General features: G+C 62.9%; 86 protein-coding genes, 3 tRNA genes and 1 other RNA gene (1 of these 90 running past the window's edge). 48 read left to right on the top strand and 42 right to left on the bottom strand.

Annotated elements, in window-relative coordinates:
• Positions 1-108: 108 nt before the first annotated feature.
• The 4 genes from ACY9XZ_RS05105 to ACY9XZ_RS05090 all read left to right on the top strand — a co-directional run bounded on the left by ACY9XZ_RS05105 (position 109) and on the right by ACY9XZ_RS05090 (position 2,609).
• Entirely contained in the window at positions 109-366 is a 258-nt protein-coding gene (locus ACY9XZ_RS05105) for a DUF5789 family protein (RefSeq protein WP_463455966.1), read from the top strand.
• 46 nt (positions 367-412) lie between these two features.
• Positions 413-488: transfer RNA gene (locus ACY9XZ_RS05100), tRNA-Cys, on the top strand.
• A gap of 141 nt (positions 489-629) precedes the next feature.
• Entirely contained in the window at positions 630-1,760 is a 1,131-nt protein-coding gene (locus ACY9XZ_RS05095; RefSeq protein WP_463455965.1) for a tyrosine-type recombinase/integrase, read from the top strand.
• Positions 1,761-1,856: 96 nt separating this feature from the next.
• Complete coding sequence (locus tag ACY9XZ_RS05090; protein WP_463455964.1) at positions 1,857-2,609, top strand: DNA methyltransferase; 753 nt, start codon at positions 1,857-1,859, stop codon at positions 2,607-2,609.
• Between the two features lie 4 nt (positions 2,610-2,613).
• Here ACY9XZ_RS05090 and ACY9XZ_RS05085 read toward each other — a convergent pair whose 3' ends face one another.
• From ACY9XZ_RS05085 to ACY9XZ_RS05070, 4 genes are all read right to left on the bottom strand, one after another.
• Positions 2,614-3,237 (bottom strand): hypothetical protein, encoded by a 624-nt coding sequence (locus ACY9XZ_RS05085; RefSeq protein WP_463455963.1) that lies wholly within the window; start codon positions 3,235-3,237, stop codon positions 2,614-2,616.
• Positions 3,238-3,482: 245 nt separating this feature from the next.
• Positions 3,483-3,755, bottom strand: a complete 273-nt coding sequence (locus ACY9XZ_RS05080; RefSeq protein ID WP_463455962.1) for a hypothetical protein — start codon at positions 3,753-3,755, stop codon at positions 3,483-3,485.
• 119 nt (positions 3,756-3,874) lie between these two features.
• Entirely contained in the window at positions 3,875-4,954 is a 1,080-nt protein-coding gene (locus ACY9XZ_RS05075) for a hypothetical protein (RefSeq protein WP_463455961.1), read from the bottom strand.
• A gap of 957 nt (positions 4,955-5,911) precedes the next feature.
• A complete protein-coding gene (locus ACY9XZ_RS05070) occupies positions 5,912-6,076 on the bottom strand; it encodes a hypothetical protein (protein WP_463455960.1) in 165 nt (54 codons plus the stop codon).
• A 251-nt stretch (positions 6,077-6,327) separates the two neighbouring features.
• Between ACY9XZ_RS05070 and ACY9XZ_RS05065 the strand changes: the two genes are divergently transcribed.
• Positions 6,328-6,564 carry a hypothetical protein gene (locus tag ACY9XZ_RS05065; protein ID WP_463455959.1) on the top strand — a complete coding sequence of 79 codons (237 nt, stop codon included), beginning with the start codon at positions 6,328-6,330 and terminating at the stop codon, positions 6,562-6,564.
• On the opposite strand, the gene ACY9XZ_RS05060 is transcribed toward ACY9XZ_RS05065, so the two are convergent.
• A tRNA-Gly gene (locus ACY9XZ_RS05060) sits at positions 6,562-6,661 on the bottom strand. The genes ACY9XZ_RS05065 and ACY9XZ_RS05060 overlap by 3 nt on opposite strands.
• Before the next feature lie 358 nt (positions 6,662-7,019).
• Positions 7,020-7,703 (bottom strand): recombinase family protein, encoded by a 684-nt coding sequence (locus tag ACY9XZ_RS05055; protein WP_463455958.1) that lies wholly within the window; start codon positions 7,701-7,703, stop codon positions 7,020-7,022.
• Between the two features lie 317 nt (positions 7,704-8,020).
• On the opposite strand from ACY9XZ_RS05055, the gene ACY9XZ_RS05050 reads away from it, so the two are divergent.
• Together ACY9XZ_RS05050 and ACY9XZ_RS05045 are read left to right on the top strand one after the other, a co-directional pair.
• Entirely contained in the window at positions 8,021-8,320 is a 300-nt protein-coding gene (locus tag ACY9XZ_RS05050) for a hypothetical protein (protein ID WP_463455957.1), read from the top strand.
• A 5-nt stretch (positions 8,321-8,325) separates the two neighbouring features.
• The gene (locus ACY9XZ_RS05045) at positions 8,326-8,451 is read left to right on the top strand and encodes a hypothetical protein (RefSeq protein WP_463455956.1); all 126 of its coding nucleotides are present in this window, start codon (positions 8,326-8,328) and stop codon (positions 8,449-8,451) included.
• A gap of 5 nt (positions 8,452-8,456) precedes the next feature.
• Here the strand turns inward: ACY9XZ_RS05045 and ACY9XZ_RS05040 are convergent, their stop codons facing one another.
• Positions 8,457-9,197, bottom strand: a complete 741-nt coding sequence (locus tag ACY9XZ_RS05040) for a hypothetical protein (RefSeq protein WP_463455955.1) — start codon at positions 9,195-9,197, stop codon at positions 8,457-8,459.
• A gap of 147 nt (positions 9,198-9,344) precedes the next feature.
• Here ACY9XZ_RS05040 and ACY9XZ_RS05035 point away from each other — a divergent pair, with 147 nt between their 5' ends.
• On the top strand, positions 9,345-9,641 hold the full coding sequence (locus ACY9XZ_RS05035; protein ID WP_463455954.1) for a hypothetical protein: 297 nt from the start codon (positions 9,345-9,347) through the stop codon (positions 9,639-9,641).
• A gap of 334 nt (positions 9,642-9,975) precedes the next feature.
• Here the strand turns inward: ACY9XZ_RS05035 and ACY9XZ_RS05030 are convergent, their stop codons facing one another.
• The 4 genes from ACY9XZ_RS05030 to ACY9XZ_RS05015 are packed head-to-tail and all read right to left on the bottom strand — an operon-like array spanning position 9,976 to position 11,822.
• Positions 9,976-10,491 (bottom strand): S26 family signal peptidase, encoded by a 516-nt coding sequence (locus tag ACY9XZ_RS05030; RefSeq protein WP_463455953.1) that lies wholly within the window; start codon positions 10,489-10,491, stop codon positions 9,976-9,978.
• Positions 10,488-11,114: a hypothetical protein gene (locus ACY9XZ_RS05025; protein WP_463455952.1), complete on the bottom strand. Its 627-nt coding sequence runs from the start codon at positions 11,112-11,114 to the stop codon at positions 10,488-10,490. The genes ACY9XZ_RS05030 and ACY9XZ_RS05025 overlap by 4 nt, the downstream gene beginning before the upstream one ends.
• Positions 11,107-11,487 (bottom strand): hypothetical protein, encoded by a 381-nt coding sequence (locus tag ACY9XZ_RS05020; RefSeq protein ID WP_463455951.1) that lies wholly within the window; start codon positions 11,485-11,487, stop codon positions 11,107-11,109. Before ACY9XZ_RS05020 ends, ACY9XZ_RS05025 begins: the two co-directional genes overlap by 8 nt.
• A complete protein-coding gene (locus tag ACY9XZ_RS05015; protein ID WP_463455950.1) occupies positions 11,484-11,822 on the bottom strand; it encodes a hypothetical protein in 339 nt (112 codons plus the stop codon). The genes ACY9XZ_RS05020 and ACY9XZ_RS05015 overlap by 4 nt, the downstream gene beginning before the upstream one ends.
• 150 nt (positions 11,823-11,972) lie before the next feature.
• On the opposite strand from ACY9XZ_RS05015, the gene ACY9XZ_RS05010 reads away from it, so the two are divergent.
• From ACY9XZ_RS05010 to ACY9XZ_RS05000, 3 genes are all read left to right on the top strand, one after another.
• Positions 11,973-12,356 (top strand): hypothetical protein, encoded by a 384-nt coding sequence (locus ACY9XZ_RS05010; RefSeq protein WP_463455949.1) that lies wholly within the window; start codon positions 11,973-11,975, stop codon positions 12,354-12,356.
• On the top strand, positions 12,353-12,535 hold the full coding sequence (locus ACY9XZ_RS05005) for a hypothetical protein (RefSeq protein WP_463455948.1): 183 nt from the start codon (positions 12,353-12,355) through the stop codon (positions 12,533-12,535). The genes ACY9XZ_RS05010 and ACY9XZ_RS05005 overlap by 4 nt, the downstream gene beginning before the upstream one ends.
• Positions 12,536-12,641: 106 nt before the next feature.
• Positions 12,642-12,953, top strand: a complete 312-nt coding sequence (locus ACY9XZ_RS05000) for a hypothetical protein (RefSeq protein WP_463455947.1) — start codon at positions 12,642-12,644, stop codon at positions 12,951-12,953.
• A 20-nt stretch (positions 12,954-12,973) separates the two neighbouring features.
• On the opposite strand, the gene ACY9XZ_RS04995 is transcribed toward ACY9XZ_RS05000, so the two are convergent.
• The 11 genes from ACY9XZ_RS04995 to tafE all read right to left on the bottom strand — a co-directional run bounded on the left by ACY9XZ_RS04995 (position 12,974) and on the right by tafE (position 22,445).
• Complete coding sequence (locus ACY9XZ_RS04995; RefSeq protein ID WP_463455946.1) at positions 12,974-13,150, bottom strand: hypothetical protein; 177 nt, start codon at positions 13,148-13,150, stop codon at positions 12,974-12,976.
• Positions 13,151-13,198: 48 nt separating this feature from the next.
• Positions 13,199-13,405 carry a twin-arginine translocase TatA/TatE family subunit gene (gene tatA, locus ACY9XZ_RS04990; RefSeq protein ID WP_463455945.1) on the bottom strand — a complete coding sequence of 69 codons (207 nt, stop codon included), beginning with the start codon at positions 13,403-13,405 and terminating at the stop codon, positions 13,199-13,201.
• Positions 13,406-13,516: 111 nt separating this feature from the next.
• Positions 13,517-14,524, bottom strand: coding sequence for a hypothetical protein (locus tag ACY9XZ_RS04985; protein ID WP_463455944.1), 1,008 nt, complete (start codon positions 14,522-14,524; stop codon positions 13,517-13,519).
• Entirely contained in the window at positions 14,517-15,290 is a 774-nt protein-coding gene (locus ACY9XZ_RS04980; RefSeq protein WP_463455943.1) for a hypothetical protein, read from the bottom strand. The genes ACY9XZ_RS04985 and ACY9XZ_RS04980 overlap by 8 nt, the downstream gene beginning before the upstream one ends.
• Entirely contained in the window at positions 15,287-15,877 is a 591-nt protein-coding gene (locus ACY9XZ_RS04975; protein WP_463455942.1) for a hypothetical protein, read from the bottom strand. The genes ACY9XZ_RS04980 and ACY9XZ_RS04975 overlap by 4 nt, the downstream gene beginning before the upstream one ends.
• Positions 15,874-16,089: a hypothetical protein gene (locus ACY9XZ_RS04970; protein WP_463455941.1), complete on the bottom strand. Its 216-nt coding sequence runs from the start codon at positions 16,087-16,089 to the stop codon at positions 15,874-15,876. The genes ACY9XZ_RS04975 and ACY9XZ_RS04970 overlap by 4 nt, the downstream gene beginning before the upstream one ends.
• Before the next feature lie 51 nt (positions 16,090-16,140).
• Positions 16,141-18,204, bottom strand: coding sequence for a twin-arginine translocation signal domain-containing protein (locus ACY9XZ_RS04965; RefSeq protein WP_463455940.1), 2,064 nt, complete (start codon positions 18,202-18,204; stop codon positions 16,141-16,143).
• 24 nt (positions 18,205-18,228) lie between these two features.
• Positions 18,229-18,534 (bottom strand): hypothetical protein, encoded by a 306-nt coding sequence (locus ACY9XZ_RS04960; protein WP_463455939.1) that lies wholly within the window; start codon positions 18,532-18,534, stop codon positions 18,229-18,231.
• Positions 18,535-19,368: 834 nt separating this feature from the next.
• Complete coding sequence (locus tag ACY9XZ_RS04955; RefSeq protein WP_463455938.1) at positions 19,369-20,166, bottom strand: rhomboid family intramembrane serine protease; 798 nt, start codon at positions 20,164-20,166, stop codon at positions 19,369-19,371.
• 302 nt (positions 20,167-20,468) lie between these two features.
• On the bottom strand, positions 20,469-21,779 hold the full coding sequence (locus ACY9XZ_RS04950; protein WP_463455937.1) for a hypothetical protein: 1,311 nt from the start codon (positions 21,777-21,779) through the stop codon (positions 20,469-20,471).
• Between the two features lie 69 nt (positions 21,780-21,848).
• Complete coding sequence (gene tafE, locus ACY9XZ_RS04945; protein ID WP_463455936.1) at positions 21,849-22,445, bottom strand: TafE family fimbrial adapter protein; 597 nt, start codon at positions 22,443-22,445, stop codon at positions 21,849-21,851.
• A gap of 285 nt (positions 22,446-22,730) precedes the next feature.
• Between tafE and ACY9XZ_RS04940 the strand changes: the two genes are divergently transcribed.
• From ACY9XZ_RS04940 to ACY9XZ_RS04920, 5 genes are all read left to right on the top strand, one after another.
• Positions 22,731-23,258: a hypothetical protein gene (locus ACY9XZ_RS04940; protein WP_463455935.1), complete on the top strand. Its 528-nt coding sequence runs from the start codon at positions 22,731-22,733 to the stop codon at positions 23,256-23,258.
• Between the two features lie 349 nt (positions 23,259-23,607).
• Positions 23,608-24,177, top strand: a complete 570-nt coding sequence (locus tag ACY9XZ_RS04935) for a DUF7344 domain-containing protein (RefSeq protein WP_463455934.1) — start codon at positions 23,608-23,610, stop codon at positions 24,175-24,177.
• The gene (locus ACY9XZ_RS04930; RefSeq protein WP_463455933.1) at positions 24,174-25,982 is read left to right on the top strand and encodes a flagellar hook assembly protein FlgD; all 1,809 of its coding nucleotides are present in this window, start codon (positions 24,174-24,176) and stop codon (positions 25,980-25,982) included. The genes ACY9XZ_RS04935 and ACY9XZ_RS04930 overlap by 4 nt, the downstream gene beginning before the upstream one ends.
• A 378-nt stretch (positions 25,983-26,360) precedes the next feature.
• The gene (locus ACY9XZ_RS04925; RefSeq protein ID WP_463455932.1) at positions 26,361-27,587 is read left to right on the top strand and encodes a DUF5305 domain-containing protein; all 1,227 of its coding nucleotides are present in this window, start codon (positions 26,361-26,363) and stop codon (positions 27,585-27,587) included.
• A 213-nt stretch (positions 27,588-27,800) separates the two neighbouring features.
• Positions 27,801-28,943 (top strand): signal peptidase I, encoded by a 1,143-nt coding sequence (locus tag ACY9XZ_RS04920; protein WP_463455931.1) that lies wholly within the window; start codon positions 27,801-27,803, stop codon positions 28,941-28,943.
• 8 nt (positions 28,944-28,951) lie between these two features.
• Here the strand turns inward: ACY9XZ_RS04920 and ACY9XZ_RS04915 are convergent, their stop codons facing one another.
• A complete protein-coding gene (locus ACY9XZ_RS04915; protein WP_463455930.1) occupies positions 28,952-29,365 on the bottom strand; it encodes a hypothetical protein in 414 nt (137 codons plus the stop codon).
• An 80-nt stretch (positions 29,366-29,445) separates the two neighbouring features.
• Here ACY9XZ_RS04915 and ACY9XZ_RS04910 point away from each other — a divergent pair, with 80 nt between their 5' ends.
• The 4 genes from ACY9XZ_RS04910 (at position 29,446) to ACY9XZ_RS04895 (ending at position 31,407) form a co-directional block, all read left to right on the top strand.
• Positions 29,446-29,631: a hypothetical protein gene (locus tag ACY9XZ_RS04910; RefSeq protein ID WP_463455929.1), complete on the top strand. Its 186-nt coding sequence runs from the start codon at positions 29,446-29,448 to the stop codon at positions 29,629-29,631.
• A 233-nt stretch (positions 29,632-29,864) separates the two neighbouring features.
• Positions 29,865-30,044 (top strand): hypothetical protein, encoded by a 180-nt coding sequence (locus ACY9XZ_RS04905; protein WP_463455994.1) that lies wholly within the window; start codon positions 29,865-29,867, stop codon positions 30,042-30,044.
• A 49-nt stretch (positions 30,045-30,093) separates the two neighbouring features.
• Positions 30,094-30,426, top strand: a complete 333-nt coding sequence (locus tag ACY9XZ_RS04900) for a hypothetical protein (protein WP_463455928.1) — start codon at positions 30,094-30,096, stop codon at positions 30,424-30,426.
• Between the two features lie 111 nt (positions 30,427-30,537).
• Positions 30,538-31,407 (top strand): hypothetical protein, encoded by an 870-nt coding sequence (locus tag ACY9XZ_RS04895; protein ID WP_463455927.1) that lies wholly within the window; start codon positions 30,538-30,540, stop codon positions 31,405-31,407.
• Positions 31,408-31,459: 52 nt separating this feature from the next.
• Here ACY9XZ_RS04895 and ACY9XZ_RS04890 read toward each other — a convergent pair whose 3' ends face one another.
• From ACY9XZ_RS04890 to ACY9XZ_RS04875, 4 genes are all read right to left on the bottom strand, one after another.
• On the bottom strand, positions 31,460-31,687 hold the full coding sequence (locus ACY9XZ_RS04890) for a hypothetical protein (RefSeq protein ID WP_463455926.1): 228 nt from the start codon (positions 31,685-31,687) through the stop codon (positions 31,460-31,462).
• Between the two features lie 444 nt (positions 31,688-32,131).
• A tRNA-Lys gene (locus ACY9XZ_RS04885) sits at positions 32,132-32,205 on the bottom strand.
• Between the two features lie 34 nt (positions 32,206-32,239).
• Positions 32,240-32,917, bottom strand: a complete 678-nt coding sequence (locus ACY9XZ_RS04880; protein WP_463455925.1) for a DUF7119 family protein — start codon at positions 32,915-32,917, stop codon at positions 32,240-32,242.
• 48 nt (positions 32,918-32,965) lie between these two features.
• On the bottom strand, positions 32,966-33,148 hold the full coding sequence (locus tag ACY9XZ_RS04875) for a hypothetical protein (RefSeq protein WP_463455995.1): 183 nt from the start codon (positions 33,146-33,148) through the stop codon (positions 32,966-32,968).
• A 236-nt stretch (positions 33,149-33,384) separates the two neighbouring features.
• On the opposite strand from ACY9XZ_RS04875, the gene ACY9XZ_RS04870 reads away from it, so the two are divergent.
• The 19 genes from ACY9XZ_RS04870 (at position 33,385) to ACY9XZ_RS04780 (ending at position 51,409) form a co-directional block, all read left to right on the top strand.
• Positions 33,385-33,726 carry a hypothetical protein gene (locus ACY9XZ_RS04870; protein WP_463455924.1) on the top strand — a complete coding sequence of 114 codons (342 nt, stop codon included), beginning with the start codon at positions 33,385-33,387 and terminating at the stop codon, positions 33,724-33,726.
• Between the two features lie 92 nt (positions 33,727-33,818).
• Positions 33,819-35,582 (top strand): nitrite/sulfite reductase, encoded by a 1,764-nt coding sequence (locus ACY9XZ_RS04865; RefSeq protein ID WP_463455923.1) that lies wholly within the window; start codon positions 33,819-33,821, stop codon positions 35,580-35,582.
• A 380-nt stretch (positions 35,583-35,962) separates the two neighbouring features.
• Positions 35,963-36,428: RNase P RNA component (rnpB, locus tag ACY9XZ_RS04860), an RNA gene on the top strand.
• A gap of 60 nt (positions 36,429-36,488) precedes the next feature.
• Positions 36,489-37,100, top strand: a complete 612-nt coding sequence (locus ACY9XZ_RS04855) for a rubrerythrin family protein (protein WP_463455922.1) — start codon at positions 36,489-36,491, stop codon at positions 37,098-37,100.
• A gap of 49 nt (positions 37,101-37,149) precedes the next feature.
• A complete protein-coding gene (uvrB, locus tag ACY9XZ_RS04850) occupies positions 37,150-39,210 on the top strand; it encodes an excinuclease ABC subunit UvrB (protein WP_463455921.1) in 2,061 nt (686 codons plus the stop codon).
• 90 nt (positions 39,211-39,300) lie between these two features.
• Positions 39,301-40,851 carry an ATP-binding protein gene (locus ACY9XZ_RS04845; RefSeq protein WP_463455920.1) on the top strand — a complete coding sequence of 517 codons (1,551 nt, stop codon included), beginning with the start codon at positions 39,301-39,303 and terminating at the stop codon, positions 40,849-40,851.
• A 95-nt stretch (positions 40,852-40,946) separates the two neighbouring features.
• On the top strand, positions 40,947-41,555 hold the full coding sequence (cbiT, locus tag ACY9XZ_RS04840; RefSeq protein WP_463455919.1) for a precorrin-6Y C5,15-methyltransferase (decarboxylating) subunit CbiT: 609 nt from the start codon (positions 40,947-40,949) through the stop codon (positions 41,553-41,555).
• Entirely contained in the window at positions 41,552-42,349 is a 798-nt protein-coding gene (locus tag ACY9XZ_RS04835) for a cobalt-factor II C(20)-methyltransferase (RefSeq protein ID WP_463455918.1), read from the top strand. The genes cbiT and ACY9XZ_RS04835 overlap by 4 nt, the downstream gene beginning before the upstream one ends.
• Positions 42,342-43,253 carry a cobalt-precorrin-4/precorrin-4 C(11)-methyltransferase gene (locus ACY9XZ_RS04830; protein WP_463455917.1) on the top strand — a complete coding sequence of 304 codons (912 nt, stop codon included), beginning with the start codon at positions 42,342-42,344 and terminating at the stop codon, positions 43,251-43,253. The genes ACY9XZ_RS04835 and ACY9XZ_RS04830 overlap by 8 nt, the downstream gene beginning before the upstream one ends.
• Positions 43,253-44,224, top strand: coding sequence for a cobalt-precorrin 5A hydrolase (cbiG, locus tag ACY9XZ_RS04825; RefSeq protein WP_463455916.1), 972 nt, complete (start codon positions 43,253-43,255; stop codon positions 44,222-44,224). Before ACY9XZ_RS04830 ends, cbiG begins: the two co-directional genes overlap by 1 nt.
• On the top strand, positions 44,221-45,144 hold the full coding sequence (locus ACY9XZ_RS04820; RefSeq protein WP_463455915.1) for a precorrin-3B C(17)-methyltransferase: 924 nt from the start codon (positions 44,221-44,223) through the stop codon (positions 45,142-45,144). Before cbiG ends, ACY9XZ_RS04820 begins: the two co-directional genes overlap by 4 nt.
• 2 nt (positions 45,145-45,146) lie before the next feature.
• On the top strand, positions 45,147-46,274 hold the full coding sequence (cobJ, locus tag ACY9XZ_RS04815; RefSeq protein ID WP_463455914.1) for a precorrin-3B C(17)-methyltransferase: 1,128 nt from the start codon (positions 45,147-45,149) through the stop codon (positions 46,272-46,274).
• The gene (locus ACY9XZ_RS04810; protein ID WP_463455913.1) at positions 46,274-46,570 is read left to right on the top strand and encodes a ferredoxin; all 297 of its coding nucleotides are present in this window, start codon (positions 46,274-46,276) and stop codon (positions 46,568-46,570) included. The genes cobJ and ACY9XZ_RS04810 overlap by 1 nt, the downstream gene beginning before the upstream one ends.
• Positions 46,567-47,232 (top strand): cobalamin biosynthesis protein, encoded by a 666-nt coding sequence (locus tag ACY9XZ_RS04805; protein ID WP_463455912.1) that lies wholly within the window; start codon positions 46,567-46,569, stop codon positions 47,230-47,232. Before ACY9XZ_RS04810 ends, ACY9XZ_RS04805 begins: the two co-directional genes overlap by 4 nt.
• A complete protein-coding gene (locus ACY9XZ_RS04800) occupies positions 47,229-48,452 on the top strand; it encodes a CbiX/SirB N-terminal domain-containing protein (RefSeq protein ID WP_463455911.1) in 1,224 nt (407 codons plus the stop codon). The genes ACY9XZ_RS04805 and ACY9XZ_RS04800 overlap by 4 nt, the downstream gene beginning before the upstream one ends.
• 25 nt (positions 48,453-48,477) lie before the next feature.
• Positions 48,478-48,849, top strand: a complete 372-nt coding sequence (locus ACY9XZ_RS04795; RefSeq protein WP_463455910.1) for a DUF3209 family protein — start codon at positions 48,478-48,480, stop codon at positions 48,847-48,849.
• Entirely contained in the window at positions 48,842-50,092 is a 1,251-nt protein-coding gene (locus ACY9XZ_RS04790) for an outer membrane protein assembly factor BamB family protein (protein WP_463455909.1), read from the top strand. Before ACY9XZ_RS04795 ends, ACY9XZ_RS04790 begins: the two co-directional genes overlap by 8 nt.
• 97 nt (positions 50,093-50,189) lie before the next feature.
• The gene (locus ACY9XZ_RS04785) at positions 50,190-50,381 is read left to right on the top strand and encodes a hypothetical protein (RefSeq protein ID WP_463455908.1); all 192 of its coding nucleotides are present in this window, start codon (positions 50,190-50,192) and stop codon (positions 50,379-50,381) included.
• Positions 50,382-50,683: 302 nt separating this feature from the next.
• Positions 50,684-51,409, top strand: coding sequence for a hypothetical protein (locus ACY9XZ_RS04780; protein ID WP_463455907.1), 726 nt, complete (start codon positions 50,684-50,686; stop codon positions 51,407-51,409).
• Between the two features lie 12 nt (positions 51,410-51,421).
• Here ACY9XZ_RS04780 and ACY9XZ_RS04775 read toward each other — a convergent pair whose 3' ends face one another.
• The 3 genes from ACY9XZ_RS04775 to ACY9XZ_RS04765 form a co-directional block, all read right to left on the bottom strand.
• Positions 51,422-52,132, bottom strand: a complete 711-nt coding sequence (locus tag ACY9XZ_RS04775) for a CbtA family protein (RefSeq protein ID WP_463455906.1) — start codon at positions 52,130-52,132, stop codon at positions 51,422-51,424.
• Positions 52,132-52,338: a CbtB domain-containing protein gene (locus tag ACY9XZ_RS04770; RefSeq protein ID WP_004594116.1), complete on the bottom strand. Its 207-nt coding sequence runs from the start codon at positions 52,336-52,338 to the stop codon at positions 52,132-52,134. Before ACY9XZ_RS04770 ends, ACY9XZ_RS04775 begins: the two co-directional genes overlap by 1 nt.
• A 68-nt stretch (positions 52,339-52,406) precedes the next feature.
• Positions 52,407-54,566 carry a VWA domain-containing protein gene (locus tag ACY9XZ_RS04765; protein ID WP_463455905.1) on the bottom strand — a complete coding sequence of 720 codons (2,160 nt, stop codon included), beginning with the start codon at positions 54,564-54,566 and terminating at the stop codon, positions 52,407-52,409.
• A 35-nt stretch (positions 54,567-54,601) separates the two neighbouring features.
• Between ACY9XZ_RS04765 and cobN the strand changes: the two genes are divergently transcribed.
• Genes cobN through ACY9XZ_RS04750 form a run of 3 tightly spaced genes read left to right on the top strand, consistent with a single transcriptional unit; the run spans position 54,602 to position 59,967 of the window.
• Positions 54,602-58,489 carry a cobaltochelatase subunit CobN gene (gene cobN, locus ACY9XZ_RS04760; RefSeq protein ID WP_463455904.1) on the top strand — a complete coding sequence of 1,296 codons (3,888 nt, stop codon included), beginning with the start codon at positions 54,602-54,604 and terminating at the stop codon, positions 58,487-58,489.
• The gene (locus ACY9XZ_RS04755) at positions 58,479-59,210 is read left to right on the top strand and encodes a precorrin-8X methylmutase (RefSeq protein ID WP_463455903.1); all 732 of its coding nucleotides are present in this window, start codon (positions 58,479-58,481) and stop codon (positions 59,208-59,210) included. The genes cobN and ACY9XZ_RS04755 overlap by 11 nt, the downstream gene beginning before the upstream one ends.
• Positions 59,203-59,967, top strand: a complete 765-nt coding sequence (locus ACY9XZ_RS04750) for a cobalt-precorrin-7 (C(5))-methyltransferase (RefSeq protein WP_463455902.1) — start codon at positions 59,203-59,205, stop codon at positions 59,965-59,967. The genes ACY9XZ_RS04755 and ACY9XZ_RS04750 overlap by 8 nt, the downstream gene beginning before the upstream one ends.
• 22 nt (positions 59,968-59,989) lie before the next feature.
• Here ACY9XZ_RS04750 and ACY9XZ_RS04745 read toward each other — a convergent pair whose 3' ends face one another.
• Entirely contained in the window at positions 59,990-60,457 is a 468-nt protein-coding gene (locus ACY9XZ_RS04745; RefSeq protein WP_463455901.1) for a DUF2062 domain-containing protein, read from the bottom strand.
• A 75-nt stretch (positions 60,458-60,532) separates the two neighbouring features.
• Positions 60,533-61,306: a CbiX/SirB N-terminal domain-containing protein gene (locus ACY9XZ_RS04740; protein WP_463455900.1), complete on the bottom strand. Its 774-nt coding sequence runs from the start codon at positions 61,304-61,306 to the stop codon at positions 60,533-60,535.
• Between the two features lie 264 nt (positions 61,307-61,570).
• Between ACY9XZ_RS04740 and ACY9XZ_RS04735 the strand changes: the two genes are divergently transcribed.
• A complete protein-coding gene (locus ACY9XZ_RS04735) occupies positions 61,571-62,059 on the top strand; it encodes a cation:proton antiporter regulatory subunit (protein WP_463455899.1) in 489 nt (162 codons plus the stop codon).
• Positions 62,060-62,091: 32 nt separating this feature from the next.
• Entirely contained in the window at positions 62,092-63,306 is a 1,215-nt protein-coding gene (locus ACY9XZ_RS04730; RefSeq protein ID WP_463455898.1) for a cation:proton antiporter, read from the top strand.
• A 15-nt stretch (positions 63,307-63,321) separates the two neighbouring features.
• On the opposite strand, the gene ACY9XZ_RS04725 is transcribed toward ACY9XZ_RS04730, so the two are convergent.
• Complete coding sequence (locus tag ACY9XZ_RS04725; protein WP_463455897.1) at positions 63,322-64,362, bottom strand: zinc-binding dehydrogenase; 1,041 nt, start codon at positions 64,360-64,362, stop codon at positions 63,322-63,324.
• A 479-nt stretch (positions 64,363-64,841) separates the two neighbouring features.
• Between ACY9XZ_RS04725 and ACY9XZ_RS04720 the strand changes: the two genes are divergently transcribed.
• Complete coding sequence (locus ACY9XZ_RS04720) at positions 64,842-65,036, top strand: XapX domain-containing protein (protein WP_004518274.1); 195 nt, start codon at positions 64,842-64,844, stop codon at positions 65,034-65,036.
• Positions 65,037-65,123: 87 nt separating this feature from the next.
• Here the strand turns inward: ACY9XZ_RS04720 and ACY9XZ_RS04715 are convergent, their stop codons facing one another.
• Together ACY9XZ_RS04715 and ACY9XZ_RS04710 are read right to left on the bottom strand one after the other, a co-directional pair.
• Positions 65,124-65,870 (bottom strand): twin-arginine translocation signal domain-containing protein, encoded by a 747-nt coding sequence (locus ACY9XZ_RS04715; protein WP_463455896.1) that lies wholly within the window; start codon positions 65,868-65,870, stop codon positions 65,124-65,126.
• Positions 65,871-65,873: 3 nt separating this feature from the next.
• The gene (locus ACY9XZ_RS04710; RefSeq protein ID WP_463455895.1) at positions 65,874-69,335 is read right to left on the bottom strand and encodes a CehA/McbA family metallohydrolase; all 3,462 of its coding nucleotides are present in this window, start codon (positions 69,333-69,335) and stop codon (positions 65,874-65,876) included.
• Between the two features lie 366 nt (positions 69,336-69,701).
• On the opposite strand from ACY9XZ_RS04710, the gene ACY9XZ_RS04705 reads away from it, so the two are divergent.
• On the top strand, positions 69,702-70,628 hold the full coding sequence (locus ACY9XZ_RS04705) for a nucleoside hydrolase (protein ID WP_463455894.1): 927 nt from the start codon (positions 69,702-69,704) through the stop codon (positions 70,626-70,628).
• 39 nt (positions 70,629-70,667) lie between these two features.
• Here the strand turns inward: ACY9XZ_RS04705 and ACY9XZ_RS04700 are convergent, their stop codons facing one another.
• From ACY9XZ_RS04700 to xacF, 4 genes are all read right to left on the bottom strand, one after another.
• The gene (locus ACY9XZ_RS04700) at positions 70,668-71,843 is read right to left on the bottom strand and encodes a mandelate racemase family protein (RefSeq protein ID WP_463455893.1); all 1,176 of its coding nucleotides are present in this window, start codon (positions 71,841-71,843) and stop codon (positions 70,668-70,670) included.
• Positions 71,844-71,959: 116 nt separating this feature from the next.
• Complete coding sequence (locus ACY9XZ_RS04695; protein WP_463455892.1) at positions 71,960-72,826, bottom strand: MBL fold metallo-hydrolase; 867 nt, start codon at positions 72,824-72,826, stop codon at positions 71,960-71,962.
• Between the two features lie 45 nt (positions 72,827-72,871).
• Positions 72,872-73,954, bottom strand: coding sequence for a D-xylose 1-dehydrogenase Gfo6 (gfo6, locus tag ACY9XZ_RS04690; protein ID WP_463455891.1), 1,083 nt, complete (start codon positions 73,952-73,954; stop codon positions 72,872-72,874).
• A 708-nt stretch (positions 73,955-74,662) separates the two neighbouring features.
• Positions 74,663-76,108: a 2,5-dioxovalerate dehydrogenase gene (gene xacF / locus ACY9XZ_RS04685; RefSeq protein ID WP_463455890.1), complete on the bottom strand. Its 1,446-nt coding sequence runs from the start codon at positions 76,106-76,108 to the stop codon at positions 74,663-74,665.
• A gap of 295 nt (positions 76,109-76,403) precedes the next feature.
• Here xacF and ACY9XZ_RS04680 point away from each other — a divergent pair, with 295 nt between their 5' ends.
• Complete coding sequence (locus ACY9XZ_RS04680) at positions 76,404-76,634, top strand: hypothetical protein (protein WP_463455889.1); 231 nt, start codon at positions 76,404-76,406, stop codon at positions 76,632-76,634.
• Between the two features lie 936 nt (positions 76,635-77,570).
• On the opposite strand, the gene ACY9XZ_RS04675 is transcribed toward ACY9XZ_RS04680, so the two are convergent.
• Both ACY9XZ_RS04675 and ACY9XZ_RS04670 read right to left on the bottom strand, forming a co-directional pair.
• Positions 77,571-77,960 (bottom strand): ArsR/SmtB family transcription factor, encoded by a 390-nt coding sequence (locus ACY9XZ_RS04675; protein ID WP_463455888.1) that lies wholly within the window; start codon positions 77,958-77,960, stop codon positions 77,571-77,573.
• 222 nt (positions 77,961-78,182) lie between these two features.
• Entirely contained in the window at positions 78,183-79,139 is a 957-nt protein-coding gene (locus ACY9XZ_RS04670) for a M48 family metallopeptidase (RefSeq protein ID WP_463455887.1), read from the bottom strand.
• A gap of 254 nt (positions 79,140-79,393) precedes the next feature.
• Here ACY9XZ_RS04670 and ACY9XZ_RS04665 point away from each other — a divergent pair, with 254 nt between their 5' ends.
• Positions 79,394-80,110, top strand: coding sequence for a fumarylacetoacetate hydrolase family protein (locus ACY9XZ_RS04665; RefSeq protein ID WP_463455886.1), 717 nt, complete (start codon positions 79,394-79,396; stop codon positions 80,108-80,110).
• 108 nt (positions 80,111-80,218) lie between these two features.
• Here ACY9XZ_RS04665 and ACY9XZ_RS04660 read toward each other — a convergent pair whose 3' ends face one another.
• Positions 80,219-81,399, bottom strand: partial view of an excinuclease ABC subunit C gene (locus ACY9XZ_RS04660; RefSeq protein ID WP_463455885.1) — the 3' portion only. Its footprint extends 565 nt past the window's final position; the window shows 1,181 of its 1,746 coding nt (coding positions 566-1,746); the start codon falls outside the window, past its right edge; it ends in the stop codon at positions 80,219-80,221.

The following is an 81,399-nucleotide window of genomic DNA, read 5'->3' as shown; positions in this document are numbered from 1 at the left end:
GCCACCATTCATACCTTACCTAGCTCACTCAGGAGAGGCATCTCTCCCGAGTGGGCTTTGTGTATTTATGCAGCGTGTAACTACGTGACTGGACTGAGAGAGTGGTGTGTGACTCGCGAAGTCAAACTGAACGAACTCACGGCACTCCTCGAAACGGCGACGTACCCGCTGTCGGTCGAAACCGCCCGAGCGGAGTTCGACGATGTTCAGCTCGTCTACGCGGACGGGTCCGAATCGTTGGCTGCGCTACTGACTCGGGTGAACGACGAGCAGTTCGGCTCGCCAGACGAGGCACAATCCTCGATTTACAGCGCCATCCCAGTTGAAGGGGTCGGTGAACCGGGCCAATCAGAGGGCGAGGGCTAATCGAATTCGCTACGCTTAAACGACCGAGTTGACTACCTCTATTCGCGCCAAGGTGGCAGAGTCCGGCCTAACGCAGCGGCCTGCAGAGCCGCCCATCGCCGGTTCAAATCCGGCCCTTGGCTTAAACTTTTTCCGAGACTGCGCGGCTCTGCCGCGCTTCCTCGCAAAAACTTTGGAAAAAGAATGTTTGGAAAGCGACATCTCCGCGCAAAACGGTGGTGGTTACAACAACCCGTCAAGGCCGCTCGGGTAACCACGACCATATGACCACGATCGAATCACCAGACGGAACGGAGGAAGTACAGGGAATCCAGACGGCCCCAAAGCCGTCCCGGATGATACTGACCGAAAAGCAGATTGCCGATTACCGCCACCACCGTGAGAAGCTCCTTCGCTGGTGTCTCAACCTCGGCAAAGACCCCGACGAAGCGGAGGGGTATGCACTCGACACCATCCGCGTTCGGGCGGGCCACATCGACCGCTTCTATCGGTGGGTGTGGGACGAGCAAGAGGGGTACACCACGCACACCACCGAAGAGCAGGCAGATGACTACCTCAAGACGTTGGCCTACCGAGATGACCTCTCAACCTCGGCTGCGAACAAGTACAAAAAGGCCCTCAAGATGCTGTTCCGGTGGCGGTCGTGGGAACTCGGTGAGGAACACGACTGGGATCCCGCCCTCTCTTTCAACACGAACGATAGCTCCAGCCAACCCCGCGACTACCTGACTCGTGATGAACGGCGCGAGCTGCGCGAAGGTGTGCTTGCCCTCGGTGACGAGATTCCACACTACAAATCCGTCACACCAGAAGAACGGAGCAGAATCAAGAAGTTGCTTGCCGTGCGACTGAGCAAACCGCTCGACGAGATCGGCAAGGACGATTGGCGCGAAGAACGGAGTTGGAAGTATCCGAGTATGGTCTACGCCAGCCTTGATGCTGGTCTCCGCCCGGTCGAGGTCGGACGGGCGACCGTGGATTGGGTGGACACTTCCAATTGTGTCTTGCGGATCCCGAAGGACGAGTCCAGCAAGAACCGCGAGAACTGGACGGTCGCACTCAACGACAATACCGCGGACTACCTCGACCGCTGGCTCACCGAACGCGCCTCATACCCCAAGTACGACGACCGTGACGAGCTGTGGATCACGCGCCGCGGGAATCCCTACTCTTCGTCCAGTTGTAACGCCGTTCTTCGTCGCGTACTGGAACACACGGACATCGACCGCGACGTGACGTGGTACTCCATCCGCCACTCCACAGGGACGTATATGTCGGCAGAAGCAGGTCTTGGGGCGACACAACAGCAGTTGCGTCACAAGTCGTCACAGACCACGCTGAAGTACGACCACGCCCCGCCAGAGGAGCGACGGGACGCGCTCGACCGGATGTAGCCCCCGGGACGTGGAGCCGTCCGAAATCGGCGGTTCGTAAAAGGTCGCTGGCGACATACACACGTTTAAAGGTTATCACCCCCCTCATTCTGGGTAATGGCAGACAACGGGAAACAGTCGACTCTCAACGGCGAAGAGCCGGAAGAATTGACCACCGACGATCTGATTCTCTCGGCACACGAGGGACGGAACGCCGATCTGTTCCCGAAAGTTCTCGACTTGCACACCGAGACCGGCGCAAAGGTCGCTGACATCACGTACGGCAAGGGTGTATTCTGGAAGAACGTCCCCGATACCGCCTACGATCTCCACGGAACCGATCTTGACCCGGAGAAGTCCCCATCCGGCGAGTCAGTCGACTGTCGCGATCTGCCCTACGACGATGACACGTTCGACGTGGTCGTCTTCGACCCGCCGTACGCAGAGGGGTTCTTCCGCCGCAACAAGGAGATGCTCGCCGGCGGCGGTTCACACGACAGTTTCCGCGAGGCGTACTCGAATGGTGAAGTGGTGGACACGAACGGGTCGAAGTACCACGGCGCCGTCCAAGACGTCTACTTCGGTGGCGGCGCGGAAGCCGCACGGATCCTCAAAGACGACGGGACGTTCATCGTCAAGACGCAAGACGAGGTCTCAGCGAACACGCAGGAACTCACCCACGTCCAGATCATCAACTTCTACGAACAGGAACTGGGCTTCTACACCAAGGATCTCTTCGTTCTCGTCCGGTCAAACACACCCCATCAGACCGGGATGCACAACCAAGTTCACGCCCGCAAGAACCACTCTTACTTCCTCGTCTTCAACTTCGAGCAGGATCCCGTCAACTATCCGATGAGGGACGACTGACGGGCTACCGTAGGCTGATTTCCTCTTCGAGAACGTCCCACGGGTTGTCGTAGTACGGGGAGTCGTCCTCAAGCGGCCAGTTGATGTCCATTGTCCCTTTGATGAGGTACTGCCTCACCTCTTCATCATAGCCGGTGTACGGCGTCCGTGGCAGATCCTCGTTGCGGGCGAAGGCCCACTTCCATTCGCCACCGAACTCGAACAGGTTGATGGCCAGCACGTCGAACTCGCCCTGCACGAGGCACGTGGTCTCCATTTCGGTTCCGTCGGGGAGGGTTACCTCACGCTTGTCGGACGCATCGCACTGGTACTTCCCCGTCCACGTCGACTCGCCTTCGAGCGTGTCCGTCCGCTTGACGTGGTTTGACTGGAGCGACTTCACCTCGCAGAAGATCTCCTCACCCTCGTAGTCGAAGATCCAGTCCGCCTTCTTTTCGCGGTCGTGATCGTCAGGAGAACGGAGGTTCGAGATCCGGTCGTCTTCGAGGTACATCGTCTTCAACTTCTCCTCGGCGAGGTACCCGCTCACCATTCCGCGGATAGAGGGGTTGCGCTCGAAGACCTCGTTGAATTCGCGCTGTGTCGCGTCCCAGTAGTCGAACCAGTCCCGTGTCCCACCGTCGCTCATTTGGACTTCACCTCAACGGCAACCGCCCGCTCATTGTACTCGATTACGCAATCCGTCTGATTCATCGGCGCCAGATCTCGATCGTCTATCATTTTCTGCACTCCCGACTAATGCCGGCAATATGATAGTTCTTGTGCTCCCGAAGTGAAAGTGAAAACGCAGCACGTAGGCGGTGTTTGAGATTTTTCTCAAACTTCTCCATCTCCATCTCCAAACCGCCTTCCAAACCTGATATAAGAATATTGTCAGTTAGTGACGGCCTCGAACTCGGCGACAGTCCAGCCGGCATCCGATCCGGATGAACTCCATACCATCGCGCCGGCGGGGACACCATCGTCGCCAAAACCAATCTCGACACGTTCAGCCCGCACACCCTCACATTCCTCGGGGTCGACGTAGATACGGTGGTCTGCTCGCGAGACCGACGAGACTTCACCCATCACGGTCGCCTCCACTTCGTCACCCTCGAGATCCACGCGGACTCGGTCGCCAGATGAGACATCGTCGGCAGTAAGCATACTCTCCACATCGCGCAGGCATCGCTGTAAAACCCGATTACTCGGAGACGCGTTCCCGAGCCGTGCGACTGGCCGGAATGGAACTAGTCGCAAGAAACAGGCTGGTCAGCCCCGGGAGCCTACTCGCCGTCGTCGGCCTTCCTGCGTTCGATTTCGTCGTTCAGCTCATCCAGTGCCTCTCGAACCTCGTCTGCCCGCGGGTGGTCGGGTTTGGCCTCCAGAGCCTCACGTGCCTCCTTGGCACGGCCCTCAAGCGCCGGCACTTCGATCTCTCGTTTAATCCACTTCTGTGTCCCCTCGACCCACTTGCCTGCGGTCGCCTCTCCGATAAGCAGATCGACATCCTCACCAACCACGTCTCCGATCTCCCGGGCAACGCTACCAGTAGTGCCAGAGATCTCATCCACAAATCGCTCCACGAGACTCACAGGAGTCTGCGGCCAGTCGTCCACCTGCCCGTACGGCTGGTGGGTGGGGACGCTTGTGGACGCCACGAGTTCCTCAAGAGCGGCGGTGATAACAGCGCACGCGTCGTCGGACAGATCTGTATCGTCGCGGGTGGACTCCCACGAGGACAGCGTGCCCTCGTACTCGCGTAGCTCCAGCGTCTCGTTGCGCGCCAACGCCGCCGCGACGGCTCCCGCAACCACTCGATCATCGTCCACAGACGCACCCCCTTCGGATTTCTCGCCGCCGAACCGTTCGATCACCGTGCCCGGGATGTCCTTGTCGTTGGCGCGCTGACCCACGTAGTAGCGGCTGTCGAGGCCGTGTTCCTTGCAGATCTCAACGACGGTGGAGCGCGACACGGTGTCGTGCTCGTGGCGAACCATCGCTTCCACCACGTCCTCGCGATGCCCCTGAGGCGTGTCGGACTTTCGCGGGCCTACGTCGTCGGGGTTGATCTCTACCTTGCCGGAGGTCTCCTTGACGACCTCGCGGAGCTGCTCCGTGCCAAGCACGTCGCCCTCGAACGACGTGTCGTCGTCGGGGTCGTAACGCTCGCTGATGGGCCGCTGCTCGTCCTCGTCGTCGTTGAGGATGGATGGCACGTCATCCATCTCTATGTCGCGTTCCTCGGCCTCTCGGCGTACCTGCGCCATAATCCACTCCTTCTGACTGCTCGCGTCGCTCTCTTTGACTACTGCATCGAAGAGTCGTTTGTCGTCGTCGGTCACCTCTGCGTTGATTCGTACCATCGCACTCGTGTCTTGTCGGGTTTCGTACATAAGTGTTACTCAACTCAAGGATATTTTTTGTGTACGGTATTTGGAGAGAGGACGGGGTGGGGGAAATAGAGATTAGTCGTTAGAGGCCGTCAGACGCCGTTCTCCCCCAACGCGAAAATAATCTTACTCAACTCATCTATCTTTTTTGTGTGGAACATCTGGTGAAGGGGGAGCGGAAGAGTCGAGAGGTAGTCGTGAGATGTCGTCGTTGAACACGCCATCCCCTTCATAAACCCCGTCTTGCATCTCGCCAAACCACCCCTAAACTCCCTCTACCTACCTCTAACAAAACCAAACCATAAGTATTATATTATATTATTATATTTATTATAAGTGTTATGGGGGAGGGGGTAGGGGGACGGTTGTCGACATCGTGTAGATGGGCGGTTTCTGCCGACATCGTGTAGAGTGACGGCTGACGACGTGGATTTAGGAGTTGGTCTTGTCTCGTCTCTCCCCCTTCTCTATCAGATACACCACACAAAAAAGATAGATGAGTTGAGTAAAACAACCAAACCACGGCAAACGGGCGAGAACGGAGAACCTTCCCTGAGCGACCCATACGACAACCGGCGGGACAGACGACGACTCTGGCGCCGTGAACGGCCCGTGCGTGGACGTGGACAGTATCGCGGCCCACACGTGCGTGTGTAGCGTCAGTACCGAGCCTTTCCAACTGTTCCCTACGAAATTTCCCTTGGTAATGGCCCTTCAACAAACCATTAGAAGGCCTTTACAACGCGTCTCCCGTCAATATAACCCCGTGGGGTGTGGGCGGTAATGGTGTGCTCCCGGGCCGCGTGGCCCGCCGTCGCAAAGTCAGGGAGAGTGGATCTCTCCCGAGTTGGCTCCCCTCTCTCCCGTGAGTAGCGTGGCTCCCGAGTTTCATCGGAACTGAGGGGTGGGGTGTTCCCAGTCACGTCGTGCTCAGTCAGAAACGAGATCGAGTTCGATGACTGTGTACCCGTCGTCAGAGTGGTTCTCTAGTGGATCCATTATTCGCCATCTGATATTCTCTGGTTCTACCTCTCTTCCACTGATCAGTAGTCTGATCTCGTCTTCATCGCTGTTGATTGTGACCTCCTTCGCCATTACTCGAGGATCGGTGGGGCTGGTAAAAAAAGCGACACCCGACTCCGGGGTAGTGTTGCCGGCTCTACCGTCGTCCATACGCGTGTGTCTCATCTGGGTTAGTATGTTTTGCTATTGTGTCGTTAAGGGCGTTTTCGCGGCCTCTGCCGTGGGTTTTAGGTTCTGGAGTGACAACGACTATATGGGGGCGTCATCCGCGCCAGTCGAAATGGGTTAGGTGGATCATCGACGCCCCTTCGTTTCACATACATATGACGAACAAACGGAAGGAAGCCGCTGAGGCCGCCGAAAAACTACGTGAACAGATGGAAGAGATCTTTGAGACCCACGGGAGCGAGGAAGACGAAATAGCCGCCAAACGGCACGCTGCAGCGGCGTTAGACGGACTCGACGACGCCGAAGAGGCGCTAAGGATGTGGCGAGACGTGGAAGAGGAGCCTGTCGAACTGCTCGACGAGGATCCGCACGACGACGAGAATGAGGAGTGAGACGGGACGGATTCGAACCGACGCAACCCGTGTTTCAGAGTCTTTTTACCCCCTCGGTGGGGGGACTCAAGCCTTTACCAGACTCGGCCACCGTCTCGTGGCGGGTTGGCCGGGCAGGGCAGTACCATACCGGCGTGACACCGCTGAGTCGCGCCGGCCACAGAAGACGACTGTGAATCATCACCCGTGACCCGGCTTTGATCGGTTCCCGGGGGATCGTCCGGGTGTCCGTACTAGACAGGTGGGTTCAGAGCGTTAAAAGTGGCAGCCGAGAGCGGCTACCGGCTGATTACATCTCGATGGTGGGGTGTGTCAGTCACCGCGCGGCACGCGTTCGGTGGTGTCGAGCGTGGTTGCGGCGTGCTTCTCGCAGTACAGGTTCGGAGGCACGCGTCGCCTATCGGTGGGCCATTCGCGATACTCGTGGTCACGCTCGCAGTCAGTCCAGTCGCAAGTCATTCTCTTTCGGGGTCGTTGAGGTACATCTCCTTCCGGTCGAGGATGTTGCGGATCGTGGCCCGTGCAACGCCAGTGTAGCGCGACGTTTGCCGGATGCTATCCCCATCCTCTTCGACCATCTCAATCACCGTAAGTGCGGTGTCGTAGTCCTCGTTGGGGGCGAGATACCCCTCACTGTTGGTGTCGAAACCGAACGGTGGGCGGCCCATATGCTTCCCAGCCTCTTTCGCCGCCTGAACGCCGGCTTTCGTTCTTTCAACCGTCAGTTTGTACTCGAGTTCGGCAGCCATTCCGAGGAACTGGAGAATCATTCGATCGTCGAACACGCCAGTGTCACGGTCACGTTCGTTGATTTCCAGTCCAGAGTCGATGACGTGGACGGACGCGTCGTAGTCGTCGCAGAGCTTGCCGACGGTTTCGTTCAGATCCCGCATATTGCGGGCGATTCGGCTCACTTCTTTGACGACGACGCGTTCCACGTCGCCGGCCTCCGCGGCGGCCATCAGCTCGTCGTAGCCGTCTCGGGAGATGTTGGCGCCGGTCGCCTTGTCTGTGTACACGTCGATATTTGCGGGCTCAATTCCGAGTTCGTCTGTGCAGTAGTCCCAGCAGTTCTGCTTCTGAACGTCAAGCGATTGTTCGTCGGTGGAGACTCGTGCGTAGATTGCAGTTCGTGTCATAGTGACCAGTTTGTGGTTGTCTTAAAGCGGCGTACTTCTCGTCAGCCCGGAAGGAAGGATTCCCTTCTGAACCATCACATACTCAGGTTGACACCCGTCTCGGATAAACGCCGGCCGACGTTGGTTTCTACCCGGGAAGAAACCCGGGTCACACACCGTTGGTAAGTCACCAATCATCCAAATGTGGGTGAGAATGGGTAGTAGTGGGAAATACCTATAAGCCCCCTACCCCAATGTATGAGTGAGAAGTGTCAGACGCCCACCAAGAAGAACGCGCGAATCCGGCGCGCGGAACAAATCCCGCCCAAACCAATCCAATGAACGAAATCAACATCGACCTTGACGGGACAGAAATCGTACAATTCGGAACCAAGTACATCGGCGCCGCCTACGTTGCCGCTAACGAGATTGACGCTGAGAACGCAGAACCCGGCTACGAGACGCCCAAAGACGGCGCAACTGCCACGTTCATCGCTGAAGAGGAGGATGGATACACGATCTGTACGGATACATTCCACGGTGGTCACGAAGAGAATGACTTCGAGCCAACCGAACCGGTCGGACACGCAGAGACGCTGGAAGAGGCAGTCGAGAAGATGGACGAAATCCTGAACTGAAAACAATGCAGCTGGAACTAGACGACTTCATCGAGATCACGACAAAGAAGGCCGATGACCGAGGCAGAATCACGCTCGGAGCGGAGTACGCCGACGAGACCGTGAAGGTCGTCGTCGTAGAAACGGAATAGGCAAATCAGCTGTTCCTCGCATCACGCCACGCCTTGGCAGCGTCGCTCAACCTTACGTCGAGACCCTCGTCGACCATTCTCTCTTCGACCTCGTCAATCGCGTCGGGGTCTATAGACCATTGCCCCCCGTCCCATGTCGCGTTTGCCTCATCGATAGATTTCAGGACGTCTTTGTATTCATAGTCTATATCAACGTAAACTTGACCCTGTGAGTATGAGTCGAACCCCTCAACTCCGACCACATCACTGCCAGCAGACGGGTCAGACTCGTACTCATCCGTTGGTAATACTGATTCGTAGAGAGCGCCCGGCGGCATAACGACAGTCGTGTCGGGATCATCCCCGTCCCCTCTCCACTTTATACCGAGTTTGTCCTGCTGGCTGGGGTAGACAATCTCGCCGGCGTCGACCGCCTCGAAATACTCCTCAAATTGCTCATCATCGGCAAAGTCGATGATGTACGCCTCATCGTCGTTGTAACCTTCGGCCTCACGCTTGATTACTCGGGCGTCGATTCCGCGCTCATCCAATATTTGCTCCATCCGTTCTGCTGGTTCCGCGGTTGGATTTGCTGCTACCTCGTCCATTCCACCGTCTTCTTGCTCGTCATCGTTGGTAACGTCTTGTCCATCACCGCTGCCACCGTCCACGGGGCCGATGTACTCCCAGTGGTGTTTGCCGTCGCTGTATGTGACACGATACTTGTACGGGCCGTACCCGTTGATCATTTTCGTGATGATTGCCACACACGTTGGTAACTATCAGATAAATTAGTATTTGTTGGGTGAGGGGGATTCCGAGTTTGTCGGTTGGGCGTTGGTAAGTGACGCAGTCTGGCGATCCCCCGACCCCCGCAGACAGTGCCCTTATCCGATCGACCGAGTAATGGACGTGTGGGCATCATACCACACCAGCGAGAAGAGAATCGACAGAAAGCAGTCGCGGAAATCACACGTGCACACGAACTCGTGCTACAGGAGTGGCCAGACGATCGCATCGAACGGTTATCCGACATCGTGGAGCAGGATCCGCTCTACAGGCCGCTCAACCCGTCTCCCACCGAACGCGAGTTCCGAACGGCAGTCACGGCGAAACGCTCTGAGGTTGAACTCGAACCCGTGACGTTCCGGCCGGCGAAATTCGCAGAACGCCTCGTCGTTGGCTGGCAGGCCGCCGGCGACGACGACTGACGGCGCGGGCTACCGCGCTTCTACGTGCAGCACTTCTCCGACGCGCGGATCGATCGCGACCTCGCACATACACCGGGGACACTCGCGCAGTTCCCCGTCCTCGTCGACGCCAGTATAGACGATTTCGCCTCTATCTGGCCCTCTATCACAATCTGCGTGGACGACGGCCATCAGCAGCCCTCCTCGTCGCGGAACGACTCTGCAAACTCACGAATCTCCTCGAGCTGTTCTTTGCGGTCGTCGGAGAGCGAACACTCCCGGGGGTCTGGGATGGGATGCATAGCAGGATCTCGAGGACGTGGTTATCAGATAAACGCCGGCGCAGAAGGCTGCCTCACGCGCCTATCCGCGTTATCGACCAGTCGTCATCATCGACAGCGAGGAGGACGCGTCCCTGTATCTCGTCGTTGGACACGACTCCGTGTCTGCCGGCACTCTGGTCGTATTCGGGATTCGCGTCGCCCTTGGTGATGAACCCGCTCTGCGGCGCCGGACAGTTGCGCAGTTCTGCGCAGTTGTCGGCGTCGATGTACTCGGGATCCGCGCGGTCGTACCAGTTCTCACCCGTCTTGACGTGGAACATCGCTCGGTGAACGTAGTCCGTCTCTCCAGCCGAGTACACGATCACGTCTCCCTCTTCGACTTCTCCGACGCCGGCATCGTGAACTAGCCGGTCGCCTCCCTCCAGTGTTGGCTGCATCGAACCCGTGCCCAAAGCGACGGCCATCGGCATCGTTGCCCCGAGGATCTGCATCGCGGCCATCGCGATGGGAGCGGCGTCCTTGAGAAATCCGAGAACCGTCGGTACAGCCACGAACGCGGCGATAGAAGCGAGTATGCTGTCATTCATCGTTCGATCACCCGCGTTTCGCGGTCGTCGTCGGTGTCGTTGAGGAGGTCGTCTACCAGCGCATCGAGTTCGTCGTCGGTCGCGCCGTCGAATTCGGCGTCGAAGAACTCATCTAGTTCCGCCTCACCAATATCATCGTCGAGGTATGCCTCTCGGATGCGCTGCTCGGGGGTGGACGGGTCGCTGAGTCGTGGCTCCGTGGCGTGTACCATCGATTTGTCGCGTGCTTGGATCCGTTGGACTTGCAGGAGTTCACCGAGGGCGACGGCGGCGAGAGCGACGGCAGCAACCGCCGTAAAACCGATCTCCGAACTGGTCATCGCCGCCGTCGGGAACGCCGCCATCCCCGCAAACACGATTGTCGCCAGCGCACTCTGTAGGAGGTGGGTTCGGTGTGTCTTCTCTCCCGGCGCGGGCGGCGTCGCCGGCGGCTCACACTCGCCGCACGTCGGGTAGTGCATACCGCCCGCAGAGCGTCCGAGAGCGTCCATCACGCGGCGAACGACGGGGTTGTGATAGCCGCTTTCGGCGGGGTTCAGAACGTGATAGACCTTGACTTCGTAGCCACCGTCAAGATCCCGTCCACACTCGCTGCACGAGGTGGCGATCATTCGGTCAGTCATCGAAATCACCGGCATCGTCGCCAACGTCAGGAGCGAACACCCGCCAGAGCACGACAGCCCCGACGAGCATCGCGAGCACGAGGTAGATGTACGCGGGGTCGAGGGGGTAGTACACCGCGTTGTACAGGGTGGTCTTGCCACCGTGTACGGTTGTTTCCTCGACTGGGACGTCGAGGGCGCGGTCGGGGATCGACAGCATTCCGGCGACCAGTCCGAACGCCCCACTTGCCAGCCACGTGGCGGCCCGCCGGCCGTTCGTCGTTTCGACCGGTGTGCGGAGCCACTTCTCTGTCTTCGGTTTTGGCGGTTCTTCTTCACCGGTCTCGTCGGAGAGGTCACGGTCGTCCTCCATCAGGGGGTGATCGTCCGTCATCGGTCATCACCGGCGTCGTCGCCAAAGTCGATTTCAGTAGGGTCGATGTCGTGGCTCTGCGCGACTGTCTCCCACGCTTCGAGGATCTGTCTTTCTCGTTCGACAATGTCGTCGCTCGCGAAGAGGTTGCCGAGTCGTGGATCCTCGGTCAGTTCGTACAGACCCGTGTTCACCTTCTGCACTACTCCGTCGATCCGCAGTTCTTGGAGGTGGTGTTGGGCGGCGTGCTTGCTTGGGAGGCTGGTGTTGTCGACGATGTGCTTGGGCGTCGACCGCCCTTCTGCGAGTACGTCGACGACTTCACGTTGCTTCTCGGATAGGGTAGATTCGTCCATCCTATACAGATAATGATACGTTGTTGCGCCACTTAGTTGTCTCGCACGCACGCCCGTAAGAGCGCATAATACGCCCGTAAAAGGTTGTTCCTCAACGTCGTAGCCCTCCGAAGTTAAGGCTTATATGTCAGACTCACTGAGTAGTAGGTAGTGGCAGAAGATAGTCACAATTCGAACACCGCAACGAGCGGTCTGGCACAGGTCGCAACCAACCACCCCGAGCAGCACGCAGAACACGTCGCCGCAGTCGCGGAGCGCACGCTCGACGACGAGCGGGAAGTCGATCACGACCGCGAGGTACCCGCGATCGTCTCGCGACCAGATCCGCAGCACGTGGCCAAGATGGTTGCGCTGACCGTCCCCGCCGCGGAGTACCACGCAGAGAGCCGCCTATTCCACGTCGGAAAAAACCGCGGTGGAACGATCACGCAGCGTGCCGAGATTGGCGTCATCGAACTCCCGGAGTACGAGGTGTCGGTGTATCGCGATTGCGTGGAAGTCAGCGAGGTCGAAGAGACCGGTGATGACCGATGACTGACGATGATGACAGCGCACGTGAGTATCCGGAGCTAACGATCACCGAGAGCAAGCTCGCCTACCCGTCGCACGTCGTTCCGGGTCGGGAGCAGACCCACCACAGTGATCCTCCCGAGGATGCCGATGGAGGTGGCCTCGGATTCGATCTCGCAGAACCCGTCGACGACTACGAATAGAGAACGGTCGAAACGCCCTTCCCGGGCGTCGCGGGCGACTGGCCCCGTCCGCCTGATGACGACTGGCCCTCCCCTCTATGGGGGTGATCCAAACCAAACACGAACGATGAACGCGAACAAAATCGAAGTCGAACAGGTACTGCACACAGACCGACTTAGCAAATCCCACCACGTCTCAACCTTCGCTGCTGAACTGCCGCGCGAACTGACTACAGTGGAGATAGGTGGTATCCACGTCGGTCTGCACTCAATCGACAGATCGGCAATCATCGTCGTCGACTATCCCGCAGGGATGGGTCGCGACACAGCATTTGTTGGAGCGGTAGAAGACGCGCACAGCGCGGTCGTACGGCTCGCAAACCACACAGACGCAACCGTCATCCTCGACGAATTTGACGTTCTCGACGACGGGAATTGACGACGGTTTGTAGCGGTAGCCTATTCTTCTTCGTCGTCGTGAATGATGTCGAGCGCTTCTGCGACGTGTTCGTATGCCTGTTCGACGTGCCAGACTGCCTCTTCGTCGATGTCGTTTTCTTTCGCTTCCTCGACCCAGCCTTTTGAACCAGATCCAAATATCGCCAGCTGACCTGTCAGTCGTGACTTAGTGTCCATATACATAGATGTCGACACCCCCACTATCGGATAAAAGTGTGCCCGTAGTCAGTCCGCCGCCTCACCGTCGTCTTCCGTGGATCCTCCGTTCTTCAACTCGTCTTCTAGTTCGTCACGACCTTTCTGGAACTCGCCTATCGCTTCACCGCTTGCGCGGGCTAGCTTGGGGATCTTGTTCGCGCCGAACAGCAGTACTGCGATCAGAAGCACAACGAGCAGCTCGACGCCACCCGGAATGCCTAACTGTAGTATCATACACGTTCATATCACACACGCGACAGTTTAAGATACGCGGGCGCACGGGCCACACCCCCCTCCCCCTCCCCCACCGGGTCAAGGCGCCCGCGGCCACACGCGTGTGTGGCGTCAGTCGTCGGCAAGGTGGCGGTGGTTGATGCAGTATCGGGGATTGTCGGACGGGTACTCCGCCGTTGCCGGGCACGGGTTCCCGTCGTTGGTCGTCGCTTCACACATCGGCGCCTCGTCGTCACTCGGGCCGCTGTCGCCGCCCACATCCACGTCGAACTCGAAGTCCGCCGTGTCCAACGTGTCGTAGTCGAGTCGTGTCTGCGGCACGTCACCGAGTTGGAGGTGGGTCTTCGCCACACGAATCTCCTCATTCTCCTCTTCGAGTCCCGTTCCGATCGTCGCCTTCGTCTTCGACTCCTTGCGGGCCACGAGGAGCTGCCGGCGCACGTCTCGGGGCACGTCGCGGCCCGTGTGGCCGATGAGGATGATGTTCCCGTTGTACTTCCGAATCAGCTTCAGAAGCCGTGAGACAACCAAACCGGCGTCCATATCCGCGAACTGGAGGACTTGGGCGGCCTCGTCGAGGACAAACGCTTTCTCGCCATCTGTCGTTTTGAGCCACTCTTCGACGGCACTCCAGCTCTGCAACGTCTCGAACTGGTCGCTCGGAGTGTTCGTCGCGACGGAGAGATCCGGGTGGACACGCTCGCCGATCTCGAGCATCAAGTAGGCGAAGTCTGTCTTGCCGACGCCGACGGGGCCTTCCGGAGGGAGCGGCCCGTAGATATACAGTTGGAACGTGGGGTAGTCGCTCCAAAGGCGTTCGAGCCGCTCCAGCGGGCGCATATCCGACATACTCTGCCGGCTGGACGATAGGCCCGCGGCGTGCGACATCGCGCCCACGTGGTCTTTCTCGACGCTCTCGCGCACTCGGTGGGACACAGCGCGTTCGAGTACATCGTCGTAAACATCCGCGTGCCGTCCCTCGGGGTGGTTCTGCTTAATGGACAGCAGTAGGTCTAGCTCGTCTTCGCCAATCAGTCCCGCGTGCTCCAGCGCCGGAAGGTCAATATCGTCGCGCCGCAGCATCTCACGGAGCTGCGCCGCTGTGTACGTGTCACTCACCGTCACCACCGCCCAGATCGGGCGCCTCGTCGGCGTCCACGTCGGCCAGTTCGTCGGCCTCGGGAAGGTCGCCGTCCTGCAGATCTTCGGCAGTCACCGGCTCCGGTGTCTCTATGGAGTCCACCAACTCTTCCACGTCGGCGGTGACTTCGCTTCTCACCACGTCTGGCTCTGTCGTCGTCCCATCCATCGTTTCATCGCTCAAGTACTGCCAATACGCGCTCTCGACCGCTTGCACGATGGACGGGAGTTTAGCGTACAATCCTTGGCCGACGCGCGCCCAGTGGCGGAGCTGGCCCCGGTTCGACCGGATCGCTTCCTTGTGCGTCATCACCTCCACGTCCGTCATCTCGCCCATCCAAACACCGCGAACTCGGAGTTGATCCTCTTCGTCGTCGTAATCCAGTTCGCGCACGAAGTAGTCCGCAGCGCCGCTCTCGGCGGGATACGGCTGGCCGTCAACGTGTTCTGCCGCGTCCCAGATCTCGGGCGGAACGCGCACGGGGTCGCCGTGCGTCATCCCGTCGCGATAGGCGTCCACCTCCATCACGTCGACGGCGGTCGGGCCGTCCGACAGCCACTCAGCGATCTTACCCCCCACGAGGTACCCCGCGGGGCCGACGACCGCGCCGGCGATGAGAACGTCCATCACCCACCGCGGTACCTCGACTTCTCCCGAAAGAATGGCGGCGGCAGCCCCGCCCGCGAATAGTGCCACGAGCGTGCTACTGGACGTGAGCGTGTCCCACGCGTCCTTTGGATTCATCTTCGATCACCGCCGCGGAAGGCGTTCTCGGGTTCGTCGAGGTCGTCTTCGAGTTTGCGCTTGTACCCGGCGACAACCGCGCCAGCGAGGGCGATAGCCGCGCCTACGAGCAGAGCTTGGTTAGCACTCAGGTAGGCGACTAAAGAGCGATCAAATCCACCCTCACCCTCAATAACGACTGTCTGACCGTCGACGGCCAGTGATGTCATCTGTCCCGCCGGCCCGTCACCGGCAGGGAGTTCCAACTTGTGTTCGCCGGGTTCGTTCAGGACTTGGCGTTGATTTGTCGGGATACGAACACCCGGTTCACCTTCAATCTCAGAACCCACATCCGCATAATTGACTGTGACAGGTGTCGCCTCGCTGGTGAGGACGAACGTCACCACAACGTTGTCGGATCTGAAGTTGTAATCGACGATGTACACCCCATCATCTATTTCTTTGATGTAGTCGTCCGGGACTTCGTCCGGTACGTCTTCGCCGGGGGTGGCGGTCTCGTTGCCCGTATCCTCTTGCGCGGAGACGAGACCCGCGCCGCCGGCCGTCACGGCAAGAAGGGCCACGAGAACGGCGGTTATCCGGGTCATACTACCACCGCGATCAGGTCGATGATCGCGTTCGGATCTAGGTACTGGTTGATCGTCTGCGAAAACCACGCAGACACGTCTATGATGCCGTATTGATCGGCCACGTACAGGCCGCCAGCCACGATGACCAGCGGAACCGCGGAGTCCAGCACGAAGCCGATAATGCGTCGAATCAGGCCGAGCAGCGGCCCAATCAGTAGCCATACTACCACGTGCTATTATAAAATATCCGATAAGAAAGGCGGTTCGCCCGCGGGGGGGAATCAGTCGTCGTCGGTGGCGTAGTACGCCAGTGCGGCGATGATGAGTCCGCCGATTCCCCACCCCGGGATCGGTAGGTCGCCCGCAGACGGGAGACCGGTGGTCGTCCCACCGTCATCAGACAGATCCTTAACCGACTTACCTCGCGCGTCGAGGAGGTCGTCCATCTCTTCCGCAGAGAGCGTCGGGTCGCTGGTCACGTTGACCCAGCTCTTAAACACGAGTTCACTCCGCTTCTCGTCGTGGACTTCGAGCAGCTCAATATCGCCGGAGAGATCGATCCGTTCGACGGATCCGCTGTCGCTGACCCGCACGAGCCGCGCGTTTCGGTAGTCGGCAGGACTCGATGCGCTGGCCACGTCGTACTTCCCGATGGCGGTCACGACTTCACCGTCCCACGAGTCGCCGCTGAGGACGCGTTCGACTTTGCTGACAGCCGACGGACTACCCGGGGCGGAGAGATCGATGGTGTGCTTCGAAGAGAGTTCCGCGGCGGTGATTTGAGTTGTCTGAGTGGTACCCGAACCGTCGGTGTACGTCACCCTGTACGTCCTCGCATCACCCTCCTGACGGTACTCGGAACGAAGCGAGGCGTCGTTCACGGTGAGTTTGACACCACTAGACGTGTCGGTAAGGCTGTACTCGAAGGACGCGAGCGGCGTCTCGTCTACGTCCATCAGCAGCACACCGCGAACCTTGTCGCGAGTACCGTCGGCGGTCGTGGACGGGTCTGCCTCGACAGTCACCTCCGTACCGAGGTCGCGGGTGTCCCCCGCGTACCCCATCGCGATGTACTCCGCGCCGGCCGACCCCTTCGTGTTCTCATCGCTGAACTCGCGGCGGATGTCTAGACCGGCGAGGATCTCGTTCACGTCCTCGGCGGTGTAGTTGTTGTACACTGTTGAGACATAGTTGGAGATTTCGGAGAGGGTGTTGTTGTAGAACGACATCACAGCGTGGTAAATGTCCGTCCACGCGGACGTGTAGATCGCCACATCAGACGTGCCACTAGTCGGAGCGGCAGCGTAAACGGCTTGTCCGGCCTCGTCAGGGTCGAGGTAATTCCACGAGGTTGAACTGAAGTTCGAGTTCACGTTAGCGGGGCCAACCTGAGTGAACACCGAGAGATCTCCGTCGTTCGTCGTGCTGTTGGTGTCAACCTCCTCCGTGACAGACGGCCAGTACAGCATAGGGCCATCCACATCAGATGTGTCGTCGAAAAGGACGTGCGCTACACGAACGTCCATTGTATCGCCGTTCGGAAGCGTCTCAGTGTAGATCGTCGCCGTCTCGCTGAACGCTGGAGGCGTCGACGGTACCGAACCGAAGGAATTCCCGCTCTGACCTGAATCCCATTTAGCTGTCCACCCCTGAGTCGTGAAGACATCAGTATAGGCCAAATTGCTGTTAGACGACGTAGCACGCCAAATATTGTATCTGTGCCTTTCTGTATTCGTCGCGAACTGGTTCCAGTCGCGGAAGATGTCCTTCAGAACGTCGGTGATGTACGCACGGAACTCGTCCTTGACACGCGTCTCAGCGTCGGTAACGGGCGCGCCGTCTTGCATCGACCGGTACGTCTCTGCACGGATGGTAGACCATCCGATGGCGCCGAGGCCGCCAGCCGCCGGTCGGTCACCTGATACACCGGTCTCGTCCCGTAGGTCACTCAGGTATCGTGACTGCGTATCCACAGCATCGACGATCGAACTGTAAGTTGTCTCGTGGACGTAGGTAGCTGTCTCTTGCTCGGCTGTGGATGCATCTTCCGAGGACAGATTGGGATCAAAGCCGCCATAGTTCGCAGCAGCGCCCATAATCGCGCCGGCGGCGGCGTATGCGGCCACCCCGACGACAGGCGCGACTGCATCCGCCTCCTGCACGGGGCCGTATCCGAACTGCTGGGCGCCCGCGCCGGTGGCGGCCATACCAGCAGCCGCCCCGAGTCCCTTCATAAATCCACGTCGGGAAGTCGTCGTTCGGGTTGTGTCGTAGAGCTGTGCCTCGTCTTCGTCTGCGTTGTCTGCGTCGATTTCGTCGTCGTCGTTGTAGGTTTCGTCAGTCATTGTTCTAAGAGGTTGTGAGGGGGTTCAGTAGTGCGCAACGAGACCGTAGGCGCCGACGAAAACCAGCGCCGCAAGAGTCGCTACGTACGTGTTACTCGCAACGAGATCGGATACCGCGGGGACGAATTCGTGAACGGCCATCAGGGTCGGAGCCCCGAGCACGAGCAGTCGCTCCATATCGGCGTCACTCCCGCGCGAAGAGAAGTCGTCGACAGAGCGGTCGTTCGTGATCCACGCAACTGCGAATGCGAGGATGTACAGAACGGCGGCGATGGAAACGCCAACGTCCGTCGAAACTGCGCCGGCGAGATCGTGTCCATAGAGAGACACGGTTCCGATTCCCGTCGCAACAATAGCTCCAACTGCTGCGACCGGGAACCCGGCCGCATCATTGATCGATACACTGTCTGGCAGATCTAGTACTGACATCTGCACACGTCACTAATCTATCACCTCGGAAAAGTGACACTCCCGCGGGGGTCGGCAGCCCGCTCTCGCCGGCGTTTATCCGATAACCCCACCACAAAATAGAACGGGTCGCGCACGACGGCAACCTCGTACCATCGCCTGATTCATCCATCCGCGCGGCCCGAACCACCACCTCTTGCGCCCCAAGTCCCACGGGCGCGGATCTACCTGTCAACCCTCGGTGGGTGGGTGACCATCCGACTGCTTCTCGCCGGTCAAGTCTACCACGCACGGCCTTGGGCCGCCCACCGCAGATCTTTATATCGACGGAGTACGGCCTACCCATACACCACTGCCGTGATGCGCGATCCAACCAACTCTGAGCGAGTCCGAATCACCGACCAAGTCGTGGGGCGCAGCCCCCACCGTCGCCGGAGGCGACGCCCCGGAAAGGTCGGAATCCACGCACTCTGCGGACTAGTTATTACTCCCACGACTCAACACGGAAATCAGAGTCCAAAGCGGCCTGCAGAGCCGCCCATCGCCGGTTCAAATCCGGCCCTTGGCTTTTTGATCTCTTATACTCGATAGATCCCAGTGAGCGACCGGCTGAGTATATGTCCGGCCACTCCAAGTGAGCATACGACGCGAGTAAATCGCTTATGCAATCCGTTTCGACAGGGCAGACAACCGAGATAGCAGTGTCGCACGAACTAACGCGGTCACAGACTAGCTCCCTTTCCTCATAGATTCCAGTCAGTCCAATCTCCGGAACTGTGTTTTCGTAACATAGGATGCGATAAATCCCAGTGCATAGCCGAGGAAGTGCTCATAGAGATTTAGCACACCGTTGTCGACCAGTGGATTCGCGGGAAACGCGATGACTGGAACGATGAAAAGCAGTAAGATCGTGAGTAATATCAGGTCGGTGTCGCCGGTCGCCCCCATTGCAGACTTGATCTTCGTTCGGGCATTGTTGGTCTGTTCGTACACCGAGAGGCTATACAACACTGTACTGAGCATTGTAGCCAGGACCAGGCCAGCAGTGCCAAGCAGCACTGTCGGGTTCGTTAGCAGCACGGACTGGAGACTCAACACGGAAATAAGCCCCAGGCTTGCAAAGAACAGGGCTGGCGCGACTACGTTGCCCGGACCGATGTCGAAGTTCGTATCCAGGAATTCGCTCAGTGCCAGCGGAAGGTAGCCGACGAAAACCATAATAACTCCCGACGCACCGAACGTCACGGAGGATCTGGTGATTGCGAGATTCAGATACGAAAGAACGGGGGGAAACGCGAGAAGGGCGGTAAAGACAAAAACCCGGAACTGCTGTTGACGGTCGCTCAGCGCACTCAGGAGATACAGTATCGGAACTACGAGGACATACAATCCGACGTTCGTGATCAGGTGCCCGACCTCGAAATGAATGAACGCTGAGGTAAATGCCGCGAGCAGCGTGGGGCTTGTATAATTGAAAACGAGCGATTCACGGACACCCAGCGGAAGGCTGTAGCCGAGCCACAGAAGCAGTGGAAAGGAGAGAACAAGTGCCACATCGAATAGACGCAACTGCTCATAGAACGTCTGTCGTGCCGATTTCTTTCGCCGTCGCTCGGTGTCTGTGTCAATATGAGCTTGTATCCGTTTACCTTAAATAAGCCCTCGGCCACGGATATCAGACTTGATTTTGTAGCAGGAAACTGGGACATCCGAATGCTGGAGACAGCGGATAGAGGGGTAGAGCTTATGATGTACACAGGGGACCGACTGTTCCGGTATGGCCCTCCGCCGGGACCCGAAACCGGTACTACTGCGGTCCACAATGACGCTGCGAGGAGGAACTGGTCGGGTCGTTCCTATTGCTCTTCGGTGTCGCTGTCAGCGGCTTGGCGGCCGGGAACTGCGCTGAGTTCCGGGACTAGTCGGTATCCGGTTACCGTACCGACCGCAGCGGAGAACGCGAGCGCCGTGACCAACTGCGAGGGTGGACCGAAGCCGGCGCTCGAAACCGCTGACACGACGAGCACTGTGAGCACGATTCCGGCGAGGCCGATCGCCGCTTCGCGGACGGCGACGCGGCGGAACCGGTGGCGACGGTCGCTCGGTTGCGTCTGGAGAACCGGCAGGACATCGTGATACCGCGTCTGTACGAGGTAGTTCGTCGCTACAGCGAGGAGGCCGGCGATAAGCGCCCACGGTCCCCAGCCGATGCCAAACGCCGGATCGAGGTCGAGCGCGAATCCGCTCGGCTCGGTTGACTGCTGGCCTTCGGGTGTCGATGGTGCAGGTTCGGCCCCGCCGCCGGCCACGGTCTCCGCTTCGCTGTCGGTGGCTGTCTCTGTCGGTTCGTCGGTCGATGTCTCGTCGCCAGTATTGCCGCCACTGCCACCGCCGCTAGCAGGTATGTCAGTCGGTTCGTCGGTCGACGTCACCCCCTCGGGACCGTCGCTGGTACCCTCGTCAGTATCACTGCCATCGCTTGCATTGGTGTCGCCGCCACCACCGCTGCCTGCATCGGTGTCGTCGCCGTCGCTCGAATTGGTGTCATCGCTGCCGCCACTATCCACGTCCGTATCTCCACCATCGCTGCCACCTGGATCAGTGTTGCCACCACCACTGCCATCACCCCCACCGCTGCTGCTCCCGCCGCCGCCACTGCCACCACCGGTGCTTGACTCAGCATCCGGGATCTCCATCCTGTAAGTCACTGTCTCGGAGATGGACCCCGGGCTGTCGGCGTCGGTCGTCACTGCGAACCCGAGCGTCGCCTGCTCGCCCGGCTCAAGCGTCATCGTGTTACCGGCCTCATCGACCGACTCGCGTGTGCCCGCGTCCGTGTTCCTGTAAATGTCCAGCCACTCGCTGTCGTGTTCGAGACGGAGCGTTGCGGCCTCGTCGCTCCCGGTGACTCCGGAAAAACCGACGACGAATACGTCGTCGAATATCGTCTTGGTGCTGGAAACAACGTCGACGGAGATGACAAGCTCGCCGTTACTGTCGAACGACGCGTAGCGGTCGCCGTTGGGCGTGTCAGCCGGGGCCAGCGCGACTCCGGTGTCCGCCTCCGGGGCGAGTTCATCGACCGGCTCGGAAAGCGGGGCTGCGCCCGTGGACATGACTGTCCCGCAGACGATGAACACGAGCCCAAGGGCGACGTACCATTTCATATTCTGGCTGGAGGTGGCGACTGACGCGGACAGTGCCGATCTCCCCCTTCTAATCACAAGGTTGACTAATTACTGCGAGCCACTGTAGTCATCTTGGCGTGCTGCGAAGACAATCGATTCTATATCATCAATGGCTGCGCCAGTATTGTTCTGAAGATCAACGACAACTGTGAGTGTGGTCTCATCAGCATCACTGTTCTCGTCACTGGCATCTAAATTGACGGCGCTGTCGCCTGTGCTATCAACAATTGAATTTCCGTCTGCGTCTTCAATGTCTAGTGCACTCCCGACAAGCCCGTCTGTGCTTGTGCTGTCTGCGTACTCAGTCTTATTAGGATCCACTGAAACGCCGACGTTCTTGCCGCCGTTATTAGTTACCTTGAGAGCATCACTGAACGTGGTCGTCGCCCTCTCATTTAGCGAATCCTGATTGAGTTCGATAACGGATGTATCGGACTCATCCACAGTTTTGATGATATTGTTGTCGCTTTCAGCGGTTGGATTATTCGGCTCGAAGCTCAACAGCGCGCTTGCATCGTCGGCGGTACTTATTTCGACTGTCCGCGTCGCTTCGACCGAGGAGAACGCACCGGAGCCGAACGCGCCGCCAACGGTCGCACTGATTGTCCCGAGGCCGAGCAGGACACTTCGTCGATTTAGTCTCATCTGTTGTGTTACACAACGATACTCCACCAGTTACTATTGACGTGCTTGAGCGGGGTTAATGCCGCCCATTATCGGTTCAAGCAAAGCTATAACCCCGCTCAAGCAGCCCAATAGTAAGTCCCCAGAAACTGTTGTACTCGGTACGGCACGGCCATAACGTGCTGACTAACTACAACTATGAATCGCAGAAACGTACTTACGGGACTCGGTGGACTGGCAATCAGTGGTGGGGCGCTCTTTGGGTCGGGCGCGTTTACGAGCGTTAGTGCAGAGCGGACGGTCGAAGTGAACGTTGCGACTGGTTCAGACGTTGCTGACGAATACGTTGACGTTCTTGTATATGCGGGCCACGCTACCGTTGACGTAGCGAGTAATGACCCACCATCCAACGCAAATGCTGCTGCCGATGAGGCATCGCTATTCCCCACGTCGAGTGACAGTTACAGCTCATGGGACCCAAGTAGTTCGCCTCAAAGTACTACATTGGAAGAGTGGGTCAGCCTCATTGAAAATGACATGAATATCGAATTTGGCCGTAACAGCGGCCTGCCAAATAACTCGCAGGTGAGCTATGAGCCCCTGTTCGCGGTAGTCAATGACGACCCCGGCAGTGCAAGCGACTACAACGTTTATATAGAGTATGAAAGCACTGATGCCGACAGTGATTATCTTGAAATTGGTGGTGACGCGAAAGGAACCAGTGAAGAGCCTCTCAACGCTGGCAGTTCAGAGGAATACAACTCTGTCATCAACACTGAGACGGGAAGTCATGGAGATACAATTTCACTGACAATCCGTATTGAGGCAGCATAAACCTGGAATAAACATTCAATTATCTGGCTGGTTGTAGTGTAACCTTACACGAATATTTCGAAGGAGAGCACGCACAATCGTTCAGTATCATCGGTTTTTGATCTCAGTGACCGTACTGTGTCTCCACAATGGGAATACATCCACAGCCCCAACACCTGATATTGCTGTAACGGTGTGATGTCTTGGCTGTGTCACAGAATCATACAGTTGAACCCACAGATAGTATTCCAATAATACTGTATTCAAGATTAGAAAGCAAAGTAGTATATATTAGAAAATAACTTAAATGCAATTTTGTTACCATTGACATTCCAGAACACTTTTTATACTATAAACAGGAGTGTAAGTGATGGCAGTGGGTGGGAAGCGAAGCGACCAGACAGGGGCTGGTAACGCGATCGCGCGGGACAAGGTGTTTGAGTTACTCAGTAACCACCGCCGGCGATACGCGCTACACGTAGCGAAGCAGACGGACGGCGCGTCTGAGTTGTCGGATATCGCAGAGCAGGTGGCGGCGTGGGAAAACGGGAAGGACCAGAGCGAGATCACATCCGACGAGCGCCATCGCGTGTACACGTCGATGCAACAGACGCACTTGCCCGCGATGGACCGCGCGGGCGTGATCGACTACGACAACGGCACGGTCACGCTGACCGAGCAGGCGGCGGACCTCGACGTGTACATGGATGTCGTGCCGGAGGACTCCATCCCGTGGGGACAGTACTACCTCGGGCTGGCGGTCCTCTCAGGTGCTGTCGTCGGCGCGGCCGGGCTGGGTGTGTTCCCGGCGAGCGTGCCCGACCTCGCGTGGGCGGTCCTCATCGTCGCGCTGTTCCTCTGCTCCGGGCTGTATCACGTCTGGCAGAGCCGGCAGCTCCGTCTAGGTGCCGGTGAGAAGCCACCGGACGTCGAAACATGAGCAAGAAGTGGACTCGCCGGAGCGCACTCGCGCTCATGGGTAGCGGTGCCGGCCTTCTGACTTGGGGCACCGGTGGGTTCACAAATGTGACTGCTGACCGTCAGGTAAATATCGACACGACAGCTGACGACAGCCCTACCGATGATCCGTTGCTTGGTATCACTACGCACGAAGATCAGTTGGTGTTTGAAACTGAGACCCGTCCACTGGTCACGTTGACGAACAACACCGGGTCAAAACTCGATACGGTTGGAGCGTCCGTTCAAAATCCGGTAGAACTAGACTTTGACGTTGAGCTCGAAAGCTTCCCGAACTCGCTCGACGTTGGCGACTCCGGAGAGGTGACTGCGACGATCACTGGGTCGGGAAACAACCGAATCAAAGAGACGGGACAGATCGAACTGGAAATTATTGCGTCGTCAACGGCCTCCGATTCGGCTCCTGAAATCACAGCATCACGTAGCGTATCGCTCTCCTGCGTGAACTGCATTAATTTCGAAAATCCTGAAACTGGCACACCGTCGGGTTTCATCCCTGATACCGGGGACACATTCGGCCTCCGGGACGAGTTCGATTCAAAATCAACGCTCTACTATGGGTGGGAAAGTAAGCAGACTGATACAACCAGAAACCGGGGCGGAAATCTGGATACTGAAGAGAAAACCCTTGCACACTTTACCACTAATAGCCGGATTCCTACTGCATACGACGCCGCTCTCGATCCCTACTGGGAGATCGACCTCCCGGATGGCTGGTATGACGTAACAATCCACTGTCGGGACCCGTCCTATTCGGATCAGGAGTACTCGTTTGATGTCGTTGGCGGAGCTGAGACGGTCGAATTGCGGGATGCTAATTTTAATAACGAGAATAATCAGCGCTCAATAGAGGGCGAAACCTACAGTTTTCCTATTGAGATTGCTGACAAGAAATTGAGCATCACCCCACCGGATGGGACATACAACCCGAAAATCAATTGGCTTCGGTTCGAATCACGGGATGAGGCTGCCGATCCGGCCAAGTTCAATGTGGAAATCACTGGGGGTAGCTCGATTACAGTCAATCAAGGAGATACCGCCAGTATCGCCGTTGAAATTGAAAACGCCGGAGACCAACCTGGCGTGCAGGAGATAACGGCCACTGTCGAAGATGTAAAAAAAGATAGCCAGGCCATTTCACTAACTGCTGGAGAAAAAAACACAATCCAGCTTGATTGGGATACCAGCGACGAGACGCCGGGGACGTACACCTTGAAAGTCAGCAGTGAGGACACGAGCGACACAACTGAGGTGAAGATTACTGGGGTAGACATCACTGCTACTGGGGCTTCGGATAAACGACAAGGGGGTGACTACTCGGACTACTACTTCAAGATCACACACAACTTCGATGGCGGCATCGAACTGACTGGTGTTCGAGTTGACTCAACAAGTGCAGATGCGGATAACCTTCGTAGAGAGAGATATCCATATCGAGAGGTAGAGGTGGATGTCACTGACGATTGGGAACATGGGACGGATGGCACCTACTCGGAATCAGGAGCCGATTACGAAGGCGGGGGGTGGTGGAGTTGGTATGAGATTGGCGATTACATAGATCTAGACCCGACGGATTATCCGGCGGAGATGATACAGACTGACGATGACGCCGAACTTGGCCTACTTGCCTTCCGAAAGAGGCAGGGGAATGGTCAGGGCTCGGGGAGTTTCAAATCTGTTGATATGCGGGGTGACACGGTTGCTATCACCCTCTGGTATACGGACCCCAACGGTGACGAACGTAAGGCGTCATTCACTACTGACTAGTTTGCAAACATGCATTTGAACTTCACCGCTGACCCCGTTACTACAGATCTCCGAACATACGAATTCAGGTCTGTCATGGTTTGAACGGAGTCTCCGCATAGACCCGGACTACAATGCAAACGATGCCGGAGGCACGTCCAATTCAATTGAACCAGCCCGACATATTCTGTAGAGCGTACGGTTGCATCAGGTAGGGAAATTGGACAGTAGCTAAAGCCAATATAATCGCAAAGTAATACATGACATAGCAGCGTGATACAGTACAGAAGACGCCATAGCAGCCATGATTTGAGTATGTGAAAACCAACTAGAACAGGAACAGAAAACTCTAATGTACTAACCACAACAACATTGTTAGAAGCGTCCTCTCACACATAAATGACAGAAGATCGACTTTCGGTTTCCGTTCGTTCCTTACTCAATCGATGGTTACTCCCACTTATTCTACTTTCACTTACAGTAGCACTCGCTGGCGGCTACGTCACGTACGACAGTCACGTCGATGGCGCGGAAACGGTCGTCGAGCAGCAAACGACTGGCACGTGGACGGTGGAAAGCGAGTTCGAACACGGCGCGACAGTGACGCGTGACACCGAGGTGTTCAGCGCGGGCGAGGAACTCACCAACCGGTCGCTGTATTTCACGACGGCGTCGCCCGAACTCGAGGGCACGTACACGGTTTCACACGACAACACCGACGGAAACCCGGCAGACACCGCGACGGACCTGTCGCTGGTCGTCCGTGCGGTCGAGGAACGGAACGGGAATCAGGTAGTGCACTGGCAGACACGGGACTCGCTTGAGACGCTCGACGGCGTCGAAATCGAGGATGGCGGGGCGACCGCAACGACCGTCAGCGTCGATATTCCGACGGTCCTCAACCGCACCGAGGCGATCCAGAACGACCTCGGGGCCGCCCCCGGACAGACCGAGGTGTTGCTCGTCGCCGACACGACCGTCGAGTCGTCGGTCGACGGGGAGACGTTCACCGACACCCGCACCGACCGCATCGAGATCGTGCCCGGCCGGAGTGTCTACCGCGTCAGCACGAACACACAGGGCGCGAGTTCCTACGAGGCGACCGAACAGGTGACCCGGACTATCGAGCCGACACGGCTGGAACTGTACGGCGGGCCTGCACTCTGCGTGCTCGGACTGTTTTGTATGGCGTTCCTCGGGACGGCACGCTGGCGCGGCTGGCTTGCAGTCTCTGACCGCGAACGGGCGCGCAACGAGTTCGAGCGGGCGCGTGACGATTTCGACGAGTGGATCTCAACGGCACGAATACCGGATGCCGGCGACCGAACGCCCGTGCCGACGGATTCGCTGGTCGACCTCGTCGACATCGCTATCGACAGCGACAGGCGGGTCCTCGAAGACGGTGATCGGTATGCCGTCCTCGTCGACAGCGAAATCTACACGTACACGGCTCCGCCAGCCGTCGACCCGCTTGCGTCACGGGCGACTGGCGATGCCGACCCTGTTGCAGAAGACACAGAACAAGAGACAGCGTCGCTCTCCAACCTGCTGTTCAGTGACTCGACCGGGAGCACTGGTGGGACACACCCTGATGAAAGCGACACGCGCGACTCGGACGACAGATGACACCATCGACCAGCACGTCCTGTAATTGTTGATCGCTCTGCTGTCTGTATGCGGCCACGTATGACACACTCTCAGCCAGCGTGAGATACCGCGTACGACTGGCGAAGTCAGCGACTTGGAACGCTGCGAGGACAGGGTGCGCACGTCGCTCTGCTCGACTGAGCAACACTGATTTATATTCCGCCGATCTACGTGGCGTAGCGAAACGCTGGTATGCTCCGAACGTACGTGGTGAAGGGGCTGACAATCGCCGGGTTCGTGTTGGTTCTGACACTCATCGTGGGTGCACTGGTCGGACAGCCAGTGCTCTTGAGCTTCGTCGTGTCCGGGAGTATGTCGCCAACGATTCAGGAGGGCGATGGCTTCGTCGCGATTCCGGCGCAGGTTGCAGGCGACATCGAACAGGGCGATGTCATCGTCTTCGAGTCACAGGAGATTCGCGGTGGGGAGCTGACGACACATCGAGTCGTCGGCGAAACTGAGAGCGGATACATCACGCGAGGGGATGCAAACCCGTTCACAGATCAGGACGGGGCTGAACCCCCAGTGACCGAAAGCCAGGTCGTCGCCGTCGCCTGGCAACCCGGCGGACAGGTGGTGACGATTCCGAACCTCGGCACGGCCATCCTCGCCGGCCGCGTCGTCGTGACGAATATTCTGACGGCGGTTACCATGGTCCTCGGGGTCGAGGGGGAAGCCCAGTCCTGGCAGGCAGGCACAGTGATGCTCGTCTCCGGCGTGATACTGTTCGCGATAAGTCTTGGCAGCGGGGTTGTGAACGGATCCTCGCGCGAACGAGCGCGTTCGCGCGGGCAGGACACCTTCGATCCACGGTACGCTGCGCTCTTTCTGACCGCAATCATCATCGTCCCGGCCAACATCGCAATGGTAGCGCCGAGTTCGACCCACCAGATCCCGGCGGGCGAGATCGCGGCCGGGAACAATATTGCCCCCGGCGATCCGGTCGAAGCCACGCTTGTAGCCAACAACGAAGACGCGCTGGTGACGATGCTCGTCGTGTTTAACGCGTCCGGGAGCACGACAATCGAGAACCGATGGCTCGACGTTCCGGGCGGAGAAACGGACTCGACAGCACTGTACACCCCTGCACCGCCACGAGACGAACAGAAGGTCGTGACCGTCTCTGAGCACCGTTACATCGTCTTGCTGCCGCCTACTGTTATTATGGCGATGCACGACATTCACCCACTGGTAGCGCTGGGTGTTATCAATGCGGCGCTCACCGCGGCGGTACTGGCATTCGTTATCGGATTGCTCGGGACAGACAAACGGCGTGTCCGTGAGACCGACCGGGAGGTGCCGCTGTATCTGCGATTAAAACGCAGACTGCTGTGATCTCTCGGCTACTCCGGCTCGACAGGAATCGTGTGGACCTGCCGGAGCGGTTCGATGTGGGTTTTCGCCGCCTCGTCGAGCGGAAAGGTCCCGTGGATGTCGGTCGGAACCCGGCCGTGGACGACGCGCCCGAATGGCCCGGCAGCGGTTGGATACACCTGCTCCGCCAACCGAGCGACAGGGGCTGCGACATCGAGCCCTTCCAGCGCTTCTTTCACTGCCGCCTCGCCGACGTGGACGGACTCCCCTTCGATAAGAATGAAGGCGAACGGCAGGTCATCGAACTGCGCCTGAAGGAACGCCTGAATCGCCTCGGACTCCCAGGGGACGGGCGTGATCTCCGGGGCACAGCGGGTTACCGTCTCGGCAGCGCGGCGGAACAGGTCGGTACTGCCGTCGTAGACGAGAAGCGACTGAGTCACACCCTCTGTACGGGTTTCGGCCGTTTGAACGTTGTGTAGTGTCACAACAGCGTATGTTTCTGCACCTTGACGCTCTCCGCATGGACGTACGGGACGAACCGACAGCCGAACTCCGCCGACGACTCGAAACCACGCTGGAAAGTGCGCTTGCCGATAGCGTGTCGTGGACCGTCACCACCGACGGCCCAATCGTCGCTCGACTGCCGGACCGGGAACTCGCGTTCGAAACGAGCGATAGCCGGACGGGGTTGGCTGGACAGTCGTGATACGCGTGGACGATGCAGTAGTCAGCGAGTTCGGGCAGTTCGAGACGGTCGACGGCGTCGCCGAGACGGTTGCGTCGCTTGTCCGTTCTGACGTTCGGTACACGGTTTGCTGTGACGGCTACCCGTCTCGTCGGTCGGCCCTCCCGGTACGCTCCGCCGATGGCTACGTTTTACCCGCCTACAAACCGCTCGTGGGTAATCTCTATACGAATCCCACGCCAACGAACGGGTGCATGAGTCTGCTCAAGCGCAAGCACCTCCTCAACGGGATCGTCTCACTGGTAGTTAGCGTCGCTATCACCGTCTGGCTGGCCGACGACGAAGACGCGCCGTGGAGCCTGACTGATATGGCCCTGGCCGTCGCTATTTCGTCGTTCCTGTCGGGCTTTTTTACCAGTTACTTCGCTGACTGACTCGGCGTCACGAGGGAACACCGATGCCGTTCCGCCCCCTCTTACCGCTATGGACGAACCGGAACCGGTCGACGACTGGCAGCACCGTCCGCTCTCGCCGGCGGAAGCCAGTGCCCTGCTGGATGACATCGACGACGCTGTCGCAGTCTGGGTGATGCATCACGACAACGACGTTCGGGCGGCCGTCGTCCTCGATGACGCCCCCGAAGACGCAGTCATCGATATCGTCGTCGAAACCGACGCCGGCTTCGACATGTACAGTTACACGAACGGTGTGTGGATGGACTACGGCACGCAGCGGAAAGACGACCCGGACGCCCCGTCGATGGCCGGGACGCTCGACAGCTACGACGTTCTCGCGGGGGAGTCTGAGATAGTCTAGTCGGTACGATGCATCGGCACCTCCGTCGCTGGGCCGAGACGCCTTCGCCACCGGCATCTCAATACGCTCGAAAAGTAATCATTAAACGGCGCGGCGACTGACCGTCCCTATATGCAACGACGAGCCGCGGCGGCGTACTTCGCGTTCTTCCTCGTTATCAGTGTTGCTGCGTACGCCTACATCGGCGTCGCGGAGAGTCAGCGGCCGGCGGTGTCGCTTGACGCTGACGCCGAACTGACGAACGAGAGTACGTTCACTGTCGACGGAACGGAATACACAGCCACGAACATCCATATGTCCGGCGGTGGCGGTGATGGGCACGGCGGCGGCGGTGGCGGCGAGATGGTCGCCGACCTCTCGTGGACGAACGAGTCCTCACAGTACACGGCGACGTTAGAGCACAACGCCACGACGACGTACCAGAACGACACCTACCGTGTCCACACCGACGGCAACGAGAGCACGGTGACGCTGGAAGAGGAACTCAACGTCAGCGCGCTCCTCGCGGCCGATTCCTCGGTCCAGAACACGCTGGCGACCCAGAACGGGACCGAGTACGTGGTGTACCGCTCGAACAACACGCAGGTCCCGCTGAGCGAGTGGCTGCCCGAACCCGAGACGGTGTCGTTCACTACCGGCGACACCTACCCCTACGCGACCGATAGCGGCACCCAGGAAACCACTATCTCCGAGGTGACCGACGACGGCGCGACCCTCGAATGGTTCGCACCGCGCGACAACACCGTCGAACTGTCCGAGGGCGAGAACGTTACGCTGGGTAGCCAGCAGTTCTTCACGCACTTCCCGGACCACCACACCGTCCAGGTCGTCTCGGTTCAGCAGTACGGCCAGTACCAGGCGACGCTCGATCAGCAGGACTACTTCCACGAGCGCAAGAACGGCATCTGGGGCATCTCGATACTCTCGGGCATCGCAGCCGTGCTGATGCTGGGGATGGCGTACATGCCCGTCCGCGGATAACACCGACACCTGTTTTCTCACTCCGCTCTCAGCGTTCCTCTCAGCGACTGACTTATTCGTCGGCTGCCCAGCTGATATACGCCAGTCCGACACCGATCACACCCATCAGTACTGCCGCAACCATCTGTACAATCACTGCGCCCATCGATGCGTGTGTCTGCCATGGCGTGCTGGCAACTGCCGCGAGCGTGGCAACGACGAGCAGTATGCCGACAGTGATACCCAGCGGGCGCAGCGGCTGTGTAAGTACGCGCTGCACTGTACCGGTAGTTCCGTCCATACTGGTGCCATTCGCTGTCTCGGTGGTAAATGAACCGGTCTCGGACTGTTCGCTATCGCGTCGCTCGTTATTGATCGAACAGTGGCCGGGAGGGAGTTGAACCGGAGCCAGACGTGCTCACTGCGTTGCGCGCGACTGGCAGGGTTCGACGCCCTCCATAGCCGCTTCACTCCTCCCTCGTTCGTTCGTCGTAGAAGCGGGCCGGGAGGGAGTTGAACCGAAGAGAGACGGTCGTCCTCACTTCGCTCGGACGCTGCGACTCTCAGGATTCAACTCCTCCCTCGTTCGTTCGATACCGCTCGCTGTTGCTCGCGGATATCTCACGGGTCGGGAGGGAGTTGAACCGAAGGAAGACATGCTCGCTCACGTTCGTTCGCTGTGCGTGCCTTCCAGGGTTCAATACCCACCTATCGTTGTCACTGCTCACTATCGTTCGCAGGACAACGGGCCGGGAGGGAGTTGAACCCCCGACCATCTGGTTAAAAGCCAGACGCTCTGCCTAACTGAGCTACCGGCCCTCGCTATTCGCTCGGGGGAGTGGCGATTAAGACCTTACGGTCCGTCGTCGAAGTACGACTCGATAGCCTCGCTGATGACCTCTCCGGGTGAGGCCCCATCGAGTGCAGCCTGCCGGCGGAGTCGACAGTAGGCGTCCCGGCCGAGTTGTGTTCGCAACTCACCCAATGCGTACCCCTTTCTGGCGAGTGCCGCGTCCACGGACGCGCCGTCGTTGACGCTACTCGCGACTGACCGGATCTGGCGGACAGTGAGATCGTGGTCGAGGGCGGCCCACGCAAGCAGGAGGCGGGACTCGCCGGAGACCCTGGCGATGTGTTTGGCCGCTGTCGGCGCAATTTCTCCCTTGGCGACGTGGATACGGACGGATCGCGGGAGATCGTGTACGCGGGACCACTTCCGGATGAACGAGACCGAGGCTTCGCCGCCGGCCCGCTCGGCAGCGGCCTTGTAGGACCCCTCACCGCGAACCAGGGCCGCACACGCGGCCGCGCCGCGCAGGATGAACACGTTGTCGTCGGCGCCGGCCGTGTTCTCGGAGAACTTCTTGACGGTTCTGGCGGCGAGTTCGAGGCTTTCGGGGTCGTCGGGATCGAACTCGATGGCCTCCTCGGGTCGCTGTCCAGTGAGTGCTGGGTCCCCGCGGATGACCGGTTTGCCGACCGGTGATTCACGGTCGGTCGATGGAACGTAGTTGTCGGGCCCCTCAGGCATCGATACGTGCTTGGGGAGCGCCGCACAAAAGTATCCCGTACGGGGGTGTCAGTCGTCGGATGCGCTCTCGCGCTCTTCGCTCATGTGCTCCCAGATCTCTGTGCAGCCACAGCCGTCCTCGACATTGTCGAGGTGGTCTGTCGTTGGCTCTTCGCGCTCGGCATCGTCGTCGTGGGTCTGTTGTGCGTTCGTCATCGTTTCTCTCACAGCGACGACCGGGGTGGCCGCCACGGAACGTCGTACTCCTCTGTAATAGCCCCACTATCTTAAGGACGGACTCTGCTGTAAGCTTGGCCCGCACTGCGACTTACAGGCAATATCTGTGTGTATCTCGTACGGGACCCAACAAATAGTGGGTCATGATACCGGAACACACCCACCGCACGACGGCGCGCGGTTCACTTCGGCTCCGGTGATACTTGCGACCGCCGATGCCCTCAGGTGTCCCGGGGATCTAATGAGATGTAATGACGACCGACGTTCACCAGCTCGACGACGGGGCCTGGATTTCCGTCAACGACTCGCGGGAAGTGAACGTCTCGGACCTGTGGTTGTTGGCTCGAAGCGACTTCTGTGGGTGTGAGACGACGGATTTCCTCGCCGAGGGATTCGTGAAAGTGGGCGTGGATTACCCCGATATTCAGGCGCGAATAGCCGGACAGTGCATCTCCTGCGGTGAAAGCGGCGTTACCGACTGGCTAACGGTCGGTCGTGTCGTGGATCCCGATTCCGGTGAGTTCTACGGTGTTGTCCACGAGAGCGTCCATTTCCCGGAAAAACGAACCAGACTTGCCCGCCCCGAAGAGTAGGCAATAATCTCTTGTTTCGGGGAGTGGGGGAGACGGTTGACGGCAAAGTGTGGTGTATAAGTCTGTGAGACTTCTGGAAGAGTACATTAGCTATGCCCAGTAAAGTCGAGAAATGGAAAGACGAGGTTTACGGTAACGAGATCCGGGAGCATTTGATGGAGTTCGCGGAGAAGGGCTGGGACGCCATCCCAGAGGACGAACACGACGCCTGGTTCGAGCGCTTCAAGTGGTGGGGCCTGTACCACCAGCGCTCCGGGCAGGAGTCCTATTTCATGATGCGCATCGGGACGCCGAACGGCGTCATCAAGCCCGGCCAGCTCGAAGTCATCGGCGAGGTCGCCAAGGAGTACGCGACCGGCCCCGTCGACAACCCCGAGTTCGGTGAGGCCTACTGCGACTGGACGACCCGCCAGAGCATCCAACTGCACTGGATCAAGCTGGAGGACATCCCGGAGATCTTCGAGAAGCTCGAAGCCGTCGGTCTGGGCACCCAGCAGGCCTGTGGTGACTCCTGGCGGAACATCGTCGGTTGCCCCGTCGCCGGTAAGGACAAACACGAGCACGTCGACGCCTGGCCCGTCGCCGAGGACCTCCACGAGACGTTCAAGGGCAACGACGACTACTCGAACCTCCCGCGCAAGTGGAAGGTCGCCATTGCCGGCTGTGACGAGGGCTGTGGCCAGGGCGACATCAACGACCTCGCCTTCGAACCGGCCGAGAAGGACGGCGAACTCGGCTTCAACGTTCGTATCGGCGGCGGCCTCTCCCGCAAGGAACCGCGCCTCGCCCGCGACATCGACGTGTGGGTACCGCCGGAACAGGCCGCTGACGTGGCCCACGGCATGTCCGCGCTCTTCCGCGAGTACGGCGACCGCGAGGACCGCTTCAACGCCCGCATCAAGTTCCTCATGGACGAGTGGGGCCCCGAGAAGATGCGCTCGGTTCTCCAGGAGGAGTTCGTCGACTTCGAACTGCCGACCGCCGGCGAGGACATGCGCGACCAGTACAGCTACAACACCGGGTCCCAGGACGGGCACAACGACCACGTCGGGATCCACGAGCAGAAAGACGGCAACTACTACGTCGGCCTGAACGTCCTGGTCGGCCGCATGGGCGCCGACGACGTGCTCGAACTCGCGGAACTCGCCGACGAGTACGGCTCCGGCGAGGTCCGACTGACCCAGCGCCAGAACATCATCGTCACCGACGTCCCCGAGGAGAACCTCGACGCGTTCACCAGCGAACCCCTGCTGGAGAACTACTCCCCGGACCCGTCGCCGTTCATGCGTGGCTCCATCGCCTGTACGGGCACGGAGTACTGCTCGCTCTCTATCGTCGAGACGAAGAACCGCCAGGTCCGCTACGCCCGCTGGCTCAAGGACAACGTCGAACTCCCCGAGGACCACAAGGACTTCCACATCCACCTCTCGGGCTGTACGGCCTCCTGTGCCCAGCCCCAGATCGCCGACGTGTCCCTGCGTGGCATGAAGACCCGCAAGGACGGCGAACCGGTCGAAGCGCTCGACATCGGCCTCGGCGGCGGCCTCGGCGACGACCCGCGCTTTGCCGACTGGGTTGAGATGCGCGTCCCGGCCGACGAAGTCCCCGGCGCGATCAAGAACCTCGTCAACAACTTCAAGGACGCCCGCGAGGACGGCGAGACGTTCCGTGACTTCGTCGAGGACCGCGACGAGGAAACGCTGGCCGAGATGGTCGACCCCGAGGAGACGGACTACCACGACCCGTACATGCACAACACGAAGATGACGTGGTACCCCTACGCAGAGGACGACGACATGCAGTCCTCGCCCGCGCCGACCGACGGCGCCGGCGAGCCGCTCCCGTCTGACGACTAAGTCGCACTGCTGGGCATTCGCGTCCCGACTGTTGTCGAATTGCGCTGTGACCCGCCTTTCTCACACAGTTTCTCCCGACGCTGTGGCCGGGAGCGCGCTTTGTCGCGCGACCCACCGTCAGAGCGTTGCTCTGACGAGCCTTCGCTCACGAAGACGGGGAAGGGCAGGCCTGCCTGAGAACAGGACACAAACTCAGTAGCCGCTGTGTGCGAGCATACCGCGAGCGAAGCGAGCGGTTTCACGCGAATCGCGGCGCGATTCGCGCTTTTTTCATCGACGTTTTTTGACCGGGGTTGAGCGCTCGCCTACGGCGAGCGCGAACCCCCGGTGAAAAAAGGTCGTTGGTAAGCCTTATTCGCCGCACTGGCGTAGCAGTAAGTGGCAGCGGGAGGCCGGCTCCCGTGGCGCAAGCCATGAGGAAAGTCCCCCCACCTGTCGGACAGGTGACCGGGCGCAAGCCCGGGGCGGGAGACCGTCGGCTCTGGAACAGCAACGACACGTCGTCGCCGGACCGATGAGGTGTGCGAATCCCGAGCGAGGCTAAACGTGACCTTCGGTCACGCGGCCAAAGCGAGGGAGAGTTAACCCACCGAGGGCAGTCGTGCCCGGTGACTCCGGGTGCGCGTTTGTGGACCACATCCGTGCTCCACACGTGGGCCGCAGACGCCCCACGCATTCCGTGGGCCGCTGATGCGCCCCACGCTTCCGGCGACGGACCGATGGAACGGCGAAACCTCACCGGTGCAAGGCCGCGTCGACAGGTAGTCCGACGCCGCGCGCAAGCGCTGGACGTGGCCGCTCAGCCGAATGCTGGCCCGAACAGAAGGGGGCTTACTCCCCGCAGCCGCCATCCTGGTGAGCGACGGGTTCGATGGTTACAAGCCCGCGCCGGCCACAGACCAGAGTATGACCGCAGCCGATCTTATCGACGCCGTTCGCGACGACCAGCAGACGGAACTCTCCCGACTGGGCTCCTCGAAGACGCTGTACGCCGACACCCGCGGCGAGATGGAACCGGACGTGGTACTGGCGGCGGCCGCCGCCCGCGAGGGGGCGGCCCACGACACCTTCGACGCCTGGAGCGACGACGGCCACGACGACGCGGCGGCGCTGTTTGCCGACGCGGCGGCCGAGACGGCCGAGCGCCGTGACAGTATCGACGCCGACCCGGTCGACCGGACGCCGGCGATGCACGACGTGCTCGACGGCCTCGACGGGACCGTCGAACGCCTCGGCGGTTTCGTCGGCTGGTCGCTCGTCGACAAGAAGGTCAAAGAGCAGTACACGGGCTTCTTCACCGGGCAGGCGGACCCACAGACGGCGAGCACGTTCCGTAGCGCCGGCAGCGACGTAGTGGCCCTCCGCGACGAAGCTGCTGAACTGCTCGACGCCGTCTGTGAGAGCGACGACGACTGGGACGCCGCGGAGGCGGCCGCCATCGACGTCATCTCGACGGCCTATGACGAGTACTTCGAGACGCTCGAAGACCTCGGCGTGAACCCGAAGCCGGTCTGCTAACGCTTCACGAACCACGCGGCTCAAGTCCGTCCAGCCCGACGTATGGATAATGAGCGACACCGGCGGACCACTCTCCATTGACCGTCCAGACGTCGACCGCGCGTTCCGCGTCGACGCCCCGTTCGAGCCGGCGGGCGACCAGCCCGAGGCCATCGAAGGGCTCGCGTCGGGCTTCCGTCAGGGGATGGACCGACAGACCCTGCTCGGCGTGACCGGCTCCGGGAAGACCAACACCGTCTCGTGGGTCGTCGAGGAAATTCAAAAGCCCACGCTTGTCATCGCCCACAACAAGACCCTCGCGGCCCAACTGTACGAGGAGTTCCGCGAGCTGTTCCCGGACAACGCCGTCGAGTACTTCGTCTCTTATTACGACTACTACCAGCCCGAGGCATACGTCGAGCAGACGGACACCTTCATCGACAAGGACGCCTCGATCAACGACGAGATCGACCGCTTGCGCCACTCCGCGACGCGCTCGCTGCTCACCCGTGACGACGTGATCGTCGTCGCCTCCGTTTCAGCTATCTACGGGCTCGGTGACCCGCGCAACTACATCGATATGTCCCTCTCGCTTGAGGTGGGTCAGGAGATCGAGCGCGACGAACTCCTGAAGCGGCTGGTCGACCTGAACTACGAGCGCAACGACGTGGATTTCACGCAGGGGACCTTCCGCGTGCGCGGGGACACGCTGGAGATCTACCCGATGTACGGCCGCTACGCCCTGCGCGTGGAGTTCTGGGGCGACGAGATCGACCGGATGTTGAAAGTCGACCCGCTGGAGGGCGAGGTCAAAAGCGAGGAGCCGGCGGCGCTCATCCACCCGGCAGAGCACTACTCGATTCCCGAACAGCGCCTCCAGCGGGCCATCGACGAGATCGAGGAACTGCTGGAACAGCGCATCCGCTACTTCGAGCGCCAGGGCGACCACGTCGCCGCCCAGCGTATCGAGGAGCGGACCACCTTCGACATCGAGATGATGCAGGAGACGGGCTACTGCTCGGGCATCGAGAACTACTCGGTCCATCTCTCGGACCGCGAGACCGGCGAAGCCCCCTACACACTGCTGGATTACTTCCCCGACGACTTCCTCACCGTCGTCGACGAGTCCCACCAGACGCTCCCCCAGATCCGGGGCCAGTTCGAGGGCGACAAGAGCCGCAAAGAGAGTCTCGTCGAGAACGGCTTCCGCCTGCCGACGGCCTTCGACAACCGCCCACTTACATTTGAGGAGTTCGAGGAGAAAACGGACCAGACGCTGTACGTGAGCGCGACGCCGGGCGACTACGAGCGCGAACACAGCGACCAGGTCGTCGAGCAGATCGTCCGCCCCACCCACCTCGTCGACCCGGCCGTCGAAATCGCCTCGGCGACGGGGCAGGTCGAGGACCTGCTCGGACGGATCGACGAGCGCGTCGAGCGCGACGAGCGGGTGCTGGTAACGACCCTGACCAAGCGGATGGCCGAGGACCTCACGGAGTACCTGGAGGAGTCCGGCGTGAACGTCGCCTACATGCACGACGAGACGGACACGCTGGAACGGCACGAACTCATCCGCTCGCTCCGCCTGGGCGACATCGACGTGTTGGTCGGCATCAACCTCCTCCGGGAGGGACTGGACATCCCGGAGGTGTCGCTCGTGGCGATTCTCGACGCCGACCAGGAGGGGTTCCTGCGCTCGGAGACGACGCTCGTCCAGACGATGGGGCGTGCCGCCCGGAACGTCAACGGCGAGGTGGTGCTGTACGCCGACGAGCGCAGCAACGCCATGCAGTCGGCTATCCAGGAGACCCAGCGCCGCCGGCGCATCCAGCAGCAGTACAACGAGGAACACGGCTTCGAACCGACGACTATCGAGAAGGCAGTCGGCGAGACGAACCTGCCCGGCAGCAAGACCGACACCGGCGGTATCTCCAGCGATGGCGCGAGCGATGCCGACGAGGCCGCCCGACAGATCGAACAACTGGAAGAGCGGATGGGGGAGGCCGCGGACAACCTGGAGTTCGAACTGGCCGCGGACATCAGGGACCGCATCCGCGAACTGCGCGAGGAGTTCGACTTGGACGGCGGTGACGATGGCGACGGCGTGCCGGCTCCCGGGCCGGAGTTCTGACCGCTCGGCCTACGTCGGACCTGGGTAACCGATTTATACCCTGAATTGAAATGGTACGTATCTCGATAGCACCTCTGTCGGGGTTGAACTATGTTCGAGTCCATTCGTTCCCTGGGCCGTGGCTTCTCGCCGACCGGACTCGTCGTCGCCGGCCTCGGCTTCTTTCTGACCCGGTTCACCGTCACGCTGGCGGTCAGGGACGGCCCGGCGGCGTTCGTCTTCGGCGGGGTGTTGCCGCTGGTGCTCGGCCTGGGGCTGTCGGCGTTCGGCGTCGCCCTCGTCGTCGGTGAGTTTGAACGCGGCTTCGTTCGGACGGTCACGCTGTGGTGTCTCGCCGGCACCGGCGCGATGTTCGTCCTCGTTCTGCTGACCCTGGTCGGCAACGGCAGCATGGGGCCGCTGTCGAGCGCGGGGAGCCGGGCGTACCTGTCGAACTTCCTCATCGGCGGCGGTGTCGGCGGGGCGCTCACCGGCGTCTACGCCGGGCGGTCGAACCGACAGCGACACGAACTCGAACAGCAGGCCGCCCGGCTGGACCTGGTCAACCGTATTCTCCGTGACAGGGTGTTGAACGCACTGACAGTCATCCGCGGGCGCGTCGAGGTCGCAGAATCCCGGGACGACATCGGGGCGGCTGGTGTCCTGTCGGTCGTCGACGACCGCTCGGCCGGCGTCCAGCAGGTCGTCGAGAACATGAAACACATCACCCGCGGCGGGTCCGACCTGTCGCTGGACGCCGTGCCCGTGGTTCCCTGTGTTACCGCCGGCGTCGACACGGTTCGCGAGCAGCACCCGGACGCCGCGTACGATCTGCGAACCGACACGCCGGCGGACCGACAGGTACGGGCCAACGCGATGCTCGACGATCTGGTCGCCCACCTGGTCGAGAACGCGGTCGTGTACAACGACAGCGACCAGCCCCGGGCCGACGTGACGGTCACAGACGCCAGGGACACCGTTACTATCAGCGTCAGTGACAACGGGACGGGATTGCCCGAGCGCCAGGTGGGCCTGCTGGAGCGGGGCGAAATCGGGTCCTACGAGGACCGTTCGACCGGCTTCGGGCTGGACCTCGTTCGGCTGCTCGTCCGGAGCTACGGCGGGCGAACCGAAGCCACTGTCACCGACGACGGGACGACGATAACGCTGACGCTGCCCCGCATCTCGGCCGACGGCGGCGTGCAGCCGGCGTCCGAGGAGGAGGTGTACGGCCTCTCGACACGACGCATCGGCCTGGCTGTCGGTGCGTCAGTTGTCGCCGCTGTCGTGATGGGGGTCCCCTATCAGTTGCTCTCCGGGAGTGTCCCGGTCATCGGGGCGCTGTACGGCGTCCGGAACGCGCTGGTCGGCTGGCTAACGCACGGCTTCCACAGCATCGTCTTCGGACTCGCCTACGCCGCCCTGGTCCAGTCCGTCCCCGACGGTGTCTCCGAGCGGACTCGCTACTACGGTGTCGCCCTCGGCTGGTCGCTTGCGCTCTGGCTCGTCGCGGCCGGGGTCATCATGCCCGCCTGGCTCTCGCTGGTCGGCATTGAGGCGACCCTGCCGAACCTCACTGCCCTCACGCTGGTGGGCCATCTCCTCTGGGGCGGCTCGCTCGCGCTTCTCTACAGCGCCGGGGCCCGACGCCTGAACGGGTAAGCCCGGGTTGAGCCAGTGAGATTGGACTGGAATCAGCTCTGATTGGACTAATACAACCAAAATTGTTTTACGCGCTACTGCAGTTGTATAGCCTGATGTCACGCGTCTCGCTCCCACACGACGCGAAGGCCGGTCCCACCAAGCCGGAGGTCCGGGCCGTCCTCGCCAGCAAACTCGCTCTCACCGGGTCCGACCACTTCGCGGAGGTCGGTTCCTGTACCGGTGCCGTCACCATCACGGCGGCGCGCCGGGCCGGGCGGGTCACTGCGCTCGAACGTAAGCCGAACCGACTCGACGTGACCCGCAAGAACCTCGCGGCCAACGACGTCGACGCCGATGTCGAACTGCGGGAGGCAGAGGCCCCGGAGGGCCTGCCCGACGACGCCGACGCCCTCTTTCTGGGCGGGTCGCGCAACTACGAGGCCGTCCTCGACCACGCCGTCGAGACCGGCGTCGACCGCATCGTGATGAACGTCTCGCGCCTGGAGGTCGCCGGCGCGGCGACCGAAGCGTTCCGCGAGCGCGACATCCTGGAGGAGGTCGTCCAGTTCCAGGTGAGCCACGGCTACGAACTCGCCGGCGCGACGAGTTTCAACTCGGAGAACCCCGTCTACATGCTCGTCGGCAGCGCCAGCGAGGACGTGGCGGCTGATGGCGCTGGCGGGCCGAGTGATGCCGAGGCCACAGACGGGGGGCAGCGATGACCCTCTACGGGATCGGCCTCGGCCCCGGCCAGCCCGACCTCGTGACGGTGCGGGGCAAGCGCGCGCTGGAATCCGCCGACGTGGTGTACTCGCCGGGCCGACTCTCGCGGTCGGTCGCGACCGAACACGTCCCCGAGGAGCGCATCGGCGACCTCGACTTCCCGATGACCCGCGACGAGGAGAAGCTCCGGTCAGCCTGGAAAGAGGCCGCCGCCGAAATCGCGCCGACGGCCCGCGACGGCGACGCCGCCTTCGTCACGCTGGGGGACCCGAACGTCTACTCGACGTTTGGCCACCTCCGCCGGACGCTCGCCGCCTTCCACCCAGAGGTCGACCTGGAAGTGGTCCCCGGCGTTAGCGCCATGTCAGCGTTTGCGACGGCGCTGGGCGTCGAAATCACCGCGGGGTCGAGCCTCGCACTCCGGGAAGCCGACCGCGGCGCGTCGCCGACCGGCCCCGACCGGATGATCCTGTTCAAGGTCACCGACGCGCCGGCGACCCACGAGGGGCTGGTCGAGGCCGGCTACGACGTGGTGTACGGCCGCCGGCTGTTCATGGAACAGGGCGAGACAGTTGTCACGGACGACCCGAGCGAGATCGACGAGCGAGACTACTACACGCTGGCCTACGCCGAGAAGCCCGAGACCCGCGTCGAGCAGGCGACCGACGCGTTCCTCGAAGCGGCCGACGAGAGCGGCGTCGTAACCGACGGCGGCGAGAACGGCTCCGGGGAACTACTGCGACAGGAGCGTTCCGAAGCCGCCCTGTGTGGCGACGAGGTGAACCATGACTGAAGACACGACGACCCGCGACGACGAGGTATCGACGGAGGCGGCGGAGACGGACCCGCAGACGGCAATCGACTCCGTCGCCGGCAACCGCGACGACCGCGTGTACGAGCACAGTGCCGGCGACGAGCAGGAGGGCATCCCCTTCGTCGGCGCGGGTCCGGGCAACCCCCGGCTGCTGACCGTTGCCGGTCGGGAACTGCTGGCCGACGCCGACCTCGTGGTCCACGCCGGGTCGCTCGTCAACAGCGAACTGTTAGACGAGTACTGCGCCGATGCTGAGACGGTCTCCTCCATCGGCAAGGACTTAGAAGAGCTGATTCCGCTGATGCGGGACGCCTACGAGGCCGGCGACACCGTCGTCCGGCTTCACAGCGGCGACCCGGCCATCTACGGTGCAGCGTTGGAGCAGATGGACGCGCTCGAACACGAGGGCGTCCCGACCTACATCGTCCCCGGCGTCACGTCGGCCTTCGCCGCGAGCGCGACGATGCGGACCCAACTGACGCTCAACGAGGTCGCCAACCACGTCGCCTTCACCCGCCCGCAGGGCAAGACGCTCGACGAGGACGAGGACCACATCTCCGAGTTCGTCGGCATGGGCGACGTGACGACCTGCATCTACCTCGGGACCCACGCCGTCAGCGAGACGATGGACCGCCTGCTCGAAGATGGGCACGATCCCGAGACGCCCGTGGCGGCCATCTACCACGCGTCCTGGCCCGACGAGGACGTCATCGAGGGGACGATTGCGACCATCGGCGAGAAAATCGAGGACGCGGGCTACCGCGCCTCCGCGATGGTCGTCATCGGCGACGCCGTCGGCGGCGAGGACTACGAGCGGTCGTTCCTCTACGGCGACTGGGCCAACCGTGGGAGTGACGCGGATTCACAGGAGGCTGACGACTGATGAGCACTGACACAGACAACGATTCGAGTTCGAACAGTTGCAAAGCGCCCGACTCCGACGGCGAGGTAGCCGAAGATATCGCTATCGTCGCGTTCGAGCGGAAGATGGACACCGCCGAAGACATCGTCGACGGCATCGGCGACCGCTACGAATCCATCGACATCCTCGAATACCACGGCGACGTGTTCGAGGAGTACTGGGGCGAGTACGACTGCTTCATCGGCCTGATGGCGAGCGGCATCGCGATGCGCAAGACCGCTCACCTACTCGACGACAAGTGGGACGACCCCGCCATCTGTGTCGTCGACGAGGAACTCACCTGGGCCATCCCCATCACCGGCGGCCACCACGGTGCGAACCAGGTCGCCGACGACCTTGCGTCGATGGGCGCGGTGCCGGCCATGACGACCGCAAGCGAGGCCGCCGACAAGCAGGGCGTCGAGAAGCAGGCCAAGGCGCTCGACGCCCACGTCGTCAACGGCGACTCGACGGTCGCGACGAACCTCGCCGTGCTCGATGACGAACTCGGTCCCATCGAGCGCCTCGACGGCCCGAAGGCGGTACTGGTCGACGACGACGTGACCGTCCTCAAACGCAACAAGGACGACGGCGTCGTGCTCGGCACCGGTAGCGTCGCCGGCGCGGACACCGAGCAGTTCCACGCGGCCTGGGACGCGGCGCTGGACGAGGCTGACCTCGACCGCGATGACGTGGAGTTCATCGCGACGGGCACCCGGAAAGCCGACGAGGAAGGGATGCTCGCCGCCGCCGAGGAGTGGGGCCTCGGCGTCGTCGCCTTCGAGAAGGAGACTCTGGAGGAGTTCGAGGGCCCGACCCCCTCGCGGTCGAAGGAACTCATCGGCTGGCCGGGCATCGCCGAGGCGTCGGCCATCGCCGCCGGCAGCGAGCACGACCTGCTGGCCGAGAAGAGCTGCTACGACGAGGCCGTGACGGTGGCGATCGGCAAATGAGCGGGACCGAGGACGTGGCCGCGTCGGCCCCGACGACCGCGACGCCCGACGACTACGGGACGCTGTACGTGGTCGGTATCGGGCCGGGGTTGCCCCACGACATGACCCAGCGGGCGAAAGACGTCATCCAGACCGCCGACTGCATCATCGCCTCGAACCTCTACCAGGAGTTCCTCCGGAAGGACGGGACGCTCCCGCCCCAGTCCGCCGAACTCGACAGCGAAACCGACGACGGCGAAATCGCCGACGAGGAGGGGACTGTGCTGGAACGGCCCGACGGCAGCCAGCAGACCCTCATCCGGTCGTCGATGGGCAAGCAGGTCGAACTCGCCCGCGAGGCCTTCGAGCGCGTCCGGGCCGGCGAGGACATCGCCCACGTCTCCGGCGGCGACCCGAACGTCTACGGGAAGTCCGACCTGCTGTTTACGATGGCCGACGCCGACGACGCCGACGACGTCCCCATCGAAATCGTCCCCGGCGTGACCGCCGCGCTGTCGGGCGCGGCGAACCTCGGTGCACCGCTGTCGAACGATTTCTGTACCATCTCGCTGTCGGACAAGTGGCGCGGCTGGGAGGAGATCGAGGAGAAGCTCCGAGCGGCCGCCATCTCGGGCTTCGTCGTCGTCCTCTACAATTGCTGGCGCGACTACGAGCGAGCCGTCGACGTGCTCCGCGAGGAGCGGGCCGACGATGTGCCCGCCGCCATCGTCAACGACTCCGGCCGCGGCGAGGCCGGCCGCAACTTGGATGACGAGACGGAGACCATCACCACGCTCGGCGAACTGACCGAACACGACGACAAAGTCGGCGGCATGGGCTCGTCCATCGTCGTCGGCACCCACGAGACTGAAGTCTGGCGCAACGACTACCAGGAGTTCCTCGTCACCCCGCGCGGCGGGCGTGACGTCGACGATTTCTAACAATGAGCACTGACAACACCACCGACGCGAGTACAGAGACGGAATCGAAGTGCGGCGCAAGCGAGGCACAGGCATCGGCCGGAGAGACCGATACGGACGCAAGCACCGGGTCGAAATGCGGGGCAAGCGAGGCGCGAAGCGCCTCGGAGGCGAGCGGCGAAACCGCGAGCGCCTCCACCAGCGAGGCGAGTACGTCGACGGAACCGAGCACAGAGGCCGACGACACCAGTTCGAAGTGCGGTGCCAGTAGCTCTTCGTCCTCGTCGTCCTCAAGCAGCAGTTCCTGCGGGGCGTCCTCGTCGTCCGATTCCTCGGACGAGGAGGAGGTGGGCGCGACCGTCGACGACTTCGACGCCGAGCCGGGCCAGCTGATCGCCGTCGGCTTGGGTCCCGGCCAGCCGGAAGGGATGACCGCCCGCGCCCGCTCTGCCCTGCTGGACGCCGAACACATCGTCGGCTACACGACCTACGTCGAACTGCTGCCCGACGAGGTGACCGAGGGAGCCGACGACATCTACAACACGCCGATGTGTGGCGAAGTCTCGCGGACCGAGGAGGCCATCGACCGCGCGCTGGCGGGCAACGACGTAGCCATCATCGGCAGCGGCGATCCGAACGTGTACGCGCTGGCGGGCCTCGCGCTGGAGATTATCGAGTCGAAGGGAGCTACGGCGACGATGCTCGATTTCGACGTGGTTCCCGGCGTCCCGGCGGCCCAGTCTTGTGCGGCCCGCGTCGGCGCGCCGCTGGTCAACGACACCGTCTCCATCTCGCTGTCGGACCACCTCACCGACATGCCGACCATCGAGTCGCGGCTCCACGCCGCCGCCAAAGAGGGCTTTACGATCACCATCTACAACCCTTGGAGCCGCAAGCGCCGGGACAACTACGAGAAGTGCTGTGAGATTCTGCTGGAACACCGCGACCCGGAGACGCCCGTCGGCGTCGTCCATGCGGCCGGCCGCGAAGACGAGCAGGTCGAAATCGTCGAACTCGGCGACCTGCCCGAACTGGGCGAAACCGACCTCGTGGACATGACCACGACGCTGCTCGTGGGCAACGAGGACACCTACGTCTGGGACGACCGGATGGTGACTCCGCGGGGCTACGAGACCAAGTACGACTACTAATGTACCGAATCACTATCGACCGCGACGCCTGTGACGGCGTGTTCGCCTGTCTCGTCCGCGACGGCCGCTTCGCCGAGGACGGCGAGGGGCTGGCAACGCTCGACACTGACGGGCCGACCGAACTGGAGGTCGACGACGCCCACGCCGTCGCGGCGACCTTCGACGACGACCGGCGGGACGACGCCGAGCAGGCCGCCGCGGCCTGTCCACTCGACGCGATTCACGTCGAGACCGTCGAGGAGGACGCGGGAACCGTCGATATGCCGGCGAGTGACACCGAGGAGGTCCAGCCATGAGCGTCGAAACCGGCGCGCCGTCGGATATGCTCGCGGCTCACCCCGAGACAGCGTATTTCTGGGGGCGGGTCGCAGGCGACGGCGAGTGCGAGGACGGCTGTGTCACCGTCCGAACCAACGACGAGACGGCCGCCCGCCGGCTCGCGTCTATCGCCGGCGCGGAGCGGGCCGACCGCCGCATCGTCGAACGCGCGTACGCCCACGACACCTCGATCACCCGCCAGGAGGAGGAGTTCACGGTGCAGGTCGTCGGTAGCCTCGCGGACCGCGCCAGCGCCGCGCTCGGACTGCCCTTTGACGGCGATTCGGGCGGCTACCGCTTCGATGCGCTGGCCGACTACGACCGCCAGCTCCTCCGCGGGCTGCTCGAAGGCTGTGGCACCGTCTGTTTCAAGTCCGACGACAACGCAGTCGGCATCTCCTTCGTCCACAGCGACGAGCGCTTGCTTCGGACGATTCAGACGCTGCTGGACCGCTGTCCGGTCGACGCGCCGTACGACGACCTCTCGGAGACGTCCTCGGGCTACTGGTTCGGCGTGGACGACGACGCGGCACCTGCCCTCGGCGACTGGCTGTACGAGGGCAGCGAGGAGACGGGGCTGTTCGCGCCGAGCCGGCGGCGCAAGCTCCGAAAAAGCGTCGAGCGTGTCCGAGAACGATGAGCGAAGCCATCACCGCCCCCGAGACGCTGGACGACGAAGCGGTGTTGCTGGTCGGGCACGGCTCGCGCCGGGAGAAATCAAACGAACAGGTCCGGGAGCTGGCCGTCGAACTGGAGGGACGGCTCGGCATCCCGGTCGACGCCGGCTTCCTCGAACTCGCGGAGCCGGCCATCGACGAGGCCATCGCGGGGCTGGCCGGAGCCGTCTCGGAAGTGTCGGTCGTCCACCTCTCGCTGTTCGCCGCCAGTCACGTCAAAAACGACGTTCCGCTGGCCGTCGAGCAGGCCCGCGAGGCCCACCCCGAACTGACCATCAACAACGGCGCGCACCTGGGCGTCCACCCGGCGCTGCTCGACCTGTTGGACGACCGCGCGGCGGCCGTCGAGGCCGAACTGGGCGTCGACCGCGAGGCCGACGAGGTGGCCGCCGTCGTCTGTGCCCGCGGCTCCAGCGACCCGGACGCCAACGCCGACGTCCACAAGCTCGCCCGACTCCTGTACGAGGGCCGCGAGTTCTCACGGGTCGAAGCCTCGTTCATCGGCGTCACCGAGCCGCTGCTGGATGACACGCTGCACGACATCGCCAAAACGCGACCCGATGCCGTCGTCGTCATCCCGTACATGCTCGGCGACGGCGTGCTGACCGGCCGCATCAAGGACGGCGCACGCGAGTTCGACGAGGAGTATCCCTACGTGGACGCCGCGCCGGGCGAACCGCTCGGGACCGACACGCGCCTGCTCGACGTACTCGGCGACCGCTGGCAGGAAGCCCGAACCGGCAGCGTCGAGATGTCCTGTGACACCTGCAAGTACAAGGTCGAACTCGACGGCTACGAGGAGGACCAGGGCGGCGCTCGCGCGATGCTCCGGGCGCTGACCCACCAGGCCGAACACGCCGACCGCGAGAACGTCGACGACGACCCGCACGTCCACGACGCGCCCGAGAAACACGTCGCCGTCTGCACGAACCAGACCTGTGCCCAGGACGGCGCGCCGGCGGTGCTTGAACGACTACGCCAGGCCGCCCGCGACAGCGACCAGTGCGACGCCCGCATCACGCGGTCGTCGTGTCTCGGCCGCTGTGGCGAGGGGCCGATGGTCGCCGTCTATCCCGACGGCGTCTGGTACGGCGGCGTCGAGGACGAGGACGCCGCCGACATCGTCTCCTCGCACCTGGATCGGGACCGCATCGTCAGCGAACTCGTCGACCAGACGCTTTGAACACCCTTACAACACTACTACACCCATGAGCTGCTACGAAATCGAGGCCCTGCGACTGGGCCTCATGAACGTTCTCGGTACCGAAGACGACCACGCCCGCCAGCACGCCGAGCAGGAGCTGGAGGGCCACATGACCGGCCCCATCGAGGCGCTGGCCGGCGCGGAGACGCTCGCCGCCATCGAGCGCCACCTCGACGCCGCGCTCGTGGACCTCGAAGAGGAGATCGCCGCGACCGACGAGGACGACCCCGAGTACGACTACCTCCGGGGCCGACTCGTGGCGGTCCGCGACGCCGAGCGGGCGGTGTCGCGCATCACCATGCAGGGCGAGGACGTCCTCAGCGGGCTCGGTGAGGCCCACGACGTCCTCCACGAGGCCTTCCCGGTCGATGAGTAGCCAGCGCGCCCCGACCGCTGACCTCGGGGACGTGGCCCCGGCTCGCTCGCGTCATCAGGGTCGGCGTTCGGCGGTCACGCTGACCGACGGGCTGGCAGTCGTCGGCACCGCCGACGGGGACCTTCGAGCGTTCGACATATCGACAGATGCCGGCCCGCCACGGCCGCGCTGGCAGTACGACTCCGACGGCGAGCCGAGCGTCGTCGCCGCAGTCCCGTTCGACGACGGTGTCGTCGTCGGCGAACGCAGCGCTCGCGGGCAAATCCGCTGCCACGACGGCGACGGCGACCTGCGCTGGCGATACGACACCCGCCGGGACCTCGGAGAAGCCCAGCAGGCGACCCGCTTTCTGTTGCCGTTCGTGGCGAGCCTCGCCACGGACGGTGACCGCCTGTACGCGGCTGCCCGGCGGTACGAGCGCCGGACCGACGACGATGGGACCGATCTCCGTCACTTCGAGAGCGTCGTATACGCTTTCGCGCCCGACGGCACCGTGGACTGGCGCTACCGGACTGACGGCTCGCCGATATCCCTCGACGCCGACGATGGCCGCGTCGCCGTCGCGTACAATCGCTGTCCCGGCGATCACCAGCACGGTCTCGTCGTCCTCGATGCTGATGCCGGCACTCCAAACTGGATGTGGGACCCCGGTACCGACGGCCAGCGCCGCGCCGGCGACGTGGTCCTGCTCGACGACGGCGCTGTCGTCTCCAGCCACGGCGACTACTGCGGCTACCGGCTCGACAGCGGCGGCCGTGAGCGCTGGCGCGTTCCACTGGCGACGCCGACCGACGTAGGCGGGGACACCGTCTACGCCTACCCGAACCACGTCCACGCGACAGACGAGGGCGCGGTGTTCGTCACCGGCAACACCTACCCCGAAGAGGGCCGCGAGACAGACGCTCGGCATCCGAGCGAGCATACCGCCATCGGTGTCTCGACCGACGGCGACCGCCGCTGGGACGCCCCTGTCGGCGGCTTCGCCAGCGGCCTGGGTACCGACGGCTCGCTACTGGCCGTTCCTGGTGCACAGAACTTCCGGGACCGCGACGCCGACGACCACGCGCTGCGACTGTTCGATGTCGTCGACGGCCCCGCCGACACGCTGGACACCGACGGCGTCGTGACCGCGGCCGCGGTCGCGGACGGCACTGCCGTCGCCGTCGAGGAACCGGTCATCTACCACGACGAGGGCCGCGAGCGCGGGGCCTACCGGCTCCACCGCGCCGCGGTCAGCCGGTAAGCCGACCCCCACTTGCCACCCGTTTCTCACCGTCTCAGCCTTTCGTCGGACGCTTCGCGCACAACATTTATCTGACGTTAGCATGTCACAAACTTACATGAAGTGGGGCGACGCCGACCTCGATTTTCCGACCTGTTGCGCGCACTGCCCACACCTGGATGACGGCTCGGCGTCCTGTACACACGATTTCCGACAGGCGCTCGTGCAGGAACTCGACACTGATCGGACATGCTCGGTGTATCGACGACGGAAAACAGACGCGATGCGGGCTCTCGCGACCTCACAGTAAGCTTCGCGGACACGCCATACGGATTACTGGGGATGATCTCCGGATTCCGCTGATTCCGGGGTCGGCAGACACCGGTATGCTACACTGAGCCGCATCAGTCGCGACTGCCGGCGGGCGCGTCGAGCGTTGACGACGCCATCCGGAGCGTCCGACTCGACCGCCGCTGCTCCCCTTGAGTAAGCGTTCACTACCCGTCCTTCGATGCGGACGCCGCTCGGCGCACGTTTGGCCTCGGCTACTATGTTAGGTACTGGCAAACTAACCGTTCACTGACCCATATCTTCGGGACACGGGAGCCGAACATGGCCAATGACACAGACGCGGAGCGTGAGGACGCGCCGACCGACGACGCCGATGAACAGGACTCGGACCCGGTCGCGGTCTCTGATGCCGATACCGATGCTACGGCCGACGACGCCGTCGAAGACCACCCGACCGAGCGCGAGCGGGAGTTCGCGAAGATGCAGCGCCGGCTCGACGAGCGGGAGATGGGCCTCGACCAGCGGGGCGCGGAACTCGACCGGCGCGAGGAGAACATCGACGCCCGCAAGGAGGCGCTTGACCGGCGAGAGACGGAACTGGACGAGCGAGAGTACCGGCTCGACGAACGCGAAGCCGCTCTCGACGACCGGGAGACTGACCTCGACGAGCGCGAGGCCGAACTGACGGAGTACGACGCGCAGCTGTCCGAGCGCGCCGCAGAACTCGACGAGCACGAAGAGACGCTGAACACCTACCTCTCGGGACAGATGACGGACCTCAAGGAATCCGTCGGGGAGACCATGTACGACGCACTGGACCAGTACGAGGCGGACCGCTCGGGCGGTCAGTTCGGTCCGACCGGCACGATGCTCGTCGGGCTGGTCGGGGTGGCGCTGGTCGTCGCCGGCATCGGATTCGGCGCGCTGGCGTCGGCCGGCACGGCGTCGTTTGGCGCCGGCGGAACCACGGCGAACCTCGCGATTGCCGCCGTCGTCGCTATCGTCGGCCTGGCGCTGAACCTCGGGACGGTCGCCGGAAAAATCTGAGCCGGGTCGTCGTCAGTCCGCGGTCGCCGGGTACTCCAGGTCGTCCGTCGACGGGGCGTCGCTGTCGCCGAGCCAGGCGTGGACCCCCGCGATTGTGGCCCACAGCAGCAGTTGGCCGAAGACGACTGTCCAGCGGTAGGCTGCGACGAGCGCGGCGGGTACGTCGCCGTGAACCGGGTTCGCGGGCGCGAGCGCGACCGGAATCGCGAGCAGTGCGAGCGGGAGCGCCGTCGCACCGAGTCGGACCGCCGTATGCCGTCCCTCTGCCTCCCGGTACGCAAGTCCGGCAAGGACGGCGACCAGCGCGCCCAGCGCCATCAGTCCGGCGTACCAGGCGAGGCGCGTCTCCGTCCCGAGCGCCTGCTCGACGCCCGGCGGCTGTGGCGGGAGGACGAGCCACGGCGCGCCGGAGACGGTGAGAAAGCCGGCTCCCGCGAGCGCCAATCGCTTCGTCGCCCCGGAGCCTGGGATCGCCGGTTCGAGGAAGAAGTACGCCATTCCGAAGACCGCGACGCCGAACAGTAGCCCCCAGAGGACGCCGCCGCCGATGCTCGCGACGGTTGTCGTGAGTTCGGAGACGACGGGGCCGCCCCCGCCGTGGCTGTGCTCGAACGTCTCCAAGCCGGCGGTGAAGGCGTTCCCGACCGTCGCGACGAACAGCCCGTAGACGAGCCCGCCCGCCACACCGGCCAGCGCACCGCGTTCGAGGTAGTCAGTGGCCATCAGTGGCAGGTGATCCCGGCGCTGTGCCGGAAGTTGTGCAGCGAGTCGTGCAGCATCGGGTCCTGCACGAACAGTAGCGTGAACCCGAGCGCGGCCACCAACGCGACGGCGATGGCTATCTGGGGTCCGGTTAGCGACGCTCTGGCGCGTTCGATGCGGTCGTACACGCTGTCCGTGGCGCGTGCGGTGTCAGTGTCGTCCTGCATTGAAATCTCATTTGTCTTAAGAACAAGTAAGATTGTAAAACTTCCGCCTCACACAGCGTCGACCGGGGTTATCGCTCATCCGCCACTGCGTCGACGCGCTCGGCGGTCAGCGCGTCCAGCGGGACGACCGACGCGTCTGTTTCGTCTGCAACGAGGTCGAGTAATCCGGCGCGGCTGCCCTCGCCCGCGTCCACGACGACGGTCCGGTCGGCCGCCTCGCCGAGCGTCTGGGCCGCGCTTCTGGTTGCTTCGACCGGACTTCCGTCGGCGGTGTTGGCCCGACCGTCGGTCACGACCACGACGATCCCGGCGTCGGGATCTGCCCGCCCCAGCACCTCGCGAGCGGCCGTCAGCCCGTCTGGCAGCGGCGTCCGGTCGCCCGTCGGGAGGTCTTTCAGGTGGCGAGCGGCCAGCGAGACGCTGTCGGTCGGCGGCAGGACCACGTCCGCCCCCTCGCCGGCGAAGGTGACAAACGCCACCTCGTCGCGGGCCTGGTAGGCGTCTTTCAGGAGTTCCAGGACGGTGCCCTTCGCGGCCTTCATCGCCGGGCGCATCGACGCGCTCGCGTCGACGGCAAACACCACCAGCGTCTCGGCGTCGCCCGCGCGGACTGACTTCCGGAGGTCCCGGGACTCGACGCGGTCGCTCCCGCGGCCCGCCGCCGCCCGGACCGACGCCGCGGCGTCGACCTCGTCGTCGCGGCCGGCGCGCTCGGTGCGGACTGTTGCGCCCCGGTTCGTCCCCGTCGCGCTCGCGCGCCCGCTCGCCGTCCCGCCGTCTGTGTCGACCGCCGGAGCTTCCACGTCGGGCGCGCCGCTGTCGCCGACCGCTGCCCGGGACTGGCCCGGCAACAGCGGGGTGGCGTCCTCCGGATCGTCGGAGGCGTCAGGCTGGCCGTCCCCGCCGTCGTCGCTGGCGTCTCCCTCATCGTCACCTGCCTCGGCCTCCTGGCGCTCGCCATCGCCGTCGGCCGATGCGGGCGTGGGCTGTTCGCCGCGCTCGCCCGACTCGTCGTCACTGTCCTCCCCGGAGTCTCCGCTGTCGTCCGGGCGCTGCTCCTGCTGTTCTCCCTCGCCATCCTCACTGCCGTTAGAACCGGCTTCGTCGGCCGGCGACTCGTCACCGGCCTCGTCCTCGCTGTCTACGTCGCCTTCCTCGTCATCGCTCTCCCCGCCCTCGGCGGATTCATCCTCTGCCTCACTCTCTTCGTCCTCGAAGTGGTCGTCGAGCACGTCGTCAACGTCCGGTGCGTCTTCGAAAGGCCTGGAGGTGAGCCGGTGGGGCAGCGCGAACTCGGCGGCCCGCTCAATGTCCGATTCGAGGACCGTCGTCCGCCCGTCGAGCGCGGCGAAGGTCCGGGCCGCCCGCGCCGTGGCGATGTCGCCGCGGTGGCCGTCAAGGCCGGCGTCCCGGCAGAGCTCGGCGATCTGCTCGCGGAACTCGCGGGCGAGGTCGACCTCAGGGAGCAGCTCTCGGGCCGTCCGCAGTCGTTCACCGGGGTCGCGGTCGTTCGGTTCGTCCACCGCTCTCTCCCCGCTGTCCTCCCCGAGCGCCTGATCGATGATGGCGACTCTGTCATCGAGGTCCTCGCAGGCCGACACCTCGGTCTGGAGGGCAAAGCGGTCCCGCAACTGCGGGCGCAGGTCGCCCTCCTCGGGGTTCATCGTCCCGACGAGCGTGAACTCGGCGGGGTGGCTGACGGTGACGCCGTCGCGCTCGACCCGGTTTTGCCCGCTGGCGGCGGCGTCGAGCAGCACGTCCACGAGGTGGTCGTCGAGCAGATTCACCTCGTCGACGTAGAGGATGCCGCGGTTCGCGCGGGCGAGCAGGCCGGGGTCGAACTCGTGGTCGCCGTCGAGCGCGTCAGCCACCGACAGCGTGCCCACGACGCGGTCCCGGGTCGCGCCGAGCGGGAGCGTAACAAGTGGAACCGACCGCGTCTTGACGGGCGGGTCCGCCCGCGTTCGGCAGTCCTCACACTGGGCCTCCGGGCGGTCGGGCGGGCAGCCGTAGGGGCAGTCCGCGACTGCCCGCTGCTCCGGCAGGAGGTCGGCGAGGGCGCGCACGGCCGTCGATTTCGCCGTTCCCTTTTCGCCGCGGACCAGCAACCCGTCCAGGTCGTCGTCCGTCGCAACCGCGAGCAGACCGTCCTTGAGGTCCCGCTGGCCGACTACGGCCGCGAACGAGACCCCCTGCGAAGCTTTTTTGCCCGCGCCGAATACAACCATACTTGTATTAGTACAAACGGAGATTTAATAACGTTATGCCACAGCTAGGACTCTACACCGCGACGGAGAACGAACTCGGGGCCGTCCAGCGGGCCGCGGGCGAGGTCGACGCGGACCTCGTCGTGCGCTCGGAGAGCGACCTCGACGACGAGCCAGCGGTCGAGGCGTTCGTCGACGAACTGACCGACGCCGACGCCGTCGTCCTCTGGCTCCACGGGGCCGAGGACAGCATGCCCGGCTACGAGATGGCCGTCGAGCGGTTGCGCGAGGCGGGCGTCCCGCTCGTGGTGAAAGCGACGGGCGACGCCTTCGCCTTCGAGGACACGTCGGTTCCTGACGAGCACCGCGACACCGTGTACGACTACCTCGACAAGGGCGGGGCGAGCAACGTCGCCAACTGCGTCCGCTACCTCGTGGCGCAGTACGGCGACGCCGACCCCGCGTTCGACGACCCGGTGACACTCCCGTCAGAGGGCGTGTACCACCCCGACCATCCGGGTGCGGGCATCGAGGACTTGCGCGCGACGTTCGACCCCGCGAAGCCGACCGTCGCCGTCTGGTTCTACGAGTCCCACTGGACCCACGAAAACACCCGCTACGTCGATGCGCAGGTCCGGGCCATCGAGGCTCAGGGCGCGAACGCGCTCCCGATATTCTGCGAACCGGCGACCGACGCCGAAGGCCAGTGGAACGCCGAGCGGGTCACCGAGGAGTGGCTGCTGGACGACGCAGGGAATCCGCTGGTCGACGCCGTCTGCTCGTCGTTCATGTTCTCGCTGTCGATGGACGAACGCGGCCGCAGTGCTGACGACGAGGGCCAAAGTGCCGAGGACGTGTTCCTCGACAAACTCGGCGTGCCGGTCATCCAGACCGTGACGACGATGCGCTCGCGGTCGCGCTACGACAGCAGCGACACGGGCGTGATGGGCTTCGAACTCGCGCTCTCGGTCGCGCTGCCGGAGTTCGACGGCAACGTCATCACCCACCCCATCTCGGGCAAGGAGCGGACCGACGACGACGCCGGCATCGGCAGTGCCCCGAAACAGCACTTCCCCATCGACGACCGTATCGACCACGTCGCGCGGCTGGCGGTCAACTGGGCTGAACTCCGGCACACGCCGAACGACGAGAAACAGGTCGCCGTCGTCCTGCACAACTACCCACCCAGCGACGACGGCATCGGGACGGCGTTCGGGCTGGACTCGCCGGAGAGCACGGTGAATCTACTCGAAGAACTGGACGCCCGGGGTTACGATTTAGGGGATACCATGCCCGACAGCGGCCAGTCGCTGGTCGAACGGCTTACCGCCCAGCTAACCCTCGATGACCGCTGGGTCGCGCCCGAGGACGTGCGCGAGATGAGCGTCGACACCGTCTCGCCAGACCAATACGGCGAGTGGTTCGAGGCGCTCGACGCCGACTTCCGCGACAACGTCATCGAGGAATGGGGCGACCCGCCTGACCGCCCGTTCGCGATTCCGGGCGTGGAGTTCGGGAACGTGCTCGTGACGGTCCAGCCGCCGCGTGGCTTCGGCATGGACCCCTCGAAGGTGTATCACGACTCGGACCTCCAGCCACCCCACGACTACGTCGCGTTCTACCGCTGGCTTCGCAACAGCTACGAGACGGACGCCGTGGTCCATTTGGGCACCCACGGCAGCCTGGAGTGGCTTCCCGGCAAGACGGTCGGGCTGGACGGTGAGAGCGCGCCGGACCAATTGATCGACGACATACCGAACGTCTACCCCTACATCGTCAACAACCCCGGCGAGGGGACACAGGCGAAGCGGCGCTCGTATGCGGCTATCGTCGATTACCTCACGCCGGTGATGGCCAACGCCGGCACTTACGACGACCTCGCCGACCTGGAGGAGCTCGCGGACCGCTACCGCGAAGCCGGGATGGAGGACGCCCGCAGCGACGACGGCGAGCACCTCGCCGAGCAGATTCGCCAGGCCGTCGATGAACTCGACCTTGCTGTCGAGCTGGGTATCGTCGGCGAAATCGACGAGAAAGCCGATGTTCGCGGGCCTGACGAAGCGGGGTCGACGCTCGCCGAGGGCGACGTGGACGGTGAGGATCTCGACATCGACGAACTCGTCGAGCGCGTCCACGAGTACCTCACCGACGTGAAGACGACCCAGATCCGGAAGGGGCTGCACACGATGGGTGAGCCGCCGGCCGACGACCGACTCATCGACTACCTGGTCGCACTCACGCGGCTCGAAAACCCTGGTGCACCGTCGCTGCGCGAGAGCGTCGCGGGCGTGCTCGGCGTCGACTACGACAAGCTCCGGAACGCGCCGGGCGAGTACGACGAGACGCTGGGTATGACCTACGCTGAGGCCGCCGACCACGTCCACGAGACGAGCAAAGACCTCGTCCGAACGTTGGCCGAACACGACTTCGACGTGCCCGAGAGCGAACTCGAAGACAACACTTCGGAGGTGAACATGAACCTCCTCGTTGTCGACATCGAACCACTCGGGGACGCCCGCGTGCGGTCGGGCGCGCATGATGATCTGCGTGAGGCACTGGCCTACATCTGCGAGGAAGCGGCCCCGCGGGTGGCCGGCGCGGCCGACGAGATTCCCCGGACTGCCGACGCGCTGGCGGGCGAGTACGTCCCGCCAGGTGGCTCCGGCGCGCCGACCCGCGGCGGCGTCGACCTGCTCCCGACGGCCCGGAACTTCTACACGCTGGACCCGCGGAAGGTCCCGGCCAAGACGGCCTGGGACGTTGGCAGCGAGGTCGCCGACGGCGTGTTGGAACGCCACGAGACCGACGAGGGTGAGTACCCCGAAGAAATAGGCGTCGTCGTCTGGGGTACCCCGACGGTCCGGACCCGCGGCGAGACCATCGCGCAGGTGCTCGCGCTGATGGGCGTCGAACCGGTCTGGAGCGATGCCGGTCGCGTCGAGGACGTGGAACCGATTCCGCTGGAGGAACTCGGCCGCCCGCGCATCGACGTGACGACGCGCGTCTCCGGCCTGTTTCGGGACGCGTTCCCGGCAGCCGCGGGGGTCGTCCACGACGCCGTCGACGCCGTCGTCGACCTCGACGAACCCCACGACATGAACTACGTGAAGAAACACGTCGAGGAGGAGACCGACGACCTCGTGGCGGACGGCATGGACGAGGGCGACGCCGAGAGCGCCGCGAAACACCGCGTCTTTACGACTCGGCCGGGCGGCTACGGGGCCGGCACGAACAAGGCCGTCGACGAGGGCAACTGGGACGACCGCTCGGATCTCGCCGACGTGTACGTCCAGTGGGGCGGCTACGCCATGGGCTCCCGCGGCCGGGTCAGCGAGGCCCACGAGTCCTTCGAGCGCCGTCTCTCCTCTGTCGATGCAACGGTCAAAATCGAGGACACCGCCGAGCAGGACGAGTTCGACTCCTCCGACTGGTACGCCTTCCACGGCGGGTTCATCTCCGCCGTCACGGAAATCGCCGGCGAGGAACCGAACTCCTACGTTGGGGACTCCTCGGACCCGGACAACGTCGACGTGTACACCAACGAGGAGAAGGTCCGCAAGGCGATGCGCGCCCGCGTCCTGAATCCCTCGTGGCTCGACTCGATGGAGGAACACGGCTACAAGGGCGCTGGCGACCTCTCCACGACGGTCGACGTGGTGCTTGGCTGGGACGCGACGACCGACGTGGTCAGCGACACGCTGTGGGAGGACGTGGCCGAACGCTACGCCTTCGACGCGGACCGACAGGACTGGCTCCGGGACGTGAACCCCTGGGCGCTAGACTCGATCACCGACACGCTACTCGAAGCCATCGACCGCGGCCTCTGGGACGCCGACGACGAGACGCGGGACCGGCTCAGGGACCTGAACCTGGAAGTCGACGGAGACCTCGAAGCGCGTAACAGCAGTACGGAACGACCGGAGGTGACCTCAGATGACGACTAACACAACTGATGCGACAGACGGTGACACGAACAGTGACGACGACTTCGAGGAGTACGCCGACCTCGGCGCGACCACCTCGAACGCGATGGAGATCGCCGAAACGTCGATGGACCGCGTGCGCGAACTCGTCCCCGACGAGACGCTGGCCGACCGGATCCGTCAGAAGTCCGTCCACGCGACCGGCGACCCCGAGTTTCAGTACCTGATGCGGTTCACCGGCGACGACGAGGACGAACCGATCCGTGCGGGCGCTCGTGCCGTGCTGGACGAACAGCCCATCGTCACCGATATCACGATGGTCAAATCGGGTATCACCGGCCGCGGGCATGACTGTCCGGTCCAGAAGGCAATCGGCAACGGTGCAGAGCTGGCCGCCGAGACTGGGATGACCCGCACGGCGGCGTCCGTGCTCGAACTCGACAAGCAGGGCGTCTACGACGGGGCCATCGCCGTCGTCGGGAACGCACCGACGGCCGCGCTCGCACTGGCTGACTGCATCGAGGACGGCACCCGGCCGGCCGTCGTCGTCGCGACGCCGGTCGGCTTCGTCAAGGCCGCCGAGAGCCGGGAGCGGCTCCGGGAGGTCGCCGCCGAGCACGGTGTTCCGACCATCACGAACGTCGGCCGCCGCGGCGGGAGCGGGCTGGCAGCCGGGCTGACGAACGAACTGGTGCACGTCGCAAGTGACGTGCGGGAGGGCGACGCTTCGCTGGATGACTGAGAGTGACGACTACGACCTCGACGCCGGCCCGGACCCGGCAGACATCGCGGCGAGTGCACCCGAGGACCCCGACGCCGACCGCCCAGTCCACGCCGTCGGCATCGGCCCGGGAAACCTTGATTTTCTGACGCCGCGGGGCGAGCGGGCGATCCGCGAGGCCGACGTGGTCGTCGGCTTCGAGACAGTCGTCGACTTTGTCGCTGACCGGACCGACGCGGATCTGCTTACCTGTGGCTACCGGGACGAACTCGACACGCTGGCGGCCTTCGCCGAGCGCGTGGCCGACGGCGAGCGCGGGACCGCAGTCGCGATGGGCGACCCGAACCACTCGGGCTACCAGTTCGTCGGCAAGGTCCAGCGCGCTGTGGACCGACCGGTCCGCGTCGTGCCGGGCATCTCGTCGCTGCAGATCGCCGCCAGCCGCGCCCGGACGCCGATGGAAGACACGACCTTCGTGACGCTACACAAGAGCGGCGATCTCTCGGCCGACCTCGCCCGGCTCCGCAGCGACGTGGGCGACCGACATCTGCTCGTGTTGCCCCGGCCCTTCGACCTGATGCCCGAAGACATCGCGGCCGAACTGCTGGACGCTGGCGGCGACCCAGAGCTGCCGGCGCTGGTCTACGAGCGGCTCACCCACGACGACGAGGCGCGAACGGCGACGACGCTGGGTGGCCTCGCGCAGGATGCCGGCGGTGACAGTCGTGACGACACGCGGTTTTCGGATCTGTCGGTGTTCGTCGTGCGGCGGGAGTAGCGCCCGACCGCCACAGCTTCGGTTAGCTGACCGCGACTGCATCCGTCTGCCGCCGTCTGTACTCGCTGATGAGCCGGAACGCCAGCACGTAGCCGACGACGGCGAACACCACTGCCAGGATGATGTTGCCCGTCCACAGTCGGACCAGCACGTCGCTGCCCATCGAGACAGAGACGCCGCTAAACGACAGCCCGGGCACCGGCCCCAGAATCTGGTTCCCGAGCCAGAAGCTCGTCGCGTACACGCCCCACTTGACTGGGGGGTTGAGTATCAGCACGGACGCGAACAGCGCGACCTTGCTGAGCTGTCTGAACAGGTACGCGAGGACGAGGAAGGCGAGGAACCCAGTGCCAAGGGTCGGCAGTGCGGTGAGGAACACGCCGACGCTGAAGCTCATTGCGACCTCCCGCGGCGAGTGTTCCTCGACAAGCGCGGCCACTAGCTTCTCCTTGACCTGTTCCCGCGTCTGCGCCACTCGTCGACGAACCATCTACGTGCCAGAATGTACCGTGGGTACAAATCGCTTCCTCTCGTCAGCCCCGGTCCTGACCACTCTTTGACAGTCTTAGTCGCCCTCGCCGTCAGTCGCCAGCGGCCGGTTCGTCGCGGCCAGCGTCGCCTCGAACGTCTGTGGTGTGCGTGCGTCGGCCATCGTCCGCGCTGTCTCGACGGCGGTCGCGATAGCCTCGGTGACCAACGGGTGGTCGTCCAGCGGGTCGGTGTAGGCGAGGCCGCCCCGGTCGAGATCGAGTTTGGCGGGAATCTGCGTCTCGGTCGCGTCAGTGGGCGCGAGAAAGAGCGGGACGGCGACGGCGTGGTCGTGGGTGAGGTTGTACCTGACACATTCGACGGCGGGGTTCTGGAGCAGATAGCAGGGCTCGACCTCGCCGAAGGCCGAACGCTCGCGAAGGCGCTCGGCGTGGTACTCCGTCACCTGTCGCTGATACGGCTTGCCGCTGGAGCCGAAGGCGACGAGCGCGACAGAGGCGTCCGCGGCCTCCGGCACCGCTGCGGCGGCGCGGTCCCGGAGCGCTTCGGTCAGCAGCGGGCTTCGCCCGACCGGCTCACAGTAGTGGGTCTCGGCGTCGACGTGTTCGAGCGCCGCCGGCACGTCTGTGACCGTCGTGTGGTCGTGGGCGACGGTCATCGGCAGCGCGAATACGCGGTCGGCATCGATGGCTACCAGCTCGTCGCGCAACTCCCGACGGGGTTCGTGGTCGTAGGTCAGCACCGTCACGTCGGTGGCTACCCCGCGCTCGCGCAGGCGGCGAGCGTGTGTCTCGTAGGGCGCAGCGCGTGACGTGTCCCGACCGATGAGCAGGAGTGTGTCGTGTGGCATTGGTAGCTCCCGACGCTAAAACAACTCAGGTTGTTTTAGCGAAAGTTCGCTTGCCTGAACGTTGGCAGGAACCCACTAATACCTTTTGGTCACCCCACTCACGGCTCGTTGAGATGCGGACTCTGGGCTGGCTCAGACGGTCGAACACCCATCTTTCGGAACGGTGCTCCGGATCAGTCACGTTCTCCCCCGTGGCGTTCTGGGCGGACCGGTGTCCGTCCTCACTACCCGAATCTTATGCCCTCGCCACTGCAAGCCCGCGGTATGGATATCAAAGAGAGTGACCTGCCCGGTGTCGGCAAGAAACACGAGGTGGACATCGGGAACGGTGAGCAACTGGTCATCGTCACCCACAACACCGGGAACCGAGAGCTGTACCTGAAAGAGAGTGACGACGCTGACTCCGAGAAACTCCTCGAACTCTCAGACCGGATGGCTCGAATGGTCGGGACGATCCTCGAAGGGGCGTACTTCCAGCCCGTCTCGTCTGACCACGTTGAGACGATGCTGACGGAGGGAACACTGCTTGAATGGTACGCGGTCGAGGCGGACTCACCGCTTGTCGGCGAGACCCTTGTGAGTGCGGACATCGGCCAGCGAACGGGTGTGACCGTTATCGCGATCCAGCGCGATGGCGAGGTCATCTCGGGGCCGGCGCCCACGACGACAATAGAGGCCGACGACACTCTCGTCGTCGTGGGCGAGCGCGAGAGCTGTGAGGCCTTCGAGGACCTCCTGACCGGTGACCTGTAAATGGGCGGGCCTCGTACTGGGGGTCGGTAGCCGTGGCTGACTTGCTCGCTGTCGGCATCCTGTTCGCCGCCATCGCGCTCGCCGGCGTCGCGGCCGCCGCCGCGAACAAGTCTGTGATCCCGTTCTACATCGTCGTGGGGATGATGCTGTCACCGTCCGTAGCCGGCGAGTTCACCGTTGCTGGCTACGGATTGCCGGTCATCGAACCGTCCGAGTTCATCGATATCGGGGCCGAACTGGGGATCGTCTTCCTGCTGTTTTTCCTCGGTCTGGAGTTCAACCTCGACCGGCTCCTGGCGAGCAAGGAGCGCATCGGCGCGGTCGGTGCTATCGACCTGGGCCTCAACTTCGGTGTCGGTCTCCTGCTCGGCTTCGCGCTGTTCCGGGACCCGCTCGCGGCCTTTCTGGTCGCCGGTATCGTCTACATCTCGTCGTCGGCCATCATCACGAAGTCACTGATCGACCTCGGCTGGATCGCCAACGACGAGGCCGACCCGATGCTCGGGACGCTCGTCTTCGAGGATCTGTTCATCGCCGTCTACCTCACCGTGGCGGCCGCGCTGGTCACCGGCGGTTCTGATGTCACTGCCGCCGCGACGTCGGTCGGCATTGCGCTCGCGTTCATCATGGGCCTCCTCATGCTCGCCCACTATGGCACGCCGTGGTTCGAGCGCGCCCTCCGGACGACGTCGAACGAGTACACGGTGTTGCGGGCGATCGGAATCACGGTCCTCATCTCCGGCGTCGCTCTCGCCATCGGCGTCAGCGAAGCCGTCGCCGCGTTCTTCATCGGGATGGCGTTCGCGCCGACCTCACACACCCACAAGCTGGAGAACCTCTTAGAACCAGTCCGGGACACGTTTGCAGCCGTCTTCTTCTTCTGGATCGGTCTCGAAACGGACCCGTGGCTGTTCGCCGGTGTCGCCGGCCTCGTCGTTGCGGCTGCCCTCGTGACGACCCCAACGAAACTCGTCTCCGGCTACCTCGGCGGCCGCGCGTACGACCTCGACCCCCGTCGGTCGATGCGTGTCGGTCTCGGCATGGTCACTCGCGGTGAGTTCTCGCTCATCATCGCAGCGGTGGCAGTGACCGGGGCTGGCACGTCGCTGTCGGCCGAGATGGCGAACACGATCTACGCCTTCACCGTCGCGTACGTGCTGGTGATGAGTATTCTCGGAACGGTGCTGATGCAGTACTCCGCACCGTTCGAGCGGGTCGCGGTCGAACGGTTCGGGGACAGCGCGTAAGCCGCCGTCGGCCGCTTACAGTTCGCTGTCGGGAACGACGACGACCTTCCCGAAGCCCTCGCGGTCCTCGATTATCTCGTGTGCCCGCGCGATCTCGCTCATCGGCAGCGTCTCGCGGACTCGCGGCTCCAGTTCGCCCTCCCAGACCAGGTCCAGCACTTCGTCGGCCTGCCCCGGGGTGGCCATCGTCGAGCCGATGACCTCCAGCTGGTTCCAGAAGATGCGGTTGATGTCCGTCTCCGGGTTGCCGCCGGTGGTCGCGCCGCAGGTGACGACCCGGCCGCCCTTGACGAGGCTCTTGAGCGAGTCCTGCCAGGTCTGTGCGCCGATGTGGTCGACGACCATGTCGACACCGCGGCCGTCGGTCAGGTCCCGGATCTCGCTCGCGAAGTCCGTCTCCTCGTAGTTGATGGTGTGGTCCGCCCCCAGTTCCTCGGCGTAGTCGAGCTTCTCCTGGCTGCTGGCGGTGGCGAACACTTCAGCGCCGGCGTGGTCGGCGATCTGGACCGCCGCGTGACCCACGCCGCCGGACGCACCGAGCACCAGCACTGACTCGCCAGCTTTCAGGTCGCCGCGGTCCCGCAGCATTCGCCAGGCGGTCTGGAACACCAGTGGCGACGCGGCGGCGGTCTCCCAGTCGACGCCCTCCGGGACCGGTGTGAGGTTCTCGGCCGGCACGGCGGCGTACTCGCTGTGGACGCCCCGGACGTGTTCGCCGATGATGTGGAAATCCGGCGCGAGTGTCGGATCGCCCTTCCGTGTGAACTCGTCGCCCCCGCCGCTCTTGCCGGCGAGGACGGCCACCCGGTCGCCCGGTTCGAACCGCGAGACGCCGTCGCCGACCTCGTCGACGATACCCGCGGCGTCGCTGCCCGGGATGTGTGGCATTTCGAGGTCGACGCCGGGAAGCCCGCGCCGGGTCCAGATGTCGAGGTGGTTCAGCGCGGCCGCTTTCACGTCGATAACTACCTCGTCGCGGCCCGGTTCGGGGTCGGGAAACTCGCCATACTCGAGTACGTCACGGTCGCCGTGACTGTCGAACTGAACGGCTTGCATCGTCATCACTTCCCGTGGCTCGCTTATAAACGCCAGCCTCCCGGCGACTGTTCGGATTCGGCGGTCAGTTTCCGCTCCGCCGCTGCCACTCTATTTGTGTGTACAACTTCGGTACTACAGCCGCTTGGAGTGTATTCGTCTGTATGTTTGGATGTATATTTCTATATAGAATGGATATCGCGACAGCTGTGCTTTATGAACTCGTATCAAGTAAATGTAGATGTGTATACCAACAACCAAGAACCCAAAACCGGCCCCCTTTCGAATATATGGACGTATTTCACGATTTTACAGGACTATCCGAGGATGTTATGTGGTACTGCTCACCACTGCTGGCCCGAGGAGGAGCATACTTACCGCTCGAACCCGTTCTATATGCCACCAATGACACACACTTCAAACATACCTGCCGGCCGCTCTCAGGGCGTTTCGACGCGCGACTGTGCGGGTCCTCGCCGTGGGGCCGTGGTGATCGATCGATGAATCTCTCGCTCGTTATCGTCGCGACGATGACTGGCGTCGCCACCGGCGTCGTGTTCGGACTGCTGGATGTCCCCATTCCGGCCCCGCCGAACCTCGCTGGCGTCATGGGTATCCTCGGTATCCTCGTCGGCTACCGCCTCATCGAGTACTTCGACGTCGGCGTCAGTCTGCTGTCGTTGCTGAAAGTCTGAGCAGCCGTACTTCCCTTCTTTTCCACAAATCGCAGTATCCGATCTCAGTATTCGAAAGACGGTGATAGTAGCGACGTCGCTGCCTCGTCAGTGGTCCGGGTGCTCGGTCCCGTTGCGGTGCTCGTGACCGCTCTCGTTCCCGCTGTGGTCTGTTCCCGTCTTCTCGTGGTCGTGGTCGCGAGTGAGGCGGCCGTGGTACGTGTCGAGCGTCCGTTCGAGGAGCGCGGTCCGCGTCTCGTGGCCCTCGACGACCGGTTCGACCCACCGTGACTCCGTTCGCCAGTACCCCATCACGTCGCCGGAGGGCTCGATCACCTCCGCGTCGAGCCCCCTGACGCCCCATTCGTCCGTGTACGCCTGGATGAACGAGACGACGACCGTCTCGATGCCCGCGGCGAGTTCGTGGCTGCGCGTGCTCTGCGTGACGTAAGTCAGCCTGACGCGGCTGTCTTCGACGGCGAGGGAGTCGATATCGACGAACCACTTCCGGAGGTTGGACTCGAACGCCGCTAGCTCGGTCTCGGTAGTGCCCTCGGCGTCGTGGTCGCTACCTGCGTGTTCGCCGTCATGGGTGTGTTCCTCGCCGTGCTGGTGCCCGCTGTCGGTGTGCGTGTGTCCGTGTCCGCTTTCGTTATGGTGTGCCCCACCCTCTGTCTGCACGGGCGTCTCACTCTTGCTGGGTGTCGCCGCTGACCCGCTCGACTCGCTGGCTCCGACGCCCGACTGGCTGTTCTGAGTTCCGCCGAGGCTGCTACAGCCAGCACTGGCCACCGCAGCCAGCCCGAGGGTTCCGAGGAACCCGCGGCGGGTCAGCCGCTGGCTGGTCTCCGGCATGGCTTACGTCCCCCGCCTCGTTGCGAGCAGCGCCGCGGCGACGAGCGCGAGCAGCGCGACGACGGCGGTGAACCCGGGCCCGGATGCGGCGGTCGTCTCCGGTTCCGCGGTCATCGTGTCAGCTGCCGTCGTGGTCGCTGACTCGCCCTCGGTGTCGGTGTCCGCTGGCGTCGCAGTTCCCGTAGTACCGCCGGATTCGCCGTTGCCGTCAGTTCCGGATTCGGCTTCCTGGCCGGTCGAGATCCAGACCGGACTGGTCAGCGCTCGGTCGCCGTCCTCGTCGACGACGCGGAAGGCGATCCAGGCGTCTCCATTCACGTCCACGTCGGTGCTCACGGTGTCGTTCGTCCCGTCGAGCGTGACGTTCGAGACTGTCGTCCCGTTCCGGATGACCTCGGCGTAGGCGAGTTCGTCGAGGTTCCGCACCGTCGCGGACGCCTCCACGGCGGACCCGGCGGTCGTGTTCACGGTCTCGCCAGGCATCCTGTCGTCGACGGTGAACTCGACGGCCGGCCCGTACGTCGCGTACGTGTGCCCGTCTTTCACGGACTGGGCCCACTTCTCCGGCGTGACGGTTCCCTCCACGTACGCCCGCGTGCGGGCGCTGCCGTATTTCGCCGGGAAGCACTGCGAACAGTGGTCGTCGCTGACACCGGTCGCCGTGATCTCGTAGCCTTCGTTCCAGAGGGTGAACAGCCCTTGGACGCTGGCTGCGTCGGACTCGCCGTACGGGCCGTTGTATGCCTCGATGGCGTCGACCATCGGGAGGTACTCCTCGTGCTGGCCGGGCGCGCTGTCGAGATCGACGAAGCGGTCACCCGGATGGTTGATCTGGAACACTGTCGCGTTGTGGCGGCTGCGTGACTCCTCGATGAACGCCACGATGGTCCCGTTGGAGTCGACCATCTCCTCGCCGTGCATCGGATAGGGGTTGAAATGTCCGAGGTCGCCGGTCGTGATCTCCTCGCTCCGGATGAACATGATGTCGCGCTCCTCGGCCTGTGACTCCATCGCCCCCCAGCCGCCGATGGCGTTGTGGTCGGAGATGAACACCGCGTCGACGCCCGCCGATTGCTGGATGGCGACGAAGTTGTCGATGGGCGTCTTGCCGTCGAAGCTGACGCTGCTGTGGGCGTGGGGGTCGATGCCGACCCAGTTGCGCTCGCTGGGGTCGAGTTCCTCGGTGAACGTCGCGTTGACGCTGACCGACTCGCCGGGCGTCACCGAGATGTTCTTCTCGACGGGTTCGGCGATGTAGCCGGTGCCGTGGTTGAACACCAGCGTGTAGTTGCCGGGCGGGAGCTGGAGCGAGGCCGTGCCGGCCGGCGTCGTCTGCGTGTACACGGTCTGGACCGCGGTACCCTCGTCGAGTACCGTGATCCGGGCGTCGGCGGGACTGACCTCGCCCTCGTCGTCGATCATGGCAGTGACGTTGACCGGAGCCGGCCCCTCCAGGGAGTCGAAGTCGGCGGTGGCCGTTTCGCCGCCGTTGACGGTCACAGATTTGGGCTCTGAGGCCGCAAACCCGCTGGCGTCGGCCGTCAGCGTGTACTCGCCGGCAGGCAGTTCGAGTTCGTACGTTCCCGTCTCCGACCCAACGGTGTAGGTGAACGCACCGTCATCGGTTGCCGCGGTGACCGTGGCCTGTGAGACGGACTCGTTGTTCGTGCTTGCGATGGTACCGGTCACGGTTCCCGTCTCGGTTCCTTGCTGTCGGTTGTAGTACTCGCTGGTCGCGCTACTTGAGCCGTCCTCGCCGACGAAGAAGGCGAACTCCGCCGACCGCGTCTCACCGGGGTCGAGGCGGTGTTCGAGCCACGGGTCGACCCACGTCGAGGAGGCGGTGTACGAGGTGAACGAGCCGTTCCCGCCCCAGACGCCGTAGCTGACGCGGTCGCCGGTGAGCGCGGCCCACGGCTGAGTGAGCGTGTCGGCGCTCACCGGCGGCGCGCGCGTCTCCTCGATTGCCCCCGAACCGGGGAGCCAGGTGGACTGGCCCTCGGAACTCAACGCTGCCCCGCTCTGGAGACGCTCGGAGTCGTTGACCGGGAGCCGCTGGTCCCCGTCGTTCTCCATCGTGGTGTTGATCCAGATGTGACTGGAATCGGCCGGCAGCGTGTACGTCGTCGTGACGGAGACGTTCGGATTCGTACTGACGTGGCCGGTCGCGGTGACGACCGCCGCGCCGTTCGGCCCGGTGGCGTTCTGGCGCTCGAAGGACTCGTAGACGGGCCACGTCCCGAAGTCGTTGAACGCGAACTCGGCGACGCCGATCTGGTCGGTCGTCAGTCCGTACGCGTTGGCGTCGTAGATACCGCCCGGCAGCGTGCCGAAGGGGCCGTTGGTCTCGGTCCCGATGGCGGCGGCGATCTCGCTGTTTTTGAGCACGATCGTCTCGCTTGCCGGGGTCTCGCCACCTTTGATCCGCTCGCCGGTGACGGCGACTGGCTTGTCCGGTCGCTCGACGTGGCCCGACGAGGCCAGCCACTTCACCGTGCGGAAGAGGAACGGCCGCGTGTCGGTCTGCTGGTGTTCGGCCTGCCACTCGTCGGTGAGATACGTCGTGAGCGATTTCTGGCTGCCGAAGGCGACGACGCGACCGTTGTCACCGATGTCCCACGTCGCGGCCGCGCCGACGATGCGCTCGCCGCGGGGGAACTCCTCCTCGGTGGTGGAGTAGGTGTACTCGTAGGTGTCGCTGTCACCGTACAGCAGCGGGGCTTGCGTCCCGTTTTCCGTGTCGGTTACGTTGAGACTGACCCCGTCGTACTCCACGGTGTCGACGCCCCTCGTGATCGGATGCTGGCCCGTGTTGTGGAGGACGACCCGCCACTCGTAGTCCTCTACCGTCTTGTTGGTCGGGTCCTGGATGTTCCGGAGCCACCTGTCGCTCTCGCCGTTGAAGTGCAGTCCGTACGGGTCGGTGATGTCGTTGAGCTTGCCGGCGTGGCCCTGCAGCGGCGAAGTCCAGTCCCCGACGACGAACAGGCTGCCGCCGTTTCTGACGTACTCGTCGATCGCTTCCTGTTCGGCCTCGCTATAAGCCGTCTGGGGGACGGGGATGATGACCACGTCGTAGTCCGACAGCCCGTCCGCGGACGAACTGTTCCACGAGGTCAACCCCCCGGTCGTCGACCGTTTCGTGTCGACGTCGTACCCGCGCTCGCTGAGCCGGTTCGCGAACTCCGTGAACGTCGAGCCCTGATGACTCCCGTCGATCAGGACATCGACGCCGGCACCGCTGTTGTTGAGATCGACAGAATCATCAGGAACCGGACAGCTACCGTCAAGCTGACAGGTGGCGCCACCGGCCGATGCCGTCTGTGTCGCAGTCTGGCTGTTCGTCGTTGCTAACTCGGTTTGCTCGCTCGGGGCTGCAGCGGCGCTTCCGATGAAGCCGGCGCTGACAGCGGAAAAAACGAGTAGGACGCTGAGCAGTATCGACCGTCTATGATTGCTGTCCATCACTTCCTGTACGGTATCGAGAGTGTACAGTTAAAATTTATCCTAACCGAACCATTTCGGGATAATGACTGTATTCTGTAACAAACTGCCGGCTCCGGGCTGTCTTCGAGTACCGTCACGCGGTTTCCACTTCCAGCACTGATCGTGCCCCGGACTGTTCCGTGGTCTCGCACCGCTTGGCTGGTACAAGATGGTTGTGGCGCCACACCCCATCTGTCGGCCACACATTCCGACACACCCGCTGTGGTGGCGGCGACAGCACGACACATGCCCCACAAGACGCTGCCGATCTGCCGATAGCGGTGCTCCCGTGTCTCGACCAGTCCACACCAGCTTTTAATACCCGATAGGGGGAAATCCGGAGGTATGTCACGCAAAGTGTTCTTCGATACGGACCCCGGCTGCGACGACGCGGTCATGTTGGCGATGGCGCTCGGCCACGACGAGGTCGATGTCGTCGGTCTCTCGACTGTCTGTGGGAACACGACTATCGAGAACACGACGCGAAACACCCACGCGATACTGGCGCTGGGCGGCTACGACGTGCCGGTGGCTCGGGGGTGTGGCCGCCCGCTCGTGGACGACCTCGACACCGCCGAGTGGATCCACGGCGAGAACGGACTCCACGGCGACATACCCGACGTCGACGGCGACACGCGGGACATCCACGGGGCCGACGCGATTATCGAAGCCGCCCACGAGTACGGCGACGAACTGACGATTGCGGCCGTCGGGCCGCTCCCGAACCTGGCGATCGCGCTGGCCAAGGAACCTCGCTTGCCCGACCTCGTCGACGACATCTATCTCATGGGCGGCGCGGCGATGACGACCGGAAACGTGACGCCGATGGCCGAAGCGAACTTCCACAACGACCCCGCGGCGGCCAGCCGGGTCCTGCAGGACGCGAACACGCGGATGGTCGGCCTGGACGTGACCAACCGCGCTACGGTGGCCCCCGAGTTCATCGAGGCGTTCCGCGAGGCCGGCGGCGTCCGCGGCACCGTCGCCGAGTGGCTCGACTACCGGCCCGACTCCGGGACCTACCCGCTGGCCGACGCGCCGGCCATCCACGACGCCGCCGTCGTCGCGGATATCATCGACGAGTCGGTGCTCACCTTCGAGAAGTACTATCTGGAAGTGGACACGACCGGCGGCCCCTGCCACGGGGCCGTGATCTGTGACGAACACGGCACGACCGACACCGATCCAAACGCCCGCGTCGCCGTCGATATCGACGTGGACCGTTACCGAGCGGTTCTCGAAACCGGCGTCCGGGCGTACGCGGCGGAGTAGTCCCAGCCCGGCCGGAAACGCCGCTCCCCTCCGGTGGCGCTATTCGTAGGTGTGGACGCTGCCCGTCGCGTTCGCTTCGATGTACTCCCAGTCGTACTCCACGCCCAGTCCCGGGCCGTCGGGGACACCGACTGTCCCGTCGGAATCGACGGCGTCCATCAGGTCGGAGTAGCCGCCCTCGTACACCGGCGGCTGGGTGTTCTGGCAGTCCGGGTGGACCAGCGCCATCTCGTAGTAGTTCGAGTTCCGACAGGCGGCGATGCAGTGCCGCTGTGCGGGGCCGGGCGCGTGGAACTCCACGTCCAGCCCGAACGCCTCGGCCATGCGGGCCACCTTGATCGCGCCGGTGATGCCCGCGTCGTACTCGGGGTCGGCCCGGAGAAAGTCGGTCGCCTCGCTGGCGGCGAAATCGGACTTGATCTCCAGCCCGCGGATGTGCTCGGTCTGGAGGATGGGCGTGTCGAGCTTCTGGGCCAGTTTCTTGTGGGCGTGCTGTGAGATGCCGCCGTCCCGGAACGGGTCCTCGTACCAGAAAAAGCCCTGTTCGTCGAGCGCCCGGCCCAGTTCCAGCGCGTCGGCGAACGTCTCCAGTTCGCAGGCGGGATCGTGCATCAGGTCCATCTCGTCGCCGACGGCCTCGCCGACAGCGTGGACCGCCGCGACTTCGCGGTCGAGGCTCCGGGCGTCGTCGCCGCCGCCCCAGCCGTGGATCTTGAAGCCGCCGAAGCCCTCGTCGCGGCATTCCTGGGCGAAGTCGGCGAAGGCTTCCGGCGAGTCCAGCCCGCCGGCGTCGTCGCCGTGGTAGGTCGACGCGTAGGCTGGGATGCGCTCGCGGTAGGTCCCCAGCAGTTCGTGAATCGGCGCGTCGTAGTACTTCCCGGCGAAGTCCCACAGCGCGATGTCGATGGGGCCGATGCCCATCCGGTCGTACTTCCGGAGCGCGCGCTTGCATTCCGACCAGTGTTTCTCGCGTTTCAGCGGGTCCTTGCCGATGAGGTACTGTGCGACGATGTTGTACTGGGCGGCCGCCGGGGAGTTGCCGCCGACGTACTCGCCCGTGATTCCCTCGTCGGTATGAATCTGCACGCCGAACAGTTTCCGGGTCGTCGTCTCCCCCGGCGCGTACACCAGATTGAAGCCGTGCTTGTCGGTCCCCACGTCTTCGAGGGGGTACTCGAACTCCCGGCTTTCGATTTTTGTTATCGTTGGCGACATTTGTGGAACGTTCCAAGGTTGGGATATTAAAACTACCCCGCGGCAAACGAAAGACAGCGATCTCGGGTGGCTGTTTGAACCTGTATCCGCTTCATCAAACGAGAGTCAGGGCCACATCAGCCGTCGCCCAGTGCGCCGAGACGCCGAATTCCAGGCACGTCCAGCTGCACTGAACAGCCGATGTACAGCGGCTCGATGGTTCGAGGATATTCGAAAGACACCGCGTGCTCGTGGAGTACCTTCGGATCGCCGGCCTCACCTTGCCACATGTCGTGATGGGAGGGGAGCAAGCGAGTGAGCCGGAGCTGGTTCGCGGCCTCGATGATCTCGTTTTCGTCCATATACCACTTCGTTCGGACGCCGCGGTCGGGTTCGGGCTCGTAGATGGAACCGACGGTCCCGAAGGCTAGCGCGCCCGCGTCGATGTCGAACCGACTGCCCACGTCGGTAAATTCCTCCGCAGGCCGGCTGTCGCCGGCGTGGAAGAACGTCCCGGCGTCGTGCTCGATGACGTAGCTCACGGGTTCGATGGCGTCGGGGTCGTTCGCGCCGGTGACGTGAACGGTGAAATCGCCGACGGTGAACTCGTCGCCGACGGCGATCTCGTTGCGCCGCTCGTCGGGCACCCGCATATCGCCGTCGTAGTCCGGCGATTCGTACGAGGCCGACGGTGCGTACAGATCAGCCCCGCAGTCCTCGACCAGCGGACCGTACGACGGCGGGTGCATGTGGTCGATGTGTTCGTGCGTGACGAGCGTGGCGTCGCACTGGCTCGCATCAGCGGGGTCCATCGGCACCGGTATCATGCGGATGAGGTTCGGCGGATCGCCCGTCCCGAAGTAGGGGTCGATGTACAGCGTCGTCGACTGCGAACGAAGGACGAAGCCGTTACAGCCGAGATACCAGACTGTGACGCCGTCGCCGGGGTCCGTCGCTTCGATTTCCCGGCGGACGAACCAGTCGTCCCATGTTGACTCTACCATACGTCGACCTACGCCCGGCCCGCTCAAAAAGTCCCGTGGCGACACTCAGTCGAGTGTGACCGTCGATTCTGTCTCAGAGGCTTCGTAGACAGCCTTGATCGTCTTGATGTCGACGAGGCCGTGCTCGCCGTCAGCGTAGGGTTCTGTATCGGTCAGCAGACAGTGGGCGAAGTACTCGAACTCCTCTTCCATCTGGTCGATCTGCTCGAAGTCGATGTCGACCGTCGTGCCCTCGTGGGAAAGCTGGAGCGCGCGGTCGTCCCAGGGGTAAAACGCCGGTTCGACGCGGACTTTCCCTCCGGTTCCCAGTACGGAGATGTGGCTGTCGAGGTAGGCGTTCTGACTGGCTGTACACGCCGCGTACACGTGACTCGGGAAATCCAGCTGGAACGCGCCGTGTTCATCGGGCACGTCCGCGAACTCTCCTTGCACGGAGGCGACCGTTCCCCGGACGGCAACGGGATCGGCGTCCAGCAGGAACCGGCTCGTGTTCAGCGGATACAGGCCGATGTCCATCACGGCACAGCCCCCGGAGAGCTCCCAGTCCAGCCGCCACTGGTCGGGGTCGGGGACGAGTTCGAGGATGGGCTCGGTCATGTTGCCGTGAATGAACAACGGTTCGCCGATGTACCCCTCGTCGATGAGGTCTTTCGCCCGCCGGACGGCCGGCTCGGTGTGCATCCGGTAGGCGATCATCAGCGTCGCGTCGTGTTCGTCACACACCTCGACCATCCGCTCTGCGCGGTCGATCGTGGCCTCCATGGGCTTCTCACAGAGGATCGCCTTGTCCAATTCCGCCGCCGTCTCGACGAAGGGGAGGTGGCGAGCGTTCGGGGTGACGATGTAGACGGCGTCGTAGGCGTCGCTCGCGGCCCCGTCGTGGAACTCCCCGTAGGTGATCGCGTGCTCGACCGTCTCCGAACCGGCCGCCACGTCGGCCGCCTTCTCGCGGTCGCCGCTGACGAGTACGGTCGTCTCACAGAGCTCGCCCGCGTCGACGGCGGGCATCGCCTGCTCGGTGGTCCACCAGCCCACGCCGATCATGGCAAACCGAACTGGACTGTCTGTCTCTGTCCGCTCCTGCCAGTCTCGGCGGTCGAACCCGGCCGTGAGCGCGTCGACGTTCATGCCGCTGGCGTCGGCTGGCCGGCTATTATGTCTTGTGTTGGCAACCCGTGCTGGCCTGCAATGTTCCAGAGAAACGAATGACAGTTCATGTATCGAGCGAATTAATCCCGGCTAATGACACAAGTGTTTGACATCGTGGGACGGGCCGTCAGTCTCACACGCCGATGTTCTCCAGCAATCGGTCGGTACTCCGAACGGAAAATGCCGTTTCACGGGCTTTCTACGGGTGGTATCCGTTCGTGATCGCCGTTTCTCGAATCGAGAATAACGACAGTACAACCGTTACGGAAGGCGTTCCATTATACTGAACGGGCAGCTGTGAGCGGCGCGCCACGGTGTCTCTGATAGACCGCTCCGAACCTCCGTCCCGCTCACTGTGGTCACTCCGTAGCCAAACTGCCGACGACGAAGCGGTGCTGCGCCCAACCGGACACGGGTATAGACACTGTTTCTCACTGCGTCCGGACTGGTCCAGCAAGCGGCACCGAAACACATCCCGGATGTTGGGGCGCTAACAACGAGAGTGGAACGTCTGTCCGGGACAGAGTGGCGATGCTGGGGCCGTTCCACCATCGTCGGTCGTGCTCTGACCATGACTTTGCACGCTCGCTCTTGCGGTGGACAAGAGCAATAGCAGGTAGAAATTAATAGTATATAAATCTTTGTCACATGAACGCTACTTCCGATCAAGAACGGTGACAGCCTCGGTTAGCTGTTGCGGTACACCGTCTTGATGTAACTGAAGAACTCCAGGCCGGCGTCGCCCTGCTCGCGGTAGGTGTTCGTTGAGGAGCGTTTGAGGCCGCCGAACGGCACGTGCAGCTCCAGCCCGGTGGTCTTCTCGTTGACCTTGACCACGCCGGACTCGGAGCGCTCGATGAACTCGTTTTCTTCCTCGATCCGGTCGGTCACGATGCTGGCCGAGAGGCCGTAGTCGATGTCGTTCGCGACCTCGACGCCCTCGTCGAAATCGGAGACAGGAATCACGGCGAGCACCGGCCCGAACACCTCTTCCTGTGCGATCCGCATGTCTGGCTCGACGTCGGAGAAGACGGCCGGCGAGATGAAGTTCCCGGCGTCGTACTCGCCGCCGGTGAGTTCTTCACCGCCAGTTTCGAGGGTCGCCCCCTCCGACTGTGCGATGTCGATGTACTCCAGGCTTCCCGCGAGCTCGTCCTCACTGACGTGGGGACCCATGTCGGCCCGGTTGAGACCGTCACCGATCTCCAGGGACTCGGCGTAGTCGACGATAGCGTCGAGGAACTCATCGTAGATGTCCTCGTGGACGATGGCCCGGGACGTCGCGGTACAGGCCTGGCCCGTGCCACCGAAGGCCCCGGCCCCGACGATGTCCGCCGCCTTCTCCACGCCGGCGCTCGGCATGACGACGGTCGGGTTCTTGCCGCCCATCTCCGCCTGGGCGCGCTTCCCGTTGTTCGTCGCCTGATCGTAGACGTGCTCGCCGACTGAGGCGCTGCCGGTGAACGACACCACGTCGACGTCGTCGTGGGTGGTCAGCCGTTCGCCGACCTCACTGCCGGGGCCACAGACCAGATTGATCGCGCCGTCCGGAATCCCGGCCTCGTCCAGCGCCTCGACGATCATTGCGCCGACGGTCGGGGCCTGCATCGCGGGCTTGATGACGACGGTGTTACCGACCGCAAGCGCTGGAGCGATCTTCCAGGCCGGAATCGCGATGGGGTAGTTCCACGGTGTGATGAGCGCCGCGACGCCCATCGGCTCTTTCTTCGTCTGCAGGCCGGCGCGGCCGCCGCTTGGTTGTTTGACGGTGCCGCCGAAGTCCCGGGCCTTCTCCGCGTAGTAATAGAAAATATCAATCGCCCGCTGTACCTCACCTTCGGCTTCGCCGAGGGGCTTCCCCTCTTCGCGGGTCAGCGTCTCCGCCAGTTCGTCTTTCCGGGACTTCAGGATTTCTCCGGCCTCACGCAGGATCGCACCGCGCTCCGGCCCGGGCATCCCGCCCCATTCGTCGGTCGCGTCCACCGCGGCCGCGACTGCGTCGTCAGTTTCCGCCGTCGATGACACCGGAACCGTGCTGACAACGTCGGTCTCGTCCGCCGGGTTTGTGACGTCCTGTGTCTCCCCGCTTCCGGTCCACTCGCCACCGATATAGTTCTCGTACGTCTTCGTCATACGCTCGAATCATCTCGTTCCCGATACTTACGCGTTTCCCATCCCTCGCTGTGGTGGTTCGTCCGGCACCGGTCCCTGCAAATATTAGTCCGTTTCCTGTGGCTCCCGGTGCCCGTGTGATCGATAGTTCAACGTATATGACAGCCGTCGTACCACGTTGGCATCCGCGTTCCGTCCCACTCGACCACCCTCGGAAAGGCTATGCTTGCTCACCTACCCTGAGAAGCGTCGAAACGATCAGCGAACGTTACGGATTGGGGACCGAAACCGAAACGCAGCCAGCACGCTGACGGCATTGAAGGCCACTTTAGAGACGGTCGGGGAGGGCGTTGCGTTCGACGATGCGGAACGGCTCGACAGGCTTCGGTTTGTCAGGGCATCAGTACTGAACAACGACACCGCACTCGGTGCTACCGGCGTCTCCGTTCCGATCAACCGCTTCCGTGACGACCGATTTACACGGGACCCACCGCAGAACGTTCTGAAAGTCGCTACCGACATCGAACCCAACGTTACTTACTGTTAAGCTTTTGGGATCCGCTGTTCTATCATCTAAATTTCACCATTGGGTAAGCCGACACGCCCAATCAATACGCTGTGTGGTACCCTGGTCCAATTTCGAGTGTCCCACAGGAACCTCACGGGATCTGTGTGCTTGCCAGATCTGTGATGTGCAGGCCGTGTGGCAGTTCTCGAATCACGATTGCATACGGCCGTCTATTGCACACGTTGTTCGCTAGCCTTGCGGCCATTCGGTCTGTGACCGTGTCGATACCATTGAACCCTAGTGTGTCCTGTTCTGATATATATATATAATTTTCCACACTCTAACACGTGTATGTATGTTATCGACAATTCGGTGCCAGCAACCGCCGGATCGTTGCCGGTGGTCAGCGCTCCACTACGATTTGATATAGCGATATTCACTTTACTTTAATTAATCATTGGAAAGGGGAACTCCGAGCGATACACTGAGTGACGTCGCGACTCTCCGATCACAGGGCGAATCTATTGGATCGGCTGCGGCATTTCACTCCTCAATTCAAGATATTTGCACCGGGATAGATAAATCTGCAATCAGAAGTTATATTTATACATTTAAACTTCTATATTCAATACTAAAAGACGATATTGTATTGTTTTCCAAAGCCAAACACCGGACTACTGGTCGCAATCTGCCCGATCAAGGAGGGCGTCAGCAAGTGCACTTTTCCGGTGTGAGACCAGCAGATGGCAGTATATATCGTCTTCACTGTCTGCACCGCAGTTACATAGCGGGCACGCATACCTCTGGCTCGTAGCCGTCTCGGTCGCTCGCCGCGGGATGCTGGCTTGCATATGTGGGCACAGTTCCGCGCCGAACATAGCGGTTTCTAGGACCGCTATGTCGGTCTCAATGCCTATATAGAGCGGTCAGTGCCTACAAGAGCAGACTCCCTTGGTAGCTGTACTACCCGGACGTTCATTTTCGCGTCCGGCCAAGCGCTGCGACGAGCGCCACGGCTCGGTCAGTCGGCTCGTAATACCGCCATTGCTGGTCTTTCTCCCGGGTGACGAGGCTGGCGTCGCGGAGATCCGACAGCGCGTGGCTGATCGCGCTATCGCTTACTTCTACGAGATGGGAAATCTCACAGACGCAGAGCGGTCCGTCGGCCGTCACCAACAACTGCACGATGTTGTACCTGGTTTCGTTCCCAAGCGTCTGTAACGCGTCGAGGTCCGTCTCGGTCGAGGTGGGCGTTGCCGCGTCGTACGCTTCTAGGGTTTCAAGCCGCGCTTCGACGTCGGCCACACAACGGTCCCCGAGTTCATCCGTGATGAGACGTTCGAGACGCTCTGTCCGGTGTGTCATATCCGATCCTTTCACAACTGCCCGTATAACTATTCTGCGTCCCAAACGAGGCCGCGTCGGTAGTACACGTTGCCGAAACTGGCTTGTCACGACTCCTCTTAAAGCGGCTTCCAAGGTTCTGTTTTAGTCGTACTACCTATGATTAAGTTGCATATTTCGGCCGGGTACTTCCAAAACAGCACTCTTCAAATTTGTATCGACTTCCTGTCGACGCTGAAACACCTACCGACGACTGCTCGACAGCCCACTCCTCTTCGTGGAACCGCCTCGCTTCGCTCGCTCCTGTAGCCGCTGTATCCGTTCGTCCATCGGTGGATGTGTCGACAGGAGGCGTGACAGCTCGTTGTCCGATTCGCTGTGCACGTACAACTGTCTCAGGGGACCGAAATCCGGCCTCGAAGCCTGCTCGATTTTCGCGAGGGCTCGGGCAAGCCCGACAGGATTCCCCGTTATCTCGATTGCGCGGTCGTCGGCCGCCAGCTCACGGTGTCTGGAATAGCCCAGTAACAGCAGCGTCACGGCGAATCCGAGCCCGGCGACGACCTGCAGCGCGTACTGTTGTGTTCGACCAAGCCAGGAACGCGACCACGACGACGGGTCGCCGCGCAGCAACGCGAGTGAACGGGCGATGCCACCGGTTAGTACCACGATGGGAAACAGAACCAGGCCGACAAGCCCGACGAGTGTCTGGATGAGGCTGTACGCGACAGTCTGAACGAGCGCGTCGCGGGTCTCCAGATGTGCGAGTTCGTGTGCGAGCAGCGCCTGGAACTCCGCCGCGGACAACAGCCGGAACAGCCGCCGGTCGACGACGATAGCTCCAGCCCCGCCACCGATAGCGAACGCGTTCGGGACCGGCAGCTCCGCCAGGAGCAGCCTCGGTGTCTCGACGTCCATCCGCTCGACAAGTGCGTCGAGGTGGCGGTAAGCCTCCGGCGCACGCGCCCGCGAGAGCTCAACTGCATCGAGAGATCGCTTGAGTCGTGCCGTCGCAGCCCAGTAGTTCACGACGCCGAGAAGGATTGCCGTTCCGATGACGATCACGGCGGCCACCATCGACGACGGGCGACTGTCCCACACCGGCAGAAGCAGCGTATAGCCGACGTATGCCGCCACGAGATAGGCCAGCAGCGACAGCAGTCCGACGACGGCCATGAGGAGCCGTCGGGTCACAGCCATACTCTGGGGATATGTGCTGCTTGAAAAAGTCGCTTCGGTGGACAGTGCGGTGTACTGACTGGGGGGTCTCGGATCGGAGATGTCGTCATTGGCTATTTCATATAGCGGAAAGAGATTTATTCGCTGCCGCTTCGGTGTCTGTATTCGCCTACGAAGCGACCCCAACACGGCTCATATTCCGCTCAAACGAGGTTTATGAGCGGTATCTGGCGCAGGGCGATACGCCTTTTTGGCCGGCCCTCGGACGACAGCGTATGCGAATCGCACGCCTTCTGACGGATGACGGACCAGTCACCGGCGAATACGTCGACGGGGTCGTCCACGCTGACGACGGCCAGTACGCCGTCGACCGCGATGGACGACTACTCCCGCCGTGTGAGCCGACGGCGCTGTACTGCGTCGGACGGAACTACGCTGCGACCAACGACCAGATGGACTACGACCGGCCCGAAGAGCCGGATTTCTTCATCAAACCTCCGACGGCGCTGCGTGCCCACGAACAGGACATCCCGTATCCCCCGTTCAGCGACGAGCTCACCTACGCCGGCGAGCTGGCCGCCGTCATCGGCGAGCGGTGTCACGACATCGATACCGCCGACGTCCCCGATGTCGTTCGGGGCTACACGATACTGAACGACGTCGACGCACTGGACCAGCAGGGCCGAACGGCGCGGAAGGCCTTCGACGGATCTGGCCCCCTCGGCCCCTGGATCGAGACCGATGTCGACCCCACGGCGCTGGATATGTACACGGACATCAACGACGAGCGCCGGCAGGCAGCCAACACCAGCGAGATGCTGTTTGGACCCCACGAAGTGGTCGCGTACCTCTCGGAGCGGTTCACCTTCCGGCCCGGTGACGTCGTCGCGTTCGGCAGCCCGGCCAACCCGGGGACGGTCGCCCCCGGCGACACAATCGAGATAACCTACGAGGGCGTCGGGACGCTCCGGAACGCGGTCGTCGAGCCGTAGCGGCGTCTGATATCGAAATCGTAACTTAGCAGCTTTCTGGGGCTTCTTACCGACAGAGTAGTGGATTCGCTCTCTCGCCAGCGATAAACTACTATTCGCTATACAAAATTACTGTAGCCTGGTCCGGATCGTCTCCGCGGTCCGCTCGCCGATACCGTCGATGGCCGTCAGTTCCTCGTCCGAGGCCGTCCGAACGTTGTCGACGCTGCCGAAACGCCGCAGCAGGCGCTTCCGCGTCTCGGGGCCGATGCCGGGCACGTCGTCGAGTGTCGTCGACACCTCGTCCCGGAGCGTCTGGTGGTACTGGACGGCAAAGCGGTGCGCCTCGTCGCGGATCCGCTGGAGCAGGTGGAGCTGCGGGGCGTCGTCGTCCCAGTCGTACACGCGGTCGGGCGTGATGACTAGTTCCTCGTCTTTCGCCAGCGCGATGGCCGGCACGTCCCAGCCGGTCTCTGCGAGGGCGTCGCGGGCCGCTCCGAGTTGCCCGTCGCCGCCGTCGATGAGAAGCAGGTCCGGGTCCGGCCGGTCGTCCCGGCCCTCGACGGCGCGCGCTGCCCGCCAGCGGAGGAGTTCGCGCATATTCGCGTAGTCGTCGTTTTGCTCGGTGAGTTTCTTCCGCCGGTAGTCGCTTTTCTCGGGCGTCTCGTCGACGAAGGTGACGTTCGAGCCGACGGCCGACCGGCCCTGGGCGTGGCTCACGTCGAACCCCTCGATGCGGCTCGGGCGGTCGATGCCCAGCGCGTCGGCCAGGCGGCCGCTCTCGTCGTCGGCCCCGCCGCGCTGGCGGGCGTTTTTCAGCGCCAGATCGACCAGGGTCGCCTCCCGCCCGGCCCCGGGCACACCGAGCGTGACGCCCTCGCTCTCCAGCCAGGCTTCGATGTCCGGATCGGCGGGGGCTTCGGCACAGAGAATCCGGTCGGGCAGATCCCGCTCGGCGTAATACTGCGGGATGAACGCCCGGTACACCCCGGCGGTGCCTTCACCGTCAGGTGCTTCGAGCGTGTGCCGGTCCCGTTCAACGAGCTTGCCGCCCTCAGCGTGGAGTCGGGCGACGATGGCTCGCTCGCCCTCGATGGCAGCCCCGAGCACGTCCGTCGTCTGGTAGCCCGCGGAGTCACTGACGGCGGTGTCGCCCTCGCCGTGGAGCGCCTCGACGGCCCCGAGCTTGTCCCGGAGGTTCGCGGCGCGCTCGAACTCCTGGGACTGGGCGGCGACCTCCATCTCGCGGCGCAGCGGGTCCGCGAGCACGCCGGTTTCGCCCTCGAAGTAGCGCGTGACCGCTTCCACGT

The sequence above is a fragment of the Haloarcula sp. HT12 genome (assembly GCF_055271655.1).
This window is presented reverse-complemented; position numbering and strand designations above follow the sequence as displayed.

What these genes read in the sequence shown, in the direction of transcription:
- xacF (WP_463455890.1), bottom strand. Translation starts at nt 76,108, where the DNA reads ATGACGAAGACGTACGAGAACTATATCGGTGGCGAGTGGACCGGAAGC.
- ACY9XZ_RS05080 (WP_463455962.1), bottom strand. Translation starts at nt 3,755, where the DNA reads ATGCTTACTGCCGACGATGTCTCATCTGGCGACCGAGTCCGCGTGGAT.
- ACY9XZ_RS04920 (WP_463455931.1), top strand. Translation starts at nt 27,801, where the DNA reads ATGCTCCGAACGTACGTGGTGAAGGGGCTGACAATCGCCGGGTTCGTG.
- ACY9XZ_RS04900 (WP_463455928.1), top strand. Translation starts at nt 30,094, where the DNA reads ATGGACGAACCGGAACCGGTCGACGACTGGCAGCACCGTCCGCTCTCG.
- ACY9XZ_RS04790 (WP_463455909.1), top strand. Translation starts at nt 48,842, where the DNA reads ATGAGTAGCCAGCGCGCCCCGACCGCTGACCTCGGGGACGTGGCCCCG.
- ACY9XZ_RS04695 (WP_463455892.1), bottom strand. Translation starts at nt 72,826, where the DNA reads ATGGTAGAGTCAACATGGGACGACTGGTTCGTCCGCCGGGAAATCGAA.
- cbiG (WP_463455916.1), top strand. Translation starts at nt 43,253, where the DNA reads ATGAGCACTGACACAGACAACGATTCGAGTTCGAACAGTTGCAAAGCG.
- ACY9XZ_RS04750 (WP_463455902.1), top strand. Translation starts at nt 59,203, where the DNA reads ATGACTGAGAGTGACGACTACGACCTCGACGCCGGCCCGGACCCGGCA.
- ACY9XZ_RS04895 (WP_463455927.1), top strand. Translation starts at nt 30,538, where the DNA reads ATGCAACGACGAGCCGCGGCGGCGTACTTCGCGTTCTTCCTCGTTATC.
- cobN (WP_463455904.1), top strand. Translation starts at nt 54,602, where the DNA reads ATGCCACAGCTAGGACTCTACACCGCGACGGAGAACGAACTCGGGGCC.
- ACY9XZ_RS05005 (WP_463455948.1), top strand. Translation starts at nt 12,353, where the DNA reads ATGACTGACGATGATGACAGCGCACGTGAGTATCCGGAGCTAACGATC.
- ACY9XZ_RS04780 (WP_463455907.1), top strand. Translation starts at nt 50,684, where the DNA reads ATGGCCAATGACACAGACGCGGAGCGTGAGGACGCGCCGACCGACGAC.
- ACY9XZ_RS04745 (WP_463455901.1), bottom strand. Translation starts at nt 60,457, where the DNA reads ATGGTTCGTCGACGAGTGGCGCAGACGCGGGAACAGGTCAAGGAGAAG.
- ACY9XZ_RS04870 (WP_463455924.1), top strand. Translation starts at nt 33,385, where the DNA reads ATGACGACCGACGTTCACCAGCTCGACGACGGGGCCTGGATTTCCGTC.
- ACY9XZ_RS04925 (WP_463455932.1), top strand. Translation starts at nt 26,361, where the DNA reads ATGACAGAAGATCGACTTTCGGTTTCCGTTCGTTCCTTACTCAATCGA.
- ACY9XZ_RS04910 (WP_463455929.1), top strand. Translation starts at nt 29,446, where the DNA reads ATGGACGTACGGGACGAACCGACAGCCGAACTCCGCCGACGACTCGAA.
- ACY9XZ_RS05015 (WP_463455950.1), bottom strand. Translation starts at nt 11,822, where the DNA reads ATGGACGAATCTACCCTATCCGAGAAGCAACGTGAAGTCGTCGACGTA.
- cobJ (WP_463455914.1), top strand. Translation starts at nt 45,147, where the DNA reads ATGAGCACTGACAACACCACCGACGCGAGTACAGAGACGGAATCGAAG.
- ACY9XZ_RS04720 (WP_004518274.1), top strand. Translation starts at nt 64,842, where the DNA reads ATGAATCTCTCGCTCGTTATCGTCGCGACGATGACTGGCGTCGCCACC.
- ACY9XZ_RS05020 (WP_463455951.1), bottom strand. Translation starts at nt 11,487, where the DNA reads ATGACGGACGATCACCCCCTGATGGAGGACGACCGTGACCTCTCCGAC.
- ACY9XZ_RS04700 (WP_463455893.1), bottom strand. Translation starts at nt 71,843, where the DNA reads ATGTCGCCAACGATAACAAAAATCGAAAGCCGGGAGTTCGAGTACCCC.
- ACY9XZ_RS04775 (WP_463455906.1), bottom strand. Translation starts at nt 52,132, where the DNA reads ATGGCCACTGACTACCTCGAACGCGGTGCGCTGGCCGGTGTGGCGGGC.
- ACY9XZ_RS05025 (WP_463455952.1), bottom strand. Translation starts at nt 11,114, where the DNA reads ATGACTGACCGAATGATCGCCACCTCGTGCAGCGAGTGTGGACGGGAT.
- ACY9XZ_RS04980 (WP_463455943.1), bottom strand. Translation starts at nt 15,290, where the DNA reads ATGAATCCAAAGGACGCGTGGGACACGCTCACGTCCAGTAGCACGCTC.
- ACY9XZ_RS05055 (WP_463455958.1), bottom strand. Translation starts at nt 7,703, where the DNA reads ATGACACGAACTGCAATCTACGCACGAGTCTCCACCGACGAACAATCG.
- ACY9XZ_RS04770 (WP_004594116.1), bottom strand. Translation starts at nt 52,338, where the DNA reads ATGCAGGACGACACTGACACCGCACGCGCCACGGACAGCGTGTACGAC.
- ACY9XZ_RS05085 (WP_463455963.1), bottom strand. Translation starts at nt 3,237, where the DNA reads ATGAGCGACGGTGGGACACGGGACTGGTTCGACTACTGGGACGCGACA.
- ACY9XZ_RS04795 (WP_463455910.1), top strand. Translation starts at nt 48,478, where the DNA reads ATGAGCTGCTACGAAATCGAGGCCCTGCGACTGGGCCTCATGAACGTT.
- tatA (WP_463455945.1), bottom strand. Translation starts at nt 13,405, where the DNA reads ATGATACTACAGTTAGGCATTCCGGGTGGCGTCGAGCTGCTCGTTGTG.
- ACY9XZ_RS04965 (WP_463455940.1), bottom strand. Translation starts at nt 18,204, where the DNA reads ATGACTGACGAAACCTACAACGACGACGACGAAATCGACGCAGACAAC.
- ACY9XZ_RS04670 (WP_463455887.1), bottom strand. Translation starts at nt 79,139, where the DNA reads ATGGCTGTGACCCGACGGCTCCTCATGGCCGTCGTCGGACTGCTGTCG.
- ACY9XZ_RS04820 (WP_463455915.1), top strand. Translation starts at nt 44,221, where the DNA reads ATGAGCGGGACCGAGGACGTGGCCGCGTCGGCCCCGACGACCGCGACG.
- ACY9XZ_RS04930 (WP_463455933.1), top strand. Translation starts at nt 24,174, where the DNA reads ATGAGCAAGAAGTGGACTCGCCGGAGCGCACTCGCGCTCATGGGTAGC.
- ACY9XZ_RS04950 (WP_463455937.1), bottom strand. Translation starts at nt 21,779, where the DNA reads ATGAAATGGTACGTCGCCCTTGGGCTCGTGTTCATCGTCTGCGGGACA.
- ACY9XZ_RS04755 (WP_463455903.1), top strand. Translation starts at nt 58,479, where the DNA reads ATGACGACTAACACAACTGATGCGACAGACGGTGACACGAACAGTGAC.
- ACY9XZ_RS04880 (WP_463455925.1), bottom strand. Translation starts at nt 32,917, where the DNA reads ATGCCTGAGGGGCCCGACAACTACGTTCCATCGACCGACCGTGAATCA.
- tafE (WP_463455936.1), bottom strand. Translation starts at nt 22,445, where the DNA reads ATGAGACTAAATCGACGAAGTGTCCTGCTCGGCCTCGGGACAATCAGT.
- gfo6 (WP_463455891.1), bottom strand. Translation starts at nt 73,954, where the DNA reads ATGAACGTCGACGCGCTCACGGCCGGGTTCGACCGCCGAGACTGGCAG.
- ACY9XZ_RS04890 (WP_463455926.1), bottom strand. Translation starts at nt 31,687, where the DNA reads ATGGACGGAACTACCGGTACAGTGCAGCGCGTACTTACACAGCCGCTG.
- ACY9XZ_RS04740 (WP_463455900.1), bottom strand. Translation starts at nt 61,306, where the DNA reads ATGCCACACGACACACTCCTGCTCATCGGTCGGGACACGTCACGCGCT.
- ACY9XZ_RS04810 (WP_463455913.1), top strand. Translation starts at nt 46,274, where the DNA reads ATGTACCGAATCACTATCGACCGCGACGCCTGTGACGGCGTGTTCGCC.
- ACY9XZ_RS04865 (WP_463455923.1), top strand. Translation starts at nt 33,819, where the DNA reads ATGCCCAGTAAAGTCGAGAAATGGAAAGACGAGGTTTACGGTAACGAG.
- ACY9XZ_RS04905 (WP_463455994.1), top strand. Translation starts at nt 29,865, where the DNA reads ATGAGTCTGCTCAAGCGCAAGCACCTCCTCAACGGGATCGTCTCACTG.
- ACY9XZ_RS04665 (WP_463455886.1), top strand. Translation starts at nt 79,394, where the DNA reads ATGCGAATCGCACGCCTTCTGACGGATGACGGACCAGTCACCGGCGAA.
- ACY9XZ_RS04735 (WP_463455899.1), top strand. Translation starts at nt 61,571, where the DNA reads ATGGATATCAAAGAGAGTGACCTGCCCGGTGTCGGCAAGAAACACGAG.
- ACY9XZ_RS04800 (WP_463455911.1), top strand. Translation starts at nt 47,229, where the DNA reads ATGAGCGAAGCCATCACCGCCCCCGAGACGCTGGACGACGAAGCGGTG.
- ACY9XZ_RS04975 (WP_463455942.1), bottom strand. Translation starts at nt 15,877, where the DNA reads ATGACCCGGATAACCGCCGTTCTCGTGGCCCTTCTTGCCGTGACGGCC.
- ACY9XZ_RS04710 (WP_463455895.1), bottom strand. Translation starts at nt 69,335, where the DNA reads ATGGACAGCAATCATAGACGGTCGATACTGCTCAGCGTCCTACTCGTT.
- ACY9XZ_RS05000 (WP_463455947.1), top strand. Translation starts at nt 12,642, where the DNA reads ATGAACGCGAACAAAATCGAAGTCGAACAGGTACTGCACACAGACCGA.
- ACY9XZ_RS04715 (WP_463455896.1), bottom strand. Translation starts at nt 65,870, where the DNA reads ATGCCGGAGACCAGCCAGCGGCTGACCCGCCGCGGGTTCCTCGGAACC.
- ACY9XZ_RS04845 (WP_463455920.1), top strand. Translation starts at nt 39,301, where the DNA reads ATGTTCGAGTCCATTCGTTCCCTGGGCCGTGGCTTCTCGCCGACCGGA.
- ACY9XZ_RS04855 (WP_463455922.1), top strand. Translation starts at nt 36,489, where the DNA reads ATGACCGCAGCCGATCTTATCGACGCCGTTCGCGACGACCAGCAGACG.
- ACY9XZ_RS05075 (WP_463455961.1), bottom strand. Translation starts at nt 4,954, where the DNA reads ATGGTACGAATCAACGCAGAGGTGACCGACGACGACAAACGACTCTTC.
- ACY9XZ_RS04785 (WP_463455908.1), top strand. Translation starts at nt 50,190, where the DNA reads ATGAAGTGGGGCGACGCCGACCTCGATTTTCCGACCTGTTGCGCGCAC.
- ACY9XZ_RS05065 (WP_463455959.1), top strand. Translation starts at nt 6,328, where the DNA reads ATGACGAACAAACGGAAGGAAGCCGCTGAGGCCGCCGAAAAACTACGT.
- uvrB (WP_463455921.1), top strand. Translation starts at nt 37,150, where the DNA reads ATGAGCGACACCGGCGGACCACTCTCCATTGACCGTCCAGACGTCGAC.
- ACY9XZ_RS04765 (WP_463455905.1), bottom strand. Translation starts at nt 54,566, where the DNA reads ATGGTTGTATTCGGCGCGGGCAAAAAAGCTTCGCAGGGGGTCTCGTTC.
- ACY9XZ_RS05050 (WP_463455957.1), top strand. Translation starts at nt 8,021, where the DNA reads ATGAACGAAATCAACATCGACCTTGACGGGACAGAAATCGTACAATTC.
- ACY9XZ_RS05045 (WP_463455956.1), top strand. Translation starts at nt 8,326, where the DNA reads ATGCAGCTGGAACTAGACGACTTCATCGAGATCACGACAAAGAAGGCC.
- ACY9XZ_RS05095 (WP_463455965.1), top strand. Translation starts at nt 630, where the DNA reads ATGACCACGATCGAATCACCAGACGGAACGGAGGAAGTACAGGGAATC.
- ACY9XZ_RS04935 (WP_463455934.1), top strand. Translation starts at nt 23,608, where the DNA reads ATGGCAGTGGGTGGGAAGCGAAGCGACCAGACAGGGGCTGGTAACGCG.
- ACY9XZ_RS04705 (WP_463455894.1), top strand. Translation starts at nt 69,702, where the DNA reads ATGTCACGCAAAGTGTTCTTCGATACGGACCCCGGCTGCGACGACGCG.
- cbiT (WP_463455919.1), top strand. Translation starts at nt 40,947, where the DNA reads ATGTCACGCGTCTCGCTCCCACACGACGCGAAGGCCGGTCCCACCAAG.
- ACY9XZ_RS04995 (WP_463455946.1), bottom strand. Translation starts at nt 13,150, where the DNA reads ATGGACACTAAGTCACGACTGACAGGTCAGCTGGCGATATTTGGATCT.
- ACY9XZ_RS04675 (WP_463455888.1), bottom strand. Translation starts at nt 77,960, where the DNA reads ATGACACACCGGACAGAGCGTCTCGAACGTCTCATCACGGATGAACTC.
- ACY9XZ_RS05070 (WP_463455960.1), bottom strand. Translation starts at nt 6,076, where the DNA reads ATGGCGAAGGAGGTCACAATCAACAGCGATGAAGACGAGATCAGACTA.
- ACY9XZ_RS04835 (WP_463455918.1), top strand. Translation starts at nt 41,552, where the DNA reads ATGACCCTCTACGGGATCGGCCTCGGCCCCGGCCAGCCCGACCTCGTG.
- ACY9XZ_RS04805 (WP_463455912.1), top strand. Translation starts at nt 46,567, where the DNA reads ATGAGCGTCGAAACCGGCGCGCCGTCGGATATGCTCGCGGCTCACCCC.
- ACY9XZ_RS05090 (WP_463455964.1), top strand. Translation starts at nt 1,857, where the DNA reads ATGGCAGACAACGGGAAACAGTCGACTCTCAACGGCGAAGAGCCGGAA.
- ACY9XZ_RS04725 (WP_463455897.1), bottom strand. Translation starts at nt 64,362, where the DNA reads ATGCAAGCCGTTCAGTTCGACAGTCACGGCGACCGTGACGTACTCGAG.
- ACY9XZ_RS04830 (WP_463455917.1), top strand. Translation starts at nt 42,342, where the DNA reads ATGACTGAAGACACGACGACCCGCGACGACGAGGTATCGACGGAGGCG.
- ACY9XZ_RS05030 (WP_463455953.1), bottom strand. Translation starts at nt 10,491, where the DNA reads ATGAATGACAGCATACTCGCTTCTATCGCCGCGTTCGTGGCTGTACCG.